The sequence below is a fragment of the Ruegeria meonggei genome, from assembly GCF_900172215.1.
Taxonomy (GTDB): Bacteria; Pseudomonadota; Alphaproteobacteria; order Rhodobacterales; family Rhodobacteraceae; genus Ruegeria; species Ruegeria meonggei.
The window spans coordinates 224926-335995 of sequence record NZ_FWFP01000002.1 but is presented as its reverse complement, the minus strand read 5'-3'; the positions used below and the strand labels follow the sequence as shown (position 1 = coordinate 335995).

Below are 111070 nucleotides of genomic sequence, written 5' to 3'. Positions count from 1 at the left end.
GTTTTGAACGGTACATCTTTCGTGGATCACGCGGATTTGGCATCGACGGCCCTGGACGATTCGCTGCCAGGAACATGGGTCGGCAATGTATCCGAAGGCTCTTGGGGTCCCGAGAACCTTAGCAACTACTTTCAGGAATTTGGTTGGTTCCAGGCGGATACGCTGTTTGTTGTGTTCAGCACGCATGACTTGTGGGATCTGCCTCGATATTGCACGCAGTTGGGTCCGGATTTCGTAACAGAACGACCCTTGTTGGCCATTGTTGAATCGGTGCGGAAATACGGTCCGAAGTTTATTCCCGCCTTGGGTGGTCTGGCGCGGCAGGAATCAGGCTGCCGTGAGCCCCAGAACATTAACGTGAAGGGGCCGCGCGCTCTGCGCGCTTTCATTGACGAAGCGCGGGATCATGTTGACCGCGTGGTTGTCTTACTGCATCCAACACGGTCCGAACTGTCAACACCGCTGCAAAATGACCGAAGGTTTCTACTAAGTGTCATCGCTGCGACCGGCGTCGAATACGTCGATATGCTGCCGCTTTTGCGCGGTAAAGAGCATCTCTATTTCGACACGATCCACCTCACTCCCGAAGGCCAAAAAGAGTACTTTCGCGCATTCCAAGACTTGCTTCGACAGCCTGCCAATGACTGAAGTCTGATATTCTAGTAGTGGACTGCAACAGCCGGCCATCCCTTTGTCGACCACCCAACTCAATCCATGTGATACAGCGACTCATAAATCGGAGTCAGGGTCTTGTCCTCGAACAGGGACGACACGCTGGTTCCGTTCCAGATGTTCAGGATCGCCTGGGTGAAAATCGGAGCGGTTGGTACCACACGGATGTTCTTGGCCTTGGCGATCTCTTTGGTTGGCTGGATCGTGTCCGTCAGCACCAGAGATTTCATAACCGAGTTGGTCACACGCTCGACCGCAGGGCCGCTCATGACGCCGTGCGTGATGTAGGCGTGAACCTCCTTCGCACCGTTGTCCAGGAGGACTTGCGCCGCTTTGCACAGGGTGCCAGCCGTATCGCACATGTCGTCGACGATTAGGCAGATCTTGTCTTTGACGTCACCGATGACGGTCATCTCGGCCACTTCTCCGGCTTTCTCGCGGCGTTTGTCCACGATCGACAAGGGCGCGTTGATGCGTTTGGCCAGTTCGCGGGCGCGGGCGACGCCGCCGACGTCAGGTGACACCACCATGATCTCGTCCAGGTTGTCCTTGAATTGGTTTTTCACATCCAGCGCAAAGACCGGCGAGGCATAAAGGTTATCCACCGGGATATCGAAGAACCCCTGAATCTGTGCCGCGTGCAGGTCCATGGTCAGTACCCGCTCGATCCCGGCGCCGGTCAACATGTTGGCAACCAGCTTGGCGCTGATCGGTGTACGGGCCTTGGTGCGGCGATCCTGGCGGGCATAGCCGAAATAAGGGATCACAGCAGTGATCCGTTGCGCGGAGGATCGGCGCAGGGCGTCCGCGATGATAAGCAGCTCCATCAGGTTGTCATTGGCCGGGTTCGAGGTCGGCTGAACGATGAACATATCCTCGCCGCGGACATTCTCGAACACTTCGACGAAAATCTCGCCGTCGTTGAACCGTTCGACCCGTGCATCGACCAGACCCTGATCGACACCGCGATACAGGCTCATGCGGCGGGCAATGGATTCGGCAAGCGGAAGATTGGCGTTCCCAGCGATCAGCTTGGGTTCGTGGAGTGTCGGCATCGGCTGTAGGTCCCCGGGCAGCAAAGGCTAATGTGACAGATTCGTGATGTTGACACCGCTTAGCATGGCCTTACCGTCCAGCAAAGATAACGCTGCGGAGAAAGTGAACATGGCCCAAATTGACTACTATTTTGCGACACTCTCGCCATACACCTACCTGGCGGGACTGCGCCTGGAGGAGATTGCGGCCAAACATGGTGCGACAATCAATTACAAGCCGCTGGATATCATCGCCCTGTTCGGACGTACAGGAGGTGTTCCGCCCAAGGACCGCCATATCTCGCGCATCGAATACCGGACGCAAGAAATGCAGCGCCAGTCAAAAAAGCTGGGTATGGCGTTCAACCTGCAACCGGCCCATTGGCCCACCAATGCGGCGCCGTCCTCATACGCGATCATCGCCGCCATTCAGGACGGGTCAGGGGATGTGGGGCAGCTGGTGCATTCCTTTGTGCGCGCCTGCTGGGCCGAGGAAAAGGACATCGCGCAGGACGATGTCATCCGTGCCTGTCTGGCTGACGCCGGGTTTTCCTCGGATTTGGCCGACAGTGGCTTGCTGCTGGGGGCCGAGACCTATACCGCCAATCTGGAAGAGGCCGTGGAGCGCGGTGTGTTTGGTGCCCCGTTCTATATCACCGGGGACGACCAGCGTTTCTGGGGTCAGGACCGGCTGGAGGATTTGGACCGACACCTGGCCGACCAATAAGGGTAGGAGACCAAGATGTCCGTCGCGCAAAACTTACATGTCAGCCACTTAGGTCAGGGCGACCGTAAGGTTCTGGCCCTGCATTGCACCATTGCCCATTCCGGTGTCTGGGCCGGTCTTGCCGCGGTGCTGAAAGGGCAGGCCAGTTTTGTTGCGCCGGATATGCTGTCCCACGGACGCAGCCCGGATTGGGACCGTCAGGGCCATCTGTTCGAACGTCTGACCGAGGCCTCGCTGGAACATCTGACCGAGCCGATGGATGTGATTGGCCATTCCTTTGGGGCGATGATCGCCTTGCGGCTGGCGGTGGAACATCCTGAACTGGTCCGCAGCGTTGTTCTGGTCGAGCCGGTGTTCTTTGCCGTCGCACAGCAGGACGCGCCGGATCTGGTCGCGGAATATGCGCACGTCGCGCAACCCTATATGGATGCAATTGCCGCTGGGGATGAACCCCTGGCCGCCCGCCTGTTCAATCGCATGTGGGCCGGGGACGCTGGCCCGCAATGGGCAGATCTGCCCGAACCCGCGCGCGCGGGGATGGTGCGGGGTATTCATTTGGTGGGGGCAGTGGAAAACGCGCTGCTCAACGATACGATGGGCCTGCTGGATCCCTCCAAGATTGCGCAGGCCGACATGCCGGTTCTACTGCTGCACGGCTCTCATACTCATAAGGTGATGGTTGCCATCAACAGTGGTTTGCAGACCCGCCTTCCCCAGGCTGAAAGCGACGTGATCGACGGGGCGGGGCATATGGGTCCCATCTCGCATCCGCGCGAAACCGGTGCTGCAATCGCGGCGTTCTGGGACGGCTTGCCGTCATAAGCGCAACAATCCCTCAGACACCGGTTGCGTTAGAGCAGGTCCAGAAACTGGTCGATCTGCTCGGCGCTGATGGACCAGTCACAAACCAGTCGGCAGGCGAGAATTTCCGCGTCATCCGAGTCATCCAGTTCTGCCCCCCACAGGTGATACACCGCACCGGCCTCATGCAGCTGCTTGTGCCGCGCGCGGGAAAACTGGGCAAAGATCATATTGGCCTGCGGATCATGCAGGAATGATGCGCCTTTGGCACGCAGCCCATCGGCCAGTCGCGCGCAGTTGGCATTCGCCTGACGCGCCATGGTCAGCCAAAGATCGTCTTGCAGATAGGCCGCCATTTGTGCGGACAGATAACGATGTTTGGAAAACAAATGTGCGCCCCGCTTGCGGCGCAGTTCGAATTCCCAGGCTTTGGATTCGTCGAAAAAGACAACCGCTTCGACCCCCATCAGACCGTTTTTGGTACCGCCAAAGCTGACCGCATCGACGCCGGCCTTCCATGTCATCTCGGCCGGAGAGCAGTTCAGAGCGACCAGCGCGTTGGTAAAACGTGCGCCGTCCAGATGAATGGGCAGGCCGTATTGCTTGGCCACAGCGCACAGCGCCTGCAACTCGGCCAGCGAATAGACCGATCCCCGTTCAGTGACTTGCGTGATCGATACCGGGCCGCGCTGCGGTCCGTGCACGCCGCGTGTTTCCTCGGCCAGAATAGAGCCGCGCAGGGCCTCGGGGGTCATCTTATCTTCGCCGGGCACTAGCGTCAGCTTGGCGCCGCTGTAAAACTCGGGCGCGTTGCACTCATCCTCGTGGATATGCGCCACGGGTGAGCAGAACACGGTTTCCCACGGTTGCGCCAGCGTTGCCAGCGCCAGAGAGTTTGCCGCTGTTCCTGTGGCCACCAGATACACCGCCGCCCCCGGAGCCTCGAATATGCCGCGAATGCGATCCCGGACCTCGTTCATCAGGGTATCGGCGCCATAGGCCATCTGATAGCCCTCGTTGGCCGCATTCAGGGCGGCCATGACTTGCGGGTGAACTGGCCCGGAATTGTCAGAGGCGAAATACATCAGCTGGGCTCCTCAATGATATAGTCTTCCCACTCTTCGATGGGGGTTTCGAACTCGGACACCGTACGTCCCTGAACCGAGATTCCGGCAGCATGCACGCTGTCCGGCGTACCTGATATCAAAGGGTGCCAGTCGTAAAGAGGCTTGCCTTCCCACAACAACCGATAGGCACAGGTCTGCGGCAGCCAATAGGCGTGGTCGTCAATATTACCCGGCTTCATCACGATACACTCGGGCACAAACTGATGGCGGATGTCGTATTGTGTGCATCGGCAGTTCTCGTCGTCCAGCAAGCGGCAGGCAACGCAGGTCAGGGCTACTTCACCGGTATCTTCATCTTCCAGTTTGTTCAGGCAGCACTTGCCACAGCCGTCGCACAGGGCTTCCCATTCGCGCTGGTTCATCTTGGTCAGCGGCTTGCGTTCCCAGAACCGGGGGCCAAGACCTGCGCGGTCGATCGGATCCGTGGTCATAACGCGCCCAGCAAGGTGCGGGCCTTGTCGCAATCGGCGTTCATCTGGGCGATCAACCCGCCCAGCCCGTCAAAGGTCATTTCAGGTCTCAGATAGTCGACAAGCCCAACAGACAGGGTCGCGCCATACAAGTCGCCCGAGAAATCGAACAGGAAGGTTTCGATATTGGGCACTTCGCCCTGAAACATCGGCCGCGTCCCGACCGAGGCCGCGCCGTGATAGCTGCCCTGATGGGGCCCATCCAGCACATCGACCAGAACCGCATAAACGCCGAATTTAGGGGGGTGCAGACCTTCGATGGACATGTTCGCGGTCGGAAAGCCCAGTTCGCGCCCGCGTTGCTCGCCGCCGATGACCAGGCCTTCGATGCGGTGCCAGTGGCCCAGCATGGTGGCCGCATCACCAGGGCGGCCCTCGGTCAGTGCGGTGCGAATCGCGGTTGAGGAGACAACATTCTCAGACCGCTGCATCAAAGGCGCGACAGTAACACCAAACCCCATCTTTTGCCCAAAGCGAACCAAGTCATCCGCGGTACCGCTGCGTCCCTTGCCGAAACAGAAATCCGCGCCCACAACCACATGAGACAGGCCCAGGCCGTCGCAGATTACATTCCGGGCAAATTCTTCGGGTGTCAGCCCGGCCAGCGCTGCGTTGAAGGGAAGTTCGTATAGTTTCCGCACGCCCAGTTTTTCCAGCCTGTGTGCGCGGGCATTGCCGCGCATAAGGCGAAAAGGCGGTGCGTCCGGGGCAAAATACTCGCGCGGGTGCGGCTCGAAGGTCATCACACCCAGCGGTGCGTCCGGGGCCGCGTTGCGTGCCAATTCAATCACTGATTGATGGCCGATATGAACACCGTCAAAATTCCCGATCGCCACGCTGGCGCCGCGGTTTTCAGGTTCAAAGTATTGGAAATCCCGGATGATCTGCATGCAGCTTGCCTAGCGGGACAAGCGCGCATGTTCAAGGGCTCGGGACGTCAGGAATTCCTCAGTCGAACTTGCGGGATGGGGCCAGAACCATGGCTTCGCCCACCAGCACCTTTTTGCCGTCAACTGCACAGTGGCAATCCAGCTTGACGCGGCGCTTGGCAAAGTCGATATCGACCACCTTCACCTCGGCATAGACCATGTCGCCGGGGCGGACCGGGGCCAGGAATTTCAGCGATTGCCCCATGTAGACTGTCCCGTGGCCGGGCAGCTGTTCACCAATCACGGCCGAGATCAACCCGGCGGTCAGCATCCCATGTGCGATACGCCCTTCAAAGATCGTGTCGCGGGCGTAGTCGTCGTCCAGGTGTACTGGATTCCGGTCGGTCGAAACTTGGGCAAACATTTCGATATCTTCGTCCGTTACCACTTTGCGCAGGTAGCGGACCATGCCCATTTCAATGTCTTCGATACAGATCGTTCCGCGTGGAAGATTGTCCAACATGTCGCCCTCACTCGAATTGTTTGGGCAACAAAACAATCAAAGTCGCCCTCCGTTGGCAACTTTATTACTTCGCAACTGCAGAAAATCAAGTCTTTTCTGACTATCGCAAACGGCCGATCGTATAGGTCGGATTTATATTTTCCCGTGCAATATAGTCGGTTAGGGACTCGGGGTGCGGATGACGTGACGTTTGAGTTTCTGCAGCCGCAAGGCCGCCCGAGATAAACAGAGAATCAATCCCTTCGCCCATACCGCCCAGAATGTCGGTATGAGGGCCATCGCCTATTGCCAAAAGGTCCCCGTCCGGGATGTCGTGGCCCAGTTCCTGCAACCTGCGTCTTGCCAGATCGTAGATCGGTGGGTGGGGTTTGCCGAAGTAAAGGCTCTCACCACCCATTTCTGTATACAGCCGCGCCAATGCCCCTGCGCACCATTCACGAATTTCCCCCCGGTCGACCACGATATCGGGATTGGCGCAGAGCAGCTTCATGCCTTTTTGTTTGGCATAAAGAAAATCCGGACGATTGACCGCTGGATTTGCCATCGGGTCGAATGGCCCGCAACAGACAATCCCCTCGGCTTCGTCCAGCGGGACACGTTCGATGTGAATGGGATGGTGCAGCAGTTTCAGTGGCTCAAAGAACCCCGCATCGCGTTCCCATTCCCCCATGAAGTAAACCTTATGGCCAACCTCGCCCCGAAACATCGCAGATCGTGCGGAATCTCCGCTGGTGGCGATGGTGTCATAGGCATCGTCGGGTACGTTGAACTGCGTCAGTTGCTCTCCTACACCGGCCCGCGGTTTCGGAGAATTCGTGACCAAAACTACAATCCCACCCTGCGCGCGGTAAGCCTGCAGCGCTTCAACAGCTTCTGGGTACGCTGTAATACCGTTATGCACGCAACCCCAGAGATCGACAAACAACGCCTTATAGCGATCAGAGATTTCGGAAAGCGTGTGGATGATCTGTGTCATGAAAAGCCCCTGTTGCCGCGTCGGCAGTACCGACATTGCCTATGGCAGAGGATCGCTGGTTTGACCAGTAGGGGGCTTCGCCCCCGCCGCCCTGCAGGCGTCTCCCCAGAATATTTTTGGCCAGATGAAGCAGGGGATTCTTCATTCATCTGGCTAAAAATATCCCGGAGCGCGAGGCAGAGCCTCGCTACATGGTGTCAGTCGCGGACACCGTACCTACGCAGGTCAGACTTTCAGATTTGGAATGATCTGCTTTTTCCGGCTCATGATTCCGGGGAGAACCACGGAGTCACCATCAACCGAGGCGCCAAAGCTCTTTTCCGCAACGCTTTTGACCAGATCGTTGGGCACCAGCAGAGTCGCCTCTTCGTTCAGGATATCGACAACGAACAGCAGAACCTCATCGACGCCGTCCTCCTCGGCCACGTCTGCCATCGACGCCGCGATGCTGGCTTTGCGGTCCAGCACAACGCTCGGCGCAGTGGTTTCCAGAACCGAGACGCGGAACTTGGTGTCATCGACCTCATACTCTTTGCTATCCATGCGGATCAGTTCAGCATCTGAAAAGGACGACACGTCGGATTTCGCCGCGAACATGTCAGCCGCATAAGCCGAGACGTCGAGGCCCAGCTCTGCCGCCAGTTTCTCGGCCACTTCGCGGTCATGTGCGGTAGTGGTTGGCGAGCGGAACTCCAGCGTATCCGACAGGATGCAGGTTAGGGCCGCGCCTTTAACGGATTCGGGCATCTTAGCGGCATCGTCGCCCATCAGGTCGACCATGATGGTTGCGGTGCAGGCCAGCGGACGCACAGTGATGTCGATCGGACCTTTGGTTTCCAGACCGCCGACCAGCTTGTGGTGGTCAATGATGGCGCGGATGTCGGCGCTGTTGACGCTGGCGGGCAGTTCGGCAGGGTTATTGGTGTCAACGATGACAACCGGCGCGTCTGCGGCCACGTCCTCGATGATGCGCGGTTTGGGTAGCTCCCAGCGTTGCAGCATGAAGGCAGCTTCGGTGTTGGGCTCGCCCAGCAATACGGGCTCGGCCTGTTCGCCTTTGACTTCGTTCAGGTACCAGGACCACAGGATGGGCGATCCAGTGGAATCTGTGTCGGGGGATTTATGGCCAAATACAAGAGTTGTCATGTCAGCGTCCAGCGGATTGTGAATTTGCGCGCCTTATAGGGTGGTCTGCATGGGTTGTCACCCGGCAGAGTTCTCGCTGCGACGGATAGTCTGAATTTCACCGGGTCTAATCAGAAGGGCGCGCGGGTCAGTGTATACCCCGCCTGATGCAATTGGTTCAAAAGCCCGTGGTCATCGCCCAGGTGCCCTGCGCCAATGGCAATCACGGCCACCTGATCCTGGATGTCCAGAATGTGATCCATCCAGTCGTTATTGCGGTCGATCAGTAACTTCTGTTCGAACCCGTTCCATTCTTCCTCAAAAACCTGGGGGTCCAACCCCGACGCATCGAGGCCCTGAAGCCGTGCCAGTTGCAGGATCTGGCCGTGCTTCTCTTCGAGATAGGCATCTGCCATCGTCGCCAACTGGTCTTCACTGGCCTCTAACGCACCGGCCATCCGGACCAGTGACTGCACCTGTTCCTCAATAGGGTGGCTGTCGAAAATCGCCATCAGGTCGTCAATCCGTTCCAGCGAGTGCTGGGAGATGCCATTTTCGGTGGCCAGATCGGTCAGGCGGGCGTCCATTCCGTATTTGGCGTCTGGGTCCTCGGATATGCAGGGCGGGACGCTTAACATCATGCTTAGGAACCAAGGGCGCATCTTGGCACCCATCCAGCTGGGGATGCCGCGTTCAGCCAGACCGGCGGACAGGGCGGCCCAATCCTCTTCGGACATCAGTTCAATCAGAGTGGGACCAGAGGTAATTATGACCGGGCTCGGGTCGTGGGCTAGATTTCGCTCGAAGGTTGCCATCGCGTCTTGTGTAACCTCGAAATAGAACGCGTCGGCCTGGCTGAGTGTTGGCTTCAGGCGTTCCACCACCGCATCCATACGCGGATCGTTGATATGCAGTGTTCCAATCAAATGCAGAACCGTTTTGTCCTTGCGGGCAATCCAGTGGTTGCCTTCCGGGAAGGGAAAATCTTTCAACGCCTGCTGAAGCTCACCCTGTTCCTGCGCCGTCAGGCGGGGCCTGAGATCTCGGCCTTCACAGGCCGCGTGGGCTACGAAGGGAAGGACCAATAAGGCAAGGGAGAGAAGGAAACGCATTGACATCATCCCGGACGGTTCGGTTCAAATATGAGGTGCGACCATGCATAAGCAATGACGGCCTTTCCACAAGGTCGGATCAGCGAGGTGCACATCTGTGTCTGGAATTCCGCACCAATTTGCATAGCATGAGCTTATGGACCGCGAGCAGGATCTTTATCCCCCGATCAAGGCGCTGTTAGAGCGTCAAGGCTATACCGTCAAAGGCGAGGTCGGCGCAGCCGATGTGGTGGCCGTACGCGCGGGCAGCGACCCGGTGGTCGTTGAGCTGAAACTCAGGTTCTCACTGGCGCTGTTTCATCAGGCCATTACGCGGCTGAAGGTAACAGATCAGGTGTATATCGGTGTCTGCAAACCCAAAGGGCGCACCGCCCGGCGGGCGTTGAAGGATAACCTGGCGCTGTGCCGCAGGTTAGGCCTTGGGCTGATCACCGTACGCGCAGATGGAACTGTTGAGGTGCAATGTGATCCCGGTCCCTATGCGCCGCGCAAGAATAAAGCCAATGCTGCGCGGCTATTGCGTGAATTCGATCGGTTAGAGGGTGACCCCAATTCCGGTGGCGCCACCCGGCACGGCATTGTCACGGCCTACCGCCAGGACGCGTTGAAATGTGCGGCACATCTGGCCGAATGCGGCGCCACCAAGGGCTCGGTTGTGGCCAAAGCCACCGGAGTGCCCGAGGCAACGCGCCTGATGCGGGACAATCACTATGGCTGGTTCGACAAGGTGGAAAAGGGTGTGTATGGCCTGACGACGGCGGGGCAGGACGGGCTGAAACACTGGGCTTACAGCTGGGATCAGCCCGACTGAAGCGTATTGCGAAAAAATCCATTGCAACTTGTTGACTCGGGGGATTCGACTCCCTAGCTATGCGTCGTTGTCACTCACACACTTCGAGTGCTAACGCCTCGTCAGTCGACGAGGGGAGGATAAATAAACTTTGAGCCCAAGGAGCTGCAAAGATGGCATTGAAACCGCTTCATGACCGCGTGTTGGTTCGCCGTACCGAAAGCGATGAAAAAACCGCTGGTGGTCTGATCATTCCTGACAGTGCAAAAGAAAAGCCCAGCGAAGGCGAAGTCGTTGCGATCGGCGAAGGCGCCCGCAAGGACAGCGGCGAGTTGATCGCAATGGCTGTAAAAGCTGGCGACAAGATCCTGTTCGGCAAATGGTCGGGCACTGAGGTCAACGTCGACGGCGAAGAGTTGCTGATGATGAAAGAAAGCGACATCATGGGGATCATCGAGTAAGGCCTGCGCGCTTTCTCTGATCTTTATCTCAAACATATTTCTCAAGGAGAAACGATATGGCTGCTAAGGACGTCAAGTTCGACACCGATGCCCGTAACCGCATGCTGGCTGGTGTGAACATCCTGGCCGATGCTGTCAAAGTAACCCTGGGCCCCAAAGGCCGCAACGTGGTTCTGGACAAATCCTTCGGCGCACCGCGCATCACCAAAGATGGTGTTTCGGTTGCCAAGGAAATCGAACTGGAAGACAAGTTCGAAAACATGGGCGCGCAGATGGTGAAAGAAGTCGCCAGCCGCACCAATGACGAGGCCGGCGACGGCACCACCACCGCAACCGTTCTGGCTCAGTCCATCGTCAAAGAAGGCCTCAAGCAGGTTGCTGCTGGCCTGAACCCGATGGACCTGAAGCGCGGTATCGACCTGGCAACCGCCAAGGTTGTCGCGGGCATCAAAGAAGCATCGCGTGAAGTCAAAGACAGCGCTGAAGTTGCTCAGGTTGGCACCATTTCGTCCAATGGCGAAACTGAAATCGGCCAGCAGATCGCAGACGCGATGCAGAAGGTCGGCAACGAAGGTGTTATCACTGTCGAAGAAAACAAAGGCCTGGAAACCCAGACTGATGTTGTCGAAGGCATGCAGTTCGACCGTGGCTATCTGTCGCCTTACTTCGTCACCAATGCAGACAAGATGATCGCAGATCTGGACGACTGCATGATCCTGCTGCATGAAAAGAAACTGTCCTCGCTGCAGCCGATGGTTCCGCTGCTCGAGCAGGTGATCCAGTCGCAAAAGCCGCTGCTGATCATTGCTGAGGACGTTGAAGGCGAAGCTCTGGCAACTCTGGTTGTCAACAAACTGCGCGGCGGCCTGAAAATTGCTGCTGTCAAAGCACCGGGCTTCGGCGATCGCCGCAAGGCCATGCTGCAGGACATCGCAATCCTGACCGGCGGTCAGGTCATCAGCGAAGATCTGGGCATGAAGCTCGAGTCCGTCACCATGGACATGCTGGGCACCGCCAAGAAAATCGAAATCACCAAAGACGAAACCACCATTGTTGACGGTGCTGGCGAGAAAGCCGAGATCGAAGCACGTGTTGCTCAGATCCGCACTCAGATCGAAGAAACCTCGTCGGACTACGACCGTGAGAAGCTGCAAGAACGCGTTGCCAAACTGGCAGGCGGTGTTGCGGTTATCCGCGTCGGCGGCATGACCGAAGTTGAAGTGAAAGAGCGTAAGGACCGTGTGGACGATGCTCTGAACGCGACCCGTGCTGCTGTTCAGGAAGGCGTTGTCGTAGGCGGCGGTGTTTCTCTGGTTCAGGCGGGTAAAGTTCTGGAAACTCTGAGCGGCGCAAACGCAGATCAGGATGCTGGTATCACCATCGTTCGCAAAGCCATCGAAGCGCCGCTGCGCCAGATCGCTGAAAACGCAGGCGTTGACGGTGCGGTTGTCGCAGGCAAAGTTCGTGAATCAGACGATGCAGCCTTTGGCTTCAACGCTCAGACCGAAGAATATGGCGACATGTTTGCTTTTGGTGTGATCGACCCGGCCAAAGTTGTCCGTACCGCTTTGGAAGATGCGGCGTCGGTTGCAGGTCTGCTGATCACCACCGAAGCCATGGTTGCCGACAAACCCGCCAAAGATGGCGCAACTGCTGGTGGCGGCATGCCCGACATGGGCGGCATGGGCGGCATGATGTAAGATCGTCGAATTCGCCCTGGCGAATTCTGACGACCCCGATAGGCACCTGGTCTTGTGACCAGTCTGCCGAAGGGGACGCCATAATGCTTAGGAACGGGGTCGCCTACGGGCGGCCCCGTTTTCGTTTGCGGGGCGGTCGAGCAGGAAAGTGAGTGTCCAAGCCTCTGCAAACCCGCTATGGCGTTGACATGAGACTGTTTCTTCTGACCGCCCTGACCATGTGCGCGTTTGCGGCGAATTCGATCCTGAACCGTCTGGCCATCGACAGCGGCGCAAGCGACCCTGCCGGCTTTGCGGTTGTACGAGTGCTGTCAGGCGTCGTGGTGCTGACCTGTTTAGTCTATCTACGGGCCGGTCATCTGCCCTTGCTGAACCGGCGCAGGGTCGCCGGGGCCGGTTCGTTGTCGCTGTATATGATCGGTTTTTCCATCGCCTATCTGACACTGGATGCAGGGCTTGGCGCGCTTATCCTGTTCGGCGTGGTACAGATCACCATGTTCGCGGTGACCTCGATCACAGGCAATGCTCCGTCCGGGCGGCAGGTCGCCGGAGCGGTGATTGCGGTAACCGGTCTGTCCTATGTGTTATGGCCAACCGACGCAGTGCAGGTCGACCCCGTAGGAGCGGCCCTGATGGGTGTTGCGGGGATAGGCTGGGCGATCTACTCGCTGGTTGGACGGTCCGAGCCCGACGCCCTGGCCGGAACAGCAGCCAACTTTGTTGTGGCACTGCCCGTAACGGCATTAGCCTTGCTGACAACCGGGGGCGACTGGCACATGACCGCCTCTGGATACCTGCTGGCCGCATTGGCCGGAGGGGTTACGTCAGGCCTGGGCTATGCCCTGTGGTACCGTGTTTTGCCGCAATTGGCCGCAACAACTGCTGCGGTCGTGCAGCTAAGCGTTCCGATCATCGCTATCGTAGGCGGCGTTGTTTTTCTGGGTGAGGTTGCCAGTTTGCGCCTGATGCTTGGTGCCGCGCTGGTTCTGGGCGGGATCGCATTGGCCGTCCTGCGCTTGAAACCGCGGCTGGGGGTTTAATACAATCCGCTTAGGCTTTATCTGGCGGTTATGAGATATCTGCTTGCCCTTTTTCTGCTATTCGCCCCGGCCATGGCCAGTGCCAAATGCGTTGTGCTTTTGCACGGGCTCGCCCGAACCGAGGCGTCGTTTACGGTGATGGAGCAGCTGTTCAAGGCGCATGGATACACTGTTGTGCGCCCGGGTTACCCTTCGACCGACCTGCCAATCGCCGAGCTTGCAATCCAGACCGTGCCGGATGCGATTGCGGCCTGTGGTGAAGACAAAGCCAATGTCGTGGCGCATTCCATGGGTGGCATTCTGTTGCGCTATTGGTTGCAGGATCATGACCCGGAGAATCTGGGACGTGTGGTGATGCTGGGCCCACCCAACCAGGGCAGCCAGCTTGTTGATGAGCTGGGTGCGTGGGAAGTGTTTGGTATGCTCAACGGTCCGGCCGGACTAGAACTTGGTACGGGTCCCGAAGGGATCCCCCGGAAACTGCCCCCTGTGGAGTTCGAGCTTGGGGTGATTGCGGGTGAGAACTCGTTGAACCCGCTGTTCTCGTCACTGATTGATGGGCGCGATGACGGCAAGGTGTCGATCACGACCACCCGGGTCGAAGGGATGAAAGACCACATTGTCCTACCGGTGACGCATACTTTTATGATGAACAACCCGCGCGTCATGGCGCAGGCGTTGCACTTTATCGAGTTCGGCCAGTTTGACCCGCAAATAACGTGGCTGGACGGGGTATCGGATATCATCGATGAAATATGCATCGGTCTGGATTGCTCGGAACCTGCGTCGGAGCCAACGCAATGAATGCCTTGAACCTGACCCTTTCTGGGGCAGAGGTGTTGTTGGACCGGGGGCTGGCATTTACTGACCTGTCGCTGGCTGATGGTGTCATCCAACCCGACCGCACGGGGAAAAGGATCGATCTATCCGGCTATCTCGTTTTGCCGGGTATTATCGACATGCACGGGGATGGGTTCGAACGCCATATCGCGCCCCGTCGCGGGGCAATGAAGCAGATGGGGGAGGGCATCCTCTCGGTCGAGGCCGAACTGGCCGCCAACGGCATCACCACAGGCGTATTGGCGCAGTTCCACAGTTGGGAAGGCGGCGTGCGTGGCCCTGAGTTCGCGGCGCAGGTGTTTGATGCCATCGCCTCGGTCAAGGATCGCGTCGTCACCGATCTGATGCCGCAGCTGCGCTTTGAGACGCATATGCTGGATAACTATGACGACCTCGCGGACCGGATTGCGGATTGGCAGGTGCGGTATGTGGTGTTCAACGACCACTTGCCGCATGACCGTTTGTCCGAAGGGCGCAAACCGCAACGCCTGACCGGGCAAGCGCTGAAGGCTGGGCGCAATCCGGACCGGCACTTTGAGGTGCTGATGTCCATGCACGCGCGCCGGGACGAGGTGCCAGCGGCTTTGGACGCGTTATGTGCGGTTCTTGACCGGCAGGGCGTACGCATGGGCAGCCATGATGACGCCACAGCCCAAACCCGTGCCGAGTGGCGCGCTCGGGGTGCGAAAATCTCAGAATTTCCGGAAACGCTTGAAGCGGCCGAAGCCGCCCGGGCAGCCGGGGATCACATCATTCTAGGCTCACCCAATGTGGTGCGTGGGGGATCGCATAAAGGCAATGCCAGCGCATTGGATCTGATCACGCTTGGGCTGTGTGATGCGCTGGCTTCGGATTACCACTATCCCAGCCCACGTCGCGCAGCGCTGATGTTAGCCAAATCCGGGTTGGTTGATTTGGCCGGCGCTTGGGCGCTGGTGTCTTCGGGGCCAGCGCGGGTTCTTGGGTTGCAGGACAGGGGCACGCTGAGCGCAGGAAAACGTGCCGATATGGTCATTCTGGACGGGCAAACCCACCGCGTCGCCGCCACGCTGGCAGGCGGGCGGGTCAGTTACATGGCCGGAGATATTGCGGCGCGGTTCGTCGGCTGATTTACCGCGCGATGCGGTTGAAATGACCCATCTTGCGGCCGGGTTTAACCTCGGCCTTGCCATAAAGATGGAGTGCCACGTCGCGGTCCCGCGCCAGATCCGGTACACGGTCCATATCGCCACCGATCAGGTTCTCCATCACCACATCCGAATGACGCTGGCCGTCGCCCAACGGCCACCCCGCAACGGCGCGGATATGTTGTTCGAACTGATCCACTGCGCAACCATTTTGTGTCCAGTGGCCCGAGTTATGCACCCGGGGCGCGATCTCATTTACGATCAGGCCCTGCGGAGTCACGAACAGTTCAACCCCCATAACGCCAACATAGTCCAGCGCATTCAGGATATTGGCGGCCAGTAGAACCGCATCTGTACGTTGCGCTGGACGCAGACGGGCAGGGACCGTTGTGGTGTGCAGGATACCGTCGCGGTGCACGTTCTCACCAGGGTCGAAACAGGCCACCTGCCCATCCAGCCCGCGCGCTGCGATGATCGAGACCTCATGGCTGAATTCCACAAACCCTTCGAGGATCGCAGGCGCACCGGCCATATCGGCCAGCGCGGCCCCGGCATCCTCAGGCGCATGCAGCCGGGCCTGACCCTTGCCGTCATAGCCAAAGCGGCGGGTTTTCAGAATGGCGGGCGTGCCGATCTGGTCGATTGCTGCGTTCAGGCTGTTCAGATCGGTGATATCGGCGAAGGGTGCGGTTTGCAGCCCCAGACCTTGCAGAAAAGCCTTCTCGGTCAGGCGATCCTGACTGACACGCTGCGCCTCGCGACCCGGACGGATAGGGCGATGTGCCTCGAGCAGGTCCAGGGCTTCGGTTGGGATGTTTTCGAACTCATAGGTAATGACATCAACCGACTCTGCAAAGGCGCGCAGGGCTTCGGCATCGTCATAAGCCGCTGTGGTCACTCGGTCAGCGACCTGCCCGGCAGGTGGGTTCATCCCGGGTTCATAGATGTGCGACACGAACCCAAGACGAGAGGCCGCGACCGACAGCATCCGGCCAAGTTGACCACCGCCCAGAATTCCGATCTTAGCGCCGGGCTGCAGGGTCTCAGTCATCGACGGGCTCCTCGGGGATAGAGGCCGACAAAGCTTGACGCCACGCGTCCAGACGGTCGGCCAGTGCGCTGTCTTGCAAGGCCAGGATACCGGCCGCCATCAGGCCGGCATTGGTGCCGCCCGCCGAGCCGATTGCCATGGTTGCCACTGGGAAGCCCTTGGGCATCTGAACAATGGAATACAGCGAATCTACGCCGGACAGCGCCCGCGTTTGGACAGGAACACCAATCACTGGCACGCGGGTTTTTGAGGCCATCATGCCTGGCAGATGCGCCGCACCGCCGGCTCCGGCGATAATCACATGTAATCCACGCGACACAGCAGTTTTGCCGTAATCCCACAAACGGTCTGGCGTGCGATGTGCCGAGACGATGCGCTTTTCATACGCGATGCCCAGATCATCCAGAATGTCTGCGGCTTCTTTCATCGTGGGCCAGTCCGACTGGCTGCCCATGATGATCCCCACTTTCACATCGCTCATTCGCTTGTGTCCCTGCCTGCCGAAAGAGCGCGCACTATAGCCAAATCCGGTTATGTGGCAATGCGGTACAGAGGTTTCAGGCGATGATATCGGGGGTCAGGCGGTCTTCGATCAACCGAATGAGGTCTTTCAGCTTCAGTTTCTGCTTTTTCAATCGCTTGATCGTCAGTTGATCAGACGTGCCTTTGGCCTGCAGCGCCTCGATCGCTTCGTCCAGGTCACGGTGCTGGCGGCGGAAAACCTCCAGCTCCACGCGCAAAACTTCATCTGTTTTCATCGAAAGATCGGTGGGCGCGTTCATGGGCGACTCAGTGTTTATTGTGGTGCTTTCCACACAAGATAGTGTGTCAGGGTTTATCCGGCCAGACCTTGTGGACATCCTGGTTTCTTCCCATATTCTATCATACGCGGTTGCCGCTACGGGGCCGCTCAATACGTCGCTTTGGCAATAAAGGACGAAAATACGTGTCAAAACTTACTCTTGGCTCATACCCGCATCTTTTGGGGTTCGAGCAATTGGAACGCCTTCTGGAACGGTCTGCAAAGGCCGGTAACGAAGGGTATCCGCCCTATAATATCGAACAGACCTCGGATTTTTCCTATCGCATCACCCTGGCTGTGGCCGGGTTCGCGGAAGAGGACCTGTCGATCACCATCGAGGATCGCCAATTGGTGATCCGGGGCCGTCAACGCGACGACAGCGAAGGGCGCGTCTTTCTGCATCGCGGCATCGCGGCGCGCCAGTTTCAGCGCATGTTCGTGCTGGCTGATGGTGTCGAGGTGGGTGAGGCGATCATGGAAAACGGTCTGCTGCACGTGGACCTGACCCGTGCCGTCCCGGAAACCGTGGTGCAAACAATCAACATACGAAAGGGGTAAGAGCTATGAATACACCGATTGAACTGAACACCGAAGGCGACCGGATCGTCTATGTCAAAATGGTTGAAGTCGCTGATCTGCCTCGGGAACTGCGTGAACAGGCCGGTGATCTGCATCACCTGTACGCCGTACACGATTCAGATGGTCAGCAACTGGCGTTGGTCGCCGACCGCAAGCTGGCGTTCAACCTGGCGCGTGAACATGACTTTTCACCGGTGGCCGTTCACTGAAACGGTTCCGCCCCGCGATTTCCCCGTGACATCCGCTGCCCTGCGGGCGAGATATGCGAAACGTGAAAGTATCGCAGAGCGGAGCGTGAGACATGAGTTGGTTTGACTTTGATTGGGTAGACGCCTTCAGTAGTCGCGCCTTTGGCGGAAACGGCTGCGCCGTGGTCCATGGTGGTGCGGTGCTGGCCCAGGACACCTGCATGGATTATGTGCGCGAAACCTCTCTGGTTGAATGCACATTTACCGGGCCGTCCGATGTGGCCGACATCAGAGTGCGCTATTTCCTTGCCAGCCGCGAAATTCCATTTGCCGGGCATCCCACCATCGCCACAGTGGCCGCAATGCGATCGCGTGGGTTGATACAGGGCGATACGCTGACGCTGGAAACCGGGGCCGGGATTGTTCCGATCTGTTTCAATGGCGATGAGATCGAGATGACGCAGATCGCACCGCAATTCGGCGATTACATTCCCGCCGATCTTGTCGCGGCCGCCGTCAGCCTGCCGCAAGAGGCCATCATCTCGCCCCCGCAACTGGTGTCCACCGGTTTGCCCTTCTGCGTAACGGTTCTGCGCGATCACGATGCGTTGCGCGCCGCAAAGTTGGTCGAAGAGCCGCTGCGCAAGGTGGCTGAACGGGCTGGCTTTTCCGGCTCTGACGTGGCTGAACCGTTCCTGGTGACACTCAAGGGGGCGACCGGTGCGGGCGATACATTCTCGCGTCTGCTGCTGGCGCCGCCCAGCCCGCCCGAAGATCCGTTCACCGGGTCCGCCACAGGCGCGATGGCGGCGTATCTTTGGAAACATGGGCTGATGCCCAAAGATACGTTCACAGCCGAACAGGGCAACGATATGGGCCGCCCAGGTCAGGCCACGGTCACGCGCGTGGGTCCTGCCGATGCGATGACCGGCATCAAGGTCGCCGGTCGCGGCTTCGTGCTGATGCGCGGTCAGGTCGATTTGTCGGAAGCTGCATGATGGCTAACCCGGCCATCGCTATCCTGCCGTATGGCCACCGATTGGGGCCGAAACTGGCCGGGGTTCCCTTGTCCGAGCTGATCTGGCCCGAAGGCTGCCCAGAGCGCCTGACAGGCAAGACCGTAGGCGATCTGGAGCGCACAGATCATCTGATCATGTACCCAAATTCCACCGTTCATCTGGGCCTGCGCCGGGGCACCCGTGCGCAGATTTCGCTGATGATGGGTGAACCTTCGGCCATTCACGCCAAACACGACCGGATGCTGCGCTATACGTGGCGCCGGTTCTTTCGGGTGCTGACTTTTCATGATGTGTTGTTGCAGGGCATACCAAACGCGGTTTTCTTGCCCTATGGCGTCACTATGGTTCCGGATTGGCAGGCGCTGTCGGTTGAGAAAACCAAATCCTGTTCGTTGATTGCCTCGGCCAAGCGCAACCTCAAAGGGCATCAATTGCGCCATTCGGTCATCAACTGGGTCCGAGACAGCGGCGCGGATGTCGAGATCATGGGTCGCGGCTATACGCCGTTTGAACGCAAATCAGACGGGCTGGCCCCGTATCGCTTTTCCGTGGTGATAGAGAATGTGCGTGAGCGGAACTATTTCTCGGAGAAACTGACCGACACGATCCTGTGCGCGACTGTTCCGATCTATTGGGGCTGTCCGAATATCAGTGATTTCTTCGACACATCAGGCATGGTCCTGTGTAAGACCGAGACCGATATTCACCGCGCAATTCAATCCGTTTCCCCGGAAGATTACGCCCGCCGACTACCTCATCTGCACTCAATTCAACAACAGGCGGCTGAATTTGGTGCGTTCGAGCGCCGCGCAGTCGCCGCGCTGCGGGCCGAATTGCCTTAGATTGATAAATTTGATTTTGTCTCTTTGATTGCAAGTGGTTGTATCGGTTGATGGTTACAGCGCCGTTGGCCGATTTTCGCAAAGTCAATTGCGCTGACCTTTTTTCAAACCCCGTTTTTTGGTAAAATTCGCCTGCGGCCAGCTTAGGAAGACATAGTCTTTGGCCCTTATTTTTAAGACTTTGATTCAATTGCCGGCATTTTTGGCACCGACATAAGAGTTGGTCAGCATTTCAAACAGACCCATTTTCTAGGAGCATAGCGATGAGCGTTTCATCATCCAGGTATGGTATTTCCAGCCTACCCAGATCTAAGCAATATAAAGGCCCGTTCGGGCGTCTCTTCCGCACCCTTCCCCCATGGCAGTCGCCCCATGCCGACGACGCTGCTGCAGTTGCCGCTCTGCGCGACTTTGCGACAAACTCCATGAGCGAGACAGCCGGGCAGGACAATCTGGACAATGCGAACCTGCCCGCCGGGTACACTTATTTCGGCCAGTTCGTGGATCACGACATAACCTTTGATCCGACCTCGTCGCTGATGCGTCAGAGCGATCCGGACAAGCTCGACAACTTCCGCACGCCGCGTCTAGACCTTGATTGCCTCTATGGCGAAGGCCCGGCGGATGAGCCGTTCATGTATGACCAGAAGCGCGGTGGTCTGTTCCTGCTGGGGACGACCGAACAGGATTGGACCGGCGAAAAACAGGTGGCGGGCTCGAACGAACCGGACCTACAGCGCAACCGGCAAGGCCGCGCCATCATCGGCGATATGCGCAACGACGAAAATGTGATTGTGTCCCAGTTCCAGTTGGCAATGTTGCGTCTGCACAACCGGGTCATGTTGCAGCTCGCGACCGGCGATCCAGACAATGAGGGCACCGAATTCGAGTTTGACGGTGAGATGTTTCAGGAGGCGCAGCGCAAGGTGCGCTGGTTTTATCAATATGTGGTTTGGAACGACTTCATCAAACGACTAGTCAGCGATGCGATCTGGACCCGCGTTCTGGACAAGGCGGATTGCCATAAGTTCAACGGCACGGTTTATGATTGGTCCTATCAGCCCTTCATGCCGGTTGAGTTTTCTGTCGCGGCCTATCGTTTTGGCCATTCTCTGATCCGACCGGGCTATCAGATCAACGTCAATGATGACGATGACACCGGGCTTGGGTTTGGAACCGAATTGCCTATCTTCCACCCCGATGGTCCAACGGACTCGGGCGGGAAAATTCGTCATGACCTGCGTGGCTTCCGCCATTTCCCCCATCGCCATACGCTGCAATGGGACTGGTTCTTTGACATCAATTCTGGCGGTCCGTTCCCGCAACCTGCGCGCCGGATCGATACCAAGCTGTCATCGGCGGTGTTTGCGCTGCCCGAAGGGCCTGATCCCAAACCCAACAGACTGGCCTTCCTGAACCTGCTGCGCTCGATGCGGCTGGAACTGCCGAAAGGAACGGATGTGGCACATCGCATGGGCCTGACGCCTCATGCAATTGGTGACCCACACGAGGATATTCTGTGGCATTACATCCTGAAGGAAAGCCAGATCTTGCCGGCAAACAATTCGGGCCGGATGTTGGGACAGGTCGGCGGGACCATCGTTGCCGAGGTGTTCGGCGGGCTTCTCGACGGCGATCCGATGTCTTATGTGCGCAACATGCCAAATTGGACTCCGAATGACGATCCGGACCTGATGGCGTTGCTGGACAACCCGGCGCCGGTCAATGCCGGTGATTGGGAGGTCGGCGATCTACTGCGCGCCTCGGGTGCGCCAATCAACGCCCAGGACGTTGCCAACACAATTGCAAACGGTCGAAATTGATCGTTCCAAATTTGACGAAAAAGGGCAGCGCTTTGCATAAGCGCTGCCCTTTTTTGCGACTACTCTTTGGGTTTACGATGCGGCGATCAAGCCCATGCTTTCCAGCTTGAGCAAAACTTGATGGGCGCAGTTATCGACGTCAACATTCTCGGTCTCCACGCTCAACTCGGGTTTGGCAGGCACGTCATAAGGGTCTGAGATGCCCGTGAATTCCTTGATCTTGCCTTCGCGTGCCAGCTTATACAGGCCCTTGCGGTCGCGGCGTTCGCATTCTTCGATAGTGGTGGCCACGTGGACCTCGCAGAAAGCGCCGAACGCTTCGACATCTTCACGCACTGCACGACGGGTGGTGGCATAAGGCGCGATCGGGGCACAGATGGCGATACCGCCATTCTTGGTGATCTCGCTGGCGACATAGCCAATGCGGCGGATGTTCAGGTCACGATGCTCTTTCGAGAAACCCAGTTCTGACGACAGGTTCTTACGCACGATGTCGCCGTCCAACAACGTGACCGGACGACCGCCCATCTCCATCAGCTTGACCATAAGCGCGTTGGCGATAGTGGATTTGCCGGACCCAGAGAAGCCGGTGAAAAATACGGTAAAACCTTGCTCCGAGCGGGGCGGTGAAGTGCGGCGCAACTCGGTCACAACTTCCGGGAACGAGAACCATTCGGGGATCTCCAGACCTTCGCGCAAACGGCGGCGCAGTTCGGTGCCCGAAATGTTCAGGATCGTGACATTGTCTTTGTCTTCGATCTCGTCATTGGGCTCGTATTGGGCACGTTCCTGCACATAGACCATGTGTTTGAAATCGACCATTTCGACGCCGATCTCATCCTGGAACTGGCGGAACAGGTCCTGCGCGTCATATGGACCATAGAAATCCTCGCCGGCAGAGTTCTTGCCGGGGCCAGCGTGGTCACGGCCAACGATGAAGTGGGTGCAGCCGTGATTGGCGCGGATCAATCCGTGCCAAACCGCTTCGCGCGGGCCGGCCATGCGCATTGCCAGGTTCAGCAGCGACATCGACGTTGTCGAGGCCGGGTATTTGTCCAGAACCGCCTCATAACAGCGGACGCGGGTGAAGTGATCAACATCGCCTGGTTTGGTCATGCCGACAACCGGGTGGATCAGCAGGTTGGCCTGTGCCTCTTTCGCGGCGCGGAAGGTCAGCTCCTGATGCGCGCGGTGCAGCGGGTTGCGGGTCTGGAAGGCCACGATACGACGCCAGCCCAACTTTCGGAAATAGGCGCGCAGCTCGTTCGGGGTGTCGCGGCGGGCACGGAAGTCATAGTGGACGGGTTGCTGAATGCCGACTATGGGTCCACCCAGATAGACTTTGCCCGCGACGTTGTGCAGGTAGTTTACAGCAGGATGCGCATCGTCATCAACGCCAAAAACTTTTTCGGCCTCGCGCGCTTTGTTTGGTGTCCAGCGATCAGTCACGGTCATGGTGCCCAGAATGACGCCTTCCTGATCACGCAAGGCAATGTCCTGACCCAGCTCGATCTTGTCGGCAAAGTCTTCGCTGACATCCAGCGTGATCGGCATCGGCCACAGGGTGCCATCCGCCAGACGCATGTTTTCGACGACGTTGTCGTAATCCGCCTCGGACAAGAAGCCCTTGAGCGGGTTGAACCCGCCATTCATCAGCAGTTCAAGGTCGCAGATCTGGCGCGGGCTCAGGTCCCAGCTGGTCAGATCGGCAGCTTCTACCTTCAATTTCTGCGCCGACTCGTACGAAACATACAGTTCAGGGATCGGAGTCAGGTTGCTTAACATCGTCATTGGAATACTCTTGTCGAAGTGAGGTTTGCCGGTGATTCAAGGGCGTTTGCGGGGCGTTTGCCCCGGTCAGTGGTCAAAGTCCATATACAGTCATGAAACAAAGGACGATATGCGCGGTTTTTCTCCGGAATGGAAGGATTTTCCAGTAATCAGGGCATATTACGGCCAAAATCCCGCAGATGGGCGGCAATTCGACCTGAAAAGGTAAATGCGTTCCTATGCGGCCATTTCGGTCCCAAGCACTGCAGCGCTTGGGACGGGCAGAGCGGGAATCGGGCGGGTCACCCCGCGCAGGTTAAAGGATCGCAGGCTGCTCATATCACCGTCATGACCTGCCTCTTGCAACAATTCGGCTGACACCAAAAGCTCGACCCCCAGCGCTTTGGTCTCCGCTTCGAGACGGCTGGCTACATTCACTGCGTCGCCGATTATTGTGCGTGCAGCATTTCCTGCGGCCCCGATCTCACCCAGAACCAGATCACCCAGATGCAGGCCCATGCCGATGCGAATACGGGGGCTGCCTTCGGCCTCAAGTTGGCGGTTGAAGATGTCCAGCGCCCGGCTGACATCAGCGGCCGCCCGCAGCCCGGCCCGGGCCGAGCTTTTGGCATCCGACGTCTCGAATACGGCCAGCAGCCCGTCGCCCATGTATTTGTCGACCACGCCGCCGTCTGCGGTGATCGCAGGGACAATTGCGTCGAAAAACCGGTTGAGCAGAAAAACGATATCATAGGGCAACTGGCCAGTGGTGCGCGCCGTGAATCCGCGCATGTCCAGGAACAGAACTGCCAGTTGCCTCTCTTGGCCCTGGCTGGCATGGGCCCGGTTGCGCCCGCCACCAGACCGGAACATGCGAAAGGCCGTTATCGGCTCGGTCGGTCGGATTTGGCAGGCCAGACGTGCCCCTTCGGGTGCGCTGACGGCGGCAAGGCTGCGGGCCTCGGTCGGGCTGGGGTCGGGCAGATTGGCGGCGCCATCCTCAACTATCACGCGGCAAGTGGTACAGCGCCCTTTGCCTCCGCACAGCGCAGTGTGCGGGATGCCATTGGCCTGCGAAATCTCAAGCAGCGTCATGCCTTTTTCGGCCACGACTTCGGGGCCTTCGACGTATTTGACGCGTACCGAGTGCCGCCTGCGCCAAAGCTTGCGTAAGACATAGACTGCGAGGGATACGCCCAAAGCGATCCAGAAGGCCAACAGGGCGTTGTTTTTGACGCTGAACAGGGCCTGAAACTCTTCGGGCGTAGGCCAGTTATAGTGTTCAATATATTGGTCGCGCAAAAACGGATCAGCGAAATCCGTCCACAATCGTCGTCCCTCGGTCAGCAATCCGGCCAGCGCAAAAGACGGGATGAACACGGCCAGACCGATCAAGTAAGGCACCGTCTTTGACCACCAGCGGCTTAGACGCAACCACATGTGCAAGCCAATGCAGCCATGTATCCAAACCAGCAGCAGTAGTAGGCTTTGGGTCCAGATTACGTTGCTGGGCCACATCAGGATGATTATGTAACCCATCTCGTCATTTACGTTGAACACCTCATGCGCATAACGAGTCTGAACGATGTGAGAGATCAGCTGCAGTGGGATGAGTAGCCCCAGAACCACCTGTAACCCGGTCGAAAAGGGCATCCGCAGGGTTCTGCGTTTGCTGATAGAATACAGCGCCAAACCGGAATGAAAAAGCAAGGCGACGTACAGGATCACGCTCGTGACGTCGTGCCGGGTTACAGCTTTGCGCCCATCCTGCATGCCATGCAGATAATCGGTATGAAACAAGCCCAGCCCGATATTGATGAAATGGAAGATCGCAAAAGTGAACAGGATCAGGCCACTACCGATCCTCAGCCGGGTTGCCCAGCTGCCTTGCCACAGAACACTATTCAATCAGATCACCTGCGTTCGCTTTCCTTGCCGCGAGTCTGATACGGCGTCGCGCAGCGGTCAAGCTATGGTTGTGTATGGCGGCACCCAGTTTGACGGTGGACCAACGGTGCGGATATGCGCCGGCGATGTGGTGAACAGAACCAAATGGCTCAGATCCGGGCGAGAGCGTGAGCTGTAGATCACCCCATCAGCGCCTGTGTCGCGCGCTTGGTCTGAAAACTTCCATGTCGGAGAATGCCCCTGCCGGTCAAAAACGTCCTGCCAGACAATCGACACATCGGACTGGCCGCGCAAATCAACCATCTGCGCCATTGTCACCTTTGCCCGCTGCAGAACCCGTTGGGGATCACCGCCCGACACGTAACGCCGGATTGCAATTCCGGCTCCCTCTGGGCTGAGCGACGCATAAAGCGCCACTTGTCCCGAATGGTGAAAACGCCCCTCTGGCGCCCGGGCAGGGGCCAAAGGGGCGTTTGCCTTGGATTGAAACAGAATTCTCCAGACCGGACCGGAGAATTCCAGCATTGGATTATTCCTGCTCGGCAAGAAATCGTTCAGCATCCAGCGCAGCCATACAGCCCATCCCGGCGCTGGTGACGGCCTGGCGATAGATGTGATCGGTCAGATCGCCTGCTGCAAAAACGCCGGGCACCGAGGTCTCGGTCGAACCTGGCTTGGTGACCACGTATCCGCCCATGTGGGTCTCCAGCGAGTCCTTGACCAATTCGTTGGCCGGGGCATGGCCAATGGCGACAAAGACGCCTTTGCAGGGGATCTCGCTGATCTCGCCGGTTTTCACGTTCTTGACGCGTACGCCTTCGACGCCCAGCGGGGCGTCAGTGCCGATCACTTCATCCAATTCGTGAAACCACAGGGGTTCGATCTTGTCGTTCTTAAACAGACGATCCTGCAGAATCTTCTCGGAACGCAGTTCATCGCGGCGGTGGATCAGCGTGACCTTGCTGGCAAAATTGGTCAAAAACAGTGCCTCTTCGACGGCGGTGTTGCCGCCACCGATCACCACGATTTCCTGCCCGCGATAGAAGAAACCGTCACAGGTGGCGCAGGCCGAGACGCCAAAACCCTTGAACTTTTCTTCTGAGGGCAGACCCAGCCATTTGGCGCGTGCGCCAGTGGCCAGAATGACCGCGTCGGCAGTGTAGGTGGCGCCGCTGTCGCTCTTGGCGGTGAACGGGCGTTTGCTGAGGTCCAGATCGCTGATGATGTCGCCAATCACCTCGCAGCCCATCGCTTTGACGTGGTCTTGCATGCGGACCATCAGGTCGGGACCCTGAACTTCGGTATCACCGGGCCAGTTCTCGACCTCGGTGGTGGTGGTCAGCTGACCGCCGGGCTCGATGCCCTGAACCAAAATCGGTTCCAGCATCGCACGGCTGGCGTAAACGCCCGCAGTGTAACCGGCCGGTCCCGATCCGATGATCAGAACCTTGGTGTGTCGTGTTTCGGCCATGGTACCCCCAGCTTGATCTGCCTGATATGGGCGCGCGGCCCCTGACGGATGGATATAGCGACCACCGGGCGGGGCTTAAAGCCCCTTCCGGATTTGTATCCGCTATGCACGCGGTGCAGAGCGCAAAAAAAAGAACATTGAAAATAAACAATATTGCGCAAGCACGAAAGATTATTGCGCATCTTCCGGGTGCTGATATAACAACCGAAAAAATCAGGAGCATTTGATGGTCGCGACTCGGCTGGATGAGATTGACCGCATGATTCTAGCGGAATTGCAGGCTGACGGTCGTATGACCAACGTCGAGCTGGCAAAACGCGTCGGTATTTCGGCGCCGCCGTGTCTGCGGCGTGTGCGTACTTTGGAAGAATCCGGCCTGATCCGCGGCTACCATGCCGAGGTGAATTCACGCGAACTCGGGTTCGAAGTTCAGGTCTTTGCTATGGTTGGTCTGGAAAGCCAAGCCGAAGCGGAGCTTAGCGCTTTTGAGGAACGCTGCCGCGAATGGCCGCTGGTTCGCGAGTGCCACATGCTGAATGGCGAGGTGGACTTTATCCTGAAATGCGTCGCGCCGGATCTCAGCAGTTTCCAGCAATTTCTGACAGGCGAATTGCTGACCACGCCGAACGTGGCCAGCGTCAAGACATCGCTTGTTATCCGCGGCGCAAAAGACGAACCCGGCGTACCTTTTGACGTTCTGGAAGAACGAATGAGCCGGACGGCGTAAACATCATCCGCTTTGTTTGTTGTTTTGATGGTGGCAAAAAGGCTGCCACCATCAGCGAAAGTACCCAACTTATTATCAGCTGCATAATGCCCCCACATTGCAGTTTCTTCGGTCTTAGGCTGTCAGTGCGTCCATCTCGCCGTCGCCGGCACGCGGCATGGCCAGCGGGCCGAAATCGTTCAGCGAATCGACATGCGCGAACAGGTTCAGATAGATCGACCGTAGCGAATGGCTGATCCTGCGCACCGCGTTGATACCGGGATGGTAGGATTCGAATTGCAACCCGTCGACCCGAATGACTGAATGCCGTTTCAGGCAGATATGAAACAGTTCGATGGGCGTCGGTGGCAGTGTCTCGATAACACTCATCCCGTCCTGAAACTCATGAACCGGGGTCAGAACCTGATCGTCGCCGTGGATGTGGCGCAGATGGCCGGGCGTGCCTACCAGCCGTGCAGACGGGCCAGCAATCACGCCAGACAGCGGTTTTTGCATCCCGAACGTATCTGCCATGATCCGTGTCAGCGGGCGTGTTCGGCCCCTGGAATCCACACGCCCCGGGATCAAAGTCACTGACCCTTTCCACACGACAGTTTCGGAAGTGCCATCCTGCGTCAGCACTGTGTCGCCGGGCAGCAGGTCCTCGATTGCCATCGGACCGCTTTCGGTTTCCACCAGCGACCCGCGTGTGAAAGCGCAGAACGCATCCTCGAATACAGGCAGAGCGGGGGCAATATGGCGCGTCTGCGCAATTTCCCCGTTTTTCATCAGTGTACTGACTTCATAGCGGCGCAACTGCGCCTTTTGCTTTGTTGTTGGCCTTGGCGCATCGCGCAGAACTACCGAAGTTCCAACGGCATTTCTGGCAGCGCGGGACAAAGAATATGGAATAGTCATGGTTATTCCGACCCCTCTAACATCCGTTCAGGCAGACTGAACCCCTGTGTAGGTCCGCCCGATCGGTTTTTCTTTGTCTTGAATGAGAAGGGTTACCACAGAGCCGCGACCAAAACCGGTCGCGCATCGCGAATATACCTTGCACACTAATGGTCAACACATTGACCCCCCAGACAAACTCGTAAAAACGCAGGCGAAAATTACCTACGCACACACGCTCCGAACCCACGCCGCGCAAAAACTTGCGGCTGGTCGCACAGCGGATCGGAGCACCCCTCCGTTGCGCGTCTTGACTCTGGGAACCGGCAGCTTGGCTCCCCGGGCCTTAGTGATCAGCGTCGCGTTGCCAGCCGGCGTGCAACTCTGACCGAGTTACTGGAAACCCGTTTCCAGGGCATCTCCAGTTCGTTCTCTTTGGTGGCCTCGACCACCGCATTAAGGAAGCGAGATTTTGGCTTCATTTTATCATCCTGCTGGTTTGGGGTCTGATGCCCCTGGTCCCTATAAGCCGTAACCTGGCCGACCAATACGGCGGTGATAAGGCTAGTAGGGGATGAATTCAGGACTACCGAAGCCGTACATTTCCTCTTCATTAAAGCTGTCACACTCTGAGGAAGCACCAACTAGTAAACACCTGAGAGAGGACAATAAAAATCAAATTGCTCCGACTCGAATAGACACACTAAATGTGGCGAAAAAGCGGCCATATCGCCACAATTGGGGCGAGACTTATAATTTAATGACAGAAATCAGGCGGCCATAGTCTGCTTCTTTCGCATGGGTCGCCCGGCGATACGAATAGAACCTGTCTGGATCCGAATAGGTGCAGTGGCGCGTCCATTCCGCCTGTCCGATCCCGGCTTGTCGCAATCTGTGCAGCCCAAAAGCGGGCAGGTCGAATTGTAGCCTGTCCCCGGCTCCGTTTGCGAAAAACCTTAGGTTTTCAGCTGATTCTGCGACGAAATCGTCCAGAAATTCAGGCCCGACTTCATAAGCCTGCTGAGAGATTGTGGGCCCGATTACAGCCGCTGTATTTTCGCGTTTTGCACCCAGTTCCTCCATCGCGTCAAGCGTCGCCTCAAGCACGCCATCCAGGGCGCCGCGCCATCCGGCATGCGCCGCCCCGATCACGTTTGCTTGTGCGTCGGCAAAAAGTACCGGCTGACAGTCCGCCGTGAGAATCGTAAGGGCCAGTCCGGGGGTTGCCGTCACCACGGCGTCCGCTTTGGGCTTGTCGCCGTTGATTGGGCTATCGATCGTCAAAACAGTGGGTGAGTGGACCTGATGAACACTGATCAGCGCCTCGGGGGAAACATCCATTGCGTTGGCCACACGGGTCCGATTGACAGAGACCGCCTCGGTCTGATCGGATGAGCCGTAGCCACAGTTGAGGCCTGAAAAAACCCCGGAAGAGGCGCCGCCGCGGCGGCTGAAGAACCCGTGACGCACAGGCGACAACATATCCGAAGTCAGAATTTCCAATGTCATGGCTCAAGTCCCGGTGGCGGTGAGGATGGCGATGGGTAGAGGCCCAGCACTTTGAACAGGTTTCCCATTTCATCAGGGTGCGTCAACCGGCGATGTGCGCTGACCAGCGTATCAAGCTCAGACCCGCCGAGTGGCGCGGACAGAGCTTGCGCGCGGGTGCTGATCCCCAGCCGTTCCAGAAACACGCCCTGTGGCGTCAGTCGTGTATAGGCGCACCCGGCAGCGCGGGCAGCAAGTGCCAGGGGTTCGAAATCCACATGCGCCGTCAAATCGGACTGGCCTGGCGCCGCCAGCGGGTTGGCGCGCTCATGCGCTTTGAGGGCCTGAAACGTATCGCCCAGCGAATGCCAATCACCATAGTCCACAATCAATCCAGCTCCGCCATGAGTGCCGATTCGCCCCGCGATCACGGTGATGATCGGAATCGCCGCCGCGCAAAGTTCGACCAGGTCGCCGTTTTTTGTGTCGTCCAGCCGGTGCTTCAACGCAATCTGCGGGACCCGCGGACCAAGCCCGTAGGTCAGCGCGCCATCTTCCACACCAATCAGCCGCTCGCGCCAGCTGTCCCCATCGCGCAGGAACTGGCGGATCGGCAAAGCGTCAAAGAATTCGTTAGCAACCAGAAACAGCGGAGATTCGGGCAGGTCGGCGACGGATTCGATCCAGCGCGGCGCGTAGTCTTTCAGCGTCTGTGCCTGAAGGTTCTGCAGGGTAGGCGAGGCTTCCAGCAGCGCAACCTCGACCGCATCGTGAAAGCCCGGAACGCTGCGTGTGGCCCGCAGGATGTCAGCCATCAAGGTGCCGCGACCCGGCCCGAGCTCGGCCAGAACAAAGTGGTCAGGGTGGCCTTGATTCAGCCAGCTTTGTGCAAGGCTCAGCCCGATCAGCTCGCCGAACATCTGGCTCACTTCCGGGGCTGTGATGAAATCTCCTTGCGTGCCCAGCGGGTCCCGCGTGGTGTAGTACCCATGTGTCGGGTGCAGCAGACATTCGGTCATATAGTCGGCAACAGTTATCGGACCGTCATGAGCGATACGCGCCAACAGGTGATCCGTCAGGCTCATTGCGTGGAACGCGCACGCAGGGCAAACCACAGCCCAAGCGCGATCATAGGCAGCGACAACAATTGTCCCATTGTCAGGCCGTGACCACCGACATGCAACGCCAGCCCCAGTGGGTTACCGGGCGCTATGAACTGTGCGTCGGGCTGTCGGAAGAATTCGATGAAAAAACGTGAGGCGCCATAACCTGCAAGGAATATCCCCAAGATCAGACCACGTCTGTGGAACGCGCCGCGCCGATAGGCCAACCACAAAAGCAACGCCCCCAGCAGCAAGCCTTCCAGCGCGGCTTCGTATAGTTGTGAAGGATGTCGCGCGCACATTCCGGCCAAGACACCAGGGCAATCCTGTGCAGCCGGGCCTGGAAACACGACGGCCCATGGCAATTCGCTGGGTCGACCCCAAAGCTCAGCATTGATGAAGTTTGCCAGCCGCCCCAGCAACAACCCCGGTGGTACTGTATGCGCAATCAGATCTGCCATGGACAGAACCGGAATTTGATAGCGCCGCGCAAAAAGGTAAGAGGCGACCACGACCCCCAGCAATCCGCCATGAAAGGCCATGCCGCCCTGCCAGACCTTTAGAATCTCAATCGGGTTCGAAAGATAATAGCCGGGCTGATAAAACAAGACAAACCCCAGCCGTCCACCCAAAATCACGCCCAAGATGATCCAGGTGATCAGATCCTCTAGTTGCGCGGCCTGCATCGGCGGCTTGTTGTTTGGCCACAAGGCGGGACGTTTTAGCGCCATTACCCCTAACCGCCATGCGATCAGAATACCGGCGATATAGGCCAGTGCGTACCACCTTAGGGCGAACTCGAACCCGAACACTGAGATCGAGAACAATTCGGGCGACAGATCGGGGAAATTTAGAACAGCCTGCATGTGCGTCTCATTGCCCGGGGTTTGCGGGGCAAGTCAACCTTGAGCCCGAGCCAATCTTTACCCATATAGAGACAAACCGCGATATCGGAGTAAAGCCATGCAAACCCGCAACAAGATTCTAGATGACGTATCTCAACTGATGACCAACGCGATGGGTGTTGCCCAGGGCGCACGGGAAGAGGCCGAAACCGCGATGAAGTCGATGATCGACCGCTGGCTGGCCGACCGCGACTTTGTCACGCGCGAAGAATTCGATGCTGTCCGTGCGATGGCGCAGAAAGCGCGCGAAGAGAATACAGCGCTTGAAGCGCGCATCGCGGCGCTTGAAGCGAAACTGGACAAGTAACGCGCCAGCGTTTCGACGGTTTCAGATTTTTTTGGGACAAGTTATCTGCCGCGCAACCCGAGGCATCGGGTTGTGCGTGCGGTGTAGTTTGACGGGTCGCAGAATTTAATCAAGACAAAGCGACACGCAGTGGCAATATTTTGATCGCCGTTGCTAACTGTCCACAACTTATTGCTGTTATCCCCAACAAATGGGGTTGCCAGACCACCACCCACATCGCACCATATTTAGTACAAGTCTTTGGGGGAAGCCCGGCTTGTAGAGCAGGCAACTAGCGCTGGGGCGCTGCCAGTCCCAAAATGCTAGAGAGTAGTGAGGTGACGTTATGGCCCTTTCCGAACAGTTTCTGGAAGAAGACCTTCATCCTATCGATATTGTTGAACATCTTGCTGAACATCACGACTGGGACTTTGACCGGATCGGAGATGATCAGATTGCGATGGCTGTTGAAGGGCAGTGGCGCACATATTCGATCACTTTGGCCTGGTCCAACTATGACGAGACACTGCGCATGGTTTGCTCGTTCGAGATGGAGCCGCCGTCAGAACGCGAGACCATCCTGTATGAGCTGCTGAACAAGATGAATGATCAGTGCTGGGCCGGGGCATTCACCTACTGGGCCAACCAAAAGCTGATGGTCTACCGCTATGGTCTGGTTCTGGCCGGCGGGCAGATGGCCAGCCCGGAGCAGATCGACACGATGATCACCGCAGCAGTGCTGAGCGCCGAACGCTATTACCCGGCGATCCAACTCGTCACATGGGGCAACCGTACCCCCGAAGACGCAATGCAAGTCGCCATTGCAGAGGCCTACGGCCGCGCGTAAACCTTTGCCCCAAAGCGATGTCTAAGCGGAGGGGCAATCATGGACATGTCACGTGTCGCCGAACAGGGGCTGGTGCTTCTGGGATGCGGCAAGATGGGATCGGCCATGCTCGCCGGATGGTTAGAGCATGGTCTTCCTGCGTCAGCGGTCTGGGTGATTGATCCGAACCCCTCGGACTGGCTGAAGGCACAGGGCGTTAACATCAACACGCCACTCCCCGAGACCCCGGCAGTTGTACTTGTCGCCGTGAAACCACAGATGATGGGTGACGCTTTGCCTGCGATCAAAGCGTTGGGCGGTGGCAAAAGCCTTTTCATCTCGGTCGCTGCGGGCACGTCGATTGCCACGTTCGAAGGCGTGCTGGGTGAAAGTACTCCGATCGTGCGCGCCATGCCAAACACGCCTGCGGCGATCCGGCAGGGAATCACCGCGTTGATTGGTAACCCGGTGACCGCTGACGCAGATGTTGCGCTGGCTGAGACCCTGCTGTCGGCCATTGGTGAAACCGTTCGCCTGGATCACGAAACGCAGATTGACGCCGTCACCGGCCTCAGCGGGTCTGGTCCGGCCTATGTCTTTCACCTGATCGAAACGCTGGCTGCAGCCGGGCAGGCACAGGGTTTGCCGCATGATCTGGCGATGAAGCTCGCCAAATCCACAGTCGCGGGGGCAGGGGCGTTGGCAGTGGCTGCTGATGAGGACCCGTCGCAATTGCGCATCAACGTGACCTCTCCCAACGGGACCACTCAAGCCGCGCTTGAGGTTCTGATGCATGAAGACCAGGGGTTTCCCGATCTACTGCACCGCGCGGTCAAAGCGGCAACCGACCGATCCAAGGAGCTGTCTCGTGAGTGAGATTTCATTCGACGACTTTGCTAAGGTCGACATCCGTGTGGGTGAAGTAACCCGGGCCGAACCGTACCCCGAGGCGCGCAAGCCCGCGATCAAGATGTGGATCGATTTTGGCGACGATATTGGAGAGCGTAAAACCTCGGCCCAGATCACCGCGCATTACGATCCGGTGTCTTTGGTCGGCAAGCAAGTGATGGCTGTGGTTAACTTTCCGCCGCGCCAGATCGGCAAGTTTATGTCCGAAGTCCTGGTGCTGGGACTGCCGGACGAACAGGGGGAGATCGTGCTGATCGGGCCGGATGGCGACGTTCCCACCGGCGGGCGGATGCACTGATGCGCCTGCTGATCGCCCGACCAATGACTGAAAGCGTCGAGGTACGCGCCCGAGCCGAGTTTGACGTAGAAATTCGTGACAACACCCTGCCTCTGGCGCAGGGTGAAATGCTGCGTGCGTTGTCCGAGTTCGATATCGTGGTGCCAACCCTCGGAGATCTGTTCTCGGCACAGGTCTTTGCCGAAATTCCCGCGCCGCGCTGCAAGCTACTGGCAAATTTCGGGGTGGGATTTAATCACATCGATGTTGATGCGGCACGTGCTGCCGGCGTTGCGGTCTCTAATACGCCCGGAGCCGTCACCGATGCCACGGCAGATATCGCGATGACGTTGCTGCTGACGACAGCCCGCCGCGCAGGTGAAGGTGAGCGGCTGGTGCGCGCAGACGCGTGGCAGGGGTGGCATCCAACTCAGATGCTGGGCCATCACGTCACCGGTAAGCGTGTTGGCATCGTAGGCATGGGCCGTATTGGTCAGGCCATCGCGCGGCGCTGTCACTTTGGATTCGGGATGCAGGTGGCTTACCAATCACGCAGCCCAAAGGACGTGGATTTTCCTGCAGAATATATCCCTGAGCTAAATGAACTGGCCGCCGCGGTAGATTTCCTGATCCTCGCTGTGCCGGGCGGGGCCGAAACACGCCACCTGATCAATGCAAAGGTGTTGGAGGCGATGAACCCTTCGGCCATCCTGATCAATATCGCACGGGGAGAAGTCGTGGATGAGACAGCCCTGATAGCAGCCTTGCAGGCACATCAGATCGCAGGCGCAGGTCTGGATGTGTACGAGTTCGAACCAGCCGTACCGCAGGCCTTGCGCGATATGGACAACGTGACCCTGCTGCCGCATCTGGGCACCGCGACCGAAGAAGTGCGCACCGATATGGGGCATATGGCGTTGGACAATGTGGCGGCCTTTGTCGCTGGTCGCCCGTTGCCAAACCCGGTTTAGCGGCCAACCGCCTCGCGCCAGTGTTTGCGGCAGAGCGAGACGTAAGTCTCATTTCCGCCGATCTGCACCTGCGCACCCTCGGTGATGGCTGTGCCGTTTTCGTCCTGACGAATCACCATAGTAGCCTTGCGCCCGCATCTGCAGATGGTGCGCACCTCGCGCATCTCATCTGCCAAGGCGAGCAGGGCCGCCGAGCCGGGAAACAAATGCCCTTGAAAATCCACTCTAAGCCCGTAGGCCAACACTGGCACGCGCAGATCGTCCACAGCACGGGCCAGCTGCCAGACCTGATCCTGGGTCAGAAACTGAGCCTCATCAATAAAGACACAAGTGATCTGGATTTGGTTCATGCGCTGTTCGATCATCGCAAACACATCGTCTGAAGGCCCGAACGTATCGGCGTCGGCAGAGATACCAATGCGAGAGGCGATTTTCCCCGTGCCAGCACGCCCGTCTAGCGCCGCTGTCATCAGGTAAGTGTCCATGCCACGCTCGCGGTAGTTGTGCGATGCCTGCAGCAATACGGTCGATTTGCCTGCATTCATAGTAGAGTAATTGAAATAGAGCTTTGCCATGTACCCGGGTCTAAATGGACCTCTCCTTGCGGGCAAGATGCCAAAAATCAAAAAAGAAGCGACGTCACCATTGTGGTTGCAGAGGCAGAGCGTAGGCTCAATGGGGATGGAACCTCCGCGTCCACAACGGTGACGTTGCCGGCCAACGTGCGGCCGTAACAACACGAGGTTACAATTCTTCCCCGCGAACACTCATTACCGGCGTAAACCGCCGCCACTCACTCACAAAACCCCTGCATATCTGAGGGATAGCCAACATATGACATTTCAATTATGAATCGAGTATGGGAATTTTCATTTCCCTTTCCCCCACAGAGGCAGATGTTGTGGGTACAGGCGGCAGAGAAGGTAAAAAAATGGCAGATATCGGGGCCTATCTGAAAAAGCACACTGAAGCGTTGGTTAAGGATGTCGGAATCGAATCCGCGTGCGAAATCACTGGCAAGTCCAAGGCGACACTGGGCCGGTATTATTCAGACAACACCGAACACACGGACCGGTTCATGCCCGTCGATGCCGTGGCGCGGCTTGAGGCGGTGGCGAACTTTCCTCATGTCACCTCGGCGCTGGCGGACCTTAAAAACATCACGCTGTCTTACGACGGCCGAAATACTGAAAGCCCGCGCACCGGTGGGGTAAATTCGGACGTCATCGCGCTGAGCCAGCGGTTTGCCATGCTGATGACTGAATACCAGGCCGCGATCGAAGACGGCATCATCACCGTGAACGAAGCCAAGCGTCTGCTGAGGGAAACCAGCCTGCTGCAACAGGTTCTGATTGAGATGAAGCTGCATCTGGAAGAGGAAAGCGTCAGCTAAGGTTGACGTTATTTGGCTTGCAAACCCAAGGATTCGATTGTGAACCGCAGGGCGCCCAATGTATTGGACAGCGTAAATTCGGGAATCACCGGGAAAGCTGATTGCGTGGACTCGTAACAGCATTTCTTGCCGGTCCCGAAAACCTGTGGAACAAGGCTGAGGCTTGAGCGCTTTCGATCGCAAGCACTCACTTAGGAGAATTCGAATAGATGCTACTGAGCCATAAGTATCAGTTCATTTTTATCAAGACGGCAAAGACGGCGGGGACTTCAACCGAAGTGGACCTGAGTAAATTCATGGGCAAACGAGATGTTGTTACGCCTATTCGCCCCCCGGTTTCTGGTCATGAGCCAAGGAACTATGACCTTGGTCCCGCATCGGATCTGCAAGGGCCGTCTGAGTTTCGCAACCATATGAGTGCCAGCCTCGTACGGGACATCATCGGCGAGGAAATTTTCAACTCGTACTTCAAGTTTTGTGTGGAACGCGAACCTGTGAGCAAGTGCATCAGCCATTACTCAATGCTCAAAAACAGCCCCTATCATGGTGAGGGGAACAGTGAGTTGACCTGGGACGCATATGTGGAACGAGGTGGGTTCCCGATGGATGTGGAAAAATACGTGGATGCGGATGGCCAGCTTATCGTCGATCGTATCGTCAGATACGAATCCCTTCATGACGAACTTACTGAAATATCGGCTAAACTCGGGTTTCCCTACAGTGGAATTAAAACCAAGGCCAAGTCGGGATTTCGGGAGGCTTTAGAGCCAACCGACGCGCAAAAGGAAAAGATTTATGAGGCGTTTGCCCCTTCTCTAAAGCATTGCCCTTACTAACAAACCACTCTGACCCGTCGAAGGTGGGTAAAGCCTGGACAGCGCCCGGCGCTTACCCGTGCCGCTTCACAATTACCGACCCAACTGAATAGCCTGCGCCGAACGAACAGATCAAACCGACATCTCCGTCCGTCAGATCATTGGAATACTTGGAAAAGGCAATGATCGATCCGGCCGAGGATGTATTGGCGTAGTCCTGCAGAATGTTGGGCTGCTCGCCTGCTTCCGGCTCGCGGCCCAGAACTTTTTTGCCGATGAAATCATTCATCGCCTTGTTGGCCTGATGCAGCCACAGACGCTTTAGGTCGTCACTTGTCACCCCTTCGGCGTCCATGTGATCCGAGATGTGTTTGCTGACCATGGGCAGCACTTCCTTGAACACCTTGCGACCGTTCTGCATGAACTGCATGTCGCGCCGGTCAACCACCCCATCGGGGCGTGAACGACGCAGGAAGCCATTGTTATTGCGGATGTTGTTGGAAAAGGACGTGGCGCAGCGGGTCGAGAGAATCTCGAAATGCGGGCCGCTGGCGTATTCGATCCGTTCAATCAATGTTGCGGTGGCCACGTCCCCGAAAATGAAATGACAATCGCGGTCCCGCCATTCCAGATGGCCGGAACATATCTCGGGATTGACCACAAGCGCAGAGCGGACCGAACCCGAGCGGACCATGTCCGCCGCCGCCTGAATGCCGAAAGTGGCTGACGAACAGGCGACGTTCATGTCGAACCCAAATCCGTCAATGCCCAAGGCTTGCTGGATCTCGATTGCGACCGCGGGATAGGCGCGTTCGTGGTTCGAGGCGGCGCAGATCACCAGATCAACATCCTCGGCGCGGCGTCCCGCCTGTTCCAACGCCTTTTTGCAGGCGTCCACGGCCATCTCGGTCATAATACCCGGCTCGTCATCGTTGCGCTGACGCAGCGAGGGGTGCATCACATCCGGGTCCAGCACGCCGGTCTTGTCCATCACATACCGGTTTTCAATCCCCGAGGCCTTGACGATGAACTCTTCCGAGGAATGCTGCATCGGTTCCGTCTCACCTGCGGCGATGGCATCAGCGTTCTGAGCATTGACCTTGTCGGCATAAGCGTTGAACGCTGCAACAAGTTCAGCATTGGTGATGACGCTTTCTGGCGTGAAAACACCGGTACCGGTGATGGCTGGCGTATACATGATTTGACCTGAGTTTTTCGGATTTGCCCAAAATGCAGACACAGACGGGTTTGTTCAAGTGATATTGACCCGAGGGAAGATCAAACTTCACAATAAATCAGCTTCAATTCTTGAATAGTTCATTTTTCGAAGTATATGCGAGGTCACGATCTCACAGGGATTCGGTCCATGACACATGATGACAGCGCACTGATTGAGCGCCTCAGCCCGGAAATGCAGGCGATGATGGGGGTGTATGCTTTGTACTGGAAGCTGGAAGAAAGCTTTGGCTGCATTGAAATGGAATTGACCCATCAGGAATGCCACATGCTTATCAAGCTGGATCAGCCCAAGCGCATGGGTGTTCTGGCGTCAGATATGCTGACGGTTCCGTCTACGATCACCTCAACCGCAGATGCGCTGGAAAAGGCGGGGTATCTGACCCGTCAAAGCGACCCCGAGGATCGGCGTGCCTGGTTGTTGGTTCTGACCGAGAAAGGCCTTGAGATGCGCCAAATGCTGGTGACAGAGGCGGGGGCCCTGTTTCAACGCGCCTCGGGGCTGACCCCCGCCGAGACTGCTGAGTTCGCACGACTGGCCCGGAAAATCCGGGAAAACATAATGAAAACGGGAATTCCCGAGGGATTGAAGAAATGAAAATCTTCTCTGTTCTGAGCGTCGCTCTGACCGTATTTGCAACGTCTGCTGTGGCTGAAGAGGCTATCAAACCGGTGAAACTGATTGTGGTGCAGGAGACTACACCAGGGTTTTCGCGCCAGTTCTTTGGCCGGGTAGCGGCACGTCAGACGGTTGACCTGGCCTTTCAGGTGGCCGGTCAAATCGTTGATATGCCTGTGACCGAAGGCTTTGTGATCCCCAAGGATGAGCTGATTGCCGAACTGGACCTTGAGCCGTTCCAGCGGCGCCATGACCGGGCCATTCTGCAAAAGGAACAGGCCGACCGGACGCTGGCCCGACTGTCACGCCTACGTGGCACGACCGCAAGTCAGGTGGCTGTGGATGACGCGGAAACCGCCGCGCAGCTGGCTCAGATTGCCGTGCGTGATGCCGAATACGATCTTGAGCAGGCCACGTTGACCGCGCCGTTTGATGCGTTGGTCTCCAGCCGCTCGGTCGAGGCGTTCACAACTGTTGCCTCCGGAACGCCCATTGTGCGAATCCACGACATGTCAGAATTGCGGATAGAAGTTGATGTGCCTGAGATTCTGTTTCAGCGGTCGGGTGGGCAGAGTGACATTGAAGTCACGGCCAAGTTCCCGGTCAGTGACGAGGTTTTCCCGCTGCAAATACGCGAATTCGACGCCGAATCCTCAAGTGTTGGCCAGACATTCCGCATTCAGTTCGGACTGACCCCGCCCGAGGGGTTGCAAATCCTGCCGGGGTCCTCAGTGACGGTCAATGTTCAAGTGCAGGACAACCAGACCGGCATCGTCATCCCAAACACCGCCATTGTTGCAGATGCCGAAGGCGAAATCGGCGTCATGGTGTTTTCGCCGGCTGGGGCAGACGAAGGCACCGTGCGCCGGGTCCCGGTCACGATTGAGCCGACCCAAACCGGTGACGTGCGCATGCTCAGCGGCTTGTCGGACGGGGATGAGATCGTGGTAGCCGGTGGGGCTGCATTGACCGACGGTCAGACGGTCAGCCGCTTTGTCGGTTTTGCGAACTGAGGGGCTGACAGATGAACATCGCACGCGCCTCTATCGACCGGCCGATTTACACGTGGCTGGTCATCGTGATTGCCCTGTTTGGGGGTATCTGGGGTTTCCTGTCGTTGGGCCGATTGGAAGATCCTGCCTTCACCATCAAAAACGCCGTTATCGCCACCCAATATCCCGGCGCCACTGCGGAACAGGTGGCCCTTGAAGTGTCCGAGCCTCTGGAATCTGCCATTCAGCAGATGGGCGAAGTCGACACGATCACCTCGATCAATCAGCCCGGTTTCTCGCTGATCGAGGTTGAAATCAAATCCACCTATGATGGAACTGAATTGCCCGAAATCTGGACCAAACTGCGCGCCAAAGTGCGTGATGCATCCCGAGCTTTGCCGTCTGGTGCCGAGCAGCCTTTTGTCAATGACGGGTTTGGCGATGTGTTCGGGCTGTTTTACGCGGTGACTGCGAATGGATTTTCGGACGCCGAAAAACACGAATTGTCCACGTTCCTGCGGCGCGAGTTGCTGACGGTAGACGGTGTCGCGGATGTTGAGGTTCAGGGCCTGCCGAACGAGGCAATCTTTGTTGAGCCCGATTTGGCTATTTCCGTAAACCAGAACGTCCCCCTGCAAGCTATCAACGAGGCGATTGCCAACGCAGATTCCGTCAATGCATCGGGGTCTGTCCGGTCAGACGATGGCCGCACAACGATTCTGACGGCCGAAGGGTCTGACACTGTTTCCGCGATTGCCGGCCTATCCGTCGGATCGCAGGGGCAGGTTATCAACTTGTTCGACATGTCGAATGTGTATCGGGGCCGCCAGACCGACCCCGAGGTCATGATCCGCTTTAACGGCAGCGAAGCGTTCACACTGGGGGTCGCGGGGCTGTCGAGTGAAAACATCGTCGAGGTCGGCAAACGCGCTGATGAAAAATTCGCCGAACTGGACCCACAAATCCCGTTCGGAGTCGAGATCCTTCCTATCTATCAACAGCATGTGGTGGTCGAGCAGGCCTCGAACGACTTTCTGGTGAACCTTGCGATGTCGGTCGCCATCGTGGTGGCCGTGCTGGCGGTTTTCATGGGATGGCGCGCGGCTGTGGTCGTGGGTTCGACCCTGTTGCTGACCGTAGTGGGAACGCTGTTGTTCATGTCGATCTTCTCGATCGAGATGGAGCGGATTTCGCTAGGAGCCCTGATCATTGCCATGGGTATGCTTGTAGACAATGCCATCGTCGTGGCCGAGGGCATGCAAATCGCAATGCTGCGCGGTAAGAATTCGCGCGATGCAGCTGACGAGGCTGCATCAAAGACGCAAATCCCATTGCTGGGGGCTACGGTCATCGGGATCATGGCCTTTGCTGGCATCGGCCTTAGCCCGGATGCAACGGGTGAGTTCATGTTCTCTTTGTTTGCGGTGATCGGGATCTCGCTGTTGCTGAGCTGGGTTCTGGCTTTGACGGTGACACCGATGCTGGGGCACTACTTTTTTCAGCAGGGCAAAGAAGGCGCAGTGGATGCCTATGGAGGGGTCATGTTCCGTGTTTACGGTCATATTCTGCGCTGGGCCTTACGCTTTCGCTGGCTGGTGATCGCCGCGCTTGTGAGTGTGACAGTTGTTTGTTTCGCCGGGTTTGCGCTGGTCAAACAGCAGTTCTTCCCTGACTCGAACACGCCGCTGTTTTTTGCACACTACAATCTGCCACAAGGCACACCCATCGCCCGCACCGCTGCCGATATGACGGTGTTCGAAGATTGGCTGGCCAAGCGTGAGGACGTCGTCTCGGTGACTACTTTTGTCGGGCAGGGCGCAACCCGGTTCCTGCTGACCTATGAGGCAGAAAAACCAAACCCCAGCTATGGTCACATGATCATTCGCACGGAAACTCTGGACGATATTCCAGCACTGCAGGCGGACCTGGACGCATTTGGATCAGCGCAGTTCCCCGAGGGAACGTTCCGCACAAAGCGCTTGATCTTTGGCCCCGGCGGCGGGGATCCGATCCAGGCGCGGTTCTCGGGCAGTGACCCTGCGGTTCTGCGTCAGTTGGCGGACGAGGCCGTGTTGAAAATGCGCGCCGCTTCACCCAACGCGCTGAACGTCTATCACGACTGGCGCGAACAGGAACTGGCGGTTCAACCGATCTATGCAACCGAACGTGCCCAGACTGCTGGCGTCACCCGCGAAGACATTGCGGCCACGCTGCAATTCTCAACCGATGGAATTACCGGCGGTGTGTTCCGCGAACGTGATCGTCTGATCCCGATCATTCTGCGACGCCCGGCAGACGGGGCCTACTCGATTGTGGATCAGGTGGTCTATTCGGACCAGTCAGAGAGGTTCGTTCCCATTGAGCAGATGGTCGATGGGTTCGAATACAAGGCGCTGAATACGCTGGTTCATCGCCGTGACCGCGTGCTGACCATCACAGTCGGGGCCGACATCCCGCCGGACATGACCGCAGCGCAAGTCCATTCCGAGGTGCGTCAGGCCATCGAAGAAATGGACCTGCCCGCAGGTTATCGTATGGAGTGGGGCGGTGAGTTCGAAAATGCAGGCGAGGCCAATGAAAGTCTGGGGCGCCAGCTGCCGCTGAGCCTGTTGATCATGGTGCTGATATCAGTGCTGATCTTTAACGCAATACGCCAACCGATCATCATCTGGTTGCTGGTGCCGATGTCGGTGAACGGTGTCGTGATCGGTTTGTTGGGCACAGGCCTGCCGTTCACCTTCACGGCGCTGCTGGGTTTGCTCAGCCTGTCGGGGATGCTGATCAAAAACGGCATCGTCCTGGTCGAGGAAATCGATCTGGTCCGCGATTCCGGCAAAGGCTTGCACGAGGCGATTATCGAGGCCTCGGTCTCGCGTCTGCGGCCGGTCATGCTGGCGGCGATCACCACCATTCTGGGGATGGCGCCTTTGCTGACGGATGCGTTTTTTAGATCGATGGCGGTGACCATTATGGGCGGTCTGGCCTTTGCCACGATCCTGACGATGGTGGCTGCGCCGGTGTTCTACATGGTGTTCTTCCAGCGGGAAGAGAGGCGAAAGCACGCGCACCCGCAAGCCATTGTTTAAATGAAAAACCCCCGGCCATCGACCGGGGGTTTTGCTTTATCGAATGTGTGGGGCGCGCTTAGCCTTGCAGCGACTTGACCTCAACATCCCCTTCGGCCTGTGCCTTGATCGCCAGCGCGGCGGCGTGGCTTGCGGCAGCAGTGGTGTAGTAAGGGATTTTGTCATACAGCGCGATGGAACGAATGGATTTGCTGTCCTCGACCGCTTGTGCACCTTCGGTTGTGTTCATCAACAATTGAACCTGACCATCCTTGAGCATGTCCGCGACATCAGGGCGTCCCTCATAGACCTTGTTGACCACATCGCAGGGCACATCCTGATCCGCCAACCAGCTTTGAGTGCCGCGCGTTGCGACCAAGGTAAAACCCTGCTCGACCAGTACTTGCGCCGCCTCAAGCATTGCCGGGGTCTTGTCGGCATCCTTGATTGAGATGAAGGCGCGCCCCGATGCGGGCAACACCATGCCAGCGCCCATCTGCGCCTTGAGGAAGGCTCGTGGGAAGTCACGGTCCCAGCCCATCACTTCACCGGTTGAGCGCATTTCCGGGCCCAATATGGTATCGACACCAGGGAAGCGGGCGAATGGCAACACGGCCTCTTTCACCGAGAACCACGGCATATCCGGATCGGCCAGTGTCATCTGATCGGCGATCTTGGTGTCGTCGACGGTTTTGTAGGGTGGACGCTTCGGGAAATCCGCCAGCTTTTCACCGGCCATGACACGCGCTGCGATCGAGGCAATGGCGCTGTCGGTGGCCTTGGCGACGAAGGGCACGGTGCGCGAGGCACGCGGGTTCACTTCGATCAGATAGATCTCGTCATCCTTGATTGCGAACTGAATATTCATCAGGCCTACAACGTTCAGCGCCTTGGCCAGTTTGAACGTCTGATCCTTGATCTGGCCAATGATCTCTTTGGACAGCGAATATGGCGGCAGTGAACATGCAGAGTCGCCCGAGTGTACGCCGGCCTCTTCGATATGTTGCATGATGCCCGCAACATGCACGTCGGTGCCGTCGCACAGGGCATCCACATCCAGCTCAACTGCGCCGGACAGATAGCTGTCCAGCAGCACGGGACTGTCACCCGAGACCACCACAGCCTCGTTGATGTAGCGCCGCAGCTGATCCATGTCGCGCACGATTTCCATGGCACGACCACCCAGAACATACGACGGGCGGATCACCAGCGGAAAGCCGATCTCTTCTGCAATTTCAAGTGCCTGTGCGTCGGTCGAGGCAATCCCGTTTTTGGGCTGTTTCAATCCCAGATCGTTGACCAGCGCCTGGAACCTTTCCCGGTCTTCCGCCAGATCGATTGCGTCGGGCGTGGTGCCCAGGATCGGAATGCCTTCTTCTTCCAGCGCGTTGGCCAACTTCAGCGGGGTCTGGCCGCCGAACTGAACAATAACACCGTGCAAAGTGCCGTTTTCCTGTTCTTTCGTCAGGATTTCCATGACGTGTTCAAAAGTCAGCGGCTCAAAATACAGGCGGTCCGAAGTGTCATAATCGGTCGAGACCGTCTCGGGGTTGCAGTTGATCATGATGGTTTCATAACCGGTTTCAGTCAGCGCGAAACAGGCATGGCAGCAGCAATAATCGAATTCGATCCCCTGACCGATCCGATTGGGGCCACCGCCTAGAATGACGACTTTTTTGCGATCCGAGGGCCGTGCTTCACACTCGACGTCTCCCATCATCGGGGCCTCATAGGTCGAGTACATATAGGGTGTCTGTGCTTCGAATTCGGCCGCACAGGTATCAATCCTCTTGAACACTGCGGCGACGCCCAGATTGCGGCGGGCACGGCGAACATTGGCCTCGTCCCGACCGGTCAGATTGCCCAGACGCGCGTCAGTGAAACCCAACATCTTGAGCTTGCGAATGCCGTCTTCGGTCATTGGCAAACCGTCCTTGCGAACGGCGCGCTCGGCCTCAATGATCTCGCGGATGCGGGCCAGGAACCATGGGTCGAACTTGGTGACGCCAAAGATTTCATCATCCGACAGACCATGGCGCATGGCCTGAGCGATGGTGCGCAAGCGATCCGGGGTCTGCTGGCTGATCGCCTTGATCACGGCGGCCTTGTCGTCAGCTTCGTCCCAGAGCCCTACATTCAGGCCGGGAATTTCAATCTCATCAAACCCGGTCAGCCCAGATTCCATCGAGGCCAGCGCCTTTTGCATCGATTCGTGTATTGTGCGGCCGATCGACATTGCCTCACCCACCGATTTCATTGCGGTGGTCAGGTAGGGTTCCGAGCCAGGGAATTTCTCGAACGCGAATTTCGGGATTTTGGTGACGACATAGTCAATGGTTGGCTCGAACGACGCGGGCGTGACCTTGGTGATGTCATTGTCGAGCTCGTCCAGAGTATACCCAACGGCCAGTTTCGCCGCGATCTTGGCAATCGGGAAACCGGTTGCCTTGGACGCCAGCGCCGAGGATCGCGATACGCGCGGGTTCATCTCAATCACGACCATCCGGCCATCATCGGGGTTGATTGCCCACTGCACGTTCGATCCGCCGGTTTCGACTCCGATTTCACGCAGAACGGCGATCGAGCCGTTGCGCATGATCTGATATTCTTTGTCAGTCAGTGTAAGCGCCGGTGCCACAGTGATCGAGTCACCGGTGTGTACGCCCATCGGGTCAATGTTCTCGATGGAACACACGATGATGGCGTTGTCGGCGGTGTCGCGCACCACCTCCATTTCAAACTCTTTCCAGCCCAGCAGGGATTCATCGACCAGGATCTGGTTGACGGGTGAGGCATCCATGCCCGAGCGACAGAAATGGATGTAGTCCTCGCGGTTATAGGCCACACCACCGCCGGTGCCACCCAAGGTAAAGGCGGGGCGGATAATGGCGGGCAGGCCGATCTCTTCCAACTCGTCCAACGCCATCTGAACGCCTGCGTCCAGATCGGTGCTGCCGTTGTCGCGTTTTGGGGCTGTGATGATTGTGGCTTTGGGGTTTTCCAGTCCAAGCCGGTCCATCGCCTCGCGGAACAGCTTGCGGTCTTCGGCCATCTCGATGGCATCCCGCTTGGCGCCGATCATCTCGACCCCAAATTTGTCCAGCACGCCCATCTCTTCCAGTGCAAGCGATGTGTTCAGGCCGGTTTGCCCACCCATGGTGGGTAGCAATGCGTCGGGGCGTTCTTTTTCGATGATCTTGGCGACAACCTCGGGCGTGATGGGTTCGATATAGGTCGCATCGGCCAGTCCTGGATCGGTCATGATCGTGGCGGGGTTCGAGTTTACCAGAATGACCCGGTACCCTTCTTCCCGCAGCGCCTTGCAAGCCTGAGCGCCGGAATAGTCGAACTCGCACGCCTGACCGATAACAATGGGGCCCGCCCCGATGATCATGATCGACTGGATGTCGGTTCTTCTCGGCATGGCCTCATTCCTTTGATTGTCAGCGAGTCGGGGCACCGCCCATGCGCCCAAATTGTCCTGCGTTATAGGGACCGCGCGAAAAGGTTCAAGGGCTATCGGAATCGGCGGTGAAATTGCCGCTTTCCCCTCTTTCCCTTAACGCCGTATTCTCTATACCGCGGAGCACGGGAAATTGAGGATGCACTTGCGTATTCGTTTCGATCAGGGACCTGCCGGACCCGGAACCAGTTTCGACCGGCCGGTCAGAGTGATCCGCGCTGACACAGCGGAAGAAGTGCCCCAGGCAATGGCGGCGCTGGATCAGGCACGCGCCGAGGGCGCTTGGCTGGCAGGCTACGCCAGCTATGAACTGGGTTATGCACTGGAACCCTGTCTTTTGGATCGTATGCCAGCAGGGCGCCGCTTGCCGTTGCTGTGTTTCGGCGTCTACGACCGCCCGTCTCTCCGCGAGCTTCCCCCTGCGGACGGAGGCGTAACGGCGTTTCAGCCCCGCTGGGACGAGCCGCGCTATTCGCGAGCCTTTCGTCAGGTTCATGATGCGATTGGGGCAGGGGATATCTATCAGGCCAACCTGACCTTTCCGATCGACCTGACGGTCACGGGCGACAGCGCTGCGTTTTATTCCGCACTGTCGGCAGGTCAGCCGGTGGGACACGGCGCATTGGTTCAGCAGGACGGGTTGCCCGATCTGCTCAGCCGGTCGCCGGAATTGTTTTTTTGCACCGATGCTGATCGTGGGATTGAAACCCGTCCGATGAAAGGCACTCAGCCGCGCAGCGACGACATGGCCGAGGATGCGCGCCGCCGGGCGTTCCTGTCGATCGACGAAAAGAACCGGGCCGAGAACCTGATGATCGTCGATCTACTGCGCAACGATATCAGCCGGGTTGCTCTGGCCGGGTCGGTCAAGGTGCCAGAGCTGTTCAAGGTGGAAACCTACGCGACCGTGCATCAGATGATCTCTCTGGTGCAGGCGCAACTGCATTTGGGTGCAGAGCTGTCGGATATTCTGACGGCACTGTTTCCCTGTGGTTCGATCACCGGTGCGCCCAAGATCCGCGCCATGGAGATTCTGTCCGAGCTCGAACCCTGGCCCCGCGACATCTATTGCGGTGCCATCGGCTGGGCGGCCCCGGATGGCCGGTCCGCGTTCAACGTCGCGATCCGCACGCTGATGGTCGAGGATGGCACCGCTACGCTGAATGTCGGCGGCGGCGTGATCTGGGACAGCACCGCCCCGTCCGAGTATGAGGAAGCGTTATGGAAAGCCCGCTTTGCCCACCAACCGACCCTGACTTCCGCTTGATCGAGACCCTGGCCTTGCGACCGGGGCAAGGGTTTGTACGGCGCGACCGGCATCTGGCCCGCATGGCGCGTACGTCAGCCAGGTTGGGTTTGCCGTTCGATTTGGATCGGGCTATTGCAACATTGGATAAGGTCACCGCAATAACACCATTGCGGTGTCGCCTGACACTGGCAATGGACGGGCAGTTTGCCGTGACAACCGGTGTGCTGGCCGCAAACCCTTCGGTCTGGCGGGTAAATGTCGCCCAAGCGCGCCTGACCTCTTCTGATGTCTGGTTGCGACATAAAACAACACAGCGCGCGATCTACGACACGGCCCGCGCCTCTCTACCACAGGGAATTGACGAACAGGTTTTTCTGAACGAACGCGATGAGCTGTGCGAGGGCACGATCACCAATCTGTTTCTGGAGATGCCCGATGGGCGCGCACTGACCCCGGCTTTGTCCTGCGGTTTGTTGCCCGGCATATTGCGTGAGGAAATGGTTGATAAAAAACAATTTACCGAAGCTGTCCTAACCTTGGTCGATCTGCAAAACGCGCAAACCGTCTATGTCGGGAATTCCTTGCGTGGCCTGATCCGGGCAGAGTTGATAGCGCAGTGAACAAGCAAGGCGATTGGGCAGACACCGGAGCGCTTTATGTGCGTATGCGTTTGGAATTTGGGCTGTTTTTCATCGCCGTGCCGATACTGATCGCCGTATTTTTCCCGTCCAACTGGATGTTTCCATCGCTGTTCACCTTCACGGGGATTGGCATAGTGCTGTTGCATTTCACGCCGGGGTTTGCCTGGGCAGAGTTGCGCTATAACTGGCGCAATTGGTCTTGGGCCGAGCTTGCCGGTTTCACCGTTGCAATGACACTGGTTTGTTCTGCGCTGGTGATGGTGCTGCGCCCCGACGCAGCCTTCTTTTTGCTACGCAACCGGCTTGAGTTTCTGGCGGTGATCTGGCTGGGCTATCCGGCGCTTTCCGCGTTGCCGCAGGAGTTGCTGTTTAGATCTCTGTTTTTCCGCCGCTACCACGCGATCCTGCCCGACGGACGTTTCGCTCATCTTCTGAACGCATCGCTGTTTTCCCTGGCGCACCTGATGTACTGGAGCTGGATCGTCGCCATCATGACGTTTGCCGGAGGGCTGCTCTTTACCTGGGCTTATCGCAGTCGCGGGTCGTTTTTCTTAGCGGTCTTGCTGCACGCAATTGCGGGTAACATCATCTTTGCGGTGGGTTTGGGCATCTATTTCTACTCAGGCAACGTGCAAAGGCCGTTTTGATGGCCCAACTTGCCTTGACTTTCCGGGCCTGACGCGGTGTATCGGCGCGACGAATTCTGCGCCCGAAGGGATATTTCATGCACGCCTACCGCAGCCACACCTGCGCCGCACTGACCGCCGCCAATGTTGGTGAAACCGTCCGCCTGTCCGGTTGGGTGCATCGGGTCCGAGATCACGGTGGCGTGCTGTTCATTGACTTGCGCGACCATTTCGGCGTTACGCAGATTCTGTGCGACGGCGACAGCGCGGCCTTTGCCGAGCTTGAAAAAGTCCGTTCGGAATGGTGTGTCCGTATCGATGGCACGGTCAAGGCACGCGCCCCCGAACTGGTGAACACCAAACTGCCAACTGGCGAGATCGAAGTTTACGTGCGCGAGCTTGAGGTTCTGGGCGCGGCTGACGAACTGCCCTTGATGGTGTTCGGTGATCAGGAATACCCCGAAGAAACCCGCCTGCGCTATCGCTATCTGGACCTGCGCCGCGAAGCGATGCAGCAGAACATGACTTTGCGTTCGGACGTTGTATCCTCGATGCGTCGCCGCATGTGGGACAAGGGTTTCCGCGAGTATCAGACACCGATCATCACGGCCTCTAGCCCCGAAGGCGCGCGTGACTTTCTGGTGCCCTCGCGCCTGCATCCGGGCAAGTTTTATGCCCTGCCGCAGGCCCCGCAGCAGTTCAAACAGCTGATCATGGTGTCGGGTTTCGACAAGTACTTTCAAATCGCGCCGTGTTTCCGTGATGAAGACCCGCGCGCTGACCGCTCGCCCACCGATTTCTACCAGCTTGACCTTGAGATGTCGTTTGTCGAGCAGCAGGACGTGTTTGACACGATCCAGCCGGTTTTGACGGGTGTGTTCGAAGAGTTCGGTGGCGGCCGTAAGGTAGATCAGGACTGGCCGCAAATCTCCTATAAGGACGCGGCTCTGTGGTATGGCTCAGACAAGCCCGACCTGCGTAACCCGATCAAGATGCAGGTGGTTTCAGACCATTTCCGCGGCTCTGGCTTTGCCATCTTTGCCAAACTGCTGGAACAGGACGGTACCGAAATCCGCGCCATCCCCGCGCCCACAGGCGGCAGCCGCAAGTTCTGTGACCGCATGAACGCTTTTGCCCAGAAAGAGGGTCTGCCCGGTATGGGCTATATCTTCTGGCGCGATCAGGGCGAAGGTATGGAGGCTGCGGGCCCGCTGGCCAAAAATATCGGCCCAGAACGCACGGAAGCAATCCGTCAGCAACTGGGTTTGGGCGTAGGCGATGCCGCGTTCTTCCTGGGTGGCAAGCCCAAAGCCTTTGAGAAGGTTGCAGGCAAGGCGCGCGATGTGATCGGTGAGGATTTGAACCTTACCGAAAAGGACCGTTTCGCCTTTGCCTGGATCGTGGATTTCCCGATCTATGAGCAAGACGAAGAAAGCGGCGCGATCGACTTTGAACACAACCCGTTCTCGATGCCGCAAGGTGGTATGGAGGCGCTGCAGGGCAACCCTCTGGACGTGCGCGGGTATCAATACGACCTGGCTTGTAACGGATATGAACTGGTTTCAGGTGCGATCCGGAACCACAAGCCCGAGATTATGCTCAAAGCCTTTGAGCTGGCCGGGTATGGCGAAGACGAAGTGAAAAGCCGCTTTGGCGCCCTGTTCAACGCATTCCACTATGGCGCGCCGCCGCACGGGGGCTGCGCTGCGGGTATCGACCGGATTGTGATGCTGTTGGCAGATGAGGCCAACATCCGCGAAGTCATGATGTTCCCGATGAACCAACGCGCCGAAGATCTGATGATGGATGCGCCCTCTGATCCGACTTCGGATCAGTTGATGGAACTTGGTCTGCGGATCATCCCGCAGGAGTAACACTTTGCCCGTCGCAACCTCCGCGGCGGGCTTTTTACTTTGGGCAGGCTTACTTGGGGCAAGCCTTGTGATGCCCAGATTCCTGCCCGCCCCTATCCAGAGGGTTGCCCAACGTGCCACGTGCATCCCGGATGTTGCGCGCCGCTGTGCGGGTCTGGTGATAGGCACAAAGGCACAGGATTGATGCGGTGATGAAATAAGCTGTCGCCACGTTAGATCGCCTCGCGTTGTTCCAGTCGGGCCTGCACGATACCGGCCACCTGTGCGGCCAGCGCGGTACCGGCGTGCCTTCTGCCTGCGATGCAGCCAGTCTTTGGGCCGCATTTGCCAAAACCGTATCATCGGCGTCGCGGGCGACACCGCGCAGGAATTGCGCTGCGTAATCCAACGTCCTGTGATCGTTTGGCCCGGCCAGTACGTCGGCGATATGTGCCATGTCATCCTGATAAGCCATCGGATCAGGGCGAATGACCTCATCTCGGACGGCATGCAGGTTGTTGGGGCGGCGATCTGGGGGCAGACATTCAAGAATAAACTTCTGGAAGTAGGCCAGCGACTTTAGCGGCTTGCATAGAAATCCATCCGCGCCTGCGGTCAGCGCCGCGTCCTGCGCATAGTCATCTCCGGAACTGGCAAGGATCGCGCCAATTCGGGGCGATGAATCCGTCAGCTCGGCAATCAGATCCGTACCGGACCCGTTGGGCAAGCCGATATCAACAAGAATGACTGATGGCCGGTATACCTGCAGGTGACGCCGGGCCGATTTCAGACAATCGGCGCGCCAGATACGGGCGCCGCTGTGCTAACACATCAGACGGATTGCGTCGCAGACATAGCGGCTGTCTTCGACAACCAGAATGGTCTGGCCCAGCAGCGGCCGCGTAGCCGTCGGCTGCGCGGGAGAAGCGAAGGGTGTCGAATCGTCCATGGCAAAACTCCTAATCAGCAGATGCCTCACGCTAGGAACTTCCGGCTAACACAGGGTTAACGGCAATTTGGCGCACTTGTTCTTTGCCCAATCAGCGCTCATAACCGCCGCAACGCAGAATAGAGGAGAGTTCCATGATTGGTCGCCTGAACCACGTCGCCATTGCCGTTCCTGACCTTGAGGCCGCGTCCGAGCAATACCGTAGCGCACTGGGCGCAAAGGTCGGCGCGCCCCAGGACGAACCGGATCACGGCGTTACGGTCGTGTTTATCGAACTGCCCAACACCAAGATTGAATTGCTGTACCCGCTGGGTGACGACAGCCCGATCAACGGGTTTCTGGAGAAAAACCCTTCAGGCGGAATTCACCATGTCTGCTATGAGGTTGATGATATTATCGCAGCCCGGGATCACCTGAAGGAAACCGGGGCTCGGGTTCTGGGATCGGGTGAACCCAAGATCGGTGCCCATGGTAAACCCGTGCTGTTCCTGCATCCCAAGGATTTCAATGGCTGCCTGGTCGAGCTAGAGCAGGTATAATCCAATAGAAATGAGGCTGTCATGACGATCACTGCCGCACTGGTTCTGTTCTCTGTTATCTGGTTCATGACGCTGCTTGTCGTATTACCGATCCGTATCAAGACACAGGGCGATCTGGGCGAGATTGTTCCGGGCACCCATGCGGGCGCGCCGGAAGTGCATCACATGAAGAAAAAGCTATGGATCACCACCGGGATCTCGGTGGTGCTGTGGGGAATCATTGCCGGAATAATTATCTCGGGCGTGATTTCTGTGCGTGACTTTGACTGGCTGAACCAACTGGAGCCGCGCGGCTGACCGTCAGGGCGTTGACCCTGACAGTTTGTGATAGATATGGGTGAAAGTGGCGACCCCGATGATCGGGATCACCAGATTCACCAGCGGCACCGTCAGGGGGATGGCCATCAGGGTTCCTGCAAGCCAGATGGTGCCCGTGTGCTTGGTGCGCAGCAGGCGCGCACCGTCCCGACCAAGCCGGCGCATAGCGGCGAGTGTGAAATACTCCCGCCCCAGCAAAAATCCGTTCACGGCCCAAAAGATGAACAGCGTCAGAGGTGGAAAGATCGCATAAAGGATCAACGCCAGCAGGTTGGCGACGACCAAAACGCCCATAAAACTCAGCGCATCAGCGATGCTCTCACGCAGTGGGATGCCGGGCACACCGGGCAGGGTGGGATAGTTCTTATCCTCGACTGCTTGCGCGACCTCTTCCAGGAACAACGAAATGATGGCCGAGGCCACCGGCATCATCAGGAAAACCGGCAGAACCAACACCAAAAAGATGCCTGAATAGTTCAGCACGTCGTTCAGCCATGGAACCGCACCAATAAACGGCAGCGATATTTCATCCCCCGACAGCCAGTTGATCAACCAGATCGCCCCGGCACAGGCTGCGATCAACAGCGCAATCGTCAGGCCAACGCCGCGCAGCAGGACAGAACGGAACCTGGGGTCACCAATCTGACCAAGGGCCGCGAAAAAGGCGTTGAGGATCATCATTCTGAAACCCACTCGGTCAGGGTGGTCACATCCGGGCGCGGACGTTCGGGTGGGGTATTGCTTTCGGTGGCAATGTGGATCAGGCCCGCGACGCGTTCGTTGTCCTTCAGATCGAACGCCTTTCGGCAGAACCCCTGATCATGGGTTTGCCAGCCTGACAGCCAGTTCGCGCCCCATCCCGCAGCAAGCGCGGCGTTCAAAAGCGCCAGGCATACTGCTCCGGCTGAATAGGTTTGCTCGATCGCCGGGATTTTGTCCGAAGGCTTTTGGACTTCGATCACCGCAACGGCCAATTGGCCCAAATCGAACTGGCTGCGCGCCTTTGTGATATCGTCGGGTGATCTGCCCAATGCATCGCCGCAATCCTGCGTCAGTTCAGAAAGGCGGGCCATTGCCCCTTTTTCCAATACGATGAAACGCCAGGGCTCTAGCTTGCCGTGATCGGGGCTGCGGGCTGCAGCCGTCAATAGGGGCAAAAGCTCTACCCGTGAAGGTGCCGGAGCAATCAGTGTCTTTGCCGGGCGCGACCGCCGCACTTGCAGAAACTCAAGGGCAGCCGGGTTATTCAAGGACATATGTTAACTTCCTTTACATGGGCAGTCTGTATCTGGTTGAGCATCTGGCAGGTTTCAAGAGCAAACAGCTGGATTGGCTGGATCAATTTCATTCCCCAGCCCCCCATGCAAGAGTGTTTGAGATCAGGAGAGGTCTATGGCGAAACCAAAACTGCGTGACATGCCCGATCTAAGCGGCCTCGCAATACCCGGTGCTGCGATTGCGGTGCGGGTCACACCCAAGGCAGCTAAAGACAGCATCGTTGTTGACATTGGTGCGATACGTATCACCGTCACGGCCGCACCGGAAAACGGCAAGGCCAACGATGCCGTGCGCAAGATACTCGCAGCGGCACTGGGTGTTGCGCCCTCGGCCCTGATCTTGAAACAGGGGCAGGCCGCGCGGGACAAGGTGTTTGTCTATGCGCCCTGAGGTGGTGTCTCGTGAATCTGATACACCCCTTCCGGCAGATCCAGCGCCGCGGCCAGATCGCGCACCTGTTCGGGTGAAAGGGTTATCTTTTGCATCTGGTCCGTGCGCGGGTCCAACTGCTCTATTGTTACACATTCAGCAAAGCTGTTGATGACAACATCCTCCTGCAAAGGCTTGGCGCCTTCGTCCACCAGAGTAATAACCGTCGAGTCGAATTCATGCTCAATCGAAAACATGCAACCAGAGTGCCGGGCGCGCGCGCGCAATGCAACCCGCTCAATCGCAATCCGGCAGTGGCGATCCTGCTGACACCGCGCTATGGTTTTTCAAACGGGGTCGCCGTTTCAAAGGAATATGAATGCGCCGTTTGACCTTTTTGCTGTTTCCCCTGGTGCTGGCGACCTGCAGCACCGACACCCCGCGTATTCAGCCGGTGACCGAATGGTCGCAGGAATCCGCGGACTTTCAGGTTGAGGCTCGAACCTTTCAGGAAATTAGTCGCAAGGTTGGCAAGGAAGCGCGCGCCGAATGTCTGCGGCAGGCCAAGGTCAGCAATTGTGATTTCACGATTCTGGTCGATCTGAATCCGCGCGCGCCTGCCAATGCCTTTCAGACCGTAGACGACAGAGATCAGCCAGTTATCATTTTCACCCGCGCGATGATCCAATCGGCGCAGAATGCGGATGAGCTGGCGTTTGTGATGGGGCATGAAGCAGCCCACCATGTGTTGGGTCACATCGGTCGACAGACGCAAAACGCAAAAGAAAGCGCCGTCATCTTCGGCGATCTGGGAAAGCTGTACGGTGAAGACGGGAAAGACCTTGAACGCTCGCAGAAACTGGGGGCCGAAGTTGGTACTCAGATCAATGTGAAAGAATTTGAGCTTGAGGCCGATCAGCTTGGTACCATCATTACCCATAACGCGGGCTATAACCCGCTGGTCGGCGCAAAGTACTTCGCCCGCATTCCCGATCCGGGTGATCGTTTTTTGGGCACGCATCCGCCAAACGCGCAGCGCGTTCAGATCGTTCTGGATACCGCGCGCCAGCTTGGGCTGACAGAATGACGGCGATAACACGGCTTGGTGTGATCCTGACAGATCGCGGGTCGAAATACGCGGTGTCCGGAGCCCCGGTTCAGTCGCGAGCTGACGTAGATGCGGTATTGCGGGACCTCAAATCCGACAAATCTTATGCAAAGGCCACGCACAACACCTGGGCGGCCGTTTTACCGACGGGTGCGCTCAAGGCTGATGACGGTGAAAGTGGCGCAGGCATGGTGATCCTGCGCATGTTGGATCGCGCCGGGCTTGAGGGGCACGTCGTGATAGTCACCCGTTGGTACGGCGGCAAAAAGCTGGGCGGAGATCGCTTTCGCCGCGTGCAGGACGCCACGCGGGCCTATCTGGATTACATCGGCACCAGGCTTTGACCTGAGTCAAATGGCCCAACGCCAACTTGAGCTATCCTTCCCCGTACGTGCGAAAGGGAAAGGACATTCAATGCCCAACCGAGAAACGCTGAGGCTGCATGCTGGTCTTGTCGACCGGATGGCCACGAAACTCGGGGTTGATCTGGAAAATGCAGCGATCGGTGGGGATGTCTCGATCGATGAGATTTCTGACGCTGTCATCCGATGTACGGATTGTCCGAACCCGGGCCATTGCCAGGCTTTCCTGGATCGTGATGAAATCGCGCAGCGAACACCGGAATATTGCCGGAACCAGGACCTTCTCAGTAAATTGATACCCTAGCCGCTGGAGCGTACAATGCCGCGTCTCGGACAGATCATGACCCATTTCCGTCTTGTCCAGCAAATGGGCAAGACCACGGGTACGGATGTGGTCGCAGCACATCGAAAGGGGTATTTGTCGCAGCAGGACTGGGCGGACATGATCGAATTCTGTCGCGGTTGTAGCTGGGCCAAGGAATGCCCGAATTGGCTAAGCCGGCATCACGCTGCCAGCAATGCTCCGGAAGCATGCATCAATCAACAGCGCTTTGCCGCACTGAAGGCACTGCAAGAGCAGGAAATGAGATGACGCGGGACGTATTGGGAGATGTTGAAAAGCACTTTTGGCTCACCCGATCCGTCGCGCGCTGCATGAATATCTCTCTGGCCGAGGCGATGGTTGAAGGCCGTCTGTCGGCCGACAAATACGCCGAGTTGGTGACACGTTGCCGAGCGTCTAGGTGCAGCGGGCGGTGTATGGCGTGGCTGTCCGAGCTGCAATCCGAAGCGAGCGCCGCCCCGGATTTTTGCGCCAACGCTGATCTTCTGAATGCGCTGAAGGTCTGATTAAAGTTTGGAATGCGACCCGTCACACAGGGGCATCTTTGCGCTATGTTTGCAGCCGCAGAAAAAGACCTTTTTGCTGCTGTCAGCCGTGTATTTGACGGGTTCGAACTCCGTGCCCTTGTGCGATCCATCACAAAAAGGTTGCCGTTTGGACTGCCCGCAGGAACACCAGAAATAGCTTTTTCCTTCGGTTACTTCGATCGGGTACGGCCCTTTTTGAGCGATGTTTGGGCTATCTGACATTTGGCTACTCCGTCTTTGGCTGATGTCCAGAAATATTCTAGAGTGATACGCGAAAAACGGTAGAAGTTGCTCAAAAAACTGCTGATTTTGATCACCTTACAGGCGTGGTTTCGCCTTTACTCACGATCATGTGATTGAAATCATTGCAATGACGCCACGGAGACCGTATTCTGATTCCGGCCCCGAATTCTTGGGCAAAATCAGAAATTTAAAAGAGGATTGACGGACATGAAACTCAAATTTGCTGCCGTTAGCGCAATTGCCTTGGTATTGGCTGCATGCTCGCAGCAAGAGGAGCCGACCCCGGTTTACATCACGCCCGAGTATGACAAGTTTGGCACACCAAGCTGCCCGGCTGGTACCGAACTGGCGACAACCGAAGCAGGTCAGACCGTGTGTAACCCGGTCGCACAATAAGCATTCCGCGGGCGGCTTTTGCACAAGCCGCCCGCACCACCCCTTGTATCTGCGCCGCCCTCGGGGCGGTTTTTTGTTGCCTGCCCTTCGTCGATTGGGGGTCAGTAACGATGGCGTAACCCCCGACGGTGATAGTTCCGGTGCTGAATGCCGTATTTCTGTGGGATGTAGTAAGGCGACTGCCGTTTCGGGTGATGCCCCAGCCGCAAACGGCGATGACGCTTGACAGGCTTGACGAAGTGCACCTTCGGCCTGGCTTTGTGGTGATGCGGTCTGGGCGCGACATAATACCTTTGCACGCGATGTTTGCTGCGGAGGATGCCTGACGACTTGGAACCTACAACTATGACACCGCCTGAACTGATGCTGATACCATCGGCGTAGACGGGCACGGCAACAAACTGAGCAGCGAGGATCACCGCAACGCATTTCAGCGTAAAGGGGCGAAGACGGGACATTGGACTCTCCTTCACAAGGGTTCCGGGTGTCCTGACATGATCCGCGATTTGCAGAGCAACCACCAATAAACTTGACTAACGCTTGCCCTATCTGTGGTGACCGGGCAGGCCGCGTCAGCGCAGCTTGCCCCACAGATCATACTCGCCCGCCTCGTCCACCTCGACCGTGACGATGTCGCCGGGCTTGAGGGCCTCATACCCTTCGTCGATGAACAGGTTCCCGTCGATCTCGGGCGCGTCGGACTTGGTGCGGCAGGTGGCGGCCTCGTCATCGACCTCGTCAACGATCACGTCGATGGTCTGACCGACTTTGGCGGCCAGCTTGGCCTCGGATATCGCTTGCGCCTTTTCCATGAAGCGGTCCCAGCGGTCCTGTTTGACCTCGGACGGAACATGATCGGGCAGGTCGTTCGACCGGGCACCGGCGACGTTTTCGTATTGGAAACAGCCGACGCGGTCCAGCTGCGCTTCGTCCATCCAATCCAGAAGGGTCTGAAACTCGGCCTCGGTCTCACCGGGGTATCCAACAATAAAGGTCGACCGCAAGGTGATATCCGGGCAGGTCGCGCGCCATGCGGCAATCTCGTCCAGCGTCTTGGCCCCGGCGGCCGGGCGCGCCATGCGTTTCAGCACATCCGGGTGGGCGTGCTGGAACGGAATATCCAGGTAGGGCAACACGTTACACCCCGCGTCTGCCATCAACGGAATAAGATCACGCACATGCGGGTAGGGGTAGACATAGTGCAGCCGGACCCAAGCATCGAACCGCCCCAGCTCGCGCGCCAGGTCGGTAATGTGGCTGCGCACCTCTCGGTCTTTCCACGGGTTCACGTCGTACCTTCTGTCCAACCCATAGGCCGAAGTGTCCTGTGAGATCACCAACAGCTCGCGCACCCCGTTGTCGACCAGCTTCTCAGCCTCACGCAGGACCGCATGGGCCGGGCGGCTGGCCAGCTTGCCGCGCATGTCGGGAATGATGCAGAACTTGCACTTGTGGTTACAACCCTCAGAGATTTTCAGGTAACTGTAATGGCGCGGGGTCAGCTGCACGCCGGCGGCTGGCAGCAGGTCTACAAACGGGTCGGGGTCCGGTGGGACAGCACTATGCACGGCGTCCAGCACCTGTTCGTATTGATGTGGCCCGGTAACGGCCATGATGCGCGGGTGGTGTTCGCGGATATAGTCCGGTTCTGCCCCCAGGCAGCCGGTCACGATGACCTTGCCGTTCTCAACCAGCGCCTCGCCGATGGCGTCCAGCGATTCCGCCTTGGCGCTGTCGAGAAAACCGCAGGTGTTCACGATCACGGCATCCGCCCCTGAATAGTCCGGTGATATTCCGTACCCTTCTGCGCGCAGGCGGGTCAGAATACGCTCACTATCGACCAAAGCCTTGGGGCAGCCCAAAGACACCATGCCGATAGTCGGCTGGTTCGGGCGAGGCGTATCGGTGATCCGAGCGGCAGGCGCTAGGTCGGGGCGGAGGCTTGGCGGGTTTGTGGTCATGGCGCGGCGTATAGAGGGGAAAGCTTCCCCTTGCAAATGTGACGCAGGCTTTGAATGATCTTTTCAACGCATGCCAAAAAGCGGAGAGCAGAAAAATGAAGTGGCTGTTGCGCACCCTGTTTCTATTTGTGGTCATTATCGGGCTGGTGATTGGCGCCCTTTTGCTGATGCCGGGCGACAAGCTGGCGTCGATTCTGGCCGAGCAGGTCAAAGGGCAGACCGGCCGCGACCTGACGCTGTCGGGGGACGTGAACCTGTCCTTCTGGCCCGTTCTGGGGCTGGAGACCGGGCCGGTCACGTTTGGTAATGCGCCTTGGGCCGGATCGGAACCGATGCTGAGCGCCCAAAGCCTGGCCGTGGGGGTAGACGCTGCGGCGCTGCTGAACGGAGACTTGCGGATCAGGCGTGTCATCGCGGATAACCCGGTGTTGCGCCTTGAACTGTCAGACGGGCGCGGCAATTGGGAGCTTGAGGCCGTGGCTGCTCCGGCACCAACAGGCGGAAGCAGTAGTAGCGGCAGCGCGCCATCAGGCTCGGAAACAGGCCAGGTCACTTTGGATCGTCTCGAGCTGACCAACGCGCGGTTGATTTACGTCGAAAACGGGGTGACGACGTTTGATTTTTCGAATGTCGACCTTGCGGCCAGTTGGCCCGGTCCAACCTCACCCATGGTGATGAAGGCCGGGATGCGGGTGCCGGGTGGCAAGGTCAACATCGATTTAAAGATCCAGGATCTGCCAGCCTATGCATCGGGTGCTGTTACGCCGTTAAAGCTGGCCTTGACGGCACCGGGTGGTGAGGTCGGTTTCGACGGGCGCGTCAACCTGACCGGTGAGATGGACGGCAAGCTGGAGGTCAAAACGCAAGAAACAGAACGGATGCTCGCGGCCTTTGGGCAGGCAGGTACAGGTGTGCCCTTTGGGTTGGGGCGCGTGGCCGATGTGTCCGCGAATATGACCTATACCAAAGAGGGCCGGGTTTCACTGCGCAATATGGTGGCGCAACTGGACAACAACCGCCTGACCGGTGAGGCCGATATCGAGATTTCGGACCCGCCAAAGATCACGGCAAAGCTGGAAGGCGGCGATATCGACCTGTCGCGGTATAACGCGGCATCCTCTGAGCCTGCGGCAACCGGTGGTGGCGGTGGATCAGGCGCGGGCCCTTCGCAAGATAGCGGCTGGTCGACAGAGCGGATAGATGCCTCGGCTCTGGCCCTAGCCAACGGAGAGATACGCCTGAAAGCTAATTCGATTGCGGTTCCGGAATTGACGCTGGGGCCAAGTGTTCTGACACTCAGCCTGGACAGGTCCCGCGCGGTTCTGCGTATGAACCCGGCCACACTGTTTTCGGGGCAATTGAACGGGCAGGTGGTTGCCAATAACCGGAATGGGCTGTCGGTCGGCGGCAAGCTGAATGCCAAGAATATAGATATCCAACAAGCCTTGTCGACGCTGGGGGGGATCGACCGCTTTACCGGTTCCGGCTCGGGCGCGTTCGATTTTCTGGGCGTGGGTCAGACCGAAAACCAGATTATGCGTTCGCTCGGCGGTAAGGGAAATCTGAACGTGGGGCAGGGGGTGATCTCCGGCCTTGATCTTGACCGGCTAATGGGGCGTGGCAAGGGCTCTGGCGGAACGACTGTTTTCAACAGTCTGTCGGCCAGCATTACGATCGACAAAGGGGTTCTGACCAACAAGGATCTGCTGATGTCTCTGGATAACTTCCGGGCTGACGGCACAGGGCAGGTTGATATCGGCGGACGCCGGATCGACTATTTGTTCACTCCGGTGGCCCTGCGCGCCAATTCCGGCGAGGGCTTGTCGGTTCCCGTCCGGATTGTCGGACCGTGGAGCAACCCTTCGATCAAACCCGATCTGACCAAGGTGATTGAGGCCGCGGCAGAAGGAAAGCTGAAGGATCTGGAAGATGACGCCAAGCAAAAGGTTCTGGATAAGGTCGGGGGCGAGTTGGGAACCACAGTGACCGAGACCGAAGACATCGAAGATGCGGTGAAGAACAAGCTTGAAGAAGAGGCCAAAAAAGGTCTGCTAAAGCTGCTGGGCGGAGATTGAGGCGGGGGCGCTTAGCGCGCCCCGCCTGACTGTCCTAGATCGTCTGATCGTAATCGCCAACCCCGGGTTCGGTGCGGATCACCGCGTCGATATCGGCGAAGATCGCGCGCATTTCTTCCTCGCTGTCGCTGCTTTCACAGACCACAACCAGATTGGGGGTGTTCGATGATGCCCGTACAAGACCCCAGCTACCATTATCCAAAATGACCCGAGCACCGTTGACCGTGACAACCTCTTTGATCGGGCGGCCTGCCAGAGTGTCGCCGGCGCGGGCCTTGGCGACCAGCTTGTCTACCAGACGGTCAAGGATGCCGTATTTTTCGGTATCCGAGGCATAAGGCGACATGGTCGGTGTCGACCACGTTTTCGGCAGTGCCTTGCGCAGGTCCGACATGCTCTTATTCGGGTTCCGGTCCATCAGCTTGCAGATCTCAACAGCCACCCGCATACCGCAGTCATAGCCGCGCCCAATCGGTTCGGCCAAGAAGTAGTGGCCTGATTTCTCAAACCCGGCCAGGGCGTTGATTTCCTTGACCCGACGCTTCATGTGGCTGTGGCCGGTTTTCCAGTAATCCGCCTTGACGCCATGTGCTATCAGCTCGGGGTCGCTGGCAAACAAGCCGGTCGATTTCACGTCGGCCACAAAGGTTGCATTCGGATACAGTTTGGCCAGATCGCGGGCCATGATGACGCCGACCTTATCGGCAAAAATCTCTTCGCCCTCGTCGTCCACCACGCCGCAACGGTCGCCGTCCCCGTCAAATCCCAGTGCCATGTCAGCCCCGCTGGATTTCACGGTGTCGGACATGTCATGCAACATCTCCAAGGCTTCGGGGTTGGGGTTGTAGTTGGGAAAAGTATAGTCGAGCCGGGTGTGGCTGTGCACAACTTCGACACCCATGCGTTCAAAAATCTCAGGCGCAAAGGCCGCGGCTGTGCCATTGCCGGTGGCACATACAATCTTGAGCGGTCGAGACAGTTTGAAATCACCGACCAGGTCATCGATATAGGCCTCTTTGACGCCGTCGACGAACTCATAAGATCCGCCCTCATGCGCAACCCCTTGGCCGTTCAGGACAATGTCGCGCAGTTCCGACATCTCGTCCGGACCATGGGTCAGTGGGCGGTCAAAGCCCATTTTCACACCTGTCCAACCGTTGGGGTTGTGGCTGGCCGTTACCATGGCGACGGCAGGAACATCCAGGTGGAACTGGGCGAAATAGGCCATAGGGCTAAGCGCCGGGCCGATATCCTTGACCTGAATGCCAGCCTGCATCAGCCCGAGGATAAGCGCGTTCTTGATCGACAGCGAATAGTCACGATAGTCGTTCGCAACGGCGATCACCGGCTCGATTCCGCGCTTGCGCATTTGCGTGCCCAGACCCAGCCCAAGGGCCGTCATACCGGGCAGGTTGATTTCTTCCGGGTATTTCCAGCGGGCGTCGTATTCACGAAAACCCGTGGGTTTGATCATTGGGTCGCGCAGAAAGCTCCAGGTGTTTGGGGTCACCTCGGGGATCGGTTTGGTCATAGGAACTCTCTTGGTTAAATCTGAATTGGGTTGGCCTTGGCCAGTGCATCAAAGCGCATCAACGTGTCAACGAGCTGAGGCATCTGGTCCAGATAGATCATGTTTGGCCCATCACAGGGGGCATTGTCAGGGTCCTGATGCGTTTCCATGAACACTGCGCTTGTGCCTACGGCCACAGCGGCCCGCGCCATAACGGGCGCAAATTCGCGTTGCCCGCCAGAGGAACCGCCTTGGCCACCCGGTTGCTGCACGGAATGCGTGGCATCCATCACAACCGGATAGCCTGTCTGGGCCATTTGCGGCAGCGACCGCATGTCAGCCACCAACGTATTGTAGCCGAAAGAAGATCCGCGCTCAGTCAACAGAATGTTTCGGTTTCCCGTACTCTCAATTTTAGCGACGATATTCGGCATTTCCCAAGGGGCTAGGAATTGTCCTTTTTTGACATTGATGACTGCACCTGTGTTTCCAGCCGCCAACAGCATGTCCGTCTGGCGGCACAGAAAGGCCGGGATCTGCAGAACGTCCACAGCCTCGGCGACGATGGCGCATTGTGCTTCGGTGTGGACGTCTGTCAGCACCGGAACACCCATCGTCGTGCGGATGTCATCCAGAACCTTCAGTCCGGCATCGATCCCCAAGCCGCGTTTTCCCGACAAAGACGTTCGGTTTGCTTTGTCATATGAGGCCTTGAACACATACTGCGCACCGGCAGCATCGCAGGCCTCTTTCATTTTTCCCGCAATCATCTGTGCATGATCGGCAGTTTCAAGTTGGCAGGGGCCAGCAATGATCGTCAGCGGCAGATCATTGCCAACCGTTAGGTCGGAGATTTTTACATGTTTCATGTGTCTTACGAGGATACCTGTTCACGAAGGACCGACGCGGTAAGCGAGATCATCAGGTAGATACCAGCAAACAACAGGAAAGCCAAAATCGTATTTTCGAATTTGCGCGGATAGGTCGGTTCCTGGCTTGGGATGGGGTTCACCGAAACGGTCAGATAGCGAACTTTTCGGTTCGCCTCGGTCCGGGTGGTTTCCATCTGCTCCATTGCGGTTTGCAGCATCAAATCGCGCGCCGCCAGATCCGCCTGTGCCATCTGGATTCGAACGCTCAACCTAACCAGCGAGTTTTCGCCTGCTGAGACATCCAGCATTTCCGCGTTCAGCTCTTCATGAACCGCTTCCAGACGTTCAATATCGGCACGAACCCCATCCACTTTGGCTTTGTTCGGGCGCAGGTTGTCCAGTAGAGCCGCCAATTGCAGTTCTTTGTCCTGCAGCTGAATCTCAATTTCGGTGATACGGGTTCGCAGACCTGTCAGGACGTTTTCGGGGTCCAGTACGGCGCCCTCCAACTGCAGTTTGATCAGGTCTTCCTGCGCTGTTCTGCGTTCTTGTTGGGCGGCTTCAAAACCAGCGCGGGCATCTCGCATCTGGTCTTCGCGTTTCAGCTCTGTCAGCCCGTTTATCCGGTCTTCGGCATAAGAGATGAGCGTGTTAGACAAATTGACCGCAATGTCCGGATCCGGCGCAGCAACTTCCATGCGGATGATGCCGTCTGTAGGGTCAAATCCGATAACGATCATCCGCTTGTAAAGCTTATAAGTTTCCTCAAGACTTGCGTCCAGAGACAGTCGTTGAATCGGGTCAATCCAATCTTGCTTGAAAACCTCGGAAAACCCGACGTCCCCCTCAAGGCGCTGCAAAGCATCTTTTGATTCAAGGAATTCCTGTGTGGCAACGGAATCCGGGGCTGTGGCAAACTGCGTACCGGATAGTAGGCCGCCGATCGAACCGCCGCCATCCGCTTGCAGGATGGAAAAGGCTGAGTCGCTGGCGTACATCGGTGTCGCGATCCGATAGAAATACAGTCCAACGATCAGAGTTGGCAGCAGGACAAAAACCGCCAGACGCGCAAACAAGGCAAAAAGTTTGCGTTTGCGGCGGCGTGCGATGTCCTTTTGAATCTCACCGATTTCAAAATCCCGGCGTTCTGACGGGCTAAGTTCCGGACCCGGCAAGGTCTGCGGGGTGTCTCTGACGGTCTGCGGCAGCTGAATTGTGATCTTGTCCTGGGTCTGATCCTCGGCCTGTGCCTTTTCGGACGCCAGTTCCAGCAGGTTGGCGCGTTCAAACGGGTCGATGCCCTTTAAGCGCAGCAACCGCACTGCGTCGTAATCCGAGGTCGCCGCAAGATCGTTCTTTTGCGCCAGCCGCCGGGCGACGCGCAATTGCCGCCCAGTCAGCCCTTCGCGCTTGATTTCATCAATATCGGTCGCAGGCTGCTGTTCATTCCCAGTCTCGGTCGGTTGCGTCGCCTTCCTGATGCGCGAGATCGCATCGGCACGGGCGTCCGGCGTGCCGACCCCCTGACGATTGCGACGCCAATTGTATTTTCTAGCCTTGGGTTTGGTAGTCATATAGCTGTTTTGCCTCTTCCAAGGTTTCGAACATATGAAGCTGACCGTCCAGAAGAACTGCCGCCTGTTGCGCAAATCGTTCAAGAACATCCGGGTTGTGGGAAACAATTACCAAAGTGGTCGTGCGCAAGCGTTCTTTCAGGATATCACCTGCTTTTCTGTTGAATTCGACATCCGTAGAGGCAGGCATCCCTTCATCGATCAGGTACATGTCAAAATCCAGCGCCAGCATCAACGCAAAGGTAAATCGGGCCTTCATCCCTGATGAATAGGTGGCCATGGGTTGGTCAAAATATTCACCCAAACCGCATAGCCAGCTGCAATAAGCCTCAACATAGTCGGGGTCCATTCCATAGATTTTGGCGATGTAACGCGCGTTCTCAAGCGCCGACATTTTGCTAGCCACGCCGCCCGTGAAACCCATTGGGAACGAAATCCTGCAGGATTTACGGATAACACCCTCGTCAGGTTTTTCCAGGCCGGCCATCATGTTGATCAGCGTGGTTTTTCCGGTGCCGTTGGGGGCCAGAATGCCAACCGACCGGCCCAGTTCAACCCGGAACGAGACCCGGTCCAGGATCACCTTGCGGCGCGTCCCGGTCCAGAAGGACTTACTGACATTCTCAAACTCAAGCATTCAAAGCCTGCTGCTCTTGGTTTGTTTGTGCACCGACCGGGTCGGCGAGGGCGTGGTTAAACTACGGACCCATGTTGGCCACATTATGTCGAATTATGAAACAAATGATCAATGCGTACCTCAGCACTTCATCGGCATTGTGACTATTTCACCGGTTGGACCGAGGCCCCGCGTTGACTATCTTTCAGCTCGACCGTCAACCAACATGATGCAGGAAATCTTGCGATCTGATGAATTCGTTAGAGAAAGAAATCAAATCCTGCCGCATTTGTGCAGACAGGTTCGCGGCAACCGAAACCGCGCATGAACCGCGTCCGGTGGTTTGGTTTCAGCCGGGCGCACCAATCTTGATTGCGGGACAGGCCCCGGGCGCGCGCGTCCACCTGTCGGGGCGTCCGTTTTCCGACCCATCGGGTGACCGATTGCGGGATTGGCTGGGTATTGACGAGACCGTGTTTTATGATCGCGCCCAGGTGTCGATTGTTCCGATGGCGTTTTGTTTCCCCGGCTACAACGAACGCAAGGCCGATCTGCCGCCCCCGCCAATTTGCGGAAAGACATGGCATGGCAAAGTGATGCAGGCATTAGGCGAAGTACCACTGACCATTCTGGTTGGGGGACATGCGCATAAGTACCATCTGCATGTACGCAGCCCTGTGACCGAGACCGTTCGCAATTGGCGAGACTATGCGCCGCGGGTATTTGCCTTGCCCCATCCGTCCTGGCGGAATACGGCATGGCTCAGGAAAAACCCGTGGTTCGAGGCCGAGCTTTTGCCGGTTCTGCGCGCGCGGGTTCAAGAGGTTCTGAATGACTGACACATCCGCCCTTGACGCCGCCCATGTCGCCATGGACGCCAATCTGCACGACAACGCAGCCCGGCTGCGGTTTTTCGAACGGCTTGCGGATAGCGAGCTGTTCCTGATGCTGACCGAAGAGGCAAAAGGCGAAAACATCTCGCCCGAACTGTTCGACGTGGCAGATGGTAGCTTTGTCCTGGCCTTCGACCGCGAGGATCGTCTGTCCCGGTTTGCTGGCCGCCCGGTGCCCTATGTGGCGCTGTCCGGGCGTGTGTTGTCGTCGATGCTGTCGGGGCAGGGGATTGGCCTGGGGCTAAACCTAGAGGTGGCACCGTCCTCTATGTTGATTCCGTCCGAGGCGCTGGGTTGGTTGGACACCACCTTGCAGCACGGCCCCGAAGAAGTGCAGCAACGCCTTGCTGAGTTCTTGCCTCCCGTGGGGTTGCCAGAAGATCTGCTGACCGCGCTGGATGCAAAGCTGGCCACAGCTGTTGGTTTGGCGCAAGCGGCGTATCTGGTGGGCACGAAATCAGAGGACGGTGGCTCGGGCCACCTTTTGGGGTTTGTTGGCACGGTTGAGGGCGCAGAAGCTGCACTGGCCAAAGCCGCGTCCGAGGCGCTGACCTTCTCTGGCATCGAAGCCGGGGCGATGGATGTGGGGTTCTTTGCGCCACATGATCCGACCGCTGCATCGTTGGCAAAGGTCGGGCTTCGGTTCGATCTGCCGCAACCGCAGGAACGCGTTATAAAACAAGTCGCACCGGGCAGTGATCCGAACCAGCCGCCCATCCTGAAATAGCCCAATTCAAAGCGCCCCGCCGATCCCTGACCTACGGGGCGCCAAAGGTTATTCTGCCGCAGCTTCCAGCTTGTCCTGGGTGCGGGTTTCGAAATCGCTGGCTTCGTGGCGTTCGTGAAGCTGCGTGTGGGGCTCACCGAACGGGCGATTGACCATGCGACCGCGGCTAACGGCCGGGCGCGCATCGATGGCCTTGGCCCACCGCATCACGTGCGTGTAGGATTCGACGTCCAGGAACTCGGCTGCGCTGTAGAGACGGCCCAGAACCAACTGGCCATACCAGGGCCAGATCGCCATATCTGCGATGGTGTAATCTTCGCCTGCGATGAATGAATTTTCGGCCAGTTGACGATCAAGCACGTCCAGTTGGCGTTTTGTCTCCATTGCGAAACGGTTGATGGGGTATTCCCATTTTTCCGGAGCATAGGCGTAGAAATGCCCAAACCCACCGCCCAGATAAGGCGCGCTGCCCATCTGCCAGAACACCCAATTCATAACTTCGGTACGCTCGGGACCGGATTTCGGCAGGAAGGCGTCGAACTTTTCGGCCAGATGAAACAGGATGGAGGCGCTTTCGAAAACCCGAACGGGCTTTTCCCCAGACCGATCCCAAAGCGCGGGAATTTTCGAGTTAGGGTTGGCCTCGACAAAGCCCGAACCGAACTGATCGCCCTCGCCAATATTGATGAGCCAGGCGTTGTATTCCGCACCTTCATGGCCCAGGGCAAGAAGCTCTTCCAGCATCACCGTTGCTTTGACGCCATTTGGGGTCGCTAATGAATAAAGCTGTAGGGGATGACGTCCCACCGGCAAGTCCTTGTCATGGGTGGCTCCGGAAATCGGACGATTGATGTTGGCAAACTGGCCCCCATTCTGACTGTCCCATGTCCAGACCTTGGGGGGCGTGTAAGTGGATTGCTCGGTCATCTCTTGCCTTTCTCAGCATAGTTCGGGTGACGTGCCCGTTCATCTCAACAGCTAATGTTGCAACGCCCAGAGTCCAACCCCGGACGTAAGTGCGGATTTGTAACAATCGGGCGGCAACACCTCACATTTCTTCATTCGACGTCACAGCGCCGCGAGCAGGACTGCCGTAAGGCCGGAAATACCCTATTGTCCGATTAGACCCGGAATTCCGGTCGACAACCCTAAGGACAAGAGGATTGACCACATGAAACGCTTTGCCCTGACCCTAGCGACGACACTGGCCTTTGCAGTTCCGGCCTTTGCCGGTGATCAGTACGTGGATGGCACCGGATTCGCCGTCTCTGGTTATGACGTCGTGTCATATCGCAACCTGGATCAGGCTCCGGTCGGTCAGTCGCAGCCTGAGGCAGTGCGCGGGCGCGCTGACATTACCGCAGATTACAACGGCGCCACATGGGCGTTTGCGACCGAGGAAAACCGCGACAAGTTCCTTGAGAACCCGGCCTTTTACGCACCGCAATATGATGGCCACTGCGCTTACGGCGTGTCTCGTGGCGGCAAGGTTCCTGCCAACCCCAACCTGTGGCGGATTGTCGATAACAAGCTGTATTTAAACATCACCGATGTCGTTGTCGGCTTTTTTGAAGAGGACGTTCCGGGAAATATCAATCTGGCCGAAGGCAACTGGCCCGGGATCGAACCCGCAGATGCGTCGACCAGCGTCATTCCAAAGTTCACCTCTGAAGGTCCGATTTCCAACTAGTGGCCACTCTAGCCCCCAAAAGCCCGGCGGTTCAGCGTCGGGCTTTTTTGCTTGTCAGCTTGCCAGCCAGAAACTGTCCCGCATCTGCTGATCTGCATCGAACTTGATGCGCACGCTTCGCGCACCGGGAAACTTGCTTGCAGTGATGGCCTCGGGAACCATGACTTCTCCGGCACCGGAATCCTTTGATTGAAAGCTGAGCACTTCGGTGTCCATACGGCGTACAGCGGCAAGAAATGACGTTGGAAGAGCGACGCGATTGGCACCTTCGCAAACAGGTGTCGGGACAAAATAAGTCAGGTGACGCCCAAAGAATCCGACGGCGTCCGGAATATGATCCGCTTCGGCCACATTCTGGCCCTCGGCATCCGCAGCCGCTCCATCAGGATTATGAGACAGGGCCGTGTTCAGTAAAACCCGACACGCGTCGATATCTGTGCTTTCCAATTCAATCACGCGCTTGCGCAACTTGGGTCTGCGGGGTTTTCCGGATTGTCCCTTGGCGGTCATCCCCTCGCGCCGCAGCAAGTCATACGCCTCTTTCGCGCGCGAAAAACTGGAGCAATCTCCTTGGGTGTGGTCGGGATGCGCGTGAAAAGCAATATGGCGCCACGCGTCACGGATTTCGTTAGACCCGGCATTCTGGTCCAACCCAAGGGCCTCCAGCGCGTCAGCGCGGGCCCTAATCTTATCAACAGGCTCCATAACTCAATTCACTCATTAAACAAACACTGATTACTAAGTGATTATAGCTTCACGGTTTTGTCAAATTTATGGAACGATTGATCACATTGAAGATGGTAATGCCGTATCAACGCCTCAATTGTTTTTCGTGCCGCAGAGGGCACTTAGTAGTCGGCGGTGATCAAACGTTCTGAACCCAAAAAAAGGTTGGGGTTTCATTCGATCACCTGTGAATGATCAAGCGACGTTTTGCAGTTCGGTTTTTGGGGTGATGCCCAGTGCAAAACATACGTCTCGCGTCAGTTCCGGCCGGTTCAGCGTGTAGAAATGCAACTTGTCCACGCCGCCTTCGATCAGGTCCGAGCACAATTCGGTGCACAGGGCGGTAGCCAACAGATCCTCGCGGTCGTCACGAATGGCTTTTTCAAACGCCTGATCGACCCAGGCCGGGATTCGGGTGCCGCAGCGGTTGGCAAAATTCCGGGCCCCTTTCCAGTTTTCGATCGGCAAGATGCCCGGCACGATGGGTTTGTCGATCCCCGCTTTGGCGCAGGCATCGCGGAACCGGAAAAACGTCTCGGCTTCGAAAAAGAACTGGGTCAACGCCTCGTCAGCGCCGGCGTCGAGCTTGGCCTTGAGCCAATCCACATCCGTCCGCGCATTCTGTGCTTCGGGGTGAATGTCAGGGTAGGCACCGACACGGATGCTGAACATCTCGGTCTCTGCCAGGGCGGAAATCAATTCAACCGAGTTTGCAAAGCCATCGGGATGCGGCTCGAAACGATCCTGCCCGGCGGGCGGATCGCCCCGCAATGCCACGATGTCCTGGACCCCCGCCCGTGCAAACGCATCGGCGATCTCCAGCGTTTCCTGACGGGACGCATCGACACACGTCAGGTGTGCAGCGACTGGCAAGCCTGATGACTTGTGCAAGGTGGCAACCGCGTCACGCGTCAACTCTCGGGTTGTGCCACCGGCACCGTAGGTCACCGAGACAAAACGCGGGTCAAGTGGGGCCAGCGTCTGAACCGTATCCCACAAACGAAACGAAGCCTCGAGCGTCTTGGGGGGGAAGAACTCGAATGAGATGTCTGGCTTGGTCATTTTGGCCTCGTGTGTTTCGTTCCAAGCCCTTGTGCCACTTCTGGCATTGTGAGACAAACTCATATTATTCAAGAACAACATGAGTCTCATCTAATGCACATCGAATTCCGGCACCTGCGCACGATCAAGGCGATCCATGAATGCGGAGGGTTGGCCCGGGCGGCGGATCAGCTAAACATCACCCAATCTGCGTTAAGCCATCAGATCAAAGGTTTAGAGGATCAGGCCGGGGTTGAGCTGTTTCTGCGCCGGTCAAAGCCGATGAAACTGTCGGCGGCTGGATTGCGTCTGTTGCGCCTGGCCGAGCAAATCCTGCCGCAGGTCGAGGCAACGCAGCAAGAGTTCTCGTCGCTGCGCGATGGGCGCACCGGGCGGATGCATATCGCCATTGAATGCCATGCCTGTTTCGAATGGCTGTTTCCCGTACTGGAAACCTTTCGCAAGTCCTGGGGCGATGTAGATGTCGATATCCGGCCCGGGCTTGCCTTTGATGCCTTGCCCGCACTGCAAAAAGAAGAGGTCGATCTTGTCGTCTCGTCCGACCCCGAGAACCTGCCAGGCGTCGAATTCATTGAGCTCTTCGACTACGATGCCGTGTTCGTTGCGGCGTCGGCGCACCCGCTGGCGCAGAAGGACTTTATCGATGCCGAGGATTTTCGCGGCCAGACCCTGATTACCTATCCGGTCGAACGGACGAGGCTGGATATTTTCAGCCAGTTGCTGATCCCTGCGCGAGTTGAACCGGCCGCGATCCGGCAGGTCGAACTGACCGCCGTGATCCTGTTATTGGTGGCCTCGAACCGGGGGATTTCGGTGTTGCCCGACTGGGTCGTGCGCGAGGTGAAGTACAATTCGGACTACGTTACCCGACCGCTGACCAAGGATGGAATTACCCGCCGGCTTTATGCTGCGGTACGGACTGACGACCTTGAAAAACCCTTTGTGCAAGAGCTGATCAAGCTGGCTGAAACCGAGGCGCGCAAGCTGCAGTCTCAATAGGCGTCAGACGCGGGTCTGCTATGCGCATCATTCCTCTTGGCAAGGACGCATTGCATCAGTATACGCGCGGTTTGACCGGACAGGAGCCTTTGGACAATGGTTGGCAGTGCAAACCTCAACATCATGATCAAGGCCGCGCGCAAAGCGGGGCGTTCTCTGGTCAAGGATTTTCGCGAAGTCGAGAACCTTCAGGTGTCAATGAAGGGCGCGGGTGACTTTGTCTCCAAGGCGGACATTGCCGCCGAGGCGATCCTGAAAGAGGAATTGCTGACTGCGCGCCCGACCTATGGCTGGCTGGCCGAAGAGGGTGGCGTGATCGAGGGCGAAGACCCCACCCGTCGCTGGATCGTCGACCCGCTGGACGGCACCACGAATTTTCTGCACGGTTTGCCGCATTGGGCCATTTCCATTGCGTTGGAACACAAGGGCAAGATCGTTGCCGGCGTAATCTATGACGCCGCCAAGGATGAGATGTTCTTTGCAGAAAAAGGCGAGGGTGCGTGGATGAACGACATGCGCATTCGCGTTTCGGGTCGTCATCGTATGATCGAGTCGGTGTTTTCGACGGGCCTGCCCTTTGGCGGCCGTTCCGACCTGCCTGCCACGCTGCAGGATCTGGCGCGTCTTATGCCTGTGTGTGCCGGTGTGCGCCGCTGGGGCGCTGCGGCGCTGGACTTGGCCTATGTGGCCGCTGGTCGTTACGAAGGATTCTGGGAACGCCGTTTGAACGCATGGGATCTGGCAGCCGGGATCATCATCGTCAAAGAGGCCGGTGGTTTGATCCAGCCGCTGAACCCCGAAGGCAGTATTCTGGAAGATGGCGAAGTGATCTGTGCGAACGAGCCGATCTTTGATCAGTTTGCCAAGATCGTCCGGGACTGACTTATCCCAAAATCTGCTGAGCAAGCGCGCCCTGAATGAGGCGCGCTTTTTCGTTTTAAAGAGTTGCGCGCGTTGCCAGCCCGGCCTCATCCGCCAGTTTTGCAGCGACCGAGGCTACGGCCAGATCCTGCAGTCCAACACCGGTCCCATCGAACAGGGTGATCTCATCTGCGCTGGAACGCCCGGGGTGGTTCCCGTTGATGACCGAGCCAATGGGTGTAATTGCGTCCTCGGTTATCGCGCCGCTGCTTATGGCGTGCTGCGCCTCGCCAATGGAAACGGACTGGGCGACCTCATCTGTGAACACAGTGGCCCGGGCCAACAAGGCGGGATCAACCTCCATCTTGCCCTTGGTGTCCGTGCCCATACAGGCCAGATGCGTGCCGGGTTTAATCCAGCCTGCCATCAGCAGCGGCTCAAACGCTGATGTGATGGTGATGACCACATCCGCCTGCGCGCCCAGCTCCTGCTGGCTGACAGATTCGAAACTTAGTCCCAGTTCCTCGGCGACGGCAGCTAGACGAGGCAACATGTCGGGATGCGGGTTCCAGGCGACGACCTTTTCAAAATCGCGTTGTTCAGCCGCTGCGCGCAGTTGGAAGGTTGATTGATGACCCGCGCCAACCATGCCCAACACCTTGGCATCCTTGCGGGCCAGATGTGCAATCGACACAGCTGATGAGGCCGCAGTGCGCACCGCTGTCAGATAATTGCCACCAACCAGCGCAGACAACCGCCCGGTATCGGGATCGAATAGAAACACCGTGGACTGGTGATTGGTCAGGCCCTGCTCCGCGTTTCCCGGCCAGTACCCGCCGGATTTGACCCCTAGCACCTGACCATGCTGATCGAACCCGGATTTGAAGCCGTAAAGCGCATCGGCATAGCCCAAGGCTTCGCGAACGACGGGAAAGTTCCGCGCCCCGCCGCTGGCCATCGCGCCAAAGACGGATTGCACAGCCTCAAAGGCTTGTTGGCGGCCTACCAGTTGCTCGCAAAGATCCTCGCCCACGATCAGCAGGCCATCGGTTTGTGTATTCATGACATCCCTCATCGTTCAAAAGGCCTTTCCGCGCGCCGAGACGGGCCAAAGGGTTTCAACCTTGCCGTTGCGTACACCCACATACCAGTCATGGACATTGCAGGTGGGGTCACAATGACCGGGCACCAGCCGCAACTTGTCGTTGACCTTCAGAACGCCATCCGGGTCACCGATCACGCCATGTTCGTCCGAACATTTCAGGTATTCCACATCGTCTCGCCCATAAATAAAGGGCAGGCCGCTATCCACCGACTGCGCCTTGAGGCCCGCATCGCAGATGGCCTTGTCTGCCTTGGTGTGGCTCATGACACTGGTTAGAATGAACAGCGCGTTTTCCCATTCGCCCTGATCGATCCGCTTGCCATCCTGATCCAGAATGCGCCCGTAATCGGCGTCCATGAACGCATAAGATCCGCACTGCAATTCATTGTAAACACCTGAATTGCTTTCGAAATAATAAGACCCGGTGCCGCCACCCGAGACCAGATCACAGTCGATCCCTTCGGCCTTTAGTCCGTCCACAGCATCCTTAACCATTGCGATAGCAACGTTCAGTTTTTCCTCACGCGCTTCATAAGTGTCGAGGTGCTGCATCGCACCCTGATAGGCCTGAATGCCTGAGAATTTCAGGTTGGGCGCAGCCTGAACCGCCTTGGCGATCTCGATCACTGCGCTTGTGGAGTTTACGCCACAACGGCCAGCGCCGCAGTCGATCTCGATAAAGACTTCCAGCTCTGTTCCGTGTTGAACGGCCGCGGCAGACAGATCGGCGATGTTGTCGATATCGTCCACACAGACAATCGTACGGGCACCGAATTGGGGCAGCTGCGCCAGACGGTCGATTTTGGCCGGGTCCCGCACCTGATTAGAGACGAGAATATCCTTGATACCGCCCCGGGCAAAAACCTCGGCTTCAGAGACTTTCTGACAGCACACGCCAACCGCACCGCCAAGCTCCTCCTGCCGCTTGGCGACATCGACGGATTTGTGCATCTTACCGTGAACCCGGTGGCGCATGCCGTGGTCCTTGGCATACGCCCCCATCTTTTTGATGTTCCGCTCCAACGCGTCCAGATCAAGGATCAGGCAGGGTGTTTGAATCTCGGATTCGTCCATGCCGATGGCGGCGGGGATGTCGAACCCCACGTCGAGCTCTTTGACGTTTACAGGTTTGTTCATGTCGTTCCTCCTTACCCTTTCAGCCAGGGCAGCTTTTCCAGATCCACATTGCCGCCGGTGATGATCACGCCGACGCGCTTGCCCCGAAACACTTTGGGGTTCTTGAGAATGGTCGCTAAGGGCACGGCCGAAGATGGCTCCATCACCACGCGCAGGTATTTCCATGTCAGTTTCATCGCTTCGATGATCTCATCTTCAGACGCGGTGAAAATGTCGGTCACGTGGTTGGACACAAAGTGCCACGTGTTTTCTTTCAAAGGCACCAGTAGCCCGTCGGCGATCGTTTTTGGCGCATCATCAGCGATGATGTGGCCTGCTTTGAAGGACCGGTATGCGTCGTCCGCCTGTTCTGGCTCGGCGGCATAGATTGCGGTGTCGGGGGCCAAGTTCGAAACCGTCAGGCACGTGCCCGAGATCATGCCCCCGCCGCCGATAGGGGCGATGACCGCGTCCACTCCGTCAGTTTGTTCCAACAATTCAGCCGAGCATGTGGCCTGACCGGCTATGACACGAGGATCGTTATACGGATGAACGAATTCGCCTCCTGTACGGGCTTGCACTTCGGCAAATGTCGCCTCACGGGATGAGGTCGACGGATCGCATTCGGTGATCGTACCCCCATACCGGCGCACTGCATCCTTTTTGGCTTGCGGGGCCGTGCGGGGCATGACCACGTTGCAGGGAATGCCGCGTCGTCCGGCGGCATACGACAGGGACAGCGCGTGATTGCCGCTTGAATGAGTGCAGACGCCCTTGGCTGCCATCTCATCACTCAGGCCGAACACGGCGTTACTTGCCCCGCGCACCTTGAATGCGCCAGCTTCCTGAAAGTTCTCGCATTTAAAGAACAACTGCGCGCCGGTCATGTCGTTCAAATAGTCCGAAACCATCACCGGCGTGCGCCGAATATAGGGTTTGATCCGATCATGCGCGGCGTGCATATCTGCGATGGTTAGGTCTGCGGCAGAAGTGTGATCCAACATGTCTTCCCCTTATGCAGCGGCTTTGGCGCGTCCGGACGAGCCCGCGCGATAATAGTCCTGCGCTGCGGCAACACCGCTGCCCAACGTGATCGGATAGTTCAGATCGGCCATCGCCATCTCGATGGCACCGAGCCCGGACAGGACCATCACGTCGGTCAGGCTGCCCAGATGGCCGATGCGAAAAGCTTGACCATTCATCTGGCCCAACCCAACACCAAATGACACGCCATAGGCGTTGAACGCATGGTCAGTCAGGGCGTTGCTGTCGAACCCTTGGGGGACATAGATCGCGCTGACTGTGTCCGAATACAGTTCTGGCGACTGAGCAACCAGGTTCAGATTCCACGCGCCCACCGCGCGGCGTACGCCTTCGGCCAGTCGGTGATGGCGGGCATAGACGTTCTCAAGGCCTTCTTCGAACAGCATCTTAAGACTTTCCCGCAGGCCATAGATCAGCTGCAGGGGCGGTGTATAGGGAAACCCACCTGACGCGTTTGCAGCCATCATGTCCCCAAAATCAAAGAACGTGCGGGACAGTTTTGCCGTTTTCGTCGCCTCTTGCGCCTTGGGGCTGACACACAAGATCGCCATACCGGTGGCCAACATGAACCCCTTTTGCGAACCCGACACTGCGATGTCCACACCCCAGCGGTCAAACTCAAACGGCATTGATGCCAAAGAGCTGACGCAATCCACGAACAACATTGCCGGGTGATCCGCGCTGTCCATTGCCTGCCGCACCGCGCTGATGTCTGAACGTACACCGGTCGCCGTTTCATTATGGGTGACTAGAACAGCGCGGATGTCATGTGCAGTGTCATCGGTTAAAATGTCCGCGAACTTATCCGCAGGTGCGCCAGTGCCCCAAGGGCAGTCGACGATCTGAACATCCAGTCCATGGCGTTCGCACAGATCGATCCAGCGGTGGCTGAACACGCCATAGCGCGCCACCAGAACCTTGTCGCCGGGGCTGAGCGTATTGGTCACTGCGGCCTCCCACCCACCAGTGCCACTGGACGGGAACGTAACGATCTGGCCACTTGTCGTGCCAAAGACCTTTTTGGTGTCTTCCAGCACGGGTGCAAAAGTCTCGACAAAGTCAGGCGCACGGTGATCCTGCGTCTGGACCTGCATGGCAAGCCGCAACCGATCCGGGATGTTGGTAGGGCCGGGTATAAAGACCGGGTTTTGGTTGGACATCTGTGGTTCCTCCGCTTTGGACCTGAGTGTCAGGGAAAAGGCGGTGGCGTGCAATTTTCTTGAAAAATATTTTCATTTTTGACATAAAATACCTAACATGCTGAATGTTTGTCGTTTTCCGTTTTTCATTTTTGAAACCGGAAAATTCAGTTTGCAAATTAGCTGCGGCAGGACGCAGGGGAGGATCGGCATTGGACGCGCAAAAAAGACCACGCGGCAGGCCCAAATCGCTGTTCAAGGAAAGCTCAGCGGGAACGATGCAGTCGCTGGATCGGGCGCTGGGCGTACTGACAACCGTTGCGCGGTTGGAACGCGTGGTGCTCAGCGATCTGGCCCGCGAAGTCGATGTGCCGACCGCCACGACGCATCGCATTCTGGTGACCCTGCAAAACCGCGGTTTCGTGGCCTTTGACGAGGACCGGCAAGAGTGGATGATCGGGATTGAGGCGTATCGCACCGGCGCATCCTTTCTGCGCCGTAACAGCGTGCTAGAGATCGGACGCCCGTTCCTCCGGCGCCTGATGCAGGACAGCGGTGAGACCGCCAATCTGGCGGTGCCGGACGGAGCCGAGGTGGTGTTTGTCGGGCAGGTCGAAACGCCGAACCCAATCCGGGCCTTTTTCCCGCCGGGCGCGCGAACGCCGATGTATGCCTCTGGTATCGGCAAGGCGATTCTTGCCGCGATGAGCGCCCCTGCGATGGACAAGGCGCTAAGCGCAGCAAGCGCGGAACGTTTCACGGATCACACCCGTGTTCCCGGCGATGCGCTGCAGGTCGATCTCACACAGACACGCACCCGAGGCTGGTCCCATGACAGCGAAGAGCGGTATGAGGGCATGTCCTGCATCGGTGCTGCGATCTTTAACGACCGGGCCGAGCCCTGCGCCGGGATTTCCGTGTCCGGCCCGACTGTTCGGTTCAAATCCGATCGCGCACCGGAACTGGGTGAAATGGTGAAGGCTGCTGCACAGGAAATCACGCAGCTAAGTGGCGGCTGCTTGCCAGAGCATTCTGACTCGTGACGGTTATTTGCGCGGTACGCGTGGAATACGCGACTGTTCCAGCTTGAACTTATTCTCGGGATGGGGTGGGTGTCCATGCGTGCGGTTCCAGAATCCAGGACCGCCGCGTTTCAGCCAAAGCGGGATGCTTAGTACCAGGCCGACGAAGAAGCCGCCGGTATGGGCCCAATAGGCGATGCCGCCTTCGTCAGGATTGCTGGACAGGCTACCGGTGAATTGAATGCCAAGCCAGACACCCAGCATGACAAAAGCTGGGATGGTGAACACGCGGAAATAGACGATCAGGATCAGCAGGATGTCCACTCGTGCCTTGGGGAACAGCAACAAATAGCCCCCCATAACCCCGGCAATCGCACCAGATGCACCGATGGTCGGCACGGGTGAGCCCGGCGCGGTGGCGACATGGATCAGACCGGCCCCGATACCCGCGGCCAAATAAAACAGCAAAAATGGCAGGTGGCCCATCTCGTCTTCCATGTTGTCGCCGAAGATCCACAGAAACAGCATATTGCCCGCCAGATGCATCCAGCCGCCGTGCAGAAACATCGATGTCACAAGGGTTTCATACGCAAAACCATCCATGATCCGTGCAGGTATGACAGCGTAATCATAATACAGCTGACTTATCTGCTGATCGTTACCCATGATCCCCACATAACTGAGAAAGATCAGGATATTGGCAGCCATCAGCAGGTAAACGACATAGGGCGTGCGCCCTGACGGGTTGTGGTCTCGGATCGGGAACATGGCGCGACGCTGGGCTTTTCGCGGCCCAGCGTCAAGGCATGCTTAGGCCGCACCCCCCAACAACGCTGCGTTGCCACCAGCAGCTGTTGTGTCTACGCACACGTGGCGCTCGCCCAGAACTCGGGCGCGATCTGGTTTGCCTGGGATCAGCGGCAGGATCGGGCCATCGCGTCGGGCCAGATGGCGTTCGATTTGCCGCGCAGTGTCGTCATCCCCCCACCAGAGTACGCCCGAGATGCCGGTGACGTTTTCCAGCCTTTGCAGATCCAGCATTCCAGTGGCGCGGATTGCCGTGCCTCCCAGTGCCTCGACCGCGTTGGCCTGGGCCAGTACGGCGTCCGCGCCTGGCCCCATGCACAAAAGAGGCGCGCGCGGGAACTCACTCAACCGGTTGGATTCACCCGTCGGGCCGGGCAATGACTGGGTCTGGACACTGACCGCACGACTCTGTGCTGCGGGCAGGTCACTTTGGGTGCTTTGCCATGCTCCGGCGCTGACTTGCCGGTCCGGAGTGCAGAACCGCGCCATGTAGTTGGGTCCGCCAGCCTTTGGTCCCGTTCCTGACAGGCCTTCGCCCCCGAATGGTTGCGAGCCTACGACGGCGCCGATCTGATTGCGATTGACATAGATGTTGCCCGCGTGGACGGCCTCGGTGATGTACTGCACGCGGTCGTCGATGCGGGTATGCAGGCCGAAGGTCAGGCCATAGCCAGTTGCGTTGATATCGGCAATGACCTGATCAATCTGGGATGCCTTGAACCGTACAACATGCAGGACCGGGCCAAACACTTCACGTTCCAACGCGGCGATTCCCGGAATTTCGATCAATGTGGGCGCGACAAAGGTGCCCTCGGGTGGGGTGCTGAGTTCCTTCAGAACGCGCCCTTGGGTGCGCGCCTTGGCGATGTGATCTGCAATACCCTGCTGTGCGGTGTCGTCAATCACCGGGCCGCAATCGGTTGAGATTGACCAGGGTTCACCCACCTCTAGGGCATCCATTGCACCGGCCAGCATGGTCAGCAGATCGGCGGCGATATCTTCTTGCACATAAAGGCACCGCAAAGCGGAGCATCGCTGCCCCGCGGATTGAAAGGCGCTTTCGATGATGGATTGCACGGCCTGTTCAGGCAGGGCGGTGCTGTCGACGATCATTGCATTCAGCCCGCCGGTTTCCGCAATAAACGGCGTGCCCGGGCGGAGGTTCTCGGCCATGGCCACGCGGATTTTCAGCGCGGTCGCGGTTGATCCGGTAAAGGCAACGCCAGACACCCGCGTATCCGAGGTTAGTGCTGCACCAACCGACGGTCCGCCCGGCAGCAATTGAAGAGCGTCCTGCGGTACGCCTGCCTCGTGCAACAGTTGGACAGCGCGGTGCGCAATCAGAGGCGTCTGAGGGGCGGGTTTGGCCAACACGGCGTTGCCGGTGGCCAGCGCGGCAGATATCTGACCGGTAAAAATCGCCAGGGGGAAGTTCCACGGGCTGATGCAGGTAAAGGTTCCCGCCGGTTTGGCGTCGGGGATATTGGCCGCGTAGTAGCGCAGGAAATCAACCGCCTCACGCAGCTCGGCCACCGCATCGGGCAGGGATTTCCCAGCTTCGCGGGCCAAAAGGGCGAAAAGCTCGCCATAATTCGCCTCGTACAGATCGGCGGCTGCGTTCAAAATTTGCGCCCGAACCGACGTAGTTGCCTGCCATGGAACGGCCGAGGCCAGAGCCTGTTCTACGTCGCGCGCACTGGCAGGGGCAATGGCCCCAGGCCGGTCTTGTGGCTGGGCCGGGTTGATCACGGGTTGGTCACCCTCGGGATGTGCGTCATCGGATAGCAGGGGCCGCGCATACCAGTGATGTGCCCGGAACTGATCCCGCGCGGCATCGATCCGGTCGAGCGTGGGGGTGTGCTGCAGATCGAACCCCTTTGAATTGGGCCGCTCGGGCTGAAACAGGTCGGGACCAGTGGGTAAATGCGGCTTTGGTTCCTGAATGGTGTCAAAGGGGTCTGCGGCGACCTCCTCTGGTGGAACGGTCTCATCCACGATCTGGTTCACGAAAGATGAGTTTGCACCGTTTTCCAGCAGGCGGCGGACGAGATAGGCCAACAGGTCGCGATGCGCGCCGACCGGGGCGTAAATCCGACAGCGTGCATTGTTCTGTTCCTTGACGATCTGGTGCAAGGTCTCGCCCATGCCGTGCAGGCGCTGAAACTCAAACGGTTGGGTGTCGGCCATGTGCAGGATCGCGCTGACCGTGTGGGCGTTATGGGTTGCGAACTGAGGATAAATCCGGTCGGTCATGTTCAGCAGTTTGCGCGCATTGGCGATGTACGAGATATCCGTTGCCGCCTTACGGGTGAACACCGGGAATCCGTCCACACCTTCGACCTGCGCGCGCTTGATCTCGGTGTCCCAATACGCACCTTTGACCAGACGGACCATCAGCTTGCGGTCATGGCGTTCTGCCATGTTGTACAGCGTGTCCAGAACGACCCCGGCACGTGGCCCATAGGCCTGTACCACGATCCCGAACCCATCCCACCCGGCCAGAGCAGGCTCGGCCATCACAGCCTCGATCACCTGCAGAGACAGCGACAGGCGGTCGGCCTCTTCTGCATCCACATTCAACCCCATCCCGGCGGCTTTGGCCAGGATGCATAGGGCGCGCAGGCGTGGCATCAGCTCGTTCATAACCCGCTGTTCATGCGCCAGTTCGTAACGCGGATGCAGGGCCGAAAGCTTTACTGATATCCCCGGATTGGCTCGGATGTCGTCATGGGTGCAGGCATCGGCAATCGCGGCAATGGCTCGGGAATATGACAGGTGATACCGGGCGGCGTCTGCGTCCGTCCGGGCGGCTTCCCCCAGCATGTCGTAGGAATAGGTATAACCGTTGGCCTCCATCCCGCTGGCACGTTCCATGGCCGATTGAATGGTCTCGCCCAGAACAAACTGGCGACCCATCTCTTTCATCGCGCGGCCAACGGCGGTGCGGATCACAGGCTCGCCCAAACGTTTGATAGCCCCGCGCAGCGCGCCAACCGGAGAAGATTTGCCCTCATCCAGAACCTTACCCGTCAGCATCAGCGCCCATGTCGATGCATTGACCAGAGAGGACGAGGACTGCCCCAGATGTTTGCCCCAATCTGACGGCGCAATCTTATCCTCGATCAGCGCGTCAATCGTATCGGCGTCTGGCACGCGCAACAACGCTTCGGCCAGACACATCAGGGCGATACCCTCATCCGAGGACAGGCCGTACTCGGCCAAAAACACCTCCATCATGCCGGGCGAAGTACTGCCCCGGATGTCGCGCACCAATTGCGCAGCCGCAGCGCTGATCGCGGTGCGGTCGGCTTGGGTCAGATCAGCCTGTGTGATCAGAGCGTCCAGTATTGTGGACTGATCGGCATAGGTCTGGCTGTCGATATGGGTGCGCAGGCTGTGTGACATGTATCCTCCGGTCTTTTGATGAGTATACTGTCGCCAAGTCAGAACAATCGGCTTATGTTTGGGTTTGGGTAGGCAATTGACCTAATTTTCTGAGGATTTGCAATGCAAAACGACTTTTCTGGTCTTGATCGGTTTGATCGGGCGATTCTGGCGATTCTGGCCAGGGACGGGCGCATATCGGTTGCAGATCTGGCGCGTCAGATCGGGTTGTCCAAATCTCCGACGCAGGCACGGCTGAAAAAACTAGAGGCGGACGGGATCATAACCGGCTATCGCGCCTTGCTAGATCCGATCCGGTTGGGGCTTGATCACGTGGCTTTTGTCGAAGTCCGTTTGACGGACACACGTGAAAAAGCGCTGGCCGAATTCAACGCGGCGGTACGCAAAGTGCCCGAGATCGAGCAAGCCCATATGATCGCGTCGAATTTCGACTATTTGCTGAAAATCCGCACGGGTTCGATGTCTGAATACCGCGCTGTTCTGGCCGAGAAGCTTTCAGCCCTTCCGCATGTGTCGAACACCTCGACCTTTGTGGCGATGGAGGCTGTAAAAGAGGCGGGGTTGCCGAACCCGCCAGATGCTCAGAGTTGACGGGCACAGGATTTGCATCAACATTAGGGAATGATCCGGTTTGCAGCCTTTAGTCTGATGATCGCCGTGACCGCCGCGCCAGCTGCGGCGCACTCTCTGGACGGGAAATCCTGTGCCGAGGTGGTAGATCATGCAGCAGACGTGGACGTCCTGATCGCGCAGATCCAAGACGCGGAGACCGAGCAGGAGGCCCGGGTCATATCAGGCCAGATGTGGCAATTGTGGACCGATGCCCCGGACTGGCAGGCACAGGCGCTGCTGGATCGCGGAATGCAGCGTCTCAAGGCTGGGGAACTGGCCGAGGCGCTGAACATTCTGGATGCGTTGGTGATCTATTGCCCGGACTATGCCGAAGGTTACAACCAACGGGCGTTCGTCAATTACCTGCAACATGATTTCGAAGCCGCTCTGCCTGATCTGGATCGGGCGATTGAGTTGTCGCCCAATCATGTTGCCGCAATCAGTGGCCGGGCCCTGACCTTGTTGGGCTTGGAACGTCTGGACGAAGCGCGCACGGCCCTGTCGCAAGCGCTGGAGCTGAACCCCTGGCTGTCCGAGCGTCATCTTTTGGGACCCGGCGGCCCCCTTGAGCCATTGGGTAAAGATATCTGAAAAGCCCCCGAAACGATTGGCTTCGGGGGCGTTTCCTTAGGATTTAACCAACCAATCCGTTATCGGCCCGCTTGATCGCGATAACCGAGGACCGGGGTGTCCCGCCATCGGGCCAATTGCTGCCCGGATGCTGAATGCCGACAAACATGGTGCGCAGGTCGCTCGACCATGCAAGACCGGTGACCTCACACCCGTTCGGACCGGTCATGAACCGAGCGATCTCGCCGGTGACTGGATCACCAACCAGCATCTGGTTGTTACCATTACCTGCGAAATCCTCTTCGTTGTCGTCATTGCCATCGGTCTGGATCCAGATCAGGCCAGTCGAGTCGATGACCATACCGTCGGGTGAATTGAACAGGTTGCCTTCGTTCACGTTCGCCGAACCGGCGCGGGCGTCCGAATGCACGGTCGGATTGCCTGCCATCACGTACAAATCCCAATCGAACCCTTCGGCTGCATGATCGTCATTCACTGGGCGCCAGCGCACGATCTGACCGTATTTGTTGGCCTCGCGCGGGTTGGGGGCATTGGCTGATGTGTCGTCGCCACCGGCGTTGGGTTTCACTCCGCGGTTCTTGTTGTTGGTCAGGCAGCAATAGGCCTCAACCGCGACAGGGCTGGAGGCCACCCATTCCGGGCGATCCATCGTGGTGCCGCCAGCAGCCGAGGCCGCCATGCGGGTAAAAATCGAAATATCGGCCGCCTCCATTCCAGTGGCTTCTGGCGTCAAGGGCAGCCAGGCACCTGTCATATCATCGTTGAATTTGGCGACGTAAAGCGTGCCGTCATTCAGTAGGCTCTCGGTCTCACCACCGGGCTGATAGGAGCCGTTCGAGACGAATTTGTACAGGTATTCGCCCCGCTCATCGTCACCCATATAGACGACCACGCGGCCGTCAGCAGCCAGCGTCACCTCGGCGTTTTCGTGTTTGAAGCGGCCCAGGCCGGTATGTTTGACCGGCGTGCTGTCGGGCTGAGTTGGATCGATCTCTACAATCCAGCCCAGGCGGTGCGGCTCGTTAGGGTTCTTTGAAGTATCAAAGCGCGGATCGAAAAGTTCATACCCATTCCAGCTTTCTGCTCTCAGGCCGTACCGTTTAAAGCCTTCAGCAACCTTCTGGTCATAGCTGGCATTTTCGTCGCTCGATCCGAAATAGCCATTAAAGTTCTCTTCGCAGGTCAGATAGGTACCCCAAGGCGTCTTGCCTGCACCGCAGTTGTTCATGGTGCCCAGCGAGGTTGTACCAGTTGGGTCAGCCTCGGTTTTCAGCAGATCGTGACCGGCAGCCGGCCCAACGATATTCATCGGGGTATTGTGATGAATGCGTCGATTGAACGGGCTGTCTTTGACGACAGACCAGCCTTCGGGCCCCTCTGTGATTTCCATCACGGTGACGCCTTGTAGGTTTTGCAGCTTCAGAACGTCACCGGCACTGGCCGGAACACCTTCTTGCGAGGCAGGCAAATTGATCTTGCCGTTCGGGTATTCATGGTTGATCGCGATCAACTCGTGACCCTGGAATGCAAAAGTCTCCATCCCGTCGGTGTTTTCGCCAAAGATGCGATCCGATTTTTCGACCGGTCCACCATCGGTGAGGTCATAGCCGTCTGCATCGGCAAACAGCGGATCACCCCAGCGCATCAGCATCTTCCACTCGTACCCTTCAGGCACGTGAACAGCACCGCCTGTCTGAGCCGCAATCGGAGTAAAGGCAAAACGCGATGCGGACTGCGCCTGCGCCGAGGTTGAGGTCAGCAGGCCGGCGCCCATAGCGGCCGCGCCCGAACCGAAAGCAACAACACCGCTCAGGAATCCACGGCGCGAAATGGCGCTTTCTACGACGCGGTCAAAATCGTTTTCTTCAGGGCGTGGGAAATGCAGCTCGTCCCAGTCATCGGCGGAAAGTGTGGTGGGGTCAACGTCTTTCATGGATGGCTCCTGGCTATCTGAGTTAAGTCTGAAATTGGATGTAGGCGGCAAATGTGACAGGCTGATAACAGCCTGATTAAGGATACCTACTGACTGACTTTACACCATTGTGAACGCCATACGCGAAACTTCGCCGGACGCGCCGGACGCGCCGGGCGCCTGGCGTCAGAAGCACGCGTGTGCCCAGATCGGCCCGCATATGCTATGCAGGGCAGGGTCGATTGACAGTGTTAAGAAAAAAAGGTTGTCGCGAACTGATCAGCGCAGTCTTTGACCGTCCGGATCAAAGCGATAGGCCCGGTCGGGGTCAAAGCCCAGGCGCAGGTCCTGACCTTCCGCAATCGCGTGCTGGCCAAACAGACGCGCGGTGACATCATGGTCGTGAACCTTGGCTATGACATTGGTGTCACCACCAAGTTTTTCTACATGGCTGACATGTGCGGTAAGTGGACCGTCGTCCGACAGGAACAGATCCTCGGGCCGGATGCCGATGGTGGACTGGCCACCGTCTTGCAGCAACCCTTCGGGCAGAAAATTCATCGATGGTGATCCCAAAAAACCGGCAACAAACTGGTTTGCCGGGTTGTTATACAGCTCCATCGGGCTGCCGATCTGTTCCACACGCCCGTCGCGCAGGACAACGATCTTATCGGCCAGCGTCATCGCCTCGGTCTGGTCGTGGGTGACATAGATCATCGACGCATCCAGCGCCCGGTGCAGGTTGGCGATTTCGATCCGGGTGTTCATCCGCAGGGCGGCGTCCAGATTTGACAGCGGCTCATCAAACAAGAACAGCTTGGGTTCGCGCACGATGGCCCGGCCAATGGCGACACGCTGGCGCTGACCGCCTGACAGCTCCGAGGGGTAACGATCCAGATACGGCTCAAGGTTCAGCATGCGGCTGGCGGTGGCCACGCGCTCTTCGATCATCGATTTTGGTTGTTTCTCTTGCTTCAGCGCTAGGGTCATGTTGCCGCGCACGCTGAGATGGGGATAAAGCGCATAGCTTTGGAACACCATCGCAATCCCGCGCTTTGAGGGCGGCACCAGATTGACTTGCTGGCCGCCGATGTGAATGTCACCCGAGGACGCGTCCTCAAGCCCCGCAATTACTCGCAACAAGGTGGATTTGCCACAGCCCGAGGGGCCGACAAAGACAACAAATTCGCCCTCTTCCACTTCCAACGTGATGTCCTTCAGGACATGCACATTGCCAAATGATTTGTTTACGTTGTTCAGCGTCAAAGCGGTCATTGTGCGGGCTCCTCAAGGGAAACGGGCTGGCCGGTGCGGATGCTTTCATCCGCGGCCAGACAAATGGCAAGAGACTGGACGGCGTCATTCATATGACGTGTCAGGTCGATATCTTCAGTGATGGCGCGCAGCATATAGGACTGTTCGGCATCACACAGATCCTGATGGCCGGGCTCATCCGGCATCTCGATCGTATGGTCGCCTTGCGGTGTGTGGACCAGCAGGCCACCGACTTTTGTGTGCCCATCAATATCTGCGGATGCGCCTTTGTTGCCGTCCGTGATCGAGACCGAACCGTTAGGTGACACGATATCCTTCACGAAAAACGCGGTTTCAGACATCATCGGCCCCCAGCCGGCCTCGTACCAGCCGACCGAGCCGTCATCGAACACCACCTGAAACTGGCCGTAATTATACATGTCCTCGGCGATCTCATCCGACAGGCGCAGACCCATGCCGTTTACGCGAAGGGGGCGTGCGTCAGTGATCTGGCACATGACATCGACATAATGCACGCCGCAATCGACAATAGGTGACGTGGTCTGCATCAACGCCTTGTGCGTTTCCCATTCTGCGCCCGAGGATTGCTGATTAAGGTTCAGCCGGAAGACATATGGGCCACCCAGTTCGCGTGCCTCATCAATCAACCGCATCCAAGACGGATGATGGCGCAGGATATAGCCCACCACCAGCTTGCGGTTCAGCCGGGTGGCCGCGTCGACCACACGTCGCGCGTCGGCGACATTGGTGGCAAGCGGCTTTTCCACAAACACATGCGCCCCGGCTTCCATCGCGGCGCAGGCGTAATCTGCGTGGCTGTCGGAATAGGTGGCAATTACCACAAGATCGGGTTTGGTTTCAGCCAATGCCGTTTCGTAGTCTGAGAAAGCCGGATAGCCCGCGAGGTCCGGATGACCCACACAGCCAGACCGATTCACCAGCCCGACGATCTGCGCGTCGGGGAGGTGATGATGGGCCAGTGCATGGCTCAGCCCCATATTGCCTAGGCCTGCGATCAGAACCCGGGTCATTTGACCGCCCCTGACGTGATGCCGCGGATCAGCTGGCGCGAAAAGATGACATAGAGGATCAAGACCGGCAGGATCGCCATCGACAGGGCCGAAAGAACCGCGTTCCAGTCGGTGACAAATTGCCCGATAAAGACCTGACTTCCCAGCGTCAGCGTCTTGGTCTCCTCGGCCGGAGCCAGGATCAGGGGGAACCACAGGTCGTTCCAGATCGGGATCATATTGAACACGGCCACTGTCGCCATTGCAGGACGGACGAGGGGAAGAACAAGGCGGAAGAAGATTGTGTATTCGGACAGCCCATCAATGCGCCCGGCATTCTTCAGATCGTCACTGACCTGTCGCATGAATTCGGACAGAATGAACACGGCAAGTGGTAGTCCCTGCGCCGTATAAACCAAGATCAGCGCCCAAAGCGTGTTGACCAACCCGGTCGCCACCATCATCTCAAGGATCGCCACGGTGCCGATGCGGATTGGGATCATGATCCCCAGCGCCAGATACAGCCCCATGATCAGGTTGCCCTTGAACTGGTATTCCGACAACGCATAGGCGGCCATCGCGCCGAACAAAAGGATAAAGGACAGCGACGCCACTGTGACGATCATCGAGTTCTGGAAGTACAGGAAGAAGTCCCCCTGCTTCATCACCGTCTCATAGCCGATCATCGAGAAGCTGTCCGCATTGGGCAGGGCCAGTGGTTCGCGAAAGATCGCGCGGCGGGATTTGAAGCTGTTGATCAGGATAACAAAGACCGGAAACAGCGCGATCAGTGTGTACAGGATCAGCGCGCCATGCATCGCGACGGTGTTGAAAGGATTGCGGCGTGCTTTGTTCATCGCTTTGCCCTCACATCTGATACCGGCGCATGCGGGTTTGTATGCCAAACAGATAGATGCATACGCCCACAAGGATGATGGCAAACATGGCCCCGGCGATGGCCGATCCCATATGCGGATCGCCCAGTTGCAGCTGAAAGCCAAAGAAGGTGCGATACATGAACGTCCCCAGAATATCGGTCGAAAAATCGGGCCCCGCCAGCGCGCCTTGCGACGCATAGATCAGGTCAAACGCATTGAAATTACCCACGAAAGTCAGGATGGAGATGATCCCGATCGAGGGCAGGATCAGCGGCAGTTTGATCTTCCAGAAGGCGGACGCCCCGGTGATCCCGTCAATCTCACCAGCTTCCAGAATTTCTTCGGGGATGGTCAGCAGGGCGGCATAGATCAGCATCATCGGGATGCCGACAAACTGCCAGACCGAGATAAGTGCCAGCGTGGTCAACGCGTATTCCTCTTTGCCCAGCCACGGCGCGAACAGCGACTTCAAACCAACCGCATCCAGCATCGATGGCGCGATGCCCCAGATGGGGGACAGGATCAGCTTCCAGGCAAAACCCACGATCACAAAACTCAGGATTGTAGGGATGAAGATCGCTGACCGATATAGCGCCGCAAACCGCAGGCTTGGATGGCTGAGAAGGGCCGCCAGCGCAATGCCGATGGGATTTTGCACCAGCATGTGGACCAGGAAAAACCAAAAGTTGTTGCCCAGGGCGTTCCAGAACTGTTCAGACCAGATCGGGTCAAAAAACAGCGTCCGAAAGTTTTGCAATCCCACGTATACGCGGGTCTGATCAACTTCGGTGAACAGTGCCAGGCGCAGCGTGTTGAACAGCGGAAAGATCATCACCGCCGTATAGACAAGAACGGCCGGTGCAAGGAACACGACGATATGCCAGCGGATGCGGGGGCGGTTCATGGGACAGCTTTCATAGGAGGGTCAGAGGTACCCGGGCGATCGCAACCGCCCGGGTATCTTTCAGTTTACTGGTGCGGAGCGTACCAGGAGGCGAGGCCTTCCTGCAGCTCAGCGCCCAGTTCCTCGGCGGATTTTGCGCCCTTGATGGCCGCCACAGATGCGCCCCAAGTATCGTTTTCCAGGTTCGGCGTGCCGCGCGACAGGATCTGATAGGTCGAGCGGATCGTCGATTCACATTCATCGCGCCAGCCGACGATTTCCTTGGCCAGCGGGTCCTGCAGGTCGACCGGTGTGTTCGACAACGGGAAGAAGCCAGGCAGGGCGTTACCGAAGATTTCGGCAAACTCGGGGCTTGCGACCCAGGACAGGAAGGTCTCAGCTGCTTCGGGGTTTTCGGTGGCGGCGTTCATGCCGATGCCGATATCCGTGTGATCCGAAATATAGCAGGTGTCGCCCGCGTTCTGAACCGGCGGCTTGAAGGCACCCATTTCGAAATCGGCCTGCGCGTTAAAGCCCGAGATTTCCCACGATCCAGCCGGATAGACGGCGGCACGGCCCAGAGTGAAGATGTTCTGGCTGTCAGGATAGGTCTGCGCCTCGTAACCGTCGCCCAGATACTCACCCCAGCGGGCCAGTGTGGCATAGGGGGCAGTCCAAGCCTCGTCGGTCAGCTTCTGCTCACCAGCGATCAGCGCCTGGCGGCCTTCCTCACCTTTCCAATAGTTCGGGCCGATGTTGTTATAACCCATCGTGGCCGCTTCCCACTGGTCGTTGGTGCCCATCGCCATCGGGACATAGGTGCCGTCGTCGCGGATCTTGTCGAGCGCGGCAAAGAATTCGTCCTCGGTGGTGGGAACTTCGATACCCAGTTCGGCAAAGGCGTCTTTGTTGTAGATAAAGCCATGGATCACCGACGCCATCGGCACACAGAAGCTGGCTGATCCGTCATCCGTCTGCCACGCCGATTTCGCCACGTCCGAGAAATTGCTCATCGCTTCAACCGATGACAGATCGGTCAGGTGACCAGCCTCGTACAGTGCCAGCGAGGCGTCAAACGGGCGGCAGGTGATCAAGTCTCCGGCTGATCCGGCGTCCAGCTTCGAATTCAGAACAGCATTGTATTCGGCTGGGGCAGAGGGGGTGAACTGAACCTTGATGCCAGGGTGTGTGGCCTCGAAGGCCGGTATGATTTGGTCCTGCCACAGTGTCAGGTCGTCATTGCGCCAGCTTTCGATGGTCAGCGTCACGTCCTCGGCAAGGGCGCTGGTCGCCATCAGGGTGGTACCCAGTAAGGCCAGTTTCAGGCTTCTGTACGTCATTGTTCTCTCCCGTTTGGTTTGCATTTATGTCTCTTGCGCCAGAGCAGCATTCAGTATGTCGTCGGTGGCTTGCAGGCGCGCCGTTGCGTGTTTCAGAGACAGGTCCTGGGCCGCGATCAGTATGGCGGGCTTGACCTCTCCTTTGGATTTATCCAGCGCATCCTGCGCCTTGGTCATGTCGACTTTTGCGATACGGGCGACGATTCCCGTGGCGCGGGCCCGCAACTTGTCGTTATCGGCGCGCAGGTTGACCATCATGCCGCTGTGCACATGCCCAAGCTCAACCGCCATCAGCGAGGACAGCATGTTCATCGCGATTTTCTGCGCCGTTCCGGCCCCCATGCGTGTTGATCCCGAGATCAGCTCGGGTGGCGTGGCCAGCAGTATGGGAATGTCGGCGTCTTGCAGCAACGGGCTGCCCGCGTTGTTGGCAATCCCGATCACAGTTGCTCCATGAGCGCGTGCAAGGCGGCTGGCTGTCAGTGTGTAGGGGGTCGAGCCGCTGGCCGACACGGTGATCACCGTGTCACGGGCCTGCACAGAGCCAAGCGCATCCTGCAGCCCGTCATCAGCATCCTCGACACCGCCCGGCATCTCAGCCCCGGTCGGCAACCCACCAGCCATATGGATTCGCAGCTGAGCCGTCGGGATCGAAAATGTGCCACCCAATTCCTGCGCATCAGCTGCTGCCATCAACCCGGAGGATCCTGCGGCGGCATAGTGAAGAACACCACCCTCACGAATTGTGTTGGCCATCGCTTTTGCACCGGCCGCGATGCTCTCGGCGGCGTCAAGCGCGGCTTTGGATGCAGCGATCTGGCCAGCGGCCAGAATTCGGGCTGAACTGACCAGGTCGCCCCGGTTCAGCAGGTCGGCATCATCGTGCAATTGTTCGGTTGACGGCAGCGTCAAGAGAATCCCCCATGTGTTCCCTTTACAATACCTATCTAATACCACCTGTCCACAATTTTCTTTTTTCCACGTAAACACCGAGATTTGCGGTGTAATTCGCATATATAGGCGGTATTTGGTTCTTTTTGGCCTTTCCTGAAGTGAATAGGTATTATAATGGTATTGTCATGACTGAGTCTCGGAACAATGCGATTTTGGCGGTGGACGGCGGTGGAACGCGGTGCCGTGTCGCCTGTGAGGTTGATGGTATTGTCCATTGCGCTGAAACCGGCGCGGCCAATGTCTCAAGTGATTTCGACGGTGCCCTGACCCAAATTCGGGCGGGTATGATGGAAATCTCCCGCACAGTAGGGGTTGCGGTTCAGCAGATGGTGACATGGCCTGCCTTCGTCGGGTTGGCGGGTGTCACGGATAATGAGATTGCCGGACGATTGCGAGATGCCTTGGGGCTGGCTTGCGCGCGGATCAACGATGATCGGCCCGCCGCCGTGCGTGGTGCTTTGGGTGCGCGGGATGGGTTGATCGCCCATTGCGGGACAGGCTCGTTTCTGGCGGTACAGACAAATGGCGCGATGCGGTTTGCCGGGGGCTGGGGATCTGTTCTTGGGGATGAGGCGTCGGCCCAATGGGTAGGCCGCCGGGCTTTGTCGGAAACACTTTGCACCTATGACGGGACACAAGCCGAAACGGCCTTGACGCAAAAGCTGTTGGCAGACCTGCAAGGGCCTGCCGGAATTGTTCGGTTCGCGGGATCCGCCACGCCCGCACAGTTTGGCGCGCTTGCCCCTTCGGTGACATCGGCCGCCAAAAATAGTGACCCCGTGGCCCGGGGCATCCTGCAGGCCGGCGCAGACTACATCGCCGGAACCGCCCGGAAACTGCGATGGCAACCCGGTCAAGCGATCTGTCTGACCGGCGGAATTGCGGCGCACTATGCGAACTACCTGCCGACCGAGATGCAATCAGTGATACGCCCGTCACTGGGTGCGCCGCTGACCGGCGCGCTGGCCCTGGCAAAGGAGGTCCGACATGAGCATCAGTGATTTCCTACGCGCAGACAGCTGGCTGACCCCGGAAAACGGACCGCGCTACGTCCAACTGCGGCGCAGGCTACAAGAAGGGATAGATACCGGTGTCCTGCCCCCGAACTCCTCCCTGCCGTCGGAACGGGAATTGGTAGAGATCACCGATCTGTCGCGCGTCACCGTGCGCAAGGCGATACAGGAACTGGTTCAGGAAGGTGTCATCGAACAACGCCAGGGGTCTGGTTCATTCATCCGGCAACCGGTGCCGCGGGTGGAGCAATCGCTGAAACATCTGACCTCGTTCACCGAAGATATGTCGAGCCGCGGCATGCAGACCGCGTCCAAATGGCTTGAACGTGGTGTATTCGCGGCGACCCCAGAGGAGATTGCAGCGCTAAGCCTGAAAGAGGGCGAGCAGATTTCCCGCATCTATCGCCTGCGTGAGGCTGACGGGCGGCCCTTGGCATTGGAACGTGCTGCGTTGCCATTGGATATCCTTCCGAATCCGATTGAGGTGACCACCTCGCTCTATGAGGTGCTGGATCGGTTGGGGCGGCGGCCCGTGCGGGCGCTTCAAAAGATATCAGCGCTGAACCTGGCCGCGCGCGAAGCTGATTTGCTGGACGTTCCCGAAGGGGCGGCCGGGTTGAATATCGAACGTATCTCATTCCTAAAAAACGGGCGGGTCGCGGAACTGACCCGGTCCCTTTATCGCGGCGATGCCTATGATTTTGTCGCTGAATTGCGGTTGTAACCGGAAAGGCCGGAACTTCATGTCCGAACGAACTTCGAAAATGCGCCAGGAAATCCTGGAAATCCCTGATGCCGTCGACAGGTTGTTAAGCCAGGGCGCGCCGGGGATCCAGGCGGCAGCACAGATGGTAAAACAAGCCGATCCCCAGTTTTTGATTACTGTTGCGCGGGGGTCGTCTGACCACGCCTGTACCTATCTGAAATACGCCAGTGAGCTTTTCTTGAACTTGCCCGTTGCTTCGGTCGGGCCGTCGGTCAATTCGATTTACGGTGTTGATTTGCAAGCCAAGGGCGCTCTGTGCCTGTCCATATCTCAATCTGGTCAAAGCCCGGATATTGTGGGCATGACCCGGTCGCTGAGATCCTCAGGAGGCGTAACCGTAGCGATCACCAACAACACCAACTCACGCCTGTCCGAGGTGACAGATGCCGTTCTGCCCCTGCATGCCGGACCAGAGCTGAGCGTGGCCGCGACCAAAACTTTTGTCACATCTTTGGTGTCGGGATTGTGGCTGTTGGCAGAAGTCAAAGGGGATAATGAACTGATCGGCGCGATCCACGCGTTGCCGGATTGTTTGGCCAGAGCCGCAACATGCGACTGGTCCGCAGCGGCCGAGACGATCACGGGACGGTCGTTGTTTACCTTGGGGCGTGGGCCGTCGTATGCGATGTCGAACGAGGCCGCGCTGAAGATCAAGGAAACCTGCCAGATTCACGCCGAAAGCTATTCAGCGGCCGAAGTGCTGCACGGCCCGGTTTCGATTGTTGAAGACGGGTTCCCAACGATCGTTTTTGCGGCCAGAGACGCCGCGGAACAGACAACAGCTGAAGCCGCCGACGCTCTGGCAGGCAAGGGAGCGACGGTGTTTGCAGCGACGGACAAAGTGACCCGCGCGCAGGTGTTGCCTGTGGCGCGCACGGGCCATTGGCTGACCGATCCCGTTGCCACCATCACGTCGTTCTACAGTATGGTCGAGGCAGTGGCGGGCGCGCGCGGGATCGACCCTGACGCCCCGCGCCATCTCAAGAAGGTGACGGAGACGGTATGACCTCAGGTGTTGTGACTTTCCGAAACGGGACCTTGTTCGACGGTACGCGTTTGCAGTTCGGCCAAGCGATCGTCTTTCGCGAAGGCGCATTGGCTGCTTTGGTTCCTGACGATCAGGTGCGCAACGAAGGGCAGGTTATCGACCTGAACGGCGATATCATCAGCCCCGGGTACGTTGATCTGCAGGTCAACGGCGGCGACGGGGTGATGTTCAACGATGATCCCTCTGTCGCGACGATCCGGCGCATCGCCGGGGCGCATCGCAAGCTGGGCGTGGTATCCCTGTTGCCAACGCTGATCACAGACACGCCCGAAAAAACCCGCGCGGCGGTTGAGGCTGCAATACAGGCCGTTCGGGACGGCGTACAGGGTGTCGCGGGCCTGCATCTGGAAGGGCCACACCTGTCGGTTGAGAGAAAGGGTGCGCATGATGCGGATTTGATCCGCCCGATGCAGGATTCGGATCTTGAGGCGCTGATCGCCGCGGCAGCCGAGTTGCCTTGTCTCAAAGTCACCCTCGCACCCGAAGCGGTTACGAAAGAACAGGTCCGCAGCTTGTTCGAGGCCGGTGTTCTGGTCTCGTTGGGCCATAGCAACGCGGATTTTGCCACCTGTCAGCATTATGCTGCAGCCGGCGCGCGCTGCGTGACGCATCTGTTCAACGCCATGAGCCAGCTTGGAAACCGCGAACCGGGACTGGTTGGATCTGCCCTGGCAAATGGTAGTTTGTCGGCTGGTCTGATCGCCGACAGTATCCATGTTCACCCCGAAGTCATTCGCGCAGCCTGGGCCGCGAAAACCGCGCCGGGACAGATCTTTTTGGTTAGCGATGCCATGGCCGTGGCCGGTACGGATCAGACCGAGTTCGAGCTGGAGGGCCGGCGGATCACGCGAACAGACGGGCGGCTGACGCTTGATGACGGGACGCTGGCTGGGGCGGACCTTGATCTGACAACTGCGATCCAGGTTCTGGTCACTCAGGTCGGCGTACCGCTGCAGGATGCGCTGGCCGCCGCGACCACCTATCCGGGCCAATTGCTCGGGCAGTCCGGATCGCAGCCACTGCGGTTTGACGCGATGATTCGCATTTCGGCCGATCTGGACGCGTGCGACTGGTTGCCTGCGTTGGGCTAGCCGTACCACTGATGCCCCAAACTCCTTGCTGCGAAATTGATTTTCGGGGTCGAACGGCGCTTGACGGCACTAGTCGCATCGCATAAACCGACCTCCGCTGAGCGGGCGTCGTATACTGGCTATTACCTCAGCCTTCCAAGCTGATGAAGCGGGTTCGATTCCCGCCGCCCGCTCCAAAATCAGCCCCTTAGATATGCGTCAAATAGCCCTTTTGGGTCGTCAAACCGTGCCAGCTTGCTTGACCCGGTGTCTTGCTGCCGACTAGAAGCGATCACTCAGGTACGAACACGATATAAGGGCCAGACATGGCAAGATCCGCTCCCGCCAGTCCAGCAAACAAACCCGCGCCCGGTGCCAGCGAAGAACGCGCCCGGTCAAGAAAAGTGGGCGTGCTGGCCTCACTGTGGCCCTTTATGAAACCCTATCGGCTGTTAATGTTGGGCGCCACGCTGGCACTGGTGTTGACGGCCAGCATGACATTGACCCTACCGCTGGCGGTGCGTCGCGTGGTTGACAACTTTCGTATCGAAGACGGCGAATTGCTCGATTGGTACTTTCTGGCCGCGCTGGGCATTGCTGCGATTCTGGCGGTGGGAACCGGTATCCGTTATGCGCTGGTGACCCGGCTGGGCGAACGCGTTGTGGCAGATATCCGCAAAGCCGTGTTCGACCGTGTCATCGGAATGAGCCCCGAATTTTACGAACGCATCATGACCGGCGAGGTGCTCAGCCGGATTACAACCGATACCACGCTGATCCAATCGGTCCTGGGTTCTTCGGTCTCGATCGCATTGCGCAACTTGTTGATGTTCATCGGCGGGTTAGTTCTGATGCTCCTGACCTCGGCCAAGCTCACGGGAATGGTACTGTTGCTTATACCATTGGTCATTGTTCCAATTCTTGTGCTAGGGCGGCGTTTGCGCGTGATCAGCCGTGAAAATCAGGACTGGATCGCCGCCTCATCCGGCAACGCGGGTGAGGCGCTGGGCGCGGTCCAGACCGTACAGGCCTTTACCCACGAACAGGCCAGCCGCACACAGTTTGGTGACATGACCGAGACGTCATATGTCGTGTCGCTGCGGCGCATTCAAACGCGCGCGGTGCTGACGGTTATCGTGATTTTCCTGGTGTTCTCAGGGATCGTTGGCGTGTTGTGGATGGGTGCGAATGACGTACGCAACGGGGTGATGACCGAAGGGGTCCTGATTCAGTTCGTGATCTATTCCATCATAATGTCCGGATCGGTCGCCGCCCTTTCTGAGATCTGGAGCGAGTTGCAGCGCGCAGCAGGTGCCACAGAACGCTTGGTCGAATTGCTGAACGCGGAGGACACCGTGACCGACCCCACAAAGGCGCAGACCTTGCCGACCCCGGTACGCGGAGAGATCCGCTTTGATGATGTGACCTTCCGGTATCCCGCGCGGCCCGGTGTCGTGGCGCTGGATCATCTGAGCTTGCAGGTCAGCCCCGGTGAAACCGTGGCTTTCGTAGGCCCGTCAGGGGCAGGCAAAACCACCGTTATTCAGTTGATTCAGCGGTTCTACGACCCCGAATCCGGGCAAGTACGCCTGGACGGGGTGGATTTGCGTGACATCGACCGGGCGGACTTTCGATCTCATATGGCGTTGGTTCCGCAGGACCCGGTTATCTTTGCAGCTTCTGCACGTGAAAACATCCGCTTTGGCCGTCTGGACGCGTCTGATGCCGAGGTTGAAGCCGCCGCCCGCGCCGCCGCTGCCCATGATTTTGTCTCGGCCTTGCCAGACGGGTATGACAGCTTTGTCGGCGAGCGGGGCGTGATGCTGTCGGGTGGTCAAAAACAACGCATCGCCATTGCACGCGCGATTCTGCGGGACGCGCCGGTTTTGCTGCTGGACGAGGCGACCTCGGCACTGGATGCCGAAAGCGAACGTGCTGTGCAGGGTGCCGTCGATCAGATGCGGGCCGGGCGTACCACGCTGATCGTTGCACACCGGCTGGCGACGGTGAAAAAGGCGGATCGGATTGTCGTGTTAGAGGCCGGCCAGATCGTCGCTCAGGGCACCCATGACGATCTGGTGGCGCAAGACGGGCTGTACGCTCGATTGGCCCGGCTTCAGTTCACTGACGGTATGGCGGCTGAATGAGGTGACGCAGGGGCAGCTTTCGTACCGCCGTAGCGTTATTCTACCCCCAGCACTGCACTGCCGCTAAGCCCTTGCTTGCACGCGCGCGGTTTTGCTTCCATCCTGTATGGGAAAACCTGTGCGTGACACGGGAGACGAACAGGGAGGAGCCGAAATGGCCTTTGCGGGAATAGAAGACAAGGCGAAACTAGAACAGGAAATGTCGTGGGAAGATCGGGACGTCCCGGTCACGTTCCATCAGCTTTTGACGCGCACAGCGAAAAAGTATCCGAATAACGCGGCCGCCAGCTTTCAGCTGATGTCAGGCCCGACCGATCCGGCAGAAACGCTGACCTGGTCGCAGCTGCTGGACAAGGTCACGCAGGCAGCAAACCTGTTCCGTTCGCTGGGTGTTGGCGAAAAGGATGTGGTGGCCTATGTCCTGCCAAACTCCAACGAGACGCTGATCACAATGATGGGTGGTGCAGTTGCCGGGATCGTAAACCCGATCAACCCATTGCTGGAGCCCGAGCAGATTGCCGCCATCCTGCGGGAAACCGGCGCCAAGGTTGTGGTTACACTGAAACCCTTCCCGAAAACCGATGTGGCTCAGAAAGTGGCTGAAGCCGTTCGCCATGCACCCAGCGTCAACACTGTTCTTGAGATTGACCTGAATCGGTATCTGACCCCGCCGAAATCATGGATCGTTCCGTTTGTACGTCCCAAAATGGCCGACAAGGAACATCTGGCCCACGCGGACTACAAAAGCTTAAACCGCGAACTGGCCAAACAGCCGACGACCCTTGCGTTCGAGGACAGCAAGGAAGATCGCGTCGCCTGTTATTTCCACACCGGCGGCACGACTGGCATGCCCAAAGTCGCGCAGCACAAATATTCCGGCATGATGTATAATGCTTGGCTGGGTGGCACCCTGATGTTCGGTGCAGAGGACACGGTGATCTGCCCGCTTCCCCTGTTCCACGTCTTTGCCTGCCATGTGATCGTGATGGCTGCTGTGCAGTCAGGCGCGCATGTGGTGTTCCCAACGCCTGCCGGCTATCGCGGCGATGGTGTATTCGACAATTTCTGGAAGCTGATCGAGCGCTGGAAGGTCTCGTTCATCATCACTGTTCCAACGGCGATCTCGGCCACCATGCAGCGCCCGGTCGATGCGGATATCTCAAGCGTCAAGAATGCGTTCTCTGGTTCGGCCCCGCTGCCGCTGGAACTGTTCCGTCGCTTCGAAGAGGCAACCGGTGTGGAAATCGTCGAAGGGTATGGCATGACCGAAGCCACTTGTCTGGTTTCCTGCAATCCCGTTGACGGCGATAAAAAGGTCGGTTCGGTTGGTATCCCGCTGCCTTACACGGATGTCAAAATCCTGCTGGACAGCCCCGAAGGTCCCAAGGAATGCGGTGTCGATCAGATCGGCGAAATCTGCATCTCGAACCCTGGTGTTTTCGAAGGGCACACCTATACCGAGGTCGACAAAAACAAAGACCTGTACCACTTCGACACATACCTGCGGTCAGGAGATCTTGGCCGGTTTGATGAAGACGGGTACCTGTGGATCACTGGTCGCGCCAAAGACCTGATCATCCGCGGTGGCCACAACATTGACCCTGCCGAGATCGAAGAAGCGCTGCTGGGTCATAGCGCGGTTGCCTTTGCTGGTGCAATCGGTCAGCCAGACGCCCATGCGGGCGAGGTACCATGCGTCTATGTCGAACTGATCGACGGTGCCTCGGTTACCGAAGCAGAGCTCAAAGAGTATTGCTCGGTTCATATCCACGAGCGGGCCGCCCATCCAAAGCACCTGACAATCTTGGACGAACTGCCCAAGACTGCGGTCGGCAAAGTCTTTAAGCCGGATCTGCGCAAGGATGCAATCATCCGAATCTACAACGAAGCTTTGGAAAAGTCGGGCAGCGCTGCGCGTGTTGTATCAGTGGTGGACGACAAAAAGCGTGGACTGGTTGCACAGCTTGACCCCAACGGTGCGACTGATGAGGATGTTAACAGCGTGCTGGGTGCCTTTACTCAGCAATGGGAACGGGCTGCCTGACCAGGAGTGGACATGGATTATGAACGCCTGATCGATGAAGAAACGTGGGCGTTCATAAGACGCACGGCTGAAAGCTATCCTGAGGACGCCGTTGATCTCTCGATCGAAGATCAGCGTCGCGTGTATGACGCGATGTGCCGCGACTTTCGCCAACCCCGCCCAATGGCGGTGGATACACAAGACAGGTCCGCTAATGGTGTGCCTGTCCGAGTTTACACCGCAGGAGACCCAACACGAACCGTCGTCTATTTCCATGGCGGCGGTTTCGTCGTTGGCGGGCTGGACAGCCACGACGATGTCTGTGCAGAGCTTTGCGCGCAAACCGGGTACCGGGTAGTGGCGGTGGATTATCGACTGTGCCCGGACCATCTGCATCCGGCCCAGTTTCAGGACAGCTGGACCGCTACGAACTGGGTGATCGGGGAATTCGCTGACCCGCTGGTTCTGGCCGGTGACAGCGCAGGAGGTAACCTTGCGGCCGCCGTTGCACAGCATGGGCGGGGCAGATTGGAAAACGTCCTGGGACAAGTCCTGATCTATCCCGGGTTGGGTGGGGATGCGTCGAAAGGTTCCTATGTCGAACACGCCCACGCGCCGCTGTTAACGCGGGAAGAGATACTTTTCTACGAAAAGGTACGATGTGGGGGTGAGACGCCGCAAGACGATCCAACCTTTGCGCCGTTGCACGACACGGATTTCTCAGAGCTGCCGCCGACTGTGGTTGTGACCGCGGATTGCGACCCGTTGCGCGATGACGGGGCGATTTATTGGGAGCAGATCACAGCAGCCGGCGGGCAGGCGCATTGGATCAATGAGCCGGGCCTTGTGCACGGATACCTGCGCGCACGCACCAGCGTAAAACGTGCAGCCGACAGTTTCGAACGCATCTCGGTCGCGGTTGAGGCCCTGGGTCAGAGCATCTGGCCCTACGACTGATAACTCACTTGAGGAACGGCTGCGCTGTCATCGTTGCAGCCACCGGTGCGCCTGTCCGGTCCAAGATTGTGGGTGCAAGTTGGAGCTGGTCAATTGCAGTATCGGCCTCTGGACCCTCGGCATCACCGAAGTAATACAACGCCGTTTCCTGTTGCAGCGCACCGCGGCCGCCATGGTGACCACGCTCGTCCTGGCCGTGGTCGGCAGTCACTATGACCTCATACCCCAATTGCCGCCAGCGCGGGATGAAGGGTGCCAGCATCTCGTCCATGACGAAACAGGCGTGGTCCATTTCCTCGCAGTCGTGAAAGAACCTGTGACCCATGCTGTCCAGCGTGCTGGTGTGCAACAACCCATAATCCAAACCGAACCGCAGGCACATGTTGGTCAGTGTCGCGAACAAATCCACGTCGCAGGGCGTCATTTGATTGGTCTTGCCGTAACCGGTCATGGTGTGGAACCGGCCGTGGTTGATGGTCTTGCTGTCCGGTTCGTCATATTCCACGTCACGCACGTAATCGAACGGGTGACGGTTGAAGAATTGCGACCAGAAACTGTGGGCGACCGCTCCGGTCACGCCGCCCGCCTCGCGCACCTGGCTAAAGACGTCCTTGTGGCTCAGCCGAAAGACGTTACCATTGCCGGTGCAGCCATGTTCCTGCGGGGTGACCCCGGTATGGATCGACGCATAGCAACTGGCCGAGGTTGAAGGCAGACCCGCACGCAGTTTCCAGACCCGCGCCTCGCCACTATCGACCCAGCCTTCGAGATTGCCGAACAACCGTCGGAAATTGCGCCACGGAACACCGTCCAGAATAATGAGGAGTAGCTTGCGGTCCATATCCTGACCCTCTTGTTGAATTGTTCAGCCGACCCTATGAGATTCGTTGCAAAAAGGTCGCCTGTTCACGCCTTAAAAAGAAAAATCCCGACACGTGTTTATGACAAGCGCCGGGATTTCAGAAAGGTGCGGAATATGCCGGAATCAGTTCCCGGCACTTTCCATTTTGCGGTGGGCAACAACTTCTTCCAACCAGCCCAGGTGCATCTCGGGCACAGAACTGAGCAGCAGGTCGGTATAGTCGTCAAAGGGTGGGCTCAGCACCTCGGACTTGGAGCCATAGCGGACTACGCGTCCCTGATACATCACGGCGATGCTGTCGCTGATGGCACGCACCGTTGCCAGATCGTGGGTGATGAACAGATAGGCAACATTCTCAATCTTCTGCAGATCCAGCAGCAATTTGAGGATACCGTCCGCCACCAGCGGATCGAGCGCCGAGGTGACCTCATCACAGATGATCATCTTGGGCTTGGCCGCCAGCGAGCGCGCAATACAAACGCGCTGTTTCTGGCCACCGGACAGCTCTGCCGGATAGCGATCCATGTACTTTTCGCCCAGTTCGATCTCATCCAGCAATTCGATGATCCGCTTACGCTTTTCTGCGCCGCGCATGTTGAAGTAGAACTCCAGCGGGCGCCCGATGATCGTCCCGACAGTCTGGCGCGGATTCATGGCCACGTCTGCCATCTGATAGATCATCTGCAGTTCGCGCAGGTCTTCACGGCTGCGCCCCGCCAGACTGGACGACAGCTTGCGCCCGGCAAAGGTGATCTCACCATCGCGCGGGGGCAGCAGCCCGGTGATGACCCGCGCAAGAGTGGACTTGCCCGACCCGGACTCGCCCACAACAGCCAGCGTCTGCCCAGGATGCAGGTCAACATTGACGTTGTGCAGCACGTCAAAGTTCAACCCTTTGTAGCGCGCGGTGATCCCCTCGACGCTCAGCACCGGTTCCGGTGTGGGCTGTTTCTCTTCATGCTCGATAGATCGTACCGAGACGAGCGCCTGAGTGTATTCCTCTTGCGGGTTGTTGATGATCTGATCGGTGCTGCCGTATTCGACAGTGTCACCCATCCGCAGCACCATAATGTCGTCGCTGACCTGCGCCACCACCGCCAGATCGTGGGTGATGTAAAGCGCGGCAACGCCGGTGTCGCGAATGGCTTCTTTGATGGCCATCAGAACGTCGATCTGCGTGGTCACATCCAGCGCCGTTGTCGGCTCATCAAACACCACCAGATCGGGTTCCGGACACAAGGCCAGCGCGGTCATGCAGCGTTGCAGCTGACCACCCGAGACCTGGTGCGGATACCTGTCACCGATATTGTCCGGGTCGGGCAGGCCAAGCTTGGCAAACAGTTCTCGCGCACGGCCTTCGGCCTCTTTGCGGGAAAACTTCTTGTGCTCGACTGCCGCCTCAACCACCTGATCCATGATCTTCTTGGCCGGGTTGAACGACGCGGCAGCGGATTGCGAGACATAGGCAACCTCACCCCCACGCAGATTGCGGATGTCGCTGTGCGGGGTCTTCAGGATATCTCGCCCGTTGACCCAGACCTCTCCGCCCGTGAGTTCGACCCCACCGCGGCCATAGGCCATTGAGGCAAGGCCGATAGTGGATTTGCCGGCCCCGGATTCTCCGATCAACCCCAGCACCTTGCCGCGCTCGAGGTCAAAGCTGACCCCGTGCACGATTTCGATGTCATGGGGTTTTTCACCCGGCGGATAGACGGTCGCGCCGATCTTGAGGTCGCGGACCTTGAGAAGGGTATCACTCATCCCCGGCCTCCTTTCAGCGATGTGGTGCGGTTCAGAACCCAGTCAGCAACCAGGTTGACCGAGATGGCCAGCGTTGCGATGGCGACAGCGGGATAAAGCGCCGCGCCGATGCCATAGACAATGCCGTCCTTGTTTTCCTTCACGATGCCGCCCCAGTCCGCCAGCGGCGGCTGAACGCCCAGACCCAGGAAAGACAGGGTCGAGATAAACAGCACCATGAAAATGAACCGCAGCCCGAACTCGGCCACAAGCGGTGACAGCGCGTTGGGCAGGATTTCCCGGAAGATAACCCACATACGTCCTTCGCCGCGCAGTTTGGCGGCCTCGACATAGTCCATCACATTGATGTCCACGGCGACAGATCGTGACAGCCGGTAAGGGCGGGTTGCGTCCAGAAAGCCCATCACCAGGATCAGGATCGGAACGGTTACGGGAACGATCGCCAGAATAACCAACGCAAGGATCAGGGTGGGGATCGACATAATCAGATCGACCGTACGGCTAAGCGCCTGATCCGCCCAACCGCCCAGAACCGCGGCCAGCAGGCCAAGCGAAGTGCCGGTCAGAAAGCTCAGTAAGGTTGCAGCGGCCGCGATGAAGATCGTCGTGCGCCCGCCATAGATCATGCGGGTCAGCAGGTCACGCCCGATATTGTCGGTTCCAAGAAGGTGTTGGGCACTGGAAGGTTCCCATACGTCTCCGACCACTTCAGCCATCCCGTAGGGGGCAATCAGGGGAGCGGTGAACGCCACAAAGAAGTAGGCACCAGTGAAAAACAGACCAATGGCTGCCGAAATAGGAAGGTTCTTCATCATTTCGGATGCCTCAATCTTGGGTTCGCAACGATTGATACGATATCAGCCACCATGTTCAGGCCGATATACACGGCTGCGAAAACGACGCCACAGGCTAGAACCACCGGTACGTCACGTTTGGTTACGGCATCCACCAGGTATTGGCCCATGCCGGGGTAAACAAACACGACCTCAACCACGACGACGCCAACCACCAGATAGGCGAGGTTCAGCATTACGACATTCACGATGGGTGAAATCGCATTGGGGAAAGCATGTCGGGCGATGACCTGAAAGGTCGACAGACCTTTCAATTCTGCCGTTTCGATATAGGCCGATTGCATAAGGTTCAAAATTGCAGCGCGGGTCATGCGCATCATCTGCGCCAGTACCACAAGTGTCAGAACAAATGCCGGTAGGGCAACGGCGTACAGCTTCTGGCCGATGGACATAGAATCGTTGACCATGGCAAGGGATGAAAACCAGCCCAGTTTGACCGAGATAAAGTACACAAGAACGTAGCCGATCAGGAATTCGGGAATCGAAACCGTCGTAAGTGTGATGGCTGAAATCAGCTTATCCGGCCAGCGGTTGCGGAACCGGACGGCAAGCAAGCCAAGAAAGATCGCAAGCGGAACAGACACAATCGCTGCGACACTGGCCAGGAACAACGTGTTGCCAAGCCGTTTCCCGATGCTATCAGCAATGTCGAGCTTGTTGGTCAACGACTTGCCAAGATCACCCTGAACGATCCCCCCCAGCCAATCGAAATAACGCGTCAGGGCAGGGCGGTTCAACCCCATTTCCTCACGCAGGTTTGCAAGTGCTTCAGGAGTTGCGGACTGTCCCAGGACGGCTTGCGCGGCGTCTCCGGGCAGGGCTTCAGTCAGACCAAAAATCAGGGCCGAAGCGCCAAACAGCAATAGGAGTCCCAGCGCCAGGCGCTGGGAAACCAATTTGATGATAGGATGCATTAACCGTGGGCCCTATCAGGAGAACCACATCTTGCGCGACATGTTGCCGTTCATCATCTCTTGTGTCGGGTCACTTTCCCAGCCTTCCAGCTGGTTGCTGACGCCTTCGACAAAATCGTTGAACATTGGGCAGATCACGCCGCCTTCGTTGCGGACCATCTGACCCATCTGGCTATAGATGTCCTTGCGCTTGTCGTTGTCCAGTTCGGCGCGGGCTTGGAACAGCATCTCGTCAAAGGCCGGAACCTTAAAACGGGTGTCGTTCCAGTCTGCGGTCGACAGATACGCGGTCGAATACATCTGGTCCTGTACCGGACGGCCACCCCAGTATGAGGCGCAGAACGGCTGTACGTTCCAGACTTCGGACCAGTAACCGTCATTGGGCTCACGCTTGATTTCGAGCGGTATACCGGCCTGAGCAGCGGTCTGCTGGAACAACGCAGCCGCGTCCACAGCACCGGGGAAGGCGCCATCAGCGACCTGTAGAATGATTGGTGATCCGTCATGGCCGGACTTTTTGTAATGCTCTGCCGCTTTTTCGACGCTGAATTCACGCTGCGGGATAGACCCGTCAAACAACGGGTAAGCCGCGTTGATCGGCATGTCATTGCCAATCGTGCCGTAGCCGCGCAGAACTTTGTCGACCAGATCCTGACGGTTGATCGCATGTTTCAGGGCCAGGCGCAGTTCGTTGTTGTCGAACGGTGCTGTGTCGCAATGCATGATAAAGACATAGTGTCCACGGCCTGCAGTTGAATGAACCGTCAGGTTTGGCGCTCGACCCAGCAGATCGGCAACCTTGGGCTCAACCCGGTTGACCGCGTGAACCTGACCGGATTGCAGTGCAGCGGTACGGGCAGTTGCGTCATTGATCACAATCACTTCGACGCTGTCGAAGTTGCCGAAGTCCGGGTTCCAGTGGTTGGCAAATTTCTTGTATACATGGCGAACGCCCGGTTCGTTGACTTCCACCTGATACGGACCGGTGCCGATGCCCGCGCCCGGATCTTCCATGCCACCGTCGGGCTGAACGATCAGGTGGTAGTCGGCCATCAGATACGGAAGGTCCGCGTTTGGCTCGGTCAGGGTGACCTGAAAATTGTCACCATCGGCCTTCATCGACTCGATGCCCTTCATGATACCCAAAGCACCGGATTTCGAATCTTCGTTCGAATGGCGCTCCATGGTTTTCAGCACGTCTTCGCTGGTCATGGTCTTGCCGTTGTGGAACTCGACGCCTTGACGCAGTTTGAAGGTCCAGACCTTGGCATCGGCACTGCCTTCGACGCTTTCGGCCAGGCGGGGTTCGATCGTGCCGTCAGGTGCCACTTCGACCAGTTGGTCACCAAACTGTTTGCCGTTCTGAAACGGAACCGAGCTTGCATAGGTTGCCGGGTCCAGTGAGTTGGTTGATTCACCGCCCTGTAGGCCGAACTTCAGATCGCCACCCTTCTTCGGGCCTGCGGCGCGTGCAGCGCCTGCGAACATGGTGCTGGCCATCGCTGCGGAAACACCTAAAGCCGCTGCTTTGCCCATGAATTCGCGGCGAGTCAGCTTGCCGGCCGTGACCTGTTTGGTCATGTGAGTGAGTTGTTCGTTCATCAAGAATTCTCCCTGTGGATTGTTTTGGTGGCCTTTTTCAGGCTTTTTATTGACGCATGAGTCAAACTAGGCGCATTTCTATCTGGCGGGCAAGAGCAAAAGTCTGCCCCAAACGCGCGCGAGATTTACATCTGGTTGCGAGGTGCGGAATCCTCCGTTGGTTTGGAAATTACCAAGGTTTCGCCTTTAAAGGCATTTATTTTTACCTTCAGGAACAAGTTTTCCCGATCCGGCCATACCTGGCAGGAGGTTTCGGTTCGCAGTTTGATGCCGTTCCGACTCAATTCTTGCGTCCAGCAGGAATTGCGGGTGTCGTCGCGTTTGCGATTAGGTGAATATTCGAGACTAGCGGCGGCAGGATCGTCTGCGGCATCCACCGGACGTAAAACTCTTGCGGACGGCCGGCAGTTATCGGGCATCGTGATACCGATGTCTGGTTGTGCTTCAATATCTGGCAGCGCATTGGAGGGTCGCGTCATCGCAGTACTTTCAGCGCCTTCGACATTTCAGGACTTAACAAAACCGTCAATTCACTGGCGGATTGCGACAAGCAGGTCCATCACGTTTGTCCCCGTCGGGCCAGTGACCAGCAACGCGCCCTGACGGTTCAGAAAGCTGCCGCTGTCTGCCGCGCGCAGAGCGCTTTCGGCCCCATCCCCCCAGGTTGACCCATCTACGATGGCGCCAGCTGCCTGCGTCGGGCCGTCCGTTCCATCGGTTCCGCCAACAACCAGCGTGATCCCTGTGCACCCGGCAATTTCCTGCGCCAGGGCAAGTGCCAGCGCCTGATTGCGCCCGCCTCGACCTGGGTTGTCCGGCAAAACAACTGTTGGCTCACCTCCGAAAATCATGGCCCCTTTGGGCATGTTGCGAAGACGCTCGCCTAGCGACGCGGCAACTTTCAGGAAATCGTCATGCAGGCATTCTTCATTGGCCAGCACGGCGATGCCTTCGTCCTTTGCCTTTTGAACAGCGGCCGTGCGTGCGTGGGCATTGGACGCCACGATCTGCGTGCTGGCGTGAAAATCATAAGTACCCGGGACGGCACCGATCCCCGAACCAACAACGTTCAGGTCATCGCCGGGCACGTCCGAGATTGCCAAAACCGTCGCCCTGTCGCCTTGAAAATGAGACAGCAGCCCACCGCCTTTGATCCGCGAAAGCTTGCGACGCTCGGTGTTCATCGCAGTGATGTCCAGCCCCTGGGCCAGCAGGGTTTTGTTTAGTTGCTCCAGATCGTCCAGAGTTTTTCCCGGCACCAGGTTTTCGGCCAGCGAAGAGGCACCACCTGAAACCAGCAGCAGCAAATGCGACCCGGAGGGCATCGCCTCAACCGCTTTGCACAGGGCCTGACCGCCCAACAGGCTGCGATCATCTGGTACCGGATGAGAGGCTTCGATCACCGTCACATGCTCGGGCAGGTCGCGCCCGTGGTCATCTTTGGTCACAACCAGTGTTGGGATCGGTCCGAAATGCTCTAGCGCCGCGCGGGCCATTGCCGCTGCAGGCTTGCCGACTGCCAGAATTTGATCCGGTTCAGGAATAGCGTGCAACACTTTGCTGGTCGCCGAGTGACCGCCAACCGCGTCAACACCGGCTTTCCAGATGCGAATTGCCTGGTCTTTTCTGTCCATCAGCTTTCCATCCAAATCGTGACTGGCCCATCATTGACCAGTTCCACCGCCATATCCGTCCCGAATTGCCCGGTCTCGGTTGGTACGCCATGATCTCGAAGCCGCTGGGCAAAGACTTCATAAAGGTGTTTACCAACCTCGGGCGGGGCGGCCTCGGAAAAACCGGGCCGGTTACCGCGCGTCGTGTCGGCAGCCAAAGTAAACTGACTGATCACCAACGCCGAGCCTTGGGTATCGACGACCGAGCGGTTCATCTTGCCGGCCTCATCCTTGAAGATGCGAAGCTTTGACACTTTGGCAGCAAGTTGATCGGCCATGTGTTCCTCATCGCCCTGCATCGCACAGACCAGAATCATCAGCCCCGGACCTGTTTGTCCGATCACCTGACCCTCGACGGATACTTTGGCATGTGAAACCCGTTGTAAAACTGCGCGCAAAATCGGTCTCCGTTTGCTGCGATGCTCACCCGACCCAGTCGACGATCTGACTCAGATCGGCGCGGTCGGTTCGAAAGCTATTGGCTGGGTGGTCTTTATCTGCATATCCAAATGAAATCGCGCATAAAACGATCCGGTCGTCCGGAATCTCAAAGTACCGGCGCAGGAAGGGGCTGTAAGTGGCAAGGGCGGCCTGCGGGATTGTTGCCACCCCCAATGCCTGAGCCGCCAGTGAAAAAGCAGTAATGAACCCGCCGCAATCCATCGCACCATAGGGGCCAAGCTCAGCGGGGCTGGACAGGATGGCACAATGCGGTGCGCCAAACAGGCTGAAATTCTCCATCATTTGCCGAGCCGAGCCCGCACGGTCACCGCGTTCTACGCCGACGGCTTCGTACAAAGACCAGCCGCATTCACGGCGGCGTTCCTGATAGGGACCGGAATACGAGGTCGGAAAGGGCAGGTCCGGTGCAGGGGCACCAGTTGCGGCCTCTGTCTGCATCGCTGCCCGAAACCGGTCGGTTTCTACGCCACTGGTGACGACCACATGCCAGGGTTGGGCGTTACACCAACTAGGGACGCGGGAGGCGCTGGTCAGAATCTGTTCGATTTGATCTTGCGGCACCGGGTTCGGGCGAAATGCCCGGCAGGAATGCCGCCCGGTCAGCAATCTGTTAAGATCGGATAGCGTCACACTGGCCTCCACTCCGCGTTGACGAGGCGCAGGATGGCGTCAGACAGGTGGATGATCAAGCGCTTAAAACGCAATGTTGGCGGGGGCAGGATCCCAGAGTTTATTGCTGGCCTGTCGTCACCAGATATCCGACACCTGCCGCCACCAGCAGGCCCAATACGACGGCGACGGTGATCTTGATGGCGGACCAAGGGCGCGCGCCCTGAACGCGCCCGGTTCGCCCGTTGACCACAAAACGATAGGTTTCACCGCGGTATTTATAGGCGGCCATCCACACCGGCAGCAGAATATGCTTGAAGGTTACATTGCGCACATCCGTGTCAATCGCATGTATGCGTTGCCGGTCGCCGCCGATGTCAAAGCGGACATCGCGTTCGATCACGCGGGCCATGTGACCGCGCGCCTCGGTATAGCCGTCCTTCAATGCAACCGTATAAGCCTCGGCCCGAAAACCGGCCAGGTACTCGGGCTGGTAAGGCTCAAGCGCGGGTAAATCCCAGGGTTCCAGTGCGTCGGTATAGTTTTTGGGCAGCGATTGCGACGCAAGCACAAGCACATCGTCAAAAAACCGTGCAACGCGACCAGATTTTGGTGACCACCGGACCTTGGCCACACGTTGCTGAACCCGTTTTCCGTCCCGCATAACGGTTCGGGTTTCATAGTAAACCACGCCGCGCTCGCCGCGATAACTGGATTTCGTGTCCGCGTCAAAAGTCCAGTAGGGCACGTAAATGCCCTGCATCTTGCGGCCTTTGCGGGCGTACTCCTTCAATCCGTTGGGAGCGAACCACAATCCACCCAGCCAATCGCTCATAGCTGTGTGGGCCGCGCGTTCATCCAGTGCAAAAGGCAGCACGCCGCGCGGTTTGATGTGCCGACTGACCCCTGTGTCAGTCACCACCGGTGTGGCACAAAACGGGCATTCTGCTGCATGCGTGTCGGGATCAAACTCGACCTGAGCGGCGCAATTCGGGCAGGTCAGAACCCGGGTTTCCTCGATGTCACTGTCGGGAAGCCTATCGGCGAGGGC

114 protein-coding genes, 1 tRNA gene and 1 pseudogene (2 of these 116 running past the window's edge) are annotated in these 111070 nt (G+C 57.9%); 55 read left to right on the top strand and 61 right to left on the bottom strand.

Annotated features, from left to right (window positions below):
- Positions 1-648, top strand: partial view of an SGNH/GDSL hydrolase family protein gene (locus RUM8411_RS04370; RefSeq protein ID WP_159453853.1) — the 3' portion only. The gene continues 264 nt to the left of window position 1, outside the view; only the last 648 of its 912 coding nucleotides appear in the window; its start codon lies beyond the left edge, outside the window; the stop codon is at positions 646-648.
- A 59-nt stretch (positions 649-707) separates the two neighbouring features.
- On the opposite strand, the gene RUM8411_RS04365 is transcribed toward RUM8411_RS04370, so the two are convergent.
- Positions 708-1727, bottom strand: coding sequence for a ribose-phosphate pyrophosphokinase (locus RUM8411_RS04365; protein ID WP_085821414.1), 1020 nt, complete (start codon positions 1725-1727; stop codon positions 708-710).
- Positions 1728-1836: 109 nt separating this feature from the next.
- Between RUM8411_RS04365 and RUM8411_RS04360 the strand changes: the two genes are divergently transcribed.
- Positions 1837-2433: a 2-hydroxychromene-2-carboxylate isomerase gene (locus tag RUM8411_RS04360; protein ID WP_085821413.1), complete on the top strand. Its 597-nt coding sequence runs from the start codon at positions 1837-1839 to the stop codon at positions 2431-2433.
- 15 nt (positions 2434-2448) lie between these two features.
- The gene (locus tag RUM8411_RS04355) at positions 2449-3255 is read left to right on the top strand and encodes an alpha/beta fold hydrolase (RefSeq protein WP_085821412.1); all 807 of its coding nucleotides are present in this window, start codon (positions 2449-2451) and stop codon (positions 3253-3255) included.
- A 29-nt stretch (positions 3256-3284) separates the two neighbouring features.
- Here the strand turns inward: RUM8411_RS04355 and RUM8411_RS04350 are convergent, their stop codons facing one another.
- The 7 genes from RUM8411_RS04350 to RUM8411_RS04320 all read right to left on the bottom strand — a co-directional run bounded on the left by RUM8411_RS04350 (position 3285) and on the right by RUM8411_RS04320 (position 9436).
- Positions 3285-4319: a threonine aldolase family protein gene (locus tag RUM8411_RS04350; protein ID WP_085821411.1), complete on the bottom strand. Its 1035-nt coding sequence runs from the start codon at positions 4317-4319 to the stop codon at positions 3285-3287.
- A complete protein-coding gene (locus RUM8411_RS04345) occupies positions 4319-4792 on the bottom strand; it encodes a YcgN family cysteine cluster protein (protein ID WP_085821410.1) in 474 nt (157 codons plus the stop codon). The genes RUM8411_RS04350 and RUM8411_RS04345 overlap by 1 nt, the downstream gene beginning before the upstream one ends.
- Positions 4789-5721, bottom strand: a complete 933-nt coding sequence (locus tag RUM8411_RS04340) for a bifunctional riboflavin kinase/FAD synthetase (RefSeq protein WP_085821409.1) — start codon at positions 5719-5721, stop codon at positions 4789-4791. Before RUM8411_RS04340 ends, RUM8411_RS04345 begins: the two co-directional genes overlap by 4 nt.
- 58 nt (positions 5722-5779) lie before the next feature.
- The gene (locus RUM8411_RS04335; protein ID WP_085821408.1) at positions 5780-6223 is read right to left on the bottom strand and encodes a MaoC family dehydratase; all 444 of its coding nucleotides are present in this window, start codon (positions 6221-6223) and stop codon (positions 5780-5782) included.
- Between the two features lie 100 nt (positions 6224-6323).
- On the bottom strand, positions 6324-7199 hold the full coding sequence (locus RUM8411_RS04330; RefSeq protein ID WP_085821599.1) for an HAD family hydrolase: 876 nt from the start codon (positions 7197-7199) through the stop codon (positions 6324-6326).
- Between the two features lie 225 nt (positions 7200-7424).
- Positions 7425-8345, bottom strand: coding sequence for a manganese-dependent inorganic pyrophosphatase (locus RUM8411_RS04325; protein WP_085821407.1), 921 nt, complete (start codon positions 8343-8345; stop codon positions 7425-7427).
- Between the two features lie 110 nt (positions 8346-8455).
- Complete coding sequence (locus tag RUM8411_RS04320; RefSeq protein ID WP_085821597.1) at positions 8456-9436, bottom strand: TraB/GumN family protein; 981 nt, start codon at positions 9434-9436, stop codon at positions 8456-8458.
- 136 nt (positions 9437-9572) lie between these two features.
- Here RUM8411_RS04320 and RUM8411_RS04315 point away from each other — a divergent pair, with 136 nt between their 5' ends.
- The 6 genes from RUM8411_RS04315 to RUM8411_RS04290 all read left to right on the top strand — a co-directional run bounded on the left by RUM8411_RS04315 (position 9573) and on the right by RUM8411_RS04290 (position 15376).
- A complete protein-coding gene (locus tag RUM8411_RS04315; RefSeq protein ID WP_085821406.1) occupies positions 9573-10247 on the top strand; it encodes a DUF2161 domain-containing phosphodiesterase in 675 nt (224 codons plus the stop codon).
- 152 nt (positions 10248-10399) lie between these two features.
- A complete protein-coding gene (groES, locus tag RUM8411_RS04310; protein WP_085821405.1) occupies positions 10400-10687 on the top strand; it encodes a co-chaperone GroES in 288 nt (95 codons plus the stop codon).
- 56 nt (positions 10688-10743) lie between these two features.
- Positions 10744-12387, top strand: coding sequence for a chaperonin GroEL (gene groL, locus RUM8411_RS04305; protein ID WP_085821404.1), 1644 nt, complete (start codon positions 10744-10746; stop codon positions 12385-12387).
- A 188-nt stretch (positions 12388-12575) separates the two neighbouring features.
- Positions 12576-13427: a DMT family transporter gene (locus RUM8411_RS04300; protein ID WP_085821596.1), complete on the top strand. Its 852-nt coding sequence runs from the start codon at positions 12576-12578 to the stop codon at positions 13425-13427.
- Between the two features lie 30 nt (positions 13428-13457).
- Entirely contained in the window at positions 13458-14231 is a 774-nt protein-coding gene (locus tag RUM8411_RS04295) for an alpha/beta hydrolase (protein ID WP_085821403.1), read from the top strand.
- Positions 14228-15376 (top strand): alpha-D-ribose 1-methylphosphonate 5-triphosphate diphosphatase, encoded by a 1149-nt coding sequence (locus tag RUM8411_RS04290; RefSeq protein ID WP_085821402.1) that lies wholly within the window; start codon positions 14228-14230, stop codon positions 15374-15376. The genes RUM8411_RS04295 and RUM8411_RS04290 overlap by 4 nt, the downstream gene beginning before the upstream one ends.
- A gap of 1 nt (position 15377) precedes the next feature.
- Here the strand turns inward: RUM8411_RS04290 and RUM8411_RS04285 are convergent, their stop codons facing one another.
- From RUM8411_RS04285 to RUM8411_RS04275, 3 genes are all read right to left on the bottom strand, one after another.
- Complete coding sequence (locus RUM8411_RS04285; protein ID WP_085821401.1) at positions 15378-16445, bottom strand: 5-(carboxyamino)imidazole ribonucleotide synthase; 1068 nt, start codon at positions 16443-16445, stop codon at positions 15378-15380.
- Positions 16438-16926, bottom strand: coding sequence for a 5-(carboxyamino)imidazole ribonucleotide mutase (purE, locus tag RUM8411_RS04280; RefSeq protein ID WP_085821400.1), 489 nt, complete (start codon positions 16924-16926; stop codon positions 16438-16440). Before purE ends, RUM8411_RS04285 begins: the two co-directional genes overlap by 8 nt.
- 76 nt (positions 16927-17002) lie before the next feature.
- Entirely contained in the window at positions 17003-17227 is a 225-nt protein-coding gene (locus tag RUM8411_RS04275) for a YdcH family protein (RefSeq protein ID WP_085821399.1), read from the bottom strand.
- A gap of 164 nt (positions 17228-17391) precedes the next feature.
- Here RUM8411_RS04275 and RUM8411_RS04270 point away from each other — a divergent pair, with 164 nt between their 5' ends.
- The 5 genes from RUM8411_RS04270 (at position 17392) to RUM8411_RS04250 (ending at position 21698) form a co-directional block, all read left to right on the top strand.
- Positions 17392-17805, top strand: a complete 414-nt coding sequence (locus RUM8411_RS04270; protein ID WP_085821398.1) for an Hsp20 family protein — start codon at positions 17392-17394, stop codon at positions 17803-17805.
- 5 nt (positions 17806-17810) lie between these two features.
- The gene (locus RUM8411_RS04265; RefSeq protein ID WP_085821397.1) at positions 17811-18035 is read left to right on the top strand and encodes a DUF1150 family protein; all 225 of its coding nucleotides are present in this window, start codon (positions 17811-17813) and stop codon (positions 18033-18035) included.
- 92 nt (positions 18036-18127) lie between these two features.
- Positions 18128-19012: a PhzF family phenazine biosynthesis protein gene (locus tag RUM8411_RS04260; protein ID WP_085821396.1), complete on the top strand. Its 885-nt coding sequence runs from the start codon at positions 18128-18130 to the stop codon at positions 19010-19012.
- A complete protein-coding gene (locus tag RUM8411_RS04255; RefSeq protein ID WP_306372816.1) occupies positions 19009-19875 on the top strand; it encodes a glycosyltransferase family 10 domain-containing protein in 867 nt (288 codons plus the stop codon). The genes RUM8411_RS04260 and RUM8411_RS04255 overlap by 4 nt, the downstream gene beginning before the upstream one ends.
- Positions 19876-20300: 425 nt before the next feature.
- On the top strand, positions 20301-21698 hold the full coding sequence (locus tag RUM8411_RS04250; RefSeq protein WP_159453852.1) for a peroxidase family protein: 1398 nt from the start codon (positions 20301-20303) through the stop codon (positions 21696-21698).
- Between the two features lie 72 nt (positions 21699-21770).
- Here RUM8411_RS04250 and RUM8411_RS04245 read toward each other — a convergent pair whose 3' ends face one another.
- The 4 genes from RUM8411_RS04245 to trxB all read right to left on the bottom strand — a co-directional run bounded on the left by RUM8411_RS04245 (position 21771) and on the right by trxB (position 26847).
- Entirely contained in the window at positions 21771-23489 is a 1719-nt protein-coding gene (locus tag RUM8411_RS04245; protein ID WP_085821394.1) for a bifunctional sulfate adenylyltransferase/adenylylsulfate kinase, read from the bottom strand.
- 216 nt (positions 23490-23705) lie between these two features.
- Positions 23706-25376: an adenylate/guanylate cyclase domain-containing protein gene (locus RUM8411_RS04240; RefSeq protein WP_085821393.1), complete on the bottom strand. Its 1671-nt coding sequence runs from the start codon at positions 25374-25376 to the stop codon at positions 23706-23708.
- 57 nt (positions 25377-25433) lie between these two features.
- Positions 25434-25901, bottom strand: coding sequence for an RES family NAD+ phosphorylase (locus RUM8411_RS04235; RefSeq protein ID WP_085821392.1), 468 nt, complete (start codon positions 25899-25901; stop codon positions 25434-25436).
- A gap of 4 nt (positions 25902-25905) precedes the next feature.
- Complete coding sequence (gene trxB / locus RUM8411_RS04230; protein ID WP_085821391.1) at positions 25906-26847, bottom strand: thioredoxin-disulfide reductase; 942 nt, start codon at positions 26845-26847, stop codon at positions 25906-25908.
- Between the two features lie 226 nt (positions 26848-27073).
- On the opposite strand from trxB, the gene RUM8411_RS04225 reads away from it, so the two are divergent.
- Positions 27074-27574, top strand: a complete 501-nt coding sequence (locus RUM8411_RS04225; RefSeq protein WP_085821390.1) for an Lrp/AsnC family transcriptional regulator — start codon at positions 27074-27076, stop codon at positions 27572-27574.
- Positions 27575-27688: 114 nt separating this feature from the next.
- Here the strand turns inward: RUM8411_RS04225 and RUM8411_RS04220 are convergent, their stop codons facing one another.
- From RUM8411_RS04220 to lgt, 5 genes are all read right to left on the bottom strand, one after another.
- Positions 27689-28471: a Hint domain-containing protein gene (locus tag RUM8411_RS04220; RefSeq protein ID WP_085821389.1), complete on the bottom strand. Its 783-nt coding sequence runs from the start codon at positions 28469-28471 to the stop codon at positions 27689-27691.
- A 332-nt stretch (positions 28472-28803) separates the two neighbouring features.
- A complete protein-coding gene (locus tag RUM8411_RS23140) occupies positions 28804-28932 on the bottom strand; it encodes a hypothetical protein (protein WP_268808300.1) in 129 nt (42 codons plus the stop codon).
- A gap of 268 nt (positions 28933-29200) precedes the next feature.
- Positions 29201-29959 (bottom strand): peptidoglycan editing factor PgeF, encoded by a 759-nt coding sequence (gene pgeF / locus RUM8411_RS04210; RefSeq protein ID WP_085821387.1) that lies wholly within the window; start codon positions 29957-29959, stop codon positions 29201-29203.
- Positions 29956-31023: a class I SAM-dependent methyltransferase gene (locus RUM8411_RS04205; RefSeq protein ID WP_085821386.1), complete on the bottom strand. Its 1068-nt coding sequence runs from the start codon at positions 31021-31023 to the stop codon at positions 29956-29958. Before RUM8411_RS04205 ends, pgeF begins: the two co-directional genes overlap by 4 nt.
- The gene (gene lgt, locus RUM8411_RS04200; protein WP_085821385.1) at positions 31020-31907 is read right to left on the bottom strand and encodes a prolipoprotein diacylglyceryl transferase; all 888 of its coding nucleotides are present in this window, start codon (positions 31905-31907) and stop codon (positions 31020-31022) included. Before lgt ends, RUM8411_RS04205 begins: the two co-directional genes overlap by 4 nt.
- A 97-nt stretch (positions 31908-32004) precedes the next feature.
- Between lgt and RUM8411_RS04195 the strand changes: the two genes are divergently transcribed.
- From RUM8411_RS04195 to RUM8411_RS04175, 5 genes are all read left to right on the top strand, one after another.
- Positions 32005-32253: an accessory factor UbiK family protein gene (locus tag RUM8411_RS04195; RefSeq protein ID WP_085821384.1), complete on the top strand. Its 249-nt coding sequence runs from the start codon at positions 32005-32007 to the stop codon at positions 32251-32253.
- Between the two features lie 325 nt (positions 32254-32578).
- On the top strand, positions 32579-33079 hold the full coding sequence (locus RUM8411_RS04190; RefSeq protein WP_085821383.1) for a type III secretion system chaperone family protein: 501 nt from the start codon (positions 32579-32581) through the stop codon (positions 33077-33079).
- A 39-nt stretch (positions 33080-33118) separates the two neighbouring features.
- A complete protein-coding gene (gene proC / locus RUM8411_RS04185; protein ID WP_085821382.1) occupies positions 33119-33934 on the top strand; it encodes a pyrroline-5-carboxylate reductase in 816 nt (271 codons plus the stop codon).
- Positions 33927-34265: a tRNA-binding protein gene (locus RUM8411_RS04180; RefSeq protein ID WP_085821381.1), complete on the top strand. Its 339-nt coding sequence runs from the start codon at positions 33927-33929 to the stop codon at positions 34263-34265. Before proC ends, RUM8411_RS04180 begins: the two co-directional genes overlap by 8 nt.
- Complete coding sequence (locus tag RUM8411_RS04175) at positions 34265-35215, top strand: 2-hydroxyacid dehydrogenase (RefSeq protein WP_085821380.1); 951 nt, start codon at positions 34265-34267, stop codon at positions 35213-35215. The genes RUM8411_RS04180 and RUM8411_RS04175 overlap by 1 nt, the downstream gene beginning before the upstream one ends.
- Here the strand turns inward: RUM8411_RS04175 and RUM8411_RS04170 are convergent.
- Entirely contained in the window at positions 35212-35790 is a 579-nt protein-coding gene (locus RUM8411_RS04170) for a thymidine kinase (RefSeq protein ID WP_085821379.1), read from the bottom strand. The two genes, RUM8411_RS04175 and RUM8411_RS04170, sit on opposite strands and share 4 nt — an antisense overlap.
- A gap of 356 nt (positions 35791-36146) precedes the next feature.
- On the opposite strand from RUM8411_RS04170, the gene RUM8411_RS04165 reads away from it, so the two are divergent.
- Both RUM8411_RS04165 and RUM8411_RS04160 read left to right on the top strand, forming a co-directional pair.
- On the top strand, positions 36147-36608 hold the full coding sequence (locus RUM8411_RS04165; RefSeq protein WP_085821594.1) for a hypothetical protein: 462 nt from the start codon (positions 36147-36149) through the stop codon (positions 36606-36608).
- 209 nt (positions 36609-36817) lie between these two features.
- A complete protein-coding gene (locus RUM8411_RS04160; RefSeq protein WP_085821378.1) occupies positions 36818-37444 on the top strand; it encodes a hypothetical protein in 627 nt (208 codons plus the stop codon).
- A gap of 52 nt (positions 37445-37496) precedes the next feature.
- Here the strand turns inward: RUM8411_RS04160 and RUM8411_RS04155 are convergent, their stop codons facing one another.
- The gene (locus RUM8411_RS04155; RefSeq protein ID WP_085821377.1) at positions 37497-38621 is read right to left on the bottom strand and encodes a beta-ketoacyl-ACP synthase III; all 1125 of its coding nucleotides are present in this window, start codon (positions 38619-38621) and stop codon (positions 37497-37499) included.
- Between the two features lie 168 nt (positions 38622-38789).
- Between RUM8411_RS04155 and RUM8411_RS04150 the strand changes: the two genes are divergently transcribed.
- From RUM8411_RS04150 to RUM8411_RS04140, 3 genes are read left to right on the top strand one after another with little or no spacing between them, the layout of a single operon-like run.
- Positions 38790-39257 carry a MarR family winged helix-turn-helix transcriptional regulator gene (locus RUM8411_RS04150; RefSeq protein ID WP_085821376.1) on the top strand — a complete coding sequence of 156 codons (468 nt, stop codon included), beginning with the start codon at positions 38790-38792 and terminating at the stop codon, positions 39255-39257.
- Entirely contained in the window at positions 39254-40291 is a 1038-nt protein-coding gene (locus RUM8411_RS04145; protein ID WP_085821375.1) for an efflux RND transporter periplasmic adaptor subunit, read from the top strand. Before RUM8411_RS04150 ends, RUM8411_RS04145 begins: the two co-directional genes overlap by 4 nt.
- Before the next feature lie 11 nt (positions 40292-40302).
- On the top strand, positions 40303-43356 hold the full coding sequence (locus RUM8411_RS04140) for an efflux RND transporter permease subunit (RefSeq protein WP_085821374.1): 3054 nt from the start codon (positions 40303-40305) through the stop codon (positions 43354-43356).
- A gap of 58 nt (positions 43357-43414) precedes the next feature.
- Here the strand turns inward: RUM8411_RS04140 and carB are convergent, their stop codons facing one another.
- Entirely contained in the window at positions 43415-46759 is a 3345-nt protein-coding gene (carB, locus tag RUM8411_RS04135) for a carbamoyl-phosphate synthase large subunit (RefSeq protein ID WP_085821373.1), read from the bottom strand.
- A 178-nt stretch (positions 46760-46937) separates the two neighbouring features.
- Here carB and RUM8411_RS04130 point away from each other — a divergent pair, with 178 nt between their 5' ends.
- The 4 genes from RUM8411_RS04130 to aspS all read left to right on the top strand — a co-directional run bounded on the left by RUM8411_RS04130 (position 46938) and on the right by aspS (position 51188).
- Positions 46938-48065, top strand: coding sequence for an aminodeoxychorismate synthase component I (locus RUM8411_RS04130; protein ID WP_085821372.1), 1128 nt, complete (start codon positions 46938-46940; stop codon positions 48063-48065).
- Positions 48020-48667 (top strand): aminotransferase class IV family protein, encoded by a 648-nt coding sequence (locus RUM8411_RS04125; protein ID WP_085821371.1) that lies wholly within the window; start codon positions 48020-48022, stop codon positions 48665-48667. Before RUM8411_RS04130 ends, RUM8411_RS04125 begins: the two co-directional genes overlap by 46 nt.
- A complete protein-coding gene (locus RUM8411_RS04120; RefSeq protein WP_085821370.1) occupies positions 48664-49335 on the top strand; it encodes a CPBP family intramembrane glutamic endopeptidase in 672 nt (223 codons plus the stop codon). The genes RUM8411_RS04125 and RUM8411_RS04120 overlap by 4 nt, the downstream gene beginning before the upstream one ends.
- 77 nt (positions 49336-49412) lie before the next feature.
- Positions 49413-51188 carry an aspartate--tRNA ligase gene (aspS, locus tag RUM8411_RS04115; protein WP_085821369.1) on the top strand — a complete coding sequence of 592 codons (1776 nt, stop codon included), beginning with the start codon at positions 49413-49415 and terminating at the stop codon, positions 51186-51188.
- Positions 51189-51237: 49 nt separating this feature from the next.
- Here the strand turns inward: aspS and RUM8411_RS22680 are convergent, their stop codons facing one another.
- Together RUM8411_RS22680 and RUM8411_RS04110 are read right to left on the bottom strand one after the other, a co-directional pair.
- A complete protein-coding gene (locus RUM8411_RS22680; protein WP_159453851.1) occupies positions 51238-51399 on the bottom strand; it encodes a hypothetical protein in 162 nt (53 codons plus the stop codon).
- Between the two features lies 1 nt (position 51400).
- Positions 51401-52116 (bottom strand): annotated as a pseudogene (locus RUM8411_RS04110) (response regulator transcription factor).
- A gap of 134 nt (positions 52117-52250) precedes the next feature.
- On the opposite strand from RUM8411_RS04110, the gene mce reads away from it, so the two are divergent.
- Together mce and RUM8411_RS04100 are read left to right on the top strand one after the other, a co-directional pair.
- The gene (mce, locus tag RUM8411_RS04105) at positions 52251-52655 is read left to right on the top strand and encodes a methylmalonyl-CoA epimerase (RefSeq protein WP_085821368.1); all 405 of its coding nucleotides are present in this window, start codon (positions 52251-52253) and stop codon (positions 52653-52655) included.
- A gap of 21 nt (positions 52656-52676) precedes the next feature.
- Complete coding sequence (locus RUM8411_RS04100; protein WP_085821367.1) at positions 52677-52952, top strand: DUF1467 family protein; 276 nt, start codon at positions 52677-52679, stop codon at positions 52950-52952.
- A 3-nt stretch (positions 52953-52955) separates the two neighbouring features.
- On the opposite strand, the gene RUM8411_RS04095 is transcribed toward RUM8411_RS04100, so the two are convergent.
- Together RUM8411_RS04095 and RUM8411_RS04090 are read right to left on the bottom strand one after the other, a co-directional pair.
- Entirely contained in the window at positions 52956-53651 is a 696-nt protein-coding gene (locus RUM8411_RS04095; RefSeq protein WP_085821366.1) for an EI24 domain-containing protein, read from the bottom strand.
- Complete coding sequence (locus tag RUM8411_RS04090) at positions 53651-54229, bottom strand: nitroreductase family protein (protein ID WP_085821365.1); 579 nt, start codon at positions 54227-54229, stop codon at positions 53651-53653. Before RUM8411_RS04090 ends, RUM8411_RS04095 begins: the two co-directional genes overlap by 1 nt.
- A 136-nt stretch (positions 54230-54365) precedes the next feature.
- Here RUM8411_RS04090 and RUM8411_RS04085 point away from each other — a divergent pair, with 136 nt between their 5' ends.
- The gene (locus RUM8411_RS04085; protein ID WP_085821364.1) at positions 54366-54641 is read left to right on the top strand and encodes a DUF167 domain-containing protein; all 276 of its coding nucleotides are present in this window, start codon (positions 54366-54368) and stop codon (positions 54639-54641) included.
- Here the strand turns inward: RUM8411_RS04085 and RUM8411_RS04080 are convergent.
- Positions 54629-54877 carry a DUF8831 family protein gene (locus RUM8411_RS04080; RefSeq protein WP_085821363.1) on the bottom strand — a complete coding sequence of 83 codons (249 nt, stop codon included), beginning with the start codon at positions 54875-54877 and terminating at the stop codon, positions 54629-54631. The genes RUM8411_RS04085 and RUM8411_RS04080 overlap by 13 nt on opposite strands.
- Positions 54878-54999: 122 nt before the next feature.
- Here RUM8411_RS04080 and RUM8411_RS04075 point away from each other — a divergent pair, with 122 nt between their 5' ends.
- From RUM8411_RS04075 to RUM8411_RS04055, 5 genes are all read left to right on the top strand, one after another.
- Positions 55000-55707: a M48 family metallopeptidase gene (locus RUM8411_RS04075; RefSeq protein ID WP_085821362.1), complete on the top strand. Its 708-nt coding sequence runs from the start codon at positions 55000-55002 to the stop codon at positions 55705-55707.
- Entirely contained in the window at positions 55704-56072 is a 369-nt protein-coding gene (locus tag RUM8411_RS04070) for a YigZ family protein (protein ID WP_085821361.1), read from the top strand. Before RUM8411_RS04075 ends, RUM8411_RS04070 begins: the two co-directional genes overlap by 4 nt.
- 70 nt (positions 56073-56142) lie before the next feature.
- A complete protein-coding gene (locus RUM8411_RS04065; protein ID WP_085821360.1) occupies positions 56143-56394 on the top strand; it encodes a DUF6455 family protein in 252 nt (83 codons plus the stop codon).
- 15 nt (positions 56395-56409) lie between these two features.
- A complete protein-coding gene (locus tag RUM8411_RS04060; RefSeq protein WP_085821359.1) occupies positions 56410-56682 on the top strand; it encodes a DUF6455 family protein in 273 nt (90 codons plus the stop codon).
- Positions 56679-56939: a DUF6455 family protein gene (locus tag RUM8411_RS04055; protein ID WP_085821358.1), complete on the top strand. Its 261-nt coding sequence runs from the start codon at positions 56679-56681 to the stop codon at positions 56937-56939. The genes RUM8411_RS04060 and RUM8411_RS04055 overlap by 4 nt, the downstream gene beginning before the upstream one ends.
- On the opposite strand, the gene RUM8411_RS04050 is transcribed toward RUM8411_RS04055, so the two are convergent.
- On the bottom strand, positions 56940-57182 hold the full coding sequence (locus tag RUM8411_RS04050) for a CDGSH iron-sulfur domain-containing protein (protein ID WP_085821357.1): 243 nt from the start codon (positions 57180-57182) through the stop codon (positions 56940-56942). It abuts the gene before it with no gap.
- 228 nt (positions 57183-57410) lie between these two features.
- Here RUM8411_RS04050 and RUM8411_RS04045 point away from each other — a divergent pair, with 228 nt between their 5' ends.
- On the top strand, positions 57411-57599 hold the full coding sequence (locus RUM8411_RS04045) for a hypothetical protein (protein ID WP_085821356.1): 189 nt from the start codon (positions 57411-57413) through the stop codon (positions 57597-57599).
- 101 nt (positions 57600-57700) lie between these two features.
- Here RUM8411_RS04045 and RUM8411_RS22445 read toward each other — a convergent pair whose 3' ends face one another.
- Positions 57701-58057 (bottom strand): hypothetical protein, encoded by a 357-nt coding sequence (locus tag RUM8411_RS22445; RefSeq protein ID WP_143534818.1) that lies wholly within the window; start codon positions 58055-58057, stop codon positions 57701-57703.
- Positions 58058-58171: 114 nt separating this feature from the next.
- A complete protein-coding gene (gene rimO, locus RUM8411_RS04040) occupies positions 58172-59560 on the bottom strand; it encodes a 30S ribosomal protein S12 methylthiotransferase RimO (RefSeq protein WP_085821355.1) in 1389 nt (462 codons plus the stop codon).
- A 95-nt stretch (positions 59561-59655) separates the two neighbouring features.
- Here rimO and RUM8411_RS04035 point away from each other — a divergent pair, with 95 nt between their 5' ends.
- Positions 59656-61635, top strand: a complete 1980-nt coding sequence (locus RUM8411_RS04035; RefSeq protein WP_085821354.1) for an AsmA family protein — start codon at positions 59656-59658, stop codon at positions 61633-61635.
- A 34-nt stretch (positions 61636-61669) separates the two neighbouring features.
- Here RUM8411_RS04035 and RUM8411_RS04030 read toward each other — a convergent pair whose 3' ends face one another.
- Genes RUM8411_RS04030 through RUM8411_RS04015 form a run of 4 tightly spaced genes read right to left on the bottom strand, consistent with a single transcriptional unit; the run spans position 61670 to position 66228 of the window.
- Complete coding sequence (locus RUM8411_RS04030) at positions 61670-63166, bottom strand: phosphomannomutase/phosphoglucomutase (protein WP_085821353.1); 1497 nt, start codon at positions 63164-63166, stop codon at positions 61670-61672.
- 14 nt (positions 63167-63180) lie between these two features.
- Positions 63181-64014 carry a 3-deoxy-8-phosphooctulonate synthase gene (kdsA, locus tag RUM8411_RS04025; protein ID WP_085821352.1) on the bottom strand — a complete coding sequence of 278 codons (834 nt, stop codon included), beginning with the start codon at positions 64012-64014 and terminating at the stop codon, positions 63181-63183.
- 5 nt (positions 64015-64019) lie between these two features.
- Positions 64020-65591, bottom strand: coding sequence for a KpsE/RkpR family capsule polysaccharide export protein (locus RUM8411_RS04020; RefSeq protein ID WP_085821351.1), 1572 nt, complete (start codon positions 65589-65591; stop codon positions 64020-64022).
- Entirely contained in the window at positions 65569-66228 is a 660-nt protein-coding gene (locus RUM8411_RS04015) for an ABC transporter ATP-binding protein (RefSeq protein ID WP_085821350.1), read from the bottom strand. Before RUM8411_RS04015 ends, RUM8411_RS04020 begins: the two co-directional genes overlap by 23 nt.
- Positions 66229-66458: 230 nt before the next feature.
- Here RUM8411_RS04015 and RUM8411_RS04010 point away from each other — a divergent pair, with 230 nt between their 5' ends.
- Together RUM8411_RS04010 and RUM8411_RS04005 are read left to right on the top strand one after the other, a co-directional pair.
- Complete coding sequence (locus RUM8411_RS04010) at positions 66459-67046, top strand: uracil-DNA glycosylase family protein (RefSeq protein ID WP_085821349.1); 588 nt, start codon at positions 66459-66461, stop codon at positions 67044-67046.
- Positions 67039-67827 carry an SseB family protein gene (locus tag RUM8411_RS04005; RefSeq protein WP_085821348.1) on the top strand — a complete coding sequence of 263 codons (789 nt, stop codon included), beginning with the start codon at positions 67039-67041 and terminating at the stop codon, positions 67825-67827. The genes RUM8411_RS04010 and RUM8411_RS04005 overlap by 8 nt, the downstream gene beginning before the upstream one ends.
- Before the next feature lie 48 nt (positions 67828-67875).
- Here RUM8411_RS04005 and yghU read toward each other — a convergent pair whose 3' ends face one another.
- Positions 67876-68754 (bottom strand): glutathione-dependent disulfide-bond oxidoreductase, encoded by an 879-nt coding sequence (gene yghU / locus RUM8411_RS04000; protein ID WP_085821347.1) that lies wholly within the window; start codon positions 68752-68754, stop codon positions 67876-67878.
- Between the two features lie 244 nt (positions 68755-68998).
- Between yghU and RUM8411_RS03995 the strand changes: the two genes are divergently transcribed.
- Positions 68999-69517, top strand: coding sequence for a YHS domain-containing (seleno)protein (locus tag RUM8411_RS03995; RefSeq protein WP_085821346.1), 519 nt, complete (start codon positions 68999-69001; stop codon positions 69515-69517).
- A 54-nt stretch (positions 69518-69571) separates the two neighbouring features.
- On the opposite strand, the gene RUM8411_RS03990 is transcribed toward RUM8411_RS03995, so the two are convergent.
- Both RUM8411_RS03990 and metF read right to left on the bottom strand, forming a co-directional pair.
- Positions 69572-70222: a DnaJ domain-containing protein gene (locus RUM8411_RS03990; protein ID WP_085821345.1), complete on the bottom strand. Its 651-nt coding sequence runs from the start codon at positions 70220-70222 to the stop codon at positions 69572-69574.
- 216 nt (positions 70223-70438) lie between these two features.
- Positions 70439-71305: a methylenetetrahydrofolate reductase [NAD(P)H] gene (metF, locus tag RUM8411_RS03985; RefSeq protein ID WP_085821344.1), complete on the bottom strand. Its 867-nt coding sequence runs from the start codon at positions 71303-71305 to the stop codon at positions 70439-70441.
- A 93-nt stretch (positions 71306-71398) separates the two neighbouring features.
- Between metF and RUM8411_RS03980 the strand changes: the two genes are divergently transcribed.
- Positions 71399-72304, top strand: a complete 906-nt coding sequence (locus tag RUM8411_RS03980; protein WP_085821343.1) for a LysR family transcriptional regulator — start codon at positions 71399-71401, stop codon at positions 72302-72304.
- Positions 72305-72400: 96 nt separating this feature from the next.
- Positions 72401-73186, top strand: coding sequence for an inositol monophosphatase family protein (locus RUM8411_RS03975; RefSeq protein ID WP_085821342.1), 786 nt, complete (start codon positions 72401-72403; stop codon positions 73184-73186).
- A 55-nt stretch (positions 73187-73241) separates the two neighbouring features.
- Here the strand turns inward: RUM8411_RS03975 and bhcD are convergent, their stop codons facing one another.
- Genes bhcD through bhcA form a run of 4 tightly spaced genes read right to left on the bottom strand, consistent with a single transcriptional unit; the run spans position 73242 to position 77590 of the window.
- Positions 73242-74228, bottom strand: a complete 987-nt coding sequence (bhcD, locus tag RUM8411_RS03970; protein ID WP_200818530.1) for an iminosuccinate reductase BhcD — start codon at positions 74226-74228, stop codon at positions 73242-73244.
- Positions 74229-74243: 15 nt separating this feature from the next.
- Complete coding sequence (gene bhcC / locus RUM8411_RS03965; protein ID WP_085821340.1) at positions 74244-75407, bottom strand: 3-hydroxy-D-aspartate aldolase BhcC; 1164 nt, start codon at positions 75405-75407, stop codon at positions 74244-74246.
- An 11-nt stretch (positions 75408-75418) separates the two neighbouring features.
- A complete protein-coding gene (gene bhcB, locus RUM8411_RS03960) occupies positions 75419-76390 on the bottom strand; it encodes a beta-hydroxyaspartate dehydratase BhcB (protein ID WP_085821339.1) in 972 nt (323 codons plus the stop codon).
- A 9-nt stretch (positions 76391-76399) separates the two neighbouring features.
- Positions 76400-77590 carry an L-aspartate--glyoxylate aminotransferase BhcA gene (bhcA, locus tag RUM8411_RS03955; protein WP_085821338.1) on the bottom strand — a complete coding sequence of 397 codons (1191 nt, stop codon included), beginning with the start codon at positions 77588-77590 and terminating at the stop codon, positions 76400-76402.
- A 191-nt stretch (positions 77591-77781) separates the two neighbouring features.
- Between bhcA and RUM8411_RS03950 the strand changes: the two genes are divergently transcribed.
- Entirely contained in the window at positions 77782-78612 is an 831-nt protein-coding gene (locus RUM8411_RS03950) for an IclR family transcriptional regulator (protein ID WP_085821337.1), read from the top strand.
- Positions 78613-78615: 3 nt separating this feature from the next.
- Here RUM8411_RS03950 and RUM8411_RS03945 read toward each other — a convergent pair whose 3' ends face one another.
- Together RUM8411_RS03945 and putA are read right to left on the bottom strand one after the other, a co-directional pair.
- Positions 78616-79359, bottom strand: a complete 744-nt coding sequence (locus tag RUM8411_RS03945; protein ID WP_085821336.1) for a rhomboid family intramembrane serine protease — start codon at positions 79357-79359, stop codon at positions 78616-78618.
- A gap of 42 nt (positions 79360-79401) precedes the next feature.
- Complete coding sequence (gene putA, locus RUM8411_RS03940; protein ID WP_085821335.1) at positions 79402-82803, bottom strand: bifunctional proline dehydrogenase/L-glutamate gamma-semialdehyde dehydrogenase PutA; 3402 nt, start codon at positions 82801-82803, stop codon at positions 79402-79404.
- A gap of 102 nt (positions 82804-82905) precedes the next feature.
- On the opposite strand from putA, the gene RUM8411_RS03935 reads away from it, so the two are divergent.
- Both RUM8411_RS03935 and RUM8411_RS03930 read left to right on the top strand, forming a co-directional pair.
- Complete coding sequence (locus tag RUM8411_RS03935; RefSeq protein ID WP_085821334.1) at positions 82906-83394, top strand: Lrp/AsnC family transcriptional regulator; 489 nt, start codon at positions 82906-82908, stop codon at positions 83392-83394.
- Between the two features lie 30 nt (positions 83395-83424).
- Entirely contained in the window at positions 83425-84006 is a 582-nt protein-coding gene (locus tag RUM8411_RS03930; protein WP_085821333.1) for a tetratricopeptide repeat protein, read from the top strand.
- 43 nt (positions 84007-84049) lie between these two features.
- Here the strand turns inward: RUM8411_RS03930 and RUM8411_RS03925 are convergent, their stop codons facing one another.
- From RUM8411_RS03925 to RUM8411_RS03895, 7 genes are all read right to left on the bottom strand, one after another.
- On the bottom strand, positions 84050-85939 hold the full coding sequence (locus tag RUM8411_RS03925) for a PhoX family protein (protein WP_085821332.1): 1890 nt from the start codon (positions 85937-85939) through the stop codon (positions 84050-84052).
- 258 nt (positions 85940-86197) lie between these two features.
- Entirely contained in the window at positions 86198-87193 is a 996-nt protein-coding gene (locus RUM8411_RS03920) for an ABC transporter ATP-binding protein (RefSeq protein ID WP_085821331.1), read from the bottom strand.
- On the bottom strand, positions 87190-88224 hold the full coding sequence (locus tag RUM8411_RS03915; protein ID WP_085821330.1) for a Gfo/Idh/MocA family protein: 1035 nt from the start codon (positions 88222-88224) through the stop codon (positions 87190-87192). The genes RUM8411_RS03920 and RUM8411_RS03915 overlap by 4 nt, the downstream gene beginning before the upstream one ends.
- Entirely contained in the window at positions 88221-89060 is an 840-nt protein-coding gene (locus RUM8411_RS03910) for a carbohydrate ABC transporter permease (protein WP_085821329.1), read from the bottom strand. The genes RUM8411_RS03915 and RUM8411_RS03910 overlap by 4 nt, the downstream gene beginning before the upstream one ends.
- Positions 89061-89070: 10 nt before the next feature.
- Complete coding sequence (locus RUM8411_RS03905) at positions 89071-89985, bottom strand: carbohydrate ABC transporter permease (RefSeq protein ID WP_085821328.1); 915 nt, start codon at positions 89983-89985, stop codon at positions 89071-89073.
- A 65-nt stretch (positions 89986-90050) separates the two neighbouring features.
- Positions 90051-91304, bottom strand: a complete 1254-nt coding sequence (locus RUM8411_RS03900; RefSeq protein WP_085821327.1) for an ABC transporter substrate-binding protein — start codon at positions 91302-91304, stop codon at positions 90051-90053.
- 24 nt (positions 91305-91328) lie between these two features.
- The gene (locus tag RUM8411_RS03895) at positions 91329-92216 is read right to left on the bottom strand and encodes an N-acetylmuramic acid 6-phosphate etherase (RefSeq protein WP_234995126.1); all 888 of its coding nucleotides are present in this window, start codon (positions 92214-92216) and stop codon (positions 91329-91331) included.
- 167 nt (positions 92217-92383) lie between these two features.
- Here RUM8411_RS03895 and RUM8411_RS03890 point away from each other — a divergent pair, with 167 nt between their 5' ends.
- From RUM8411_RS03890 to RUM8411_RS03855, 8 genes are all read left to right on the top strand, one after another.
- Positions 92384-93259, top strand: a complete 876-nt coding sequence (locus tag RUM8411_RS03890) for a glucosamine kinase nucleotide-binding domain-containing protein (RefSeq protein WP_085821325.1) — start codon at positions 92384-92386, stop codon at positions 93257-93259.
- The gene (locus RUM8411_RS03885; protein ID WP_085821324.1) at positions 93246-93995 is read left to right on the top strand and encodes a GntR family transcriptional regulator; all 750 of its coding nucleotides are present in this window, start codon (positions 93246-93248) and stop codon (positions 93993-93995) included. Before RUM8411_RS03890 ends, RUM8411_RS03885 begins: the two co-directional genes overlap by 14 nt.
- Positions 93996-94014: 19 nt before the next feature.
- The gene (locus RUM8411_RS03880) at positions 94015-95043 is read left to right on the top strand and encodes an SIS domain-containing protein (RefSeq protein WP_085821323.1); all 1029 of its coding nucleotides are present in this window, start codon (positions 94015-94017) and stop codon (positions 95041-95043) included.
- Complete coding sequence (nagA, locus tag RUM8411_RS03875; protein WP_085821322.1) at positions 95040-96176, top strand: N-acetylglucosamine-6-phosphate deacetylase; 1137 nt, start codon at positions 95040-95042, stop codon at positions 96174-96176. Before RUM8411_RS03880 ends, nagA begins: the two co-directional genes overlap by 4 nt.
- A 101-nt stretch (positions 96177-96277) precedes the next feature.
- A tRNA-Gly gene (locus RUM8411_RS03870) sits at positions 96278-96352 on the top strand.
- A gap of 129 nt (positions 96353-96481) precedes the next feature.
- A complete protein-coding gene (locus RUM8411_RS03865; RefSeq protein WP_085821321.1) occupies positions 96482-98302 on the top strand; it encodes an ABC transporter transmembrane domain-containing protein in 1821 nt (606 codons plus the stop codon).
- Positions 98303-98456: 154 nt separating this feature from the next.
- Positions 98457-100346, top strand: coding sequence for an acyl-CoA synthetase (locus tag RUM8411_RS03860; RefSeq protein WP_085821320.1), 1890 nt, complete (start codon positions 98457-98459; stop codon positions 100344-100346).
- A gap of 12 nt (positions 100347-100358) precedes the next feature.
- Positions 100359-101282: an alpha/beta hydrolase gene (locus RUM8411_RS03855; RefSeq protein WP_085821319.1), complete on the top strand. Its 924-nt coding sequence runs from the start codon at positions 100359-100361 to the stop codon at positions 101280-101282.
- Between the two features lie 4 nt (positions 101283-101286).
- Here RUM8411_RS03855 and RUM8411_RS03850 read toward each other — a convergent pair whose 3' ends face one another.
- The 10 genes from RUM8411_RS03850 to RUM8411_RS03805 all read right to left on the bottom strand — a co-directional run.
- The gene (locus tag RUM8411_RS03850; protein WP_085821318.1) at positions 101287-102123 is read right to left on the bottom strand and encodes an alkaline phosphatase family protein; all 837 of its coding nucleotides are present in this window, start codon (positions 102121-102123) and stop codon (positions 101287-101289) included.
- A gap of 144 nt (positions 102124-102267) precedes the next feature.
- On the bottom strand, positions 102268-103905 hold the full coding sequence (locus RUM8411_RS03845) for an ABC transporter ATP-binding protein (RefSeq protein ID WP_085821317.1): 1638 nt from the start codon (positions 103903-103905) through the stop codon (positions 102268-102270).
- Positions 103902-104717 (bottom strand): ABC transporter permease, encoded by an 816-nt coding sequence (locus tag RUM8411_RS03840; RefSeq protein WP_085821593.1) that lies wholly within the window; start codon positions 104715-104717, stop codon positions 103902-103904. Before RUM8411_RS03840 ends, RUM8411_RS03845 begins: the two co-directional genes overlap by 4 nt.
- On the bottom strand, positions 104717-105673 hold the full coding sequence (locus tag RUM8411_RS03835) for an ABC transporter permease (protein WP_085821316.1): 957 nt from the start codon (positions 105671-105673) through the stop codon (positions 104717-104719). The genes RUM8411_RS03840 and RUM8411_RS03835 overlap by 1 nt, the downstream gene beginning before the upstream one ends.
- A gap of 15 nt (positions 105674-105688) precedes the next feature.
- On the bottom strand, positions 105689-107275 hold the full coding sequence (locus RUM8411_RS03830; RefSeq protein ID WP_085821315.1) for an ABC transporter substrate-binding protein: 1587 nt from the start codon (positions 107273-107275) through the stop codon (positions 105689-105691).
- A gap of 125 nt (positions 107276-107400) precedes the next feature.
- Entirely contained in the window at positions 107401-107754 is a 354-nt protein-coding gene (locus RUM8411_RS03825; RefSeq protein ID WP_085821314.1) for a hypothetical protein, read from the bottom strand.
- A 51-nt stretch (positions 107755-107805) separates the two neighbouring features.
- A complete protein-coding gene (locus RUM8411_RS03820) occupies positions 107806-108909 on the bottom strand; it encodes a glycerate kinase type-2 family protein (RefSeq protein ID WP_085821313.1) in 1104 nt (367 codons plus the stop codon).
- Positions 108909-109346, bottom strand: coding sequence for a D-aminoacyl-tRNA deacylase (gene dtd, locus RUM8411_RS03815; protein ID WP_085821312.1), 438 nt, complete (start codon positions 109344-109346; stop codon positions 108909-108911). The genes RUM8411_RS03820 and dtd overlap by 1 nt, the downstream gene beginning before the upstream one ends.
- Positions 109347-109371: 25 nt before the next feature.
- Positions 109372-110040: a nitroreductase gene (locus tag RUM8411_RS03810; RefSeq protein WP_085821592.1), complete on the bottom strand. Its 669-nt coding sequence runs from the start codon at positions 110038-110040 to the stop codon at positions 109372-109374.
- Positions 110041-110140: 100 nt separating this feature from the next.
- Positions 110141-111070: the 3' portion of a TFIIB-type zinc finger domain-containing protein gene (locus RUM8411_RS03805; RefSeq protein ID WP_085821311.1), read on the bottom strand. It continues 159 nt past the right edge of the window; only the last 930 of its 1089 coding nucleotides appear in the window; its start codon lies beyond the right edge, outside the window; its stop codon occupies positions 110141-110143.

Bases quoted from the DNA above. Each gene is read 5' to 3' on its own strand.
- RUM8411_RS04350 (WP_085821411.1), bottom strand. From the start codon at position 4,319: ATGTATTTCGCCTCTGACAATTCCGGGCCAGTTCACCCGCAAGTCATG.
- mce (WP_085821368.1), top strand. From the start codon at position 52,251: ATGATTGGTCGCCTGAACCACGTCGCCATTGCCGTTCCTGACCTTGAG.
- RUM8411_RS03825 (WP_085821314.1), bottom strand. From the start codon at position 107,754: ATGACGCGACCCTCCAATGCGCTGCCAGATATTGAAGCACAACCAGAC.
- metF (WP_085821344.1), bottom strand. From the start codon at position 71,305: ATGACCAAGCCAGACATCTCATTCGAGTTCTTCCCCCCCAAGACGCTC.
- RUM8411_RS22445 (WP_143534818.1), bottom strand. From the start codon at position 58,057: ATGTCCCGTCTTCGCCCCTTTACGCTGAAATGCGTTGCGGTGATCCTC.
- RUM8411_RS04065 (WP_085821360.1), top strand. From the start codon at position 56,143: ATGCCCAACCGAGAAACGCTGAGGCTGCATGCTGGTCTTGTCGACCGG.
- RUM8411_RS03930 (WP_085821333.1), top strand. From the start codon at position 83,425: ATGATCCGGTTTGCAGCCTTTAGTCTGATGATCGCCGTGACCGCCGCG.
- RUM8411_RS04260 (WP_085821396.1), top strand. From the start codon at position 18,128: ATGAGTTGGTTTGACTTTGATTGGGTAGACGCCTTCAGTAGTCGCGCC.
- RUM8411_RS03840 (WP_085821593.1), bottom strand. From the start codon at position 104,717: ATGAAGAACCTTCCTATTTCGGCAGCCATTGGTCTGTTTTTCACTGGT.
- RUM8411_RS04190 (WP_085821383.1), top strand. From the start codon at position 32,579: ATGGCCCTTTCCGAACAGTTTCTGGAAGAAGACCTTCATCCTATCGAT.
- RUM8411_RS04325 (WP_085821407.1), bottom strand. From the start codon at position 8,345: ATGACAACTCTTGTATTTGGCCATAAATCCCCCGACACAGATTCCACT.
- RUM8411_RS04035 (WP_085821354.1), top strand. From the start codon at position 59,656: ATGAAGTGGCTGTTGCGCACCCTGTTTCTATTTGTGGTCATTATCGGG.
- RUM8411_RS04205 (WP_085821386.1), bottom strand. From the start codon at position 31,023: ATGAGCCTGACGGATCACCTGTTGGCGCGTATCGCTCATGACGGTCCG.
- RUM8411_RS04060 (WP_085821359.1), top strand. From the start codon at position 56,410: ATGCCGCGTCTCGGACAGATCATGACCCATTTCCGTCTTGTCCAGCAA.
- RUM8411_RS04365 (WP_085821414.1), bottom strand. From the start codon at position 1,727: ATGCCGACACTCCACGAACCCAAGCTGATCGCTGGGAACGCCAATCTT.
- RUM8411_RS03920 (WP_085821331.1), bottom strand. From the start codon at position 87,193: ATGACCGCTTTGACGCTGAACAACGTAAACAAATCATTTGGCAATGTG.
- putA (WP_085821335.1), bottom strand. From the start codon at position 82,803: ATGTCACACAGCCTGCGCACCCATATCGACAGCCAGACCTATGCCGAT.
- RUM8411_RS04255 (WP_306372816.1), top strand. From the start codon at position 19,009: ATGATGGCTAACCCGGCCATCGCTATCCTGCCGTATGGCCACCGATTG.
- yghU (WP_085821347.1), bottom strand. From the start codon at position 68,754: ATGACCGAGCAATCCACTTACACGCCCCCCAAGGTCTGGACATGGGAC.
- RUM8411_RS04320 (WP_085821597.1), bottom strand. From the start codon at position 9,436: ATGCGTTTCCTTCTCTCCCTTGCCTTATTGGTCCTTCCCTTCGTAGCC.
- RUM8411_RS03935 (WP_085821334.1), top strand. From the start codon at position 82,906: ATGCAAAACGACTTTTCTGGTCTTGATCGGTTTGATCGGGCGATTCTG.
- RUM8411_RS04125 (WP_085821371.1), top strand. From the start codon at position 48,020: ATGGAAAGCCCGCTTTGCCCACCAACCGACCCTGACTTCCGCTTGATC.
- purE (WP_085821400.1), bottom strand. From the start codon at position 16,926: ATGAGCGATGTGAAAGTGGGGATCATCATGGGCAGCCAGTCGGACTGG.
- RUM8411_RS04010 (WP_085821349.1), top strand. From the start codon at position 66,459: ATGAATTCGTTAGAGAAAGAAATCAAATCCTGCCGCATTTGTGCAGAC.
- RUM8411_RS03885 (WP_085821324.1), top strand. From the start codon at position 93,246: ATGAGCATCAGTGATTTCCTACGCGCAGACAGCTGGCTGACCCCGGAA.
- RUM8411_RS04130 (WP_085821372.1), top strand. From the start codon at position 46,938: ATGCACTTGCGTATTCGTTTCGATCAGGGACCTGCCGGACCCGGAACC.
- RUM8411_RS04355 (WP_085821412.1), top strand. From the start codon at position 2,449: ATGTCCGTCGCGCAAAACTTACATGTCAGCCACTTAGGTCAGGGCGAC.
- RUM8411_RS03880 (WP_085821323.1), top strand. From the start codon at position 94,015: ATGTCCGAACGAACTTCGAAAATGCGCCAGGAAATCCTGGAAATCCCT.
- RUM8411_RS04140 (WP_085821374.1), top strand. From the start codon at position 40,303: ATGAACATCGCACGCGCCTCTATCGACCGGCCGATTTACACGTGGCTG.
- RUM8411_RS04220 (WP_085821389.1), bottom strand. From the start codon at position 28,471: ATGACTATTCCATATTCTTTGTCCCGCGCTGCCAGAAATGCCGTTGGA.
- RUM8411_RS03890 (WP_085821325.1), top strand. From the start codon at position 92,384: ATGACTGAGTCTCGGAACAATGCGATTTTGGCGGTGGACGGCGGTGGA.
- RUM8411_RS04340 (WP_085821409.1), bottom strand. From the start codon at position 5,721: ATGCAGATCATCCGGGATTTCCAATACTTTGAACCTGAAAACCGCGGC.
- RUM8411_RS03865 (WP_085821321.1), top strand. From the start codon at position 96,482: ATGGCAAGATCCGCTCCCGCCAGTCCAGCAAACAAACCCGCGCCCGGT.
- RUM8411_RS04015 (WP_085821350.1), bottom strand. From the start codon at position 66,228: ATGCTTGAGTTTGAGAATGTCAGTAAGTCCTTCTGGACCGGGACGCGC.
- carB (WP_085821373.1), bottom strand. From the start codon at position 46,759: ATGCCGAGAAGAACCGACATCCAGTCGATCATGATCATCGGGGCGGGC.
- RUM8411_RS04250 (WP_159453852.1), top strand. From the start codon at position 20,301: ATGAGCGAGACAGCCGGGCAGGACAATCTGGACAATGCGAACCTGCCC.
- RUM8411_RS04150 (WP_085821376.1), top strand. From the start codon at position 38,790: ATGACACATGATGACAGCGCACTGATTGAGCGCCTCAGCCCGGAAATG.
- RUM8411_RS04100 (WP_085821367.1), top strand. From the start codon at position 52,677: ATGACGATCACTGCCGCACTGGTTCTGTTCTCTGTTATCTGGTTCATG.
- RUM8411_RS04345 (WP_085821410.1), bottom strand. From the start codon at position 4,792: ATGACCACGGATCCGATCGACCGCGCAGGTCTTGGCCCCCGGTTCTGG.
- RUM8411_RS04265 (WP_085821397.1), top strand. From the start codon at position 17,811: ATGAATACACCGATTGAACTGAACACCGAAGGCGACCGGATCGTCTAT.
- RUM8411_RS04175 (WP_085821380.1), top strand. From the start codon at position 34,265: ATGCGCCTGCTGATCGCCCGACCAATGACTGAAAGCGTCGAGGTACGC.
- RUM8411_RS04030 (WP_085821353.1), bottom strand. From the start codon at position 63,166: ATGACCAAACCGATCCCCGAGGTGACCCCAAACACCTGGAGCTTTCTG.
- RUM8411_RS04145 (WP_085821375.1), top strand. From the start codon at position 39,254: ATGAAAATCTTCTCTGTTCTGAGCGTCGCTCTGACCGTATTTGCAACG.
- bhcB (WP_085821339.1), bottom strand. From the start codon at position 76,390: ATGTTGGATCACACTTCTGCCGCAGACCTAACCATCGCAGATATGCAC.
- RUM8411_RS04300 (WP_085821596.1), top strand. From the start codon at position 12,576: ATGAGACTGTTTCTTCTGACCGCCCTGACCATGTGCGCGTTTGCGGCG.
- nagA (WP_085821322.1), top strand. From the start codon at position 95,040: ATGACCTCAGGTGTTGTGACTTTCCGAAACGGGACCTTGTTCGACGGT.
- RUM8411_RS03850 (WP_085821318.1), bottom strand. From the start codon at position 102,123: ATGGACCGCAAGCTACTCCTCATTATTCTGGACGGTGTTCCGTGGCGC.
- RUM8411_RS04290 (WP_085821402.1), top strand. From the start codon at position 14,228: ATGAATGCCTTGAACCTGACCCTTTCTGGGGCAGAGGTGTTGTTGGAC.
- trxB (WP_085821391.1), bottom strand. From the start codon at position 26,847: ATGGCCGAAACACGACACACCAAGGTTCTGATCATCGGATCGGGACCG.
- RUM8411_RS04195 (WP_085821384.1), top strand. From the start codon at position 32,005: ATGCAAACCCGCAACAAGATTCTAGATGACGTATCTCAACTGATGACC.
- RUM8411_RS03845 (WP_085821317.1), bottom strand. From the start codon at position 103,905: ATGAGTGATACCCTTCTCAAGGTCCGCGACCTCAAGATCGGCGCGACC.
- RUM8411_RS04055 (WP_085821358.1), top strand. From the start codon at position 56,679: ATGACGCGGGACGTATTGGGAGATGTTGAAAAGCACTTTTGGCTCACC.
- RUM8411_RS03925 (WP_085821332.1), bottom strand. From the start codon at position 85,939: ATGAAAGACGTTGACCCCACCACACTTTCCGCCGATGACTGGGACGAG.
- RUM8411_RS03905 (WP_085821328.1), bottom strand. From the start codon at position 89,985: ATGAACCGCCCCCGCATCCGCTGGCATATCGTCGTGTTCCTTGCACCG.
- groL (WP_085821404.1), top strand. From the start codon at position 10,744: ATGGCTGCTAAGGACGTCAAGTTCGACACCGATGCCCGTAACCGCATG.
- RUM8411_RS04075 (WP_085821362.1), top strand. From the start codon at position 55,000: ATGCGCCGTTTGACCTTTTTGCTGTTTCCCCTGGTGCTGGCGACCTGC.
- RUM8411_RS04165 (WP_085821594.1), top strand. From the start codon at position 36,147: ATGGCAGATATCGGGGCCTATCTGAAAAAGCACACTGAAGCGTTGGTT.
- RUM8411_RS03990 (WP_085821345.1), bottom strand. From the start codon at position 70,222: ATGGAGCCTGTTGATAAGATTAGGGCCCGCGCTGACGCGCTGGAGGCC.
- RUM8411_RS04245 (WP_085821394.1), bottom strand. From the start codon at position 23,489: ATGACGATGTTAAGCAACCTGACTCCGATCCCTGAACTGTATGTTTCG.
- RUM8411_RS04360 (WP_085821413.1), top strand. From the start codon at position 1,837: ATGGCCCAAATTGACTACTATTTTGCGACACTCTCGCCATACACCTAC.
- RUM8411_RS04080 (WP_085821363.1), bottom strand. From the start codon at position 54,877: ATGTTTTCGATTGAGCATGAATTCGACTCGACGGTTATTACTCTGGTG.
- RUM8411_RS04225 (WP_085821390.1), top strand. From the start codon at position 27,074: ATGGTCGCGACTCGGCTGGATGAGATTGACCGCATGATTCTAGCGGAA.
- RUM8411_RS04020 (WP_085821351.1), bottom strand. From the start codon at position 65,591: ATGACTACCAAACCCAAGGCTAGAAAATACAATTGGCGTCGCAATCGT.
- RUM8411_RS04235 (WP_085821392.1), bottom strand. From the start codon at position 25,901: ATGCTGGAATTCTCCGGTCCGGTCTGGAGAATTCTGTTTCAATCCAAG.
- pgeF (WP_085821387.1), bottom strand. From the start codon at position 29,959: ATGACATTGGAAATTCTGACTTCGGATATGTTGTCGCCTGTGCGTCAC.
- RUM8411_RS03900 (WP_085821327.1), bottom strand. From the start codon at position 91,304: ATGACGTACAGAAGCCTGAAACTGGCCTTACTGGGTACCACCCTGATG.
- bhcC (WP_085821340.1), bottom strand. From the start codon at position 75,407: ATGAACAAACCTGTAAACGTCAAAGAGCTCGACGTGGGGTTCGACATC.
- RUM8411_RS03910 (WP_085821329.1), bottom strand. From the start codon at position 89,060: ATGAACAAAGCACGCCGCAATCCTTTCAACACCGTCGCGATGCATGGC.
- RUM8411_RS03975 (WP_085821342.1), top strand. From the start codon at position 72,401: ATGGTTGGCAGTGCAAACCTCAACATCATGATCAAGGCCGCGCGCAAA.
- lgt (WP_085821385.1), bottom strand. From the start codon at position 31,907: ATGCAGGCTGTTCTAAATTTCCCCGATCTGTCGCCCGAATTGTTCTCG.
- RUM8411_RS03860 (WP_085821320.1), top strand. From the start codon at position 98,457: ATGGCCTTTGCGGGAATAGAAGACAAGGCGAAACTAGAACAGGAAATG.
- RUM8411_RS04070 (WP_085821361.1), top strand. From the start codon at position 55,704: ATGACGGCGATAACACGGCTTGGTGTGATCCTGACAGATCGCGGGTCG.
- RUM8411_RS04095 (WP_085821366.1), bottom strand. From the start codon at position 53,651: ATGATCCTCAACGCCTTTTTCGCGGCCCTTGGTCAGATTGGTGACCCC.
- RUM8411_RS23140 (WP_268808300.1), bottom strand. From the start codon at position 28,932: ATGAAGCCAAAATCTCGCTTCCTTAATGCGGTGGTCGAGGCCACCAAA.
- RUM8411_RS04005 (WP_085821348.1), top strand. From the start codon at position 67,039: ATGACTGACACATCCGCCCTTGACGCCGCCCATGTCGCCATGGACGCC.
- RUM8411_RS03995 (WP_085821346.1), top strand. From the start codon at position 68,999: ATGAAACGCTTTGCCCTGACCCTAGCGACGACACTGGCCTTTGCAGTT.
- RUM8411_RS04050 (WP_085821357.1), bottom strand. From the start codon at position 57,182: ATGTCAGATAGCCCAAACATCGCTCAAAAAGGGCCGTACCCGATCGAA.
- RUM8411_RS04090 (WP_085821365.1), bottom strand. From the start codon at position 54,229: ATGTCCTTGAATAACCCGGCTGCCCTTGAGTTTCTGCAAGTGCGGCGG.
- proC (WP_085821382.1), top strand. From the start codon at position 33,119: ATGGACATGTCACGTGTCGCCGAACAGGGGCTGGTGCTTCTGGGATGC.
- RUM8411_RS03820 (WP_085821313.1), bottom strand. From the start codon at position 108,909: ATGGACAGAAAAGACCAGGCAATTCGCATCTGGAAAGCCGGTGTTGAC.
- bhcD (WP_200818530.1), bottom strand. From the start codon at position 74,228: ATGAATACACAAACCGATGGCCTGCTGATCGTGGGCGAGGATCTTTGC.
- RUM8411_RS04045 (WP_085821356.1), top strand. From the start codon at position 57,411: ATGAAACTCAAATTTGCTGCCGTTAGCGCAATTGCCTTGGTATTGGCT.
- RUM8411_RS04315 (WP_085821406.1), top strand. From the start codon at position 9,573: ATGGACCGCGAGCAGGATCTTTATCCCCCGATCAAGGCGCTGTTAGAG.
- RUM8411_RS04330 (WP_085821599.1), bottom strand. From the start codon at position 7,199: ATGACACAGATCATCCACACGCTTTCCGAAATCTCTGATCGCTATAAG.
- RUM8411_RS04085 (WP_085821364.1), top strand. From the start codon at position 54,366: ATGGCGAAACCAAAACTGCGTGACATGCCCGATCTAAGCGGCCTCGCA.
- groES (WP_085821405.1), top strand. From the start codon at position 10,400: ATGGCATTGAAACCGCTTCATGACCGCGTGTTGGTTCGCCGTACCGAA.
- RUM8411_RS04155 (WP_085821377.1), bottom strand. From the start codon at position 38,621: ATGTATACGCCAGCCATCACCGGTACCGGTGTTTTCACGCCAGAAAGC.
- RUM8411_RS04275 (WP_085821399.1), bottom strand. From the start codon at position 17,227: ATGAACGCGCCCACCGATCTTTCGATGAAAACAGATGAAGTTTTGCGC.
- RUM8411_RS04295 (WP_085821403.1), top strand. From the start codon at position 13,458: ATGAGATATCTGCTTGCCCTTTTTCTGCTATTCGCCCCGGCCATGGCC.
- RUM8411_RS03980 (WP_085821343.1), top strand. From the start codon at position 71,399: ATGCACATCGAATTCCGGCACCTGCGCACGATCAAGGCGATCCATGAA.
- RUM8411_RS03945 (WP_085821336.1), bottom strand. From the start codon at position 79,359: ATGTTCCCGATCCGAGACCACAACCCGTCAGGGCGCACGCCCTATGTC.
- RUM8411_RS03915 (WP_085821330.1), bottom strand. From the start codon at position 88,224: ATGACCCGGGTTCTGATCGCAGGCCTAGGCAATATGGGGCTGAGCCAT.
- aspS (WP_085821369.1), top strand. From the start codon at position 49,413: ATGCACGCCTACCGCAGCCACACCTGCGCCGCACTGACCGCCGCCAAT.
- RUM8411_RS03830 (WP_085821315.1), bottom strand. From the start codon at position 107,275: ATGAACGAACAACTCACTCACATGACCAAACAGGTCACGGCCGGCAAG.
- RUM8411_RS04285 (WP_085821401.1), bottom strand. From the start codon at position 16,445: ATGACTGAGACCCTGCAGCCCGGCGCTAAGATCGGAATTCTGGGCGGT.
- kdsA (WP_085821352.1), bottom strand. From the start codon at position 64,014: ATGAAACATGTAAAAATCTCCGACCTAACGGTTGGCAATGATCTGCCG.
- RUM8411_RS04160 (WP_085821378.1), top strand. From the start codon at position 36,818: ATGCTACTGAGCCATAAGTATCAGTTCATTTTTATCAAGACGGCAAAG.
- RUM8411_RS04335 (WP_085821408.1), bottom strand. From the start codon at position 6,223: ATGTTGGACAATCTTCCACGCGGAACGATCTGTATCGAAGACATTGAA.
- bhcA (WP_085821338.1), bottom strand. From the start codon at position 77,590: ATGTCCAACCAAAACCCGGTCTTTATACCCGGCCCTACCAACATCCCG.
- RUM8411_RS04170 (WP_085821379.1), bottom strand. From the start codon at position 35,790: ATGGCAAAGCTCTATTTCAATTACTCTACTATGAATGCAGGCAAATCG.
- RUM8411_RS03855 (WP_085821319.1), top strand. From the start codon at position 100,359: ATGGATTATGAACGCCTGATCGATGAAGAAACGTGGGCGTTCATAAGA.
- rimO (WP_085821355.1), bottom strand. From the start codon at position 59,560: ATGACCACAAACCCGCCAAGCCTCCGCCCCGACCTAGCGCCTGCCGCT.
- RUM8411_RS03835 (WP_085821316.1), bottom strand. From the start codon at position 105,673: ATGCATCCTATCATCAAATTGGTTTCCCAGCGCCTGGCGCTGGGACTC.